Below are 100,909 nucleotides of genomic sequence, written 5' to 3'. Positions count from 1 at the left end.
GAATTAATATCAAAAAATAGAGAAAGGAGAATTTGAGTTCACTCAAATTCTCCTTTCTCACTATTTGAAGCTAGTTATGTCCCAGCCTCTTTTTTAAAAATTGATTCTCTAAGCTAAGCTTTATTTAACAGCAGCCAGAGAAGAAAAAGAACCCGAAGAAAACTAGGAATAAGACTAGAATAACAATAGCTAGCGCTAACCAGAATCCCCCGCCGCCATAGTACGGGACAGGAGGAGGATAAGCAAATGTGTACGGATACCCATATGGCATTTTGATTCTGCCTCCCTTTTTACCTTCTATTTTCAAAGTATGATTTACATGAAATATGCGTGTAGGCAATAGTATATTCAAGGAAAATATAGGTTAAAAATAATACCCCTGAGCTGAAGGCTGCGGGAAAGACTTAGCAAATTTGCATAAACGGGACGAATCCTTTGCTTCTCTAATATAATATCCGTTAATATTGGAAGGGATTTATCTATTCTCTTATTATTTTGCAGTTGGAGTGAAAGACATGACCATTTCGATAAAAATAAAAAAACATTTAACATTTTTGGCACTTGCTATTGCGTTAGTTGTATCTGGCTGTTCAGCTAATGAACAGGACCAGCCATTAAAAAAGGAAGAGCCTGTTAAACCTGGCATCTTCAAGCTAAAAAAAGCAGCTCCACAGCGTTTAAAGCAGATTTATGGGTTAGGGTATCCGGGCAATGATACAGGACTTTATATTGCCTCTCAAGATGGTTTAAAAGTGTTTTCTAATGGCGGATGGCTAGAAGGAACTTCCCAAAAACATGAATATATGGGATTCCAGGCAACAATGGATGGATTTATGGTGAGCGGTCACCCTGAAAAAGGATCTGATCTGAATAACCCCCTTGGTTTAGTGTGCAGCCAAGATAAAGGAGCAACTCTAGAAAAGCTTGCCTTTTACGGTGAGAGTAATTTTTATTTTCTTTCTGTCAGCTATAACGGAAAGGTTATTTATATCATTAATCAGGAAAAAAATTCACAAATAGAGCCTGGGGTATTTAAATCTGAAAATAATGGGAAAACGTGGGAGCAAGTTCAGCTAAATGGACTAGAAGGGGACACCCTTGGAATGATTGCTGCCCATCCAACGAATAACAGCTTAATGGCGATGTCAACGAAAAGCGGAATATTTTTTTCTAATGATCAAGGGAAAAATATGAATAAAGTGACTGATCCTATCATGTCGACTGCCTTAGCCTTTTCAGAAGACAACCTATATTATTCATCTGTTGAAAATAATAAAGTCCTTTTTTATAAAATGAACATCCATACATTGGAATCTGAGCAGATCAGTATCCCGTTTTTAAGCTATGATAACCCGATTACGTTTATTTCGGTTAATCAAAAGGATCAAAACACTCTTTCATTTGCCACTTATTTAAATGATGTTTATGAAACGGCTGATGGCGGTCAGAATTGGAAATTAGTTTTAAAGAACGGCAGAATTGAATAGAACGAATAAAGCACAATCCAAAAGGCTATGGATTGTGCTTTACCATATTTATTGGCTATTTTTTCGCTTTTCCTTTTCCTTCTCTGCGCGATAAAATTCATGAAACATTTTCATTAAAGCTCTTTTTTCAATTCTGGACACATAGCTTCTGGAAATGCCAAGCTCTTTAGCTATTTCTCTTTGGGTTTTTTCTTTTTGCAGATCTAGACCGAAGCGGCCAACTATTACTTCCTTTTCTCTATCATCCAATACCCCTATATATTCCTTTACCTTCTCAAGCTCCATATTTAACTGAATTGTATTTATGACATCCTCGGAATCAGATTTCAGTACATCAATCAATGATATCTCATTTCCTTCTTTATCTTGCCCGATGGGATCATGGAGAGAGACATCCTTTTTTGTCTTTTTTAAAGCACGTAAATGCATTAAGATTTCATTCTCAATACATCGGGCCGCATAGGTGGCCAGCTTCGTGCCTTTCCCCTCTGAATAGCTTTCAATCGCTTTAATTAACCCGATCGTACCAATAGAGATTAAATCCTCGGAATCTTCCCCCGTATTTTCGAATTTTTTGACAATATGAGCTACGAGCCTTAAATTATGCTCGATCAGCATGTTTCGAGCATGTGTGTCGCCAGCAGCCATCAACCGCAAATACTTTTTTTCATCAGCAGCCGATAGCGGTTGAGGAAAAGCGTTATTTTTCACATATGAAACGAGAAACACAATCTCTTTCACTAAATAGCCAAGCGCTGTTAATATTCCAGACATTATTTCCACCCCCGCTTTCAAACACTTTAGCCTTAACTAATTCCTATGTGCAAAAAGAGTTGTTTTTGTCTGTCCACTTCATTTATTTTACTCGGAAATATTTCCCACAGCTTTTTCGAAGTTCTCATTCTATTTAAGACGTAATTCTTATCATTAGCCCGATTTTTTCCTTGCCTATTTACACCTAATACAGCAAAAACAGGCGTTTTCAATAGTACATTGTCCTCCCATGATACATATATATGCAGTGAATAAGCTTATAAATCCTAAGGAGGAGTAGCAATGAGTAAGGACATGATGGGGTCTTTAGTAAATAAAGTCATTAAGATAAACAGAGGGGGACCAGAAACAGGTTCTGGAACTCTACTTGACGTTAAAGATGACTACCTAATTTTATTAAGTGAAAAGGATGGAGTTGTATACTTCAAGAATCAGCACATTAAAAGTTTAACCGAAAGCCCAAAGAAAGGACAAAATGGCAACGGTCAAAACTACACTTACGCTCAAATTAACGCATTAGATTATATAGCTCCAGATACTTTTGAAGAGCTATTAGAAGACTTGAGGTATGAATGGGTAACCATTAATCGTGGAGGTCCAGAAAAAGTAGAGGGCATTCTTCATGATTCAAACGGAGAATTTGTCGCTCTTTTCTGTAATGAAGAACTTCTCCGTATATCTATGTATCATATTCGAAGCCTTAGTTACGGTGTAAATGTTGAAGAAGTAGAAGAGGAAAATGTTGAAAGCTAAATAAATGCACTTGCATTCAATGGCTTGAAAGCATCAATAAAAATAAATTAAAAGGAGCTCAAACAAATGGAATTCGGTCAGCATTTAACTTCATTAGTTGGAAAAGACATTAATATCTTGTTAAGCGATGGTAATTCAATCGAAGGAGTATTAGCGGCAATAAAATGTGATTATTTTGTAGTCGAAACTGATAAAAATATTGTTTACCACAATATTAAAAATATGAAGGGATTTACAAGGAGTACGAAAAAATCAAAGAACTCAAAAAACCAAAAGAACAAGAAATTAAAAACAGAAGTTGTAACAGATTATTCGTCTGAAGGAATGACATTAAGAGATGTTCTCGAAAATCACCATTCGAAATGGGTTTCCATTGATACCGATGGCAATCAAAACAGCAAGCAAGGGTATACTGGCTTCCTTGCTGAAATTGGGGATGACTATATCATTCTAGTCGGAAAAGACGCACAGGTTTATTTAAATATTTCTCATATAAACACAATTGTTAAAGCTAACGAGTCTAATATGCAATCCGATGACAGCAGCCAAAATCAAAATTCTAATGACACCTATGATAGTGGAATGAGTGTTACACAATTCGAATCCATCTTTGGCGGATCACGCAGTTAAGGATGAAAAGGCTAATTCATTATTCCTGCTATGAAAAAGAAAGGAGGGATAATACTTGAAAAATATTTTAAAGAAATTAGTAGGTGAAAAAATCAAATTACAGCTTCCTGGAAAAAAAGTCATTGCAGGAATGGTAATCGAGATTGGGAGCGATGTATTGGTTTTGTTCGATGGGAAGGATTACCTATACCTTCCCATCGTTCATATTCAAAATATTACGAAATTGGAGCCTAAAGAAGATGATATTACGCCTCCTACCGGAACACCGAATATTGAGCATGATGAAGAGTTGTCTTTAAGAAAAGTTCTCACACTTGGAAGAGGCATGTTTACTGAAATTTACATTACAGGAAATCAGCCAATCCCAGGCTTTATTTCAAGCATCATGAATAATTACTTTGTCTTCTTTTCACCAGTATACAAAACAATGCTCATATCTCTAAATCATTTGAAATGGCTAATCCCTTATACTGCTAATCAAAGACCGTACAGTTTAACAAATCAGCAGCTGCCTTTGCAGCCAGTTAACATTTCACTAGCAAGAACATTCGAGGTCCAAATCGAAAAGATGGTGGATGAGCTAATCGTCCTAAATATAGGTGAAAACTCAAACCTTATAGGCAAATTAAATAGTTTACAAAATAACTTTATTGAGCTCAGCACCGCGAGAGAGGAACTCATTTATTTAAATATGCATCATATCAAAACCATTCACTTTACAAATATTTAAAAAACCGCTTCAAATACAGTATTACCCGCTACTAAAAGTTCCCCCAATAAACAGTAAAAAGGATTAACCATCATGCGGTTAATCCCTTTTACTGTTTATTCCAATCCTACTGCTTCCACACTTACTTCAGAAAAAATAATACAGCCAATTACAGAGCAAAGAACTGCGGCCATCACAATCGTGAACATGCGTTTGCACCCCTTTTAAAGAACCCTTATTTAATATAAAAATAACACATTTACAGCCTGTTCTTTTAGGTGAGGTGTGAACATTTTGTTAAATAAGAAAATCGGGAAGGCATGTTATTTGCTTTGGCGTTTCTTTTTTCGAAATGAAAGCGTTAATAGAAGAACATGTAAAGCCAAGCGCAATCTCCTCCTAACTTAAAGCTAGGTGGTATCGTTCTCCACCCATAAAATTGCTTGTCGTCCTTGCATAAGATATATCATTATCATTACCACCTTTCTCTTCATTTTTTTTATTATCCATTAAAATGGGCGATACAAAGTATACTGACGATCGCGATTTTCTTCCTGAATTTTGTGTATCATCTCGTTATGCATAATTTCTTCAACTGATAGTTTACGTTTTTTAATCGTAATGGTTAGAAAAAAGATGTTTAGGGTCATTTATCTCACCTCCTCGACACAAAAAGGCCGCAAAGAGATATTCCCTGCGGCAAAATAGGCATAAAAAAGCCGCAAGGAATCAATTCTCCCTGCGGCTTGGATGTGTGTTGTTAAAATAAATTAAGCAATCCATTCCTCGTAGGTCGAATTCGTAAAGTATAAAATTTGAAGTGCTTTTGCATTTCCGTTAACCATGATCATTTTATTCGACCTCCTTTTTGGAATTTTTTCACTTACAAAGGTAATTATATCCATATATGTGGAGTTTGTAAACCTTTTTATTTCATAAATTTAAATATAATTTTAAAATAGCCAACCAACGATAAATATCTTCTATTTCAAAGCCCTTACAATTTTCATAACAAGATCTGCGGAGTGTAAAGCGGCTTTATCTAAATATTGCTCAAAGGATACATCTGACTCCTTGCCGGCAATATCTGATAAAGATCTTATAATCACAAACGGTGTTTCAAATTGATAGGAAACTTGAGCAATAGCCGCAGCCTCCATTTCAACTGCCTGCAGATTGGAAAACTTTCCACGAATATATTCAACTCTAACGGGATCATTCATAAATGAATCTCCAGTTGCGATTAATCCTCTTACCACCTGGATATCCTTAATTTCCTTTGCACATTCCTCTGCAATTTTCACCAATTTACGATCAGCTTCAAATGCTGCTGGCAGCTGCGGCACTTGTCCATATTCGTAACCAAATGCAGTAACATCTACATCATGATGCCTTACTTCTGAAGAAATAACCACATCCCCAACATTTAAATCAGGGTTCAAGCCCCCAGCAGAACCGGTATTGATGATAAAGTCAGGATTAAACCTTTCTAGAAGTATCGCCGTTGATAATGCTGCATTTACTTTACCAATTCCGGAACGAAGAAGAATGACTTTAACGCCATCCAGCCTTCCAATTGTGTATTCACAGCCGGCAATGACAATCTGGCTTTTGTCCTCTATTTTTTCACGCAATAATGTAACTTCTTCTTCCATTGCTCCAATAATACCAATTTTCATTTCCTTTTAGACCTCTTTCTTCTGTTTGTTTATCATCATGCATGTTCCCAATTTACCACTCTCATTTACTTCAATCAACTGAATTCTCATCCTGACTTCCTCTATCTATTTTTCTAGGTTAAAATACAGTACAGATGAATAATAAAAAGGAGATCAAATAGATGAATTTTAAGCTTGATTTAATTGAAGACAAAATTGAATTTTTCGAAGCTCATGACTTAAAATCGCTCGAAAAGAAAATCAGCATTCAGATTGAGCATAATAAAGCCATTCTGCTTCAAGTACACCATGTATCACACCAGATGAGTGTGGACGAAAACGGAAAAACATTTTATTCAGCAGTCGTTCATTTTAAAGCCAAAAAATGAGGAAGGCTAGTAGGCCCTCCTCATTTTATTAAATTTATTAGTTTTCTATTTTATCAAGTTCTTCTACTTTTTCAGGTTTCCAGCCTTGGCCATCTACCCATTGAATATAAACGCGATACTTTTTTTGCTGGTCCTTTGATGAAATGGTGCCAACCGATTTATTATGTCCATTATTCCCTAAAAACCAAACCGTCATATTATCCTGTTCTACCGCTGTAGCATATGATATAGCTTGCAGCATTTCTGACCAATCAACTGAATCAGCATCATAAACGGATGTGTGTTCACCCGATTGAGATGTTCCAATCGGCTGCCAGCTAGGATTTACAATCGTCTTATTTACATTTTCTTCTTCGCCGCCAGAAGTAACAACCGCATCCTCTTCATTTGCGGGAGCAACTTCCTTTTTCTCAGGCTTAGTAGCAGCCTCTTTATCCATATCAACTGTCTCTTCCTCTATTTTAGATGAATCTCCTTGAGTTGAATTATTTCCTTCTTTATTGGGGGTTTCATCTTCTAATTCAGCAGGGTCATCTTCCGGTGATTGATTTTCCTGATCTGTATCTGTCACTTTATTTCCTGTCTGCTGTTCAGCCGCGTCTTCAGAGCTTCCCCCTAGAAAAATCGTTGCGGATACGACAATTATTAATAAAATAACGAAGCCAATTAACAAATTTAAGATTAAATTTGTTTTTCTTCTTTTTCCCCGGAGATGTGAGCGGGATTCACGGCTTGGTGAGCTATATTTTCCTTTCAAAAAATCTCCTCCCCATTTGCTTTTTCTTCGTTTGAAAGATAATTGAGTGAAAGTAACATTATTATTCAAACATGAAAAAATCAATTTGTCTATTAAGGACTATCTAATATCACCATTATTCCGCTCAATTTCATAAATCCCTTTCACGATGTCAGCGAATAATGCATTGACGCCACCCGTATCTGCAGTCACTCCTAAATTAACTGTTACAAGGGCATATTTAGGCTTATTATAAGGAAAATAGCCTGCAAACCACTTATTATAAAGAGGCTTGCCTCCATCGATTCTGCCGGTCTCACCGGTACCTGATTTCCCCGCCACCTCATATGGAAGATTTTGAAACCATCTTCCAGTACCGTTCTCATTTACGACCACTTCCCTTAAAAGCTTTTGCAGGTTCATCGCAGTATAAGGTGATATTGTCCCTCCATCTAGTTGTTGCTTCTTAAAATCTAATAAAGATGTTTGATTCTTATATTCAACCTTTGAAGCAACCCTCACCATATCTTTTTCTCCGCCTCTTGCAATGGCTGCCATCATATTTGCAACGGCTAAAGGTGTTCCTCTTACCTCATGCTGTCCTATACCTGTAAGGCCAACATAATTTGTATCCTTCTTCTCTTCCTCGGTAAGGAATATTCTTCCCTTGTCTTCCTCCTGAAGCTGTTTGAAGTTTTGGAAATGATAAATGTCTCCAGTCCATCCTACAGAGCCTGTTAAGCTGAGTTTTTTTGCATAGTCTTCAATGATGTTTGGATCAATATCCTTTAATTCCTTTGCTAAGGTTGCAAAAGTATTATTACAGCTTCTTGCAAAGCTATTTGTAAAATCAAGCATGCCATATTGAAATTGCAAGTCTGGTTCTCCGTTAATTTTCTTGCTGCAGTCAAAGGTTCGAGAGGGGTTGATAAGTTCATGATCGATGGCAGCTGCTGCAATAACTGTCTTAAATACAGAACCCATAATCTGCTGTTTGAGTATGACATTTTCTGCTCCGCCAGCTGATTGATTGAAAGGATCCTTTCGATTAAGCGATGGCCTTGAAACCATTGCAGCAACCGAGTTCGACTCTATATCCAACAGGATCATCCCGCCTTTTTTTATCCCGTGCTGATCTGCAAGCTTTTCAGCCATAGCCTGTAAATTTGGATCGATGGTTGTCCTTATATTCACCGGGTAGAAGGGATTGGCCGGTTCAACATATTTTACGTTAATTCCAAATAATGGACCACCAGTCGCATCCACATGAAAAACAAGCTTGGATTTTCCGTCTGGCAATAGAAATTCATCGAAGCTTTTTTCCATACCTGTTAAGCCAATCATCGTAGTAGAAGAAAGCTCTTTGACTGGATAACGCTTTCGCAATAATTCTTCATTCTCACCGGTAATGCCAATTAAATGTTCTGCAGGATTATCTGTTAAATGGTATTTCTTCTCTACTGCAAATACACCAGGAATTTTTAAGCTATTTATTTTTTCTATTTGATCCTCTGTTAAAAGAACCGGATTTGGATCTCCATATGCAAACGGGATCTTTGCCTTTTCCACTGCGTAGCGAAGGCCATATTCGGATACTCCCATAATTTCTGCAACCTTTTCAATCTCCCAATCCATTTTTTTTAAAAAGGGAAACAAAATGAGGACTGGCAGACTTTTATGTGTAATGGAGCTTCCGTCCTTGTAGAGAAAATTTCCCCTTCCCGTGTCAAGCACCATTTCCTGTGACCGCTGACTTACACTTGCTTCAAGCAGATTGATTTGCCTTTTTGTGAAGTTCTCTGTCGACACCAATTGCAGCTGGATTAATCTGCCGAGCAAAACAGAAAATAACAGTAAACAAATACAAAGCCAACCTATCGCTCTTCTTCTCCACATAATAAAACACCTCGTCAAAAGTTTTGACGAGGTTTCTGCATTTCAAACTATTATTTTTTACTTAATTGATACAATTCGTACATCCATTTCTCCACCAGGAGTTTGTACCTTCACTTCATCTCCAACCTTTTTCCCAAGTAAACTTTTGGCAATTGGAGAATCATTTGAGATTTTGCCATCAAATGGGTCTGCCTCAGCACTTCCGACAATCGAATAAGTTTCTTCCTCACCATCAGGAAGCTCAATAAATGTAACTGAGCTGCCCAATGATACAGCATCTGCACTCATTTCACTTTCAGAAATAATCTTCGCATTACGGATCATATTTTCAATTGTTGTAATACGACCTTCAACGAAAGCTTGCTCTTCTTTCGCAGAATCATATTCAGAGTTCTCAGATAAGTCTCCGAAGCTGCGTGCTATTTTAATGCGTTCAACAACCTCTTTACGCTTAACAGATTTCAAATATTCTAATTCCTGTTCAAGCTTTTCTTTTCCAGCTTGTGTCATAGGGAAAACCTTTTCAATTGCCAAAACCTTCACTCCTTCAATTTTTCACAATCCTTGTGGAATTGTGTTCTTTCTGTATTTTATGTACGCACCCATGGCATTCTTAGCTCAAGGTGCATATTTGCAAGATACTGCTGTGCAATATAATTGGATAAATGCTTTCATGCTTATCTTGCCAATTAATATAGGAGCGCGACCTTTTTAGGGCGCGCGCAGGTTTGTCCATTAAATGGACCTTATTTTATTTTCTATGCTATTGTGTCACAAAAAAGACTTTTGTTCAAGAATTGTTTGAATTTTTGTTACCATTAAATCAATGGCAACATGATTTTGTCCGCCCTCAGGAATGATAATATCCGCATACCGTTTTGTCGGCTCAATAAATTGATTATGCATCGGCCTGACAACACTGATATATTGATCAATAACGGAATCCATTGTTCGTCCGCGTTCTTTAATATCTCTGATCATTCGGCGGATTATACGTAAATCTGCATCTGTATCAACAAAAAGTTTGATATCCATTAAATCCCGCAGACGTTCATCCTCTAATACAAGAATGCCCTCAAGAATAATAACATCCTTAGGCTCAACTTCAATCACTTCTTCTGATCTTGTATGTCTTGCATAATCGTATACCGGCTTTTGAACATGCTTATACTGCAATAGTCTTTTAATATGCTCAATTAAGAGATCTGTATCAAAGGCAAAAGGATGATCATAATTCGTTTTTAACCGTTCTTCAAAAGATAAATGCTTTTGATCTTTGTAATAATAATCATGCTCTAGCATTAAAATGGAATGGCCCTTAAAACGGTCATAAATCGCTTTTGCTATACTTGTTTTTCCAGAGCCAGAGCCCCCTGCAACACCGATAACAACTGGTTTGCGAGTCATGGTGATTAAATCTCCTTTCGCATCATGTTGTAAGGGTAAACCGGTTTATCAAGCTTAAACTGCACAATTTGCATCGGATGGCGGGCAGCATCAAGCTCATTTCCTTTTTCATCCCAAACTTTATCGATCACATGTGTGAAGCTTTCAATTTCAGGACCAAAAAACTCGACTTCTTGGCCTGGTTTGAAATGATTTCGCTGCTGTAATGTAACGATTTGCGTCTCTGGATTATAGTCTAAAACTAACCCAACGAAATCAGAATTCGTCTTTTTGCTATGATTTCCAAACATTTGCTCCTTATACCCAGGAACTCCCTCAAAAAATGCTGGAGCGGTTTCACGATTTGCACACTTAGCCAGTTCATCAAGCCATTCCTGCTTAATCTTAAAGTTTTCAGGATCTGCACAATAGGCATCGATTACTTTACGGTATACACTGACGACAGTAGCCACGTAATGAATGGATTTCATCCGTCCTTCAACCTTCAAGCTGTCGATGCCAAGCTCGATCATTTGCGGAATAGATTGAATTAAATTTAAATCCTTTGGGCTCATCGCAAAAGGTGCATCGCCCTCATTAAAGAATGAAACTTCATTTTCGCCTTCTAATTTATACAGATCATAGTCCCAGCGGCATGATTGGCAGCAGCCTCCACGGTTTGAATCACGAGCTGTCATATGATTGCTTAGTGTGCATCGACCTGAATAAGCAATACACATAGCGCCATGGACAAATGTCTCAATCTCGATATCGACCTTTTCCTTCATTTCGCGAATTTCTTCCGCACTCGTTTCGCGGGCAAGAACAACACGCTCTAAACCTTCTTCTTTCCAGAACTGAACAGCCTTCCAGTTCGATAAGGATTGCTGTGTACTTAAGTGAACTTCAATTTCCGGTGCAACTCTTCGGCACGTTTCAATAATGAGAGGATCCGCCACTATAATCCCTGCAACTCCAGCTTCACTTAAGCCTTTCATATAATCTTCCAGTCCATCGATGTTCTCATTATGTGCGAAAATATTCGTTGTTACATAAATTCTCGCTCCATATTTTTTGGCGAATTCAACGCCTTCCTTCATCTCTTCAAATGTAAAATTATCTGCATTTGAACGTAAGCCGTATTCCTGTCCGCCGATAAATACGGCATCAGCGCCATAATGAACGGCAATTTTCAATTTTTCTAAGTTACCGGCTGGAGCGAGCAATTCCGGTTTTTTCACAATTACCCGTTTGCCGTCCACAATCTCGGAAATTTTATCTTTCACCGCTGCCATTATACAGCTCCCCTTTCAAAATAATTAGTAGACTGTTTCCTTAAAGAAAAACCCTGTGTCTAATGGGCGATTAGCAGGCTGAATTTCTTCAATAGCATTTAATAGATCATCTTTTATATCATCATATTGATCAGCATCTTCCACACATAGATCAATCGCTTTTCTATATAGCTTTGTTACTTCAAGAATATATTCAGAACTCTTAAGGATCCCGTCGATTTTAAAAGAATCAATCCCTGCCTCAATCATTTCCTGCAGCTCATCGATTATACACATATCATTTGGACTCATAATATGTGTGCCATTTTCATCTTCGAAAATAGGGTATTTATTTTCCCGTTCCTTATCATGGAGAAACATATTGTGTTCCTGTTTACGATTTTCAATTTCCAAAGATTTCCCTTGGTATTCATAATAATTGCCAAGGAGAGAACGCTTTGAATGGAACATGGCCGTCATCCCATGTACTTGTACCTCGATTTCTACCTCGGCATGCTCTTTAATTTCAATAATGGCGTCCATGTTTATTTCTCTGGCCAAAACAGCGCGTTTCGATCCCTTTCTGCCCCAATAATTACATGTATACCAGTTAGTGCCTGTTGTTTCAGTGCTCCAGTGAAGCTTCATATTTGGCGCAGCTTCACGAGCAGCCATCAGGACTGCAGGATCACCATAAATAATTGCGTCAGCCTTCGCATCTTGTAGAAACTTTATATACTCAGGAAGCTCGTCCACTTTTTCATTATGAAAAAGTGCATTCATTGTCACATAAACCTTTTTTCCCTTTTCATGTGCAAGGGCAATGGCTTTCTTTACATCATCTTTTAAAAACTCACCAGCCAAGCGTAATCCATAGCGCTGCTCTCCAATGACAAAAGCATCTGCTCCCGCATCAGCCAAAGGGATAATATCTTCCACACTTTTCGGTGTGACTAATAATTCCGGCTTTTCCATCATTTCTCACCTCATTTTAGTAATTGCAACCCCATCGCCTACTGGCAGAATGACCGTATAGTAATCAGGATGATTCATTAACCATATGTTAAAGTCACTAATTTTCTTTACGAGATTTCGAATCCGTTTATTCTCAATTTCGTCCTCACAGACAAGTCCTTTAAATAGAACATTGTCTGTTATTATCATCCCATCTTTACTTAAATATGGAGAGTATATTTCAAAAAACTTCCGATATTGACCCTTGGCCGCATCAATGAAAATAGCGTCAAAGGGTCCCTGCTCTTTAATCATTGATTCCACTTCAAGAGCATCGCCTTTAATTATTCGAATCTGGGCTTCTTTTCCAGCCTCTTGTATATATTTCTCCGCTAGGAAATAGCGCTCAGCATCTCTTTCGACTGTAACAATTTCGCAAGTTGGCAATGTATAAGCCATTCGAAGAGCTGAATAGCCTATAGCTGTACCGACTTCCAAAATCGACTTTGGCTTTTGGATGCGAAGAAGCTGCAGCAATGCTTCAATTCCGGCTAGTTCCATAATTGGGACGCCATTTTCTTTCGCATACTGCTCCATGTCTTCTAAAAGCTTTGGCCTTGCAGGAATAATTCCTTCTATATATGCATGCAGCTTATCGTCTTTCAAGCTGCCATCACCTCAATGTAATAGTTTTGCTCTATTAACAGAAAAAAATAGCGTTCACAACCATTAAGGATTTTCAGGCTTATTACCCAAATCCTTCTTAGCTGTGGTTTACGCTACTTTAGAGCCATTAAAACACTTGTACTATTTTAACATAAATGAATAGGGAATGCTAATATTCATGTTTTTCCAAGTAAATGAGAGAAGCGCCCTATTCGGGCGCAAAATTATTTATTCGTAATATGCTGTGCCTTCTTCCTATTATGCTCATCTAATGTTTTCGAAAACAACACTTCCCCAGTCGATGTAGCCAGGAAATATAAGAAATCTGATTCGGCTGGAGCCAACGCTGCTTCAATTGAACTTACGCCAGCATTGGCAATTGGTCCTGGTGTAAGCCCCGGATATTTATACGTATTAAAAGGTGAATCAACCTCTAAATCCTTATATAGCACCCTATCCTTATGTTCACCTTGAGCATATAGGACAGTTGGATCTGTTTGCAAAGGCATCCCTGTTTCCATTCTGTTGTAGAAAACACTTGCAATTTGGTCTCTATCCACTTTTTCAGTAGCCTCTTCCTCAATTAAAGAAGCCATTGTTAATAATTGGTGGACAGAGAGATTTTGAGCTTCCATCTCTGAACCGTATTCCCTTAATACAGAGGCTGTCTTATCAAGCATAACACCAATAATCTCTTCTATCGTTGGATCTTCTTTATAAAAAGGGTAGGTAGCTGGAAATAAATAGCCCTCTAATGGATACATAATATTTGCATTTAATATGTCATCTGTTAATACATCTGGATATTTAGCCATCATGGCCTTAATAAAATCTTGATCATTTAGCTTTTGTATAACTTCATCAGCGTTCCTGTTTGTTTTCTCAGCTATAATACCGGCAATTTGCTTAAGTTGCTTTCCTTCAGGTATTGTCACTTTAAATACTACTTCTTCAACGACTTTTCCTGTTTTAATACTTCCAATAATTTCTGGAATCGTCATGGATGGCTTTAAACTATATTCACCGGCCATAAAACCAGTTTCGTTTTTTAATTTAACATAATACTTAAATACACGGGCATCTTTGATAATTCCATTGCTTTCAAGTATCTTACCAATACTTGTTGTCGATGAGCCGATTGGAATTTCTATCTTCATTTCTTTATTATTATCCGGATTTACCGGTTCCAAGGCTGATTTTATATAAAAATAGCCTCCGCCGGCAACTGCGCCAACCACTATGATTAAAATGATTGAAATAATAAAAACAATTTTCCTTACCAGTCTCGCTTCACTTTGGCGTTCAATCATTTTTTGACGGATGATTTCTTTTTTATCTCTATTCTCTTCTTTCGTCACATACATCCCCTCCTTTACTCGGCTTATTATACTATATTTTCTTTTTATAGTCGCAATAAAATACATAAAGCTGGCCAATGGCCAGCTTTATATTTTTATTTACCTTCTTTTTCTTCTTCTTCTTCAAGGAATGTATTAAGCATTTCCTCAATTAATTCCCATTCTTCGTCTGTTTCAATCGGCATTAATTCGCCGTCTTGATTATCTTCACTAGGCATAAAAGCTGAAGCGTGAATATCAATTTCTTCATCATCATTATCATCTGCGCCAATTGGGTAGTAAAGGACATAAGACTTTCCAAACTCCTCAGAATCGAATGTAAATAATACTTCACACAGCTGCTCGTTTCCTTCTTCATCCACTACAGTAATATTGTTTTCTCCATGGTTCATTCTGTTCACCTCATCGTATTTTGACTATCTATATAGCCTTGTAAAATCATGACAGCTGCCATTTTATCAATGACCTTTTTACGCTTTTTTCGGCTGACATCTGCCTCTAGAAGAACTCTTTCCGCAGCCATTGTAGTTAGGCGCTCGTCCCATAATACGACAGGCAAGCCAAATCGTTTTTCTAGTTCAGAAGCGTAAAATTGGCTTGCTTCTCCACGCGGACCGATCGTCCCATTCATATTCTTCGGCAAGCCGACAACAATTTTACTAACTTCATTCTCATTAATAATCTTACCAATCTGCTCGAAACCAAACACATTTTTCTCTTCATTTATTTTTAAAGTTTCCAAGCCTTGAGCAGTCCAGCCTAGTGCATCACTAAGCGCAATGCCGACCGTTTTTGAGCCGACATCCAATCCCATTGTCCGCATATATTATCCCTTTCGCTGCTGTTTTAAATATGATTTGACTAACTCTTCAATGATTTCATCACGTTCGAGCTTGCGAATAATATTGCGCGCATCCTTATGGCGGGGAATGTAAGCAGGATCCCCCGACAGCAAATAACCAACGATTTGGTTAATAGGGTTATACCCTTTATCTTGAAGAGCTTCATACACTTGCAAAAGCACTTGATTAACATCATGTTCCATGGGCTCTTCAGGAAAATTGAATCTCATCGTATTATCAAATGAGCTCATTTCTTACACCTCGCTTTTTTGATGGAAAGCTCTAATGAAAGAGCTTTTCTTTATGCGAAACTATTTTTGATACTCACAAATCATCGTTTGAGTTCGATTATTAGGTTCAGTTATTCTAATTAAACCCCTAATTATATCCATTTATTGAACATTTTCGACAGGTTACCTTCATTTTACACTAATTTCTGTATATATCAAAAGGTTTTAACCCATTCTTCAACAAAATTCAATGCACTTTCAAGCTTTTCTGGATCTTTACCGCCTGCTTGTGCCATATCAGGACGGCCGCCGCCTCCACCTCCGCAGCGAGTAGCCACTTCTTTAATAATTTTTCCGGCCTGGAATCCTTTTTCAATTAAATCCTTTGTCACACCAGCAATTAAATTAACTTTATCATCATTAACACTGCCTAATACAACAATGGCGGAACCAAGCTTATTCTTTAAGTCGTCTGCCATATTACGCAGGTTATTCATGTCAGATGCTGCAACTTTAGCGGCTAGAACCGTTACTCCATTAATCTCTTTCGCTTTCGAAACAAGGCTTCCAGCTTCAATATTGCCCAATTTCGCTGCCAATGATTCATTTTCTCTTTGCAGCTGCTTCATTTCGGTTAATAGCCCCTCAATTCTTACAGATAAATCTTTCGGATTGGCTTTTAATTTATTTGCAGCTTCCTTTAAAATATTTATTTGATCATTTAATAATTGGTATGCTGCTTCACCCGTCACAGCCTCAATTCTGCGTGTACCGGCGCCAATACCGCTTTCAGATTGGATTTTGAATAGACCAATCACAGATGTGTTTGGAACATGGCATCCCCCGCAAAGCTCAAGACTATAGTCGCCGACTTGAACGACACGGACAACCTTGCCATATTTTTCGCCGAATAGCGCCATAGCTCCCATCGCTTTAGCCTCTTCAATGTCTTTAAAATCAATTTGTAATTCCAAGCTGCGCCAAATTTTTTCATTCACGATGTTTTCAATTTGCTCAAGCTCTTCAGCGGTAATTTGACCGAAGTGTGAGAAGTCAAAGCGCAAACGGTCGGGCTCAACCAATGAACCTGCTTGGTTCACATGATTTCCAAGAACATCTTTTAACGCCTGATGAAGCAAATGGGTTGCTGTATGATTCTTAATGATCTTTGAACGTGATGCTGCATCCACGCTTGCATGCACACGATCATTTAATTTCAGCGTTCCTGCTTCAACGATTGCTTTATGAAGATTTTGGCCATTAGGTGCCTTTTGAACATCTTTAATCACAACTTTTAACCCTTCAGCTTCCAAAATTCCGCTGTCAGCGATTTGACCGCCGCTCTCCGCATAGAAAGGCGTAACATCTAAAATAAGCTGTACTTCTTCGCCTGATTGTGCTTCATTAATCAGCTGTCCATCTTTAACGATAGCTACAATTTGCGAATCTGCCTCAAGGTGATCATAGCCAGTAAATTGACTTTCAACCTTTATTTCTCCTAACACTCCACCTTGAACCTGCATAGAATCAACATCTTGTCTTGCTGCTCTAGCACGTTCACGCTGACGGTTCATTTCTAGCTCAAAACCATCATGATCAACCTTCATGCCTTCTTCTTCAGCATATTCTTCTGTTAACTCTACAGGAAAACCATACGTATCATATAAACGGAAAACATCCTCACCTTGGATTAGGTCGCTTCCTTTTTCTTTTTCCTTTTTAATAACGGCTGATAAAATTGTCAGTCCTTCATGAAGGGTTTCATGGAAACGTTCCTCTTCATTTTTAATTACTTTTTGGATAAATTCTTCTTTTTCTTTCACTTGCGGGTAGAAGTCCTGCATAATCTCGCCAACGACTGGAACTAGCTCAAACATAAATGGACGATTGATATTGATTTGTTTTGCATAACGGACCGCTCTGCGCAGCAAGCGTCGCAATACATATCCACGGCCTTCATTTGATGGGAGCGCCCCATCTCCGACCGCAAATGCAACTGTCCGAATATGATCGGCAATTACTTTAAATGCAACGTCAGTTTCGATGTTTTTTCCATATTTCACACCGGAGATTTCTTCTGTTCCGCGGATGATTGGCATGAAAAGGTCTGTATCAAAGTTTGTACGGACATTTTGAACAACGGATGCCATCCGTTCAAGTCCCATCCCAGTATCAATATTTTTCTTCGGAAGTGGAGTATATGTTCCATCAGGATTATGATTAAATTCTGAGAAAACAAGATTCCATACTTCAAGATATCTCTCATTTTCTCCGCCTGGGTATAATTCAGGATCATTTAAATCATCGCCATACTCAGGTCCACGATCATAAAAGATTTCGGTATTCGGGCCGCTTGGACCTTCGCCAATATCCCAGAAGTTTCCTTCTAAACGAATGATTCTTTCTTCTGGAACACCAATTTGCTTTCTCCAAATATCAAATGCTTCATCATCTTCCGGATGGATTGTGACAGATAACTTTTCCGCTTCAAACCCAATCCACTTTTCATCGGTAAGAAATTCCCAAGCCCATTCAATTGCTTCCTCTTTAAAATAGTCGCCAATCGAGAAATTCCCAAGCATTTCAAAAAAAGTATGATGGCGAGCTGTTTTTCCAACGTTTTCAATATCATTTGTACGAATGGACTTTTGGGCGTTCGTAATTCTTGGATTTTCCGGAATCACACGGCCATCAAAATATTTCTTCAACGTAGCAACTCCACTATTAATCCAAAGCAAAGATGGATCTTCATGCGGTACTAAAGAAGCACTCGGTTCAATAGAGTGGCCTTTTTCCTTGAAAAACTCTAAAAACAGACGGCGAATGTCAGAACCTGATAATTGTTTCATGTTTTTTCCTCCTAAATTTATGTTAAGTGTTATTTTGCTATGACCCAAGTATTTTTCTACGCAAAAAAGCCCTCATCCCAAAACAGGGACGAGAGCTATACTCGTGGTACCACCCTGATTATGAAAACAGAAAAAATGCTTTCATCTCTCAGATCCTTAACGCGGAATAAACGGCAGGTATTAGCTGCACTCGGGATTAGCGTTCTGTTATCCTTCATCTAGGAATTCTTCCAGCCAAGGAATTCCCTTTCTTTAGATGGTCTATAACATACTCGTTCCTTCTTCGTATTTTCTAGGTTTAGCTTTTCTAATATAGTCTGAATTATAACGAGTTAAATTCATGTTTGTCAACATTTCCTTCAAGAACGCGAAAATTTTGAGTTAGGTCCTTTAATAAAGTGGGATCTAGCATGGACGAGACTTACTTTTATAACAGCCAAAACAGGCACGGCAATGATTAAGCCGATGACACCGCCTGCTTCCCCTCCAGCCAAAAGGGCAAACATAATGACTAGCGGGTGCATATCTAAACTTTTCCCAACAATCATTGGGGATAATATGTTGCCTTCGAGAAATTGCAGGACAAATACGATAATAACCGAAATGATCACCATTTTAATTGATATCGCGAAAGCAATAATGACTGCTGGGATGGCACCGACAAATGCACCGAAATAGGGGATCACATTTGTTAAGCCAATTATTAAACCAAGCAGCAATGGATATTTCATCCCAACGAACCAAAAGAGCAGTGCAGATATAACTCCTATAGCCACACAGACAATGATCTGTCCTCGTATATAGCCTCCAAGAGACTTATCAATATCCCGCAAAAATAATATGCCTTCTTGCCTCCATTTTCTAGGTGTTAAATACCACACGGTCCGTTTCATTAATTCATAATCCTTGATCATATAAAAAGATATAAACGGAATAAGGGCAATAATAATAGAATAATTTAATATATTTATTAGGATATTAGCACTTTTCGAAAGCATCTTATCTAAAGAAGATTCCATAGCGAGAATCCCTTCATCAATTCTTGTCTGAATCCCCTCTGGCCATGATGAGGTTTTCTCTTGGATGATATCAATCCAACCTCGATATTGATTCGCAAATTGCGGCGCATTCTCTGAAAGATCTTCTAATTGATGTATGAAGGCTGGGATCCCTTTATAAAGGGCCAAACCAATCCCTCCAAAAAATAAGATATAAATGCCGAAAACAGCAATTCCTTTATGAAGACCGCTATTATGAAGTTTTTCCACAATTGGATGAAGCAAATAAGATATAAAGGCTGCAATAATGAATGGAAGCAGCACGGCAAATGTAACTTTTAAAATGGGCAGCCATAACTCTCTTAGCTTCAAAAAAACAAATAAGACTATAAATAAAAGAAGGAGAAAACCTAAGCGGTAATACCATTTTAACCGAATATCCACGTTCTCCCTCCTTAATATTTTTTATTTTTCGTACAAATTGTGTAAATTATTCACCCAAAAAAGAAAGGCTAACACACGAATAAAGTGTTAGCCTCTCTCAAGTTTAAAATAGTTTGGTCATTCTTCTTTGCAGTTTTTTCATTTGACGCTGCGACATTAGGTTATTTCTTTGAACAAGGTTATAGGCAGCCATTCCAGCACCGAATGCCATGGCTGTAGTTATCATTTTTTTCAATCTAATCACCTCGTTACAATATTTTTTTGTTAATGCAACGATGGGCTAGAAGTCCGAAACTTCTAGGAAAGATATCGGCGTTCTTCTTCTTCAAATAGGTCATCAAGTGAACTCAATGTTCCATCTTCTTCAACCTGATGGGTATTAATGACACCTTTAGAAATGGTTAGCTCAATAAAGCAGCCCCAGCAATAATATTGACTGATACCAATTTTTCCAATATCTTTGCTTTGGCAATTAGGACATTTTAACATGGAGCAGACACCTCACTCTTTTACGTTCACAATGATAGCGTCCTTTCCAATTGCAGGGGGAGCCTCGGTTTTTACCACGCGTTTTCCTTCCAGCATATCTGAAAAAAAGCCATCCGATAGTTCATACCCTACAATTGTCCCCACTTCTTCTTGAAAATATACATCCTCTAATAACCCTAGCCGTTCCCCTTCTCTTGTCATCATCATTTTCCCAATTAGCCTGTTTTGGCTATCAAAGGTGTATTCGTCCGTTTTCTTTATTGGCTCGAGAGCCTGTTCGGTCTCAACCATGACTCCATCCCATCCAAATGATGAAACATTCTTCACTTCAAGTAAAAGTGATTTTTTGAAGAGAGCGCCTTTTCGAACAATTAAGCCTGTAACAACCCCATCGTTTGAAATGCTTATATCAAAAACCTCGCCAATTTTTGTGCCACTTTTTATTTCTATAACTGGTAGTCCTTTTAATAGTGAAAATGTCCGCAAAAGATGTCCCACCCTTCCGGAACATTTATAGTTTGCGTGTTCTTTCATCTAAAAATAAGGTAATTCAGTTACCAATCTCCCCATTAAAATCATTTTTGAAGGATTGTTATTTCTTGTTATATCTTGGCTTATTGAACCTTTCATTTCGTTCTCCGCCATCTGAAAGCTCTTCAGAAAACTCCACTTCTTGCTTGCTTTTTACAAGCTTAGACTTACTTTTTTCTACCGCTGTCATATTATTATTTGGAGCTGCTTCCTCATTCCATTTGCCCAATTCAATAACCCCCCAAATAAAAAAGCTAAGAAAAGAACAGTTTTTTATAACCGCTCTTCCTTAGCTTCTTTCTGTTTCCATAAAATCATACGGCGTGATTTTTTCCATTCCTATTAATGGATCTACTTTCATGAGCACTTCATAAATTGGAAATTCATCACCGTCAGCTTCAGATTTTTCAACTTCATTCGAGTCCAAAATGGTCTCCTGCAGCCTTTCAGTTAGAGTAGTGAGCCTTGATAATTCATCTGTTCTTTCTACTCCTAATCTAAATGCTTCTTCTTCCCCACATAATATGAGAAATTGTTTACTGCGGGTAATCGCTGTATACAATAAATTTCTTCGCAGCATACGATAATAACTTTTCACAACCGGCAGAATCACAATTGGAAACTCACTTCCCTGTGATTTGTGAACAGAGCAGCAATAGGCAAGGGTAATTTGATTTAAGTCTTGACGTGTATAAGTTACTTCTATTCCATCAAAGGACACAATAATCATATCCTGTTTTTCTGTATTTTCCTTTGCATAGAAAATAGAAATGATTTCCCCCATATCCCCGTTAAAAACATGGCTTTCTGGCTGATTAACAAGCTGGAGAACTTTATCGCCTATTCGGTATTTAATATCCCCAAAGATGAGCTCTTTCCGACTTCCGTCAGGATTCGGATTGAGAATCTCCTGAAGAATCTCATTCAATTTATCAATACCTGCCGGACCTCTATACATTGGTGCCAGAACTTGAATATCCTTTGCTGTATATCCCTTTTTCTTTGCATTTGAAACAACTTTTTCAACGACCGTTGCGATTTGCCCTGGACTGCATTGAAAAAAGGATCTGTCGGATTGCTGAGCGGTCACATTTATCGGAAGTTTTCCCTTTTTCATTTCATGAGCAAGCTCGATAATCGAAGATCCTTCAGCTTGACGGTAGATATCAGTTAACCGAACAGTTGGAATTCTCTCGGAACGCAGCAAATCCTTGAGAACCTGACCCGGTCCCACCGATGGAAGCTGATCCTCATCCCCGACTAAAATTACTTGCAAATGTTCCGGAAGGGCTTTGAATAGCTGATGGGCCAGCCAAATATCAACCATGGACGTTTCATCAACGATTAAGATTTTACCTTCCAATAAATTTTCTTCCCCACGATCGAACCCCTCGGTTCCATTCCACCCAAGCAGTCTGTGAATCGTGACTGCAGGCAAGCCTGTGGATTCCGCCATTCTCTTTGCTGCCCTTCCTGTTGGTGCGGCTAAAAGAAATGGGAAGGGCTCCTCTTTCTTGTAGTCTTTAGGATTTAACGAACAGCCATGCAGTTCCGCATATAATTCAACAATTCCTTTAATAACCGTTGTCTTTCCTGTTCCTGGGCCACCAGTTAGTATCAGCATCGGAGACATAAGCGCCGTTTGGATTGCCTCTTTCTGTGTCGGCGCATATTGAACCTTTAGACGTTCTTCTAATTTTCCAAGTGCAAGAAGAAACTCAGATTCCGGGAATTGTTCATCATATTGAGTTTGGTTCAAAATTCGTTTGATATTTGTAACAAGTCCCTTTTCGGAAAAATAAAGCGAAGGCAAATATAACCTTTGCTCCTCGACCATGATTTTCCCCTCTTCTTGAAGCTTTATAACTTCTTTGGAAATATCATTGAATTCAATTTCATCACGCTTATTTTCCTCTAAAAGTCTTTGCGTGCTTTGAAGAAGTTCTCTTGCTTCTACATATACATGCCCAGCCTGCATGCTTTCCATTTCCAATATGTAAAGGCAGGCTGCTCTAATTCTTGCTGGATGATTGCCCGATATTCCGAGCTTATATCCAAGCTCATCTGCCCTGCCAAAACCAATTCCCTCAATATCCTCTACGAGCCTATAAGGATTATTCTGGATTGTTTCTATCGTCTGCTCTTTATAGAATTGGTAAATCCTCATTGAAAGCTGTGGTCCAAATCCGTACTCATTTAAAGCAATCATCGCCTGCTCAATACCTTGATGCTGCATGAGTGTATCGTATAGGGACTTCGCTTTTTCAGGAGGCAGTTTTGGGATTCCGTCAAGAAGGGAAGGTTCATTTAGAATTCTAGTGATTGCATTTTCTCCCAATACATCGACGATATTTTCGGCTGTTTTTTTACCGATGCCTTTAAATAATTCACTGGAAAGATAGTTGACAACGCCCTGTTTAGTCTGAGGGATATCTTTGCGATAATGGCTGGCATGAAGCTGAACTCCAAATTTAGGGTGGTCTTTCAAATCTCCGTAAAAAATATATGTTTCCTGCTCATGCATTTTCGGAAAATATCCTGTAATAACTGCTTCTTTATCTTCATAATGATGATTCGTTTCGTCCACTCTAATCCGTAAAACTGTATATAAATTTTGTTCATTATGAAAAATCGTTACAAGATGCCGACCTTTCATATACTTCTTGTCCTGTTCAGAAAATAAATCTAAAGTCCCCTGTGAGCCTTGGTTATCCATCACTCTGCCTCCTTCCCTTTATACTTCAATTAACTACTCAGCAGTTCCTTTTTCAATTAACTTTTTTCCGTATCCTGCCAATAGATGGTCTGGCTGAATTTCTAATGCTTTTTCGAAATATTGCAGTGCTTGTTTTTCCTCTTCCTTGAATCCATATGCGACTCCGAGATTATAATAAGCATCTGCATGATTAGGATCGATTTGAGTACATTTCTTTAGCTGGATGATCGATTCATCAATGAAGTTCTCTTGTGCCAAGCATAAGCCATATTGGAACAATGCTTCAGCATCATTTTCATTTAATTCTGTACTTCTTTGTAGATAGGGCAAAGCTAGTTTTCCTTGTTCCATCGCTATTAAAGATAATCCAAGCATAAAATAATTATCGCCGGATTCCATTCCCTTTTTCATCGCGGTTTCAAACATTTTCTTTGCCTCTTGGAAATTTTGGAGATCGTAAAGCAAGTTTCCTGCACTATAATAAGCCGCAGCCGCATTTTCATCCAACTTAATTGCTTTTTCATAAAACTTTAATGCTTTTTCCGTTTCTCCCACAACTGATAACACATTCCCAAAATTTATATAAGAGGTCGGATCTTCAGGCTTTTCCTCTATGGCTTCCATAAATACCGTTGCCGCCTCTTCCCATTTTCCTTCTTCCATATATTGAATACCTAATTGGTTTTTGTCCATTTAAAATTCACTCCGTTCCATTTAGAAGTATAGCATATTCTTTAAGGTTTCAAACGAGAAAAAAGGGCTCATCGGCTCTGTTATAACAGAACCGAAGAAGCCCTTACATCATGTTTAAATTAGTTTATCCGACATAATCAAGTCGCTTTCCGTCTTTGAATACTTCATCAATCGTTCCGCCGCCCAGGCATTCATCCCCATTATAAAAAACTACTGCCTGTCCAGGAGTGATCGCTCTTATCGGTTCATCAAAAATGACTCTTACTTTGTCATCCTCAAGCAACTCAACAGTTACATCATTATCAGGCTGACGGTACCTGAATTTGGCTGTACATTTAAAGGTTTTCGGCTTTTCTTTGTCCGATACCCAGCCTATGTTTACGGCTGTAATAGAGTGAGAATAGAGCTTTTCATTGTGGAAGCTTTGACCGACAATCAGAACATTTCTCTCTAAGTCCTTTCCAATCGCAAACCAAGGTTCACCCGCTCCACCGATGCCTAATCCATGCCGCTGGCCAATGGTATAATACATTAGACCATCATGTTTTCCCATTACTTTGCCATCGAAGGTTTCCATATTGCCAGGCTGAGCTGGTAAATAACTTCCAAGGAATTCCTTGAAATTTCGTTCGCCAATAAAGCAAATTCCTGTACTATCCTTCTTAGTCGCTGTAGCAAGATTTGCCTCAATAGCAATTTCTCTGACCTTTGACTTTTCAATATCGCCGATTGGGAACATCACTTTTTCTAGCTGATCCTGTCCAAGCTGGTTAAGGAAATATGTTTGATCTTTATTCTCATCAATGCCTCGAAGCATTTTATATTCTCCATCGCGGAAATCGACTCTCGCATAATGTCCCGTCGCCAAGTAATCTGCACCGAGCTTCATCGCATGCTCAAGAAAAGCTTTAAATTTAATTTCTTTATTGCACATGACATCAGGGTTCGGAGTCCGGCCAGCCTTATACTCATCTAGAAAATAGGTAAATACTTTATCCCAATATTGCTTTTCAAAGTTAACAGCATAATAAGGAATCCCAATTTGATTGCAGACTCGAATGACATCATTATAATCTTCAGTTGCTGTACAAACGCCATTTTCATCTGTGTCATCCCAGTTTTTCATAAAAATCCCAATGACATCATACCCTTGTTGTTTTAACAATAGGGCTGCAACGGATGAGTCTACACCGCCTGACATCCCGATGACTACCCTTGTATCTTTAGGCTGTTTATTCATGTAATTTCACCACGCTTTTTTTTACAAAGTTTCTATGTTGTTAATCGCTTAACGATTCTGCTTGTTTCTTCCGCAGCCTTTTCAATTTGTTCCAAAGTATTGAATAGGCCAAAACTAAAACGAATGGAGTTTTGAATGCGTGGATCATCCTTGCCGAACATGGCCACAAGCACATGTGACGGATCGATCGAGCCTGCTGTACAGGCCGAGCCGCTAGATGCAGCTATGCCGGCTAAATCAAGATTCACAAGCATCGCTTCAACATTCGTTCCGGGAAAGCTTAAGTTTAAAACATGAGGCAAAGAAAAATCAAGCGATCCGTTTTGGAAAAATTCTATATTGTTTTCGGAAAGTTTTTTGATAAAAACCGATTTAAACTTAAGATATTCTTCCCTCTTCGTTTCCATTTCCTGCTGGGAGATGCGAACAGCCTCCAAAAACCCGGCAATGGACGGCACATTTTCAGTGCCTGCTCGTCTTTTTCTTTCCTGCTCCCCTCCAAAAAGCCTCGGTGCAAGTTTAATTTCTGTATTTGCATATAAGAATCCAATCCCTTTTGGTCCATTCATCTTATGTGCCGAAACAGACATTAAATCAATTCCGCATTCTTTCACATTAATTTTTTCAAGACCGTATGCCTGAACCGCATCAGTATGAAATATCGCAGGATGTTCTTTTAAGATTTGGCCAATTTCCTTTATTGGCTGTATTGTTCCAACTTCATTATTGCCATACATAATCGTTACAAGGATCGTATCATCTCTTAAGGCGTTCTCAAGATCCGCTAAAGAAATTCTCCCCTCTTGATCAACTGGCAAGTAGGTAATTTCAAATCCAAGATTCTTCAGCTGTTCACAAGTATGAAGGACAGCGTGATGCTCAATTTGGGTTGTAATTATATGTTTCCCTTTATGCTGATTAGAATGGGCAACACCAAAAATCGCATGGTTATCTGCTTCTGTTCCTCCGCTAGTAAAGATAATTTCATTCGCTTGTGCACCAATACTCCTTGCAATTTCTGCCCGGGCCTCGTCGATTATATGGCGGGCACCTCGGCCAAAAGAATGAATGCTGGAAGGATTGCCAAATTCAGCATTCATAACCTCCATCATTTTATCAATCACTTTCGGGTGCATCGGAGAAGTTGCTGCATGATCAACGTAAATCTGCTCCAAATTTTTCACCTTCTTCATTTTCAACTTTTAAATATAGAACATATAGCCGTCCGTATCCCCATCATCTTTATAATTCGCTAAATCCTCTAGTGTTGTATTATCCAGCACATCTTTCACTGCATCACGTATTCTCATCCAAAGATGCTTCTTCGCTGGCTCCTCGTCTTCAATCCCTTCTACAGGACTTATCGGGCCTTCCAAGACACGTATAATGTCTCCAGATGTAATATTTGCTGGAAGATCTCCTAAAATATATCCGCCATAAGCTCCTCGGATACTCTTTACTAAGCCTGCATTTCGTAAAGGAGCAATGAGCTGTTCCAAATAGTGCTCAGACAGATCATTTGTCTGAGCAATTGATTTTAAAGAAATAGGACCTTCCCCATGCTTCTTTGCCAATTCCATCATAATCGTTAAACCATAGCGGCCTTTTGTTGATATTTTCATGAACTAACACCTCTATCTTTTTCATTTAAAGCTCGTATTTCTGCTTTCGCTTTCATTTTAACTAAAAACCGGTCCGTTAAATTCTGGCATTGCGGCAAAGCAATACCTGCTATCGGACCAATCGAAATTCCGATAATAATTGTTCCCCAAAAAACAGGTCCTCCGAGCTGCCAGCCAATGAATAGCACAACAATTTCCATGCAAAGCCGAATATGGGCTACTTTCCAGCCTGTTTTTGATGTTAAAGCGATCATAAGGCTATCCCTTGGTCCCGCTCCAAATTGTGCGGAAATATAAATGCCCATTCCGTAGCAGCAAATAATAATTCCGCAAACAAACATGATGATTTTTCCTACAAGGGAAGATGGGGTTTGCATAAAGGGAAGCATTAAATAAAAATCCATAAACAAACCAAATAAAATCATATTTAAAAAAGCACCTATTTTCGGGAACTCCTTCAATATAACTGATGACGCGGCCAATATGACAATCCCAATAATTATAGTCCATGTTCCAATGGTGAGCCCTAAATTATAATATAGCCCAACATGTAAAACATCCCATGGTGTTGCACCTAAATCAGCAAGGATTAAAAGCACAGTCCCAAGAGTCATAACGAGCAAACCTGCTATAAAAACAAAAAATCTAGGACCTATTTGACCCCTTTTGATCATATTCACCTGTTCATTTCTCCCCGTAAGTAAAGCTTATTCTTAGTATATAGATAGACTTTTGTTATTATAGCATATTTAAAAGTGATAATCATTTTGTGAATCTTATTATTATGGTATGTTTATTAATATTGTACCTTCGTGAAAAGCACTAGAAGTTTTGGAGTGATGAAATTGAATATTAAGCCACTAGCATTCCGAATGAGACCGCGGACGATTGAGGAAATCATTGGGCAAGAACATCTTGTAGCAGAAGGAAAAATTATTAATCGCATGGTAAAAGCGAAACAGCTGAGCTCAATGATTTTATACGGACCTCCCGGAATCGGCAAAACATCCATTGCCAGCGCAATTGCCGGAAGCACCCGATTCGCCTTTCGGAACTTAAACGCTGTTACGAATAATAAAAAAGATATGGAAATCGTTGCTGCCGAGGCAAAAATGTCCGGCAAAGTGATCCTCCTCCTTGACGAAGTACACAGGCTAGATAAAGGGAAGCAAGATTTCCTCCTCCCCTATTTAGAAAACGGAATGATTACATTAATTGGCGCCACAACAAGCAACCCGTATCATGCCATTAATCCTGCGATCCGCAGCCGTTGTCAAATTTTTGAATTAAAGCCTTTATCAGTTGAAAATATTAAAGAGGCTTTGCTCCGAGCAATCGAGGATAAGGAGCGAGGATTAGGTGAAAAGCATGTGCAAGTAACAGAAGAGGCACTTACGCATTTCTCATCTGCTTCGAACGGTGATGTACGAAGCTCTTTAAATGCCTTAGAACTGGCTGTTTTATCAACTGAACCTAATAGCGAAAACATCATTCAAATTGATTTAGCGGCAGCTGAAGAATGCATGCAGCGAAAAAGCTTAACTCATGATAAAGATGGGGATGCGCATTACGATGTCCTATCCGGATTTCAGAAATCGATCCGGGGGAGCGATGTCAATGCCGCTTTGCATTATTTAGGAAGATTAATTGAAGCAGGGGATTTGCAAAGCATTAGCAGACGATTACTAGTAATTGCCTATGAAGATATCGGACTAGCTTCCCCACAGGCAGGCGCAAGGACGCTCGCAGCGATTGAAGCAGCCGAAAGAGTCGGTTTTCCAGAAGGAAGAATTCCACTTGCCAATGCAGTCATTGAGTTATGCTTATCACCGAAATCAAACTCTGCCATTATGGCAATTGATACAGCCCTTGCAGATATTAGGAAGGGAATCAGCGGTGAAGTTCCAGATCACCTCAAGGACGCCCATTACGCTGGGGCCAAGGACCTTGGCAGGGGCATTGATTATAAATATCCACATGATTATGAAGGCGGCTGGGTTAAGCAGCAATACCTTCCTAATAATATTAAAAATAAGGTTTATTATCAGCCAAAGAAAACGGGTAAATTTGAACAGGCTTTGTCAGTTATCTATTCAAATCTGCAAAAATAATAGCACAGAAGAAATCAGTTTACTATCGATTTCTTCTGTGCTATTTTTTACGCCGCAACGTCCCTTTTCTTAAATACATAGAAAGCCACTGCTTGAAATAATGTGAAATATAAAACTAACATGGTGATGGAGAAGCCTAATGACATTCCATCAACCATTGGAGACCCTTCAAAATATTGCAGTAAATCTGTGTTTGCAAATAATACATATTTCGCCCACTCATATTTCAACGAGATTAATCTAGTTACTTGACCTCCCATGAATAATAGGAATAAGGACAAGCCAATTGCAAGTGAACTATTTCTGAATGCTGCTGAAATCATAAAGGCCATTGTAGCAAGCATCAGCATATTAATTGATTTAAGACCGTAATAAGAAATTAAATGTGCAAGCATGCTTTGTTCGGTCACTTTCCCGTTAAAATAGTTTAAATAAGGAGTAGAGTGTTCAGGCAATCCGAATAGAATCGCTCCAAGACCTGCAGAATAAACGAACAATAGAAGAAGCATGAATAAACCAAATATCAAAACTGTTAAATATTTTGCCAGTAAAACTTTTCCTCTTTTTATTGGTCTGATTAATAACAGCTTAATGGTTCCCCAATTAAATTCACTTGCTACAATTCCTGCTGCAATAATGATTGTAAATAATCCTACAAATTCAATCGTCTGTGAAGCATCATTCACAAATCCCCAGACTGAATAATCAACATTTGGAGAAATATCATGGTCGATTCGATACGTATTTAGTGCTATTTCTCTCTCATAATGATCCTTCATTTCTCTAGGTGCAGAACTGCCCATTTCTTCTAATTGCTTTTTATAACTGTCATTCTGAACTTGTAGTCCCCTTTTCCATTCAGAATTATCTGGAACAGCTCCTCTCGTTTCCTGATATTTAACAAAACCGCCAGCTATCGTTGTAACTAAAAGGAGAATTCCAATCATGACATACGTCCCAGGCCGTTTAGATATTTTCATCCATTCATTTTGAATTAGTCTAAACATGATTAGTTCCCTCCTTGGAAGTTACTTCTAGGAAACGATCTTCTAGTGTTTTTGTCATTTCTTTAATTCCATAAATTTGTATTTCATTATTAACGAGCTCTTTTACTATAACTGGAACAGCCTCTCTTTTTAACGGAACCGCAATGCCATTCTCAATCAGCTGCACCTGCAGATCAGAATATAACTCCCTTATTACAAAACTCGCTTTCTCTTTATCATCAACTTCAATCTCATAAACCTTTTCATTACCTTGGACAAAATCGCTGATAAGCTGGACATCAATGAGCTTTCCTTTTTGAATAATCCCGATACGGTCACACATCATTTCCATTTCAGATAAAAGGTGGCTTGATACGATCACTGCCATATCCCTTTCCCTGGCAAGCATTCTTAAATGATCCCTAATCTCCCTAATTCCGGCAGGATCTAATCCATTGGTTGGCTCGTCAAGAATCAATACTTTAGGATCATGTAAAAGGCATTGAGCAAGTCCTAATCTTTGCCTCATACCGAGGGAATAAGTTTTCACCTTGTCATGGATTCTATCTGTTAGACCGACAAGCTCAACAGTCTCATTTATTTTTTCTTTCGTTACTCCCTTAGACATTCTTGCATAATGGACAAGGTTTTGATAGCCACTCATAAATTTATACATTTCAGGGTTCTCAACTATGGCACCTACATGAGTAATAGCTTTTTCAAAATCCGATTTGATACTGTGGCCAAGGATTTTGATATCACCAGATGTCATCCCAATTAACCCCACGATCATTCGAATGGTGGTTGTCTTTCCGGCACCGTTTGGTCCAAGAAAACCAAACACTTCCCCTTTATTAACATTAAAGCTTAGAGAATCAATAATTGTTCTGCCTTTAATGGTTTTTGTTACGTTTTGAATTTCGACAATGGTTCTCATTTATTTCTCTCTTTCCTCTATAGTTTATTCATCGGATTATATAAACTGAAAAAAGCCCAGTAATAGTAATTAACTGGACTTTATCACCTATTTTTTCTCGTCTTTCACACGATTCACTTGAATATTTTTCAGAAGTTGTCTGACAACATGGCTAGCCATAACTAATCCAGCAACAGATGGGACGAAAGCATTGGAGGAAGGCGGCATTTTTGCTTTTCGGATCGTAGCATCGTTTTTACCAACTTCCATTCTGACATCTTCACGGATGACGATCGGACTTTCATCTGAAAATACAACTGGGATTCCTTTACGAATTCCTTCTTTTCTTAATCGAGTGCGGATTACTTTTGCGATAGGATCTGTATGGGTTTTAGAAATATCAGCAATTTGAAAACGGGTTGGATCCATTTTATTCGCAGCACCCATGCTTGAAATTAACGGGATATTTCTTTTTAAACATTCCTTCATTAAATGAATTTTATAAGAAATGGTATCAGATGCATCGATGACAAAGTCAAGACCATACTCGAAAAACTGCTCGTACGTTTCCTCTGTATAAAACATTTTCAGAGCGATTACTTCACATTCCGGATTAATATCCTTGATCCGCTCCTTCATTAAATCAACCTTTGGCTGTCCTACAGTAGAAAGCAAGGCAATAATCTGACGATTTACATTTGTTATATCGACATCGTCTTTATCTACCAATACTAAACGCCCAACACCTGATCGGGCTAATGCTTCTGCAGCGAATGTTCCAACACCGCCAACACCAAGAACAGCGACCGTGCTGTTTTTCATGATGTCTAGCCCTTCTTTGCCGATAGCAAGTTCATTTCTTGAAAATTGATGCAACATATATTCTCAGCTCCATAACACTTTCAAAATTAATAAAAACATTGGTGTTACTTTTGTTTTTCCCGATATTGAATATACCATACTTTTTATAAAAAATAAGTATCACCATTGGATTAAAGAGATTTATTTTTTTGCTATTTTTTTATCGAAAAAATTAATAGCAACTATTAGTACCTAGTAATATAAATCACATCTTTTATTTAATTATCATGATAATCTAATAATTGCATGAACCTAAACATTCCTAGACAATTGAAATGGGGTTATACTTTGAACTTACCACAATTAAAAATTGGCCATATGGAACCAAAATTTCCCATCCTTCAAGGCGGTATGGGTGTTGGCATATCACTGAGCGGACTTGCTTCTGCTGTAGCAAATGCTGGTGGGATTGGAATCATATCTGGAACAGGGATTACAACAGATGAACTAAAGTTTCATATTAGAACGGCAAAGGAAAAGATCATCGGAAAAGGCTATATTGGCGTGAATGTATTATTTGCAATGAATGATTTTGCCGAAAAAATGAAGGCTGCGATTGAGGAAAAAGTAGACTTTATTATTTCAGGTGCAGGAATTTCACGCGATATGTATTCCTGGGGGAAAGAGAGTGGAACTCCGGTAATTTCCATAGTTTCTACAGCTAAGCTTGCAAGACTCTCTGAAAGATTAGGAGCATCCGCAGTTGTAGTTGAAGGCTGTGAGGCAGGCGGACATTTAGGAACAGACCGCCCCTTATTTGAAATCCTTCCAGAAGTTGTAGAAGCCGTTAACATTCCAGTCATTGCAGCTGGCGGTATCTTAACCGGAGAAGATGTAGCTAAAGCCATTCAAATGGGGGCTTCGGGTGTACAAATGGGTACAAGGTTTGTTGCCAGCGAGGAATGTGACGCCCCATTAGCCTTTAAAGAAAAATATGTAAATGCGAATGAAGAAGACACCATCCTTGTTAAAACAACGGTTGGCCTGCAAGGAAGAGCCATTAAAAATAAATTTACCGATTTAATTTCTGGCACAGGAAAATTAAAAATCGATAAATGCCATGATTGCTTAAAAAACTGCTCTTACCGCTTTTGCACATTGGATTCACTTTTAAAATCTGTAGGCGGGGACGTAGAAAATGGCCTCGTATTCGCTGGCGCAAGAGTGTCTGAAATTAAGCAAATATTGCCCGTTCAGACGATAATAAAAATTATTACTGATGAATATTTGGCCGTAAAATAATTCCATATCCTTCAAGCCTGTCAATCTGCAGGCTTTTTTGCTTTCTTAAAAAACAAATCATAGAGCTTAAATTTTATTAAAAAAGTAACTTATGCCCGCTGGTGGCAATATTCCACTTCCGAGGGCATTAGATGACATGACTGATGACCGATCGAGGCATTTTTCACCTTCTACGGGCACCAGATGACGCGATTGATGACCGGCCGGGGCCTTTTTCACCTTCTACGGGCATCAGTTGGCGCGATTGATGACCGGCCGGGGCCTTTTTCACCTTCTACGGGCACCAGATGGAGCGGTTGATGACCGATCGAGGCATTTTTTCACTCGAACCAAAACAAAAAAATCTATTCCACTCTGAGTGGAATAGATTTTGAAATCATATGTAGGAAAAGAGTCCCAATCGTGCCGTCGCTTAGATGCCTTCGTTTTGAACCCGCACAAAGCAGGTGGGTGTCCTGTTTCTGCATATGTAAGTCCTCAATCCATGAGGCATTTACGCAGCTATAGAAAACTCTGGACTCCCGAAGGATAGATGTTCGGTCAAAATGTCAGGTTACACAACGAACACATCAGGACTCTTTAAAGATTACTTGTATTTTATCATACTCACTATACTCTTTCAAGCAAGCAATTATAGGTCCAAGCTCATTTTTTTACGTTTAACGCTAAGTGCAGATCATTTAATTGGGCTGCACTTACTTCTCCAGGAGCATTTGTTAATAGACAGCTTGCACTTGCTGTTTTCGGGAATGCAATCGTATCACGAAGATTAGATCTTCCTGCCAGCAGCATGACTAATCTGTCTAAGCCTAGAGCAATTCCGCCATGTGGAGGCGTACCATATTCAAAGGCTTCCATTAAGAAACCAAATTGTTCATTTGCTTCCTCTTGTGTAAAGCCTAGGACATTAAACATTTTTTCCTGAACCGCTCTTTCAAAAATACGAAGCGATCCGCCGCCAAGCTCATAACCGTTCAATACAAGGTCATAGGCTTGAGCTCTAACCTCAGATGGATTTGTTTCAAGAAGCTCCAAATCCTCTCTAAATGGCATTGTGAACGGATGGTGTGCCGCAAAATAACGGCCTGCCTCTTCATCATATTCTAATAATGGCCAATCTGTAATCCAAAGGAAGTTAAACTTGCTTTGATCGATTAGACCAAGCTCTTTACCAAGCTTTAAACGAAGTGCGCCAAGTGCATCAGCTACAACGCTTTTCTTATCAGCCACAAATAACAATAAATCTCCCGTTTCAATAGAAAGAGTGGCTGTCATTGCCTTTTGTTGTTCCTCTGTGATAAATTTAGCAATTGGTCCCTTTAATCCGTCCTCTTCTGCCTTTAACCAAGCAAGACCCTTTGCCCCATAAACAGCGGCAAATTCTGTTAAGGCGTCAATATCTTTTCTTGAATATTGGCTGCCGCCATTTTTCACATTGATTGCCTTCACTTGGCCACCGGATAATACGGCTCCTGCAAACACTTTGAAGCTGGAGTCCTTCACTATCTCCGATAAATCAGTTAATTCCATGCCAAATCGTGTATCAGGCTTATCAGATCCGAAGCGGGCCATTGCCTCCTGATAGGTCATTCGATGGAATGGAAGTTGAATATCAAGTCCTTTTACTTCATTCATGACCTTTTTCATCATGTTTTCCATGAGGCAGATTATTTCATCCTGGCTCATAAAGCTCATTTCCATATCGACCTGCGTAAATTCTGGCTGGCGGTCCGCACGCAAATCCTCGTCACGGAAGCAGCGGGCAATTTGATAATATCTTTCAAAGCCGCCTACCATTAATAGCTGTTTAAAAATTTGCGGCGACTGCGGCAATGCATAGAATTCACCAGGATGTACGCGGCTAGGAACTAAATAGTCACGTGCTCCTTCTGGCGTGCTTTTCGTTAAAATTGGTGTTTCGATATCAAGGAAGCCTTCTCCATCTAGAAAATCCCTCATCGCTTTTGTCACTTGATGACGCATTTTTAATGTTTCAAACATAGCCGGTCTTCTCAAGTCGAGGTATCGATATTTTAGACGAATATCCTCGGAAACATCTGTTTTGTCATCTACCATGAATGGGGGAGTTTTCGCTTCGTTTAAAATTGAAATCTTTTTAACTAGTACTTCAATGCGCCCAGTAGCAATATTTTCATTGATCGTGCCTTCTCCGCGGGCGATGACTTCTCCTTCAATATCAAGGACATATTCATTTCTTACTTTTTCCGCTACAGCCAGTGACTCTTGTGATACTTCGGGATTAAAAACAATTTGGACAATGCCAGTCCGGTCACGTAAATCGATGAAGATTAATCCACCTAAATCACGGCGCTTTTGTACCCAGCCTTTTAAAATAACTTTTTCTCCAATGGCAGATTCTGTCACTTCTCCGCAGTAGTACGTTCTCCCAAACATTCTTATTCCTCCTATTGTCTAGCTCCGGCTCCTAACCCTTCGAGGTCATAAGTCAATCTGCCAAGAAGGTAAACTACAACCTTCTTAGCAGCTCGCCTTATGCTTGTCAGGGTTGTACAGTCGCCTCCGCTTTTCCTATTGTCTAGCCAACTCTATGAATTTTTCCACAAATGTATTCAGTTCCATTTCTGTCTGGTCACCGGTTTCCATTGATTTTAGGGTGATTTTATTAGCTTTCAGTTCGTCTTCCCCTAAAATCGCCACATATTTAGCATTGGACCTATCTGCCGCTTTAAACTGTGTTTTTATTTTTCTATTTAAATAATCTCTTTCTGCTGAGAAGCCAGCAAGGCGAAGCTTATGCAGCAATCCAACTGTATAGTCTTTTGCTTCTTCCCCCAGCGAAACGAGATAGCAATCAATCTTTTCATTAATCGGCAGTTTAATTTGTTCAGCCTCTAGAGCAGCGATAAAACGTTCAATACTCATGGCAAAACCGATTCCCGGTGCTTCAGGACCGCCTATTTCTTCAGTGAGACCATTATACCGTCCGCCTCCACAAAGAGTCGTAATAGCCCCAAACCCTTCCGCATTGCTCATAATTTCAAAAGCTGTATGGTTATAATAATCAAGACCGCGAACTAGATTTGGATCCACTTCAAATGCAATATCAAGATCAGTTAAATACTGCTGTACTTTTTCAAAATATTTCTTGGAATCGTCATTTAAGTAATCAATAATCGATGGAGCTGACTTCATTAGCTCATGGTCTCTGTCTTGTTTACAGTCGAGAATTCGCATTGGATTTTTCCCTAGTCTGCTTCTGCAATCTTGACAAAACTCGTCTATTCTAGGCTTAAAATGGTTTACTAACGCTTCTCGATGTGCATTTCGGCTTTCTTTATCACCGAGACTATTAATGACTAGCTTTATCTTTTCCAAGCCCAGTTCTTTATAAAGGCTCATAGCTAAAGCGATAACCTCCGCATCAATGGCTGGATCATTGCTTCCAATAGCCTCAACGCCAAATTGAACAAATTGGCGGTATCGTCCCGCCTGTGGGCGCTCATAGCGGAACATCGGTCCCATATAATAAAGCTTTACAGGCTGAGTTGCGCCACCAAACATTTTATTTTCAACAAAGGAACGAACAACTGCAGCTGTCCCCTCTGGTCTTAACGTTAAGCTGCGATCTCCGCGGTCATCAAATGTGTACATTTCCTTCTGAACAATATCAGTCGTATCCCCAACACTGCGCAAAAACAACTCCGTGTGCTCGAATATCGGGGTTCTAATTTCACTGTATTGAAACCTCTCGCAAAGGTCTCTTGCTTTTTCCTCTATTAACTGCCATTTTTCAATTTCACCTGGGAGAATATCTTGGGTTCCCCTCGGTATTTGAATCGATGTCATTTCCGAATCCTCCTATTTCAATAAAAAAGTAGTATTTTTTATAAAATAAAAAAGCCCCCGCCTCCTTGTATATACAATACAAGGGACGAGAGCTTATAATTTCCCGTGGTGCCACCCTAATTGAAGACGTCCAAAAAAGAACGTGCTTCCTCTTTTACAGTTAACGCCTGTGAACGTTCAGCTCCTACTAAAGGGAATGCCTCTTTCAGAGAGAAACCTACGAAGTGTTCTTTCATTAAATCATCATGCAGAAATGCTTTCAGCCTATGACATTTCTTCTCTTTTCATGTGGAGCTTAACTACTATTCTTCATCAACGGTTAAATATTTCATCCTAATATTTATATTATCATACGTATCAACAATCGGATTGTCAATAGCGTTAGTTAAGATCGTTCTAAATGTTTTTTTAATTTACGAACATCTCTGACAGATAGCCCAAACTCTGAAGCTAATTCCACCATATTTGAGCCCTGCTCTTTTTGAATAAAGTCATGAAAATCTACTCCAAATAACTGGTTTTCTCCCATGTGGGCAGATGCTCCCTTTTCACCAAATCTCATTTTATTCACCCTTCATTATGTTGTCATCTCCTATCCTTCCCACTTTTGGAATAGAAAATGCAATTTTCTGGATGAACAACTAGTAAAAATAAGACTGGAATTTAATAGACACTCATCTAATCATGCAATTGTCTCTATTAGACAAACATACATTTAGACAAATTTGGTCAATAATCTAGTTCCTTCTTTTTAAAGGCGAATATAAATATAAGCAAGCGGACATGCAGGGTCAGTTGACTCTGCTCCGAAAAAAAGAAATGGAGTGAGAAAATGTCATTTGAATTAGGAATTACCATTTTTGTATTTGTCACGACCATGCTGGTCATTTTTTGGAGGCCAAAGGGGCTCAATGAAGCTTATCCAGCTGCTGTTGGTGCAGGGATCATTTTACTGACAGGCATCGTATCCCGAGCAAACATTGAGGATATTATCAGCAAGATTGGCGGAGCATCTATTACGATTATGGCGACAATTGTCATGGCAGTCATATTAGAAAGCTTCGGATTCTTCCACTGGGCAGCTGCCCGGCTAGCTAGTATGGCAAAAGGGTCAGGCTACCGTCTATATTGGTACGTTCAGCTGCTCTGCTTTTTGATGACACTTTTATTTAATAATGATGGAAGCATCTTAATTACAACACCGATTTTAATTCTATTACTGAAAAACCTGCAGCTAAAACCCCATCAGCAAATCCCTTACCTATTAAGCGGCGCTCTTACAGCTACCGCTTCAAGTGCTCCCATTGGCGTAAGCAATATCGTGAATCTCATTGCATTGGAAATTGTCGATATGACGCTCTACATGCATACTGCCATGATGTTCGTACCTGCAACATTAGGTTTACTGTTTATGTCTTGGTTAATGTTTGTCGTAGTGAAGAAAAAACTGCCAAAGAAATTGCCTAATTCCACTTATGAGATCGAGGAGAGTTTTTTCACAAAAAACTTCCATCCTTTAAAAGGAAAACTATCTGTTGAAACGAAGAGAAAACGTACAAAGTTTATGTTAAAAGTATTGCTGTTTGTTTTTATCATGAGATGTTTATTGTTTGTAGCCTCTTTTCTCTCCATTCCTATTTCTCTAGTTGCTGTGCTCGGTTCCGTTGCTTTGCTAGTATGGCGATGGTATCACCTGCGAACAAACCCCGTTGATATTTTGATAAAGACTCCTTGGCACATACTGATTTTCGCCTTTTCTATGTACGTCATTATTTACGGACTTCACAATGTAGGACTGACGGCATTCCTCGTGAAATTATGTGAACCAATTGTCAACCAAGGGCTGCTTTATGCAAGCTTTACGATGGGCGGGCTCGTTTCACTTCTCTCTAATATCTTTAATAATCATCCAGCCTTGATGGTTGGGACGATAACTTTAACAGAAATGGGGCTTGATCCCATTACTTTAAAGACAATTTATCTTGCAAATATCATCGGCAGCGATATGGGCTCCTTATTGCTTCCAATCGGTACACTTGCGTCCTTGATCTGGCTGTATATTCTTAAGAAGCATAAAGTGAAAGTGAAATGGAAGGATTATCTAAGCGTGTCATTAGTCGTCATCCCAATATCTACAATCTTCACCTTGTTCTTATTGTACTACTGGGTACAAATGGTATTTGCCTAAAATAAATTTTTGAAACCTTTTAAGGAGGAAAAAACTTTGACTGATTTAATCACTTTACAAGGTAAACAAGTTAATTTACAGCTAGGAAAAGAAACAATTACTGGGATTTTGCTTGACGCAGGAAAAGATATTGTTGTCATCTTTAATGGGGAGCGGTATTTATATATCCCTTTGTTGCACATTCATCATTTCCAGATTAACAGCAACAAAGATGATTATGTTGATTCGCCTAGTGAATCTTCTGAATTTGCAAAAATGGATGTCCTTACTATTCAAGAAGTATTAAACAAATCAAAGGCAGTGTTTACAGAAATTTATGTAGGAAAAAGTTTATCTTACTATGGGTATATAACAAACGTCTACAATGACTATGTAGCTTTTTATTCACCCGTTTATAAGTTGATTTATATTGCGATCGATCATATAAAATGGCTTGCCCCTTTTAATGAAAATTCTTCGCCATATACTTTAAACAGCTTAAACCAAACTGCAAACAAAAGTCCCGTACACTTGCGAGTAAATCCATCGAATATTCCTTTACTTCCTGATTTGGAGGATCAGTTAAAAAAAGAAGCAGGAAAACTTATCATTTTTGATGGAGGAAAAGATCCTAAAAAAGTGGGGCTGTTAAAAAAGATTGAAAATCACCTCGCAGAAATAATACTCGCAAAAGGGGAGATTGTATGTTTGAGGCTTTCCCATATAAAATCAATTCAAATGCTATAACAGCAGGATGCATGAAACCTATAGACAGCTTTTATGAAAAAAACAAAAAAAAGAGGCCAATGCAGCGCCTCAAAAAATCCTTTGTGAGCTATATAAATAAAACCACAAAGATAAGTTACAGTCACTTTTAAGATATGTGTCAGAATCCGGAAATGAACTAGGTAATCTACACGAAAAAAATTAAATATACAGAAAAAGGCTATTTCATTTGGAATAGCTTTTTTCTTTAATTGAAAAAACGCAAATAATTAATGATATTTCGACAATAGGCAGTAATCAGACACATATTTTCGAAACTTTTTACCTCATTGGGAAGGAATTAAACCGATCTAAAGAGAAGTAATATCATTTAGTAAAAGGAAAAGCTTGACTAAAAATACTAAATTTGTTTTTCTTTAAGATGTGAATCTTTCAAAAAAGGAGGGAGCGAATGCTCAAGAAACAAATTCTCTTATTTTTTTGCACAGTTCTCTTCATAGGATTAGCCACTTCCCCTTCAGCAGCAAAAGCAGTAAACCAAATTGTCACAGTGGGAACAGATAGCTTGAATATTCGCAAAGGTCCCGGTTTAAGCTATCCGATCGTTGCAAAGGCAAAAAAGGGAGAAAAATATCCTTCCCTTTCCGAGAAAAATGATTGGATCGAAGTTCAGCTCGGAAACGGTGTTCGCGGCTGGGTAGCTAATTGGCTCGTGACGAAGGAAAACACGATTGGCTCAAACAATTCCTCAGAAAAATTAGAGAAGAACAAAACAGCAATCATTTCAACAGATGGCCTTCGAATTAGAAAAGGTCCAGGAACAAGCTTTCCCGTGATTGGAACAGTTAGTAAAGGAGAAGCATATACGGTTCACAGTACGAATGGGAATTGGGTGAATCTCCAAACCCCTTTCGGCAATGGCTGGGTCTCCAATGACTTTATCCAAATCCAAACGAGCAGTAAAGCTATTAGTGCAGAAGGAAAATTGAATGGCAGCATAACAGTGAATTCCTTAAATGTCAGAAGCTCGCCTTCTCTAAATAGTTCTATAATTGGAAAGTTAAGTTTAGGTGAAAATGTAAAGGTATTATCTCAAACGAGCGAATGGACTGAAATTTCCTTTTCTGGGACGAAGGCATGGATTAGCAGCCAATATATTCAAATGGATATGGCCGCTTCCAATAGCCCTGATCCCGAAAAACAACAAAGCAACTCAACAAGCTCGGGTAAAACAGTGAAGGTTACAGCAACATCATTAACTGTAAGGGATACAGCCTCTCTTAGTGGAAAAGCAATTGGTTCGGTACAACAAAACGAAACCTATCAAATGATCGAAGAAGCCAATAACTGGACAAAAATCGAGTATGAAAAGGGATTGTTTGGCTGGGTGGCCAGCTGGTATTTGGACAAGTCTGAAACCGCTCAACCAGTGGTAAATGAGCAAAAAGTGAAGGATAGCTCTCTTACAATTATTCATGATGGATCTAACATTAGAAAAAGTGCAAATACTCAATCTGAAGTAGTACATAGAGCCAATCAGGGAGAAATATTTGATATTATTAGCATCCAAAATGATTGGTATGAAATTCGTCTCGCTAATGGGACTAGCGGCTATATTGCCGGTTGGATTGTTTCAGTAAACGGCTCAGCACCAATGATTGAAAAACCAGGTTCTGAATTAAATTTAAAGAATAAAAAAATTGTTATTGACCCCGGTCATGGCGGAAGAGACAACGGAACAACAGGGGCTAGAGGGACGCTTGAAAAAACATTAACGCTGCAGACAGCTCAAGGCTTATATGAAAAATTGAAATCTACAGGGGCTAACGTCATATTAACTCGTAATAATGATACATATATCCCTCTATCATCACGCGTGTACACATCACATTATCATAACGCCGATGCCTTTATTAGTATTCATTATGATAGTATGTTAGACCGGAGTGTTCATGGAATGACCACCTATTATTATCATTCCTATCAAAAGAATTTAGCTGCAAGTGTTCACTCCTCCATTACGTCTAAGACAAATCTGAAGGACCGCGGCTATCGTTTCGGCGACTATTATGTATTAAGAGAAAATAAGCGCAATGCCATTCTGGTAGAACTAGGCTACCTCAGCAATCCGACGGAAGAAATACTCGTATCTTCCGGTCAATTTCAAGATTCGGTGACGACAGGTATTTACCAGGGGCTAGCTAGGTATTTTAAGGGGAACTAGGATTTTAACGTCAAAAAGGTCAGACACATTCATACACACGTATGAAATGTCTGACCTTTTCTATTGTCTAGCTTCAGCGCCTACCCCCGACGTACAGGACGTACTAGTGTCGACAATGCGACAGGACGTCGCGTTTTTGTCGACCTCGAGGTCACAAGCCAATCCTCCCAGAAAGGAAAATACACCTTTCCGTGAGGCTTGTCTTGTGCTTGTCGGGGGTGACCAAGGCGCTTACACTTTTCTTATTTACTGTCAACTATAAGTGTTACTGGTCCATCATTGATTAATTGTACATCCATCATGGCGCCAAATTCACCTGTTGAAACCTTTAATCCTTTTTCACGAAGATAGGCATTAAAGGCTTCATATATTTTCAATGCGTGTTCGGGTCTAGCAGCTTCCATAAAGTTTGGCCTGCGCCCTTTCCGGCAATCTCCATATAAGGTGAATTGGGAAACCGATAAAATTTCCCCGCCTTTATCCAGTATCGATAAATTCATTTTTCCGCCTTCATCTTCAAAGACTCGTAGATTGGCAATTTTATCAGCTAAAAATTCAGCATCCTTATGATCGTCTTCATGGGTCACACCTACTAAGAGGACAAAGCCCTTTGGAATACTCCCGACTATCTCACCGTTTACTGTGACGCTTGCTTCTTTGCTTCGTTGTACAACTACTCGCATAACAATACTCCTTAATTCATGATCCTGCGAACCGCATATACATCAGGAATTTGTTTAATCCGTTCGACAACCTTCTGTAAATGGTTTACATTGTGAATGGCAATGGTCATATTAATCGTTGCCGCTTTATTTCGGTCTGAACGGCCAGATACAGCGGAAATATTCGTTTTTGATTCATTCACTGCCTGCAATACCTCATTAAGCAATCCTCGCCTGTCAAAGCCAGTAATTTCGATTTCAACACTGTATTCTTTCCGGTCATTTAAATCCGTTTCCCATTCAACAGGAATAAGTCTTTCTTTTGCCTCATCATTACCAATATTCGTGCAATCAGCTCTGTGAACAGAGACTCCGCGTCCTTTCGTAATAAAGCCGACAATTTCGTCCCCTGGAACCGGATTACAGCAGCGGGAAAGTCGGATAAGCAAATTATCTATACCGGACACCCGGACCCCTGATTCACGCTTTTTAGTAGATGGGAATGATCTTAACTCGGAAACAGCATTTGTTATATCAGCCTCTTGTTCCAAATCACGTTTTCTCCGAAGCTTTTCCGTTAAGCGGTTCGCTACTTGAAGCGCCGTAACACCGTTATAGCCTACGGCTGCATACATATCTTCTTCATTCATGAAATTAAACTTTTCGGCAACTCGTTTAATATTTTCAGCAGTAAGAATTTCTTTCAAATCGAAATCCATATTGCGGATTTCTCTTTCAATTTGCTCTTTGCCCTTTTCAACATTCTCATCTCTTCTTTGTTTCTTAAAGAATTGACGAATTTTGTTTTTGGCTTGTGACGTTTGTGCTAGCTTTAGCCAATCCTTGCTTGGGCCATATGAGTGCTTGGATGTCAAAATTTCAATAATATCGCCAGTTTTCAGCTTATAATCGAGTGTGACCATTTTCCCGTTTATTTTCGCGCCGATTGTTTTATTTCCAATCTCAGAGTGAATCCGGTACGCAAAGTCAATGGGAACTGAACCTGATGGCAGCTCAATGACATCGCCTTTTGGTGTAAACACAAACACCATATCAGAGAATAAATCAATTTTTAAAGATTCCATAAATTCTTCCGCATCATTGGAGCTGTCTTGAAACTCTAGTATTTCGCGGAACCATGTTAGCTTATCTTCAATGGACAATCTATCATTGACCTTTTTTCCTTCTTTATACGCCCAGTGAGCGGCAATCCCGAATTCAGAGATTCGGTGCATTTCGAATGTACGAATTTGCACTTCTAACGGATCACCTTTAGGCCCTATGACTGTCGTATGAAGAGATTGGTACATATTTTGCTTCGGCATCGCAATATAATCTTTAAAGCGGCCAGGCATTGGCTTCCAGCATGTGTGGATAATACCGAGGACAGCATAGCAATCCTTAATGCTATTCACAACAATTCTGACAGCAAGCAAATCATAGATTTCGTTAAATTGCTTGTTTTGCAAAGCCATTTTACGATAAATGCTATATATATGCTTAGGTCTGCCGGATATATCTGATCGAATCGAAACTTCATTCATTCGGGTGCGCATCTCATCGATTACATCTTCAAGATATTGCTCCCGCTCAGCCCGCTTCTTCTTCATAAGATTCACAATTCGATAATATTGCTGCGGATTTAAATATCTTAAAGCGGTGTCCTCAAGCTCCCATTTAATTTTTGAAATTCCAAGACGATGAGCAAGAGGGGCAAAAATTTCTAATGTTTCATTGGAAATACGCCGCTGTTTTTCGGCAGGCAAATGCTTGAGGGTACGCATATTATGAAGCCTGTCTGCCAGCTTGATTAAGATGACACGAATATCCTGTGCCATGGCCACAAACATTTTCCGGTGATTTTCTGCCTGCTGCTCTTCTTTCGATTTATATTTAATTTTTCCAAGCTTTGTTACACCGTCAACAAGCATGGCCACTTCTTCGTTAAAGGCAGCCTTTATATCAGCTAGCGTGACGTCAGTATCCTCTACAACATCGTGAAGAAAACCGGCTGCAACCGTAGATGGATCCATCTCTAAATCGGCCAAAATGCCTGCTACTTGAATGGGATGGATGATGTAAGGCTCACCCGATTTTCTATATTGTTCACGATGGGCATGTCTGGCATATTCATATGCCTTCTCAACAAGCGCCACATGCTCATCATTTAAATATACTTTCGTTCTGTCGATGACTTGTTCAGCGGTCAGAACATGATCGTTCGCCATGGGATCACCTTTTATAGTTAATTTTCATAAGAAAAGCGGAAGCGCCTTGCTCACCCCCGACAAGCACAAGGCAAGCCTCCCGGAAAGGTGTATTTTCCTTTCTGGGAGGATTGACTTGTGACCTCGAGGGGGTAGGCGCTGGAGCTAGACATTTCTCAAAGTCTAGAACGCTTATGCTTTCTTAACTTTGTCATTTTCCGTTTAAAACTGTCATAACAAAATTTGAATGATTGCTACTATTATCGAAAAAAAAAGCGAATATGTAAAGGGATAGCGGTTATTTTCCTGAAAAATAAAAAGTTTGTCGAAATTTGTAAGTTTTGAACAGCATTTTAATCTTTGCTTTTTATTAATTGTAGGCGGTCGTTCCATAATAAAAAGAGCGCATTAAGCGCTCCCGTCTAAATTAATATTCCATTAAAGTCAGAATATCATATTTTCCAAGCTTATCCCGCCCATTTAAATATGACAATTCAATTAAGAAGGCAATTCCAGCTACAATTCCGCCTAGCTGTTCAACTAATTTAATAGTTGCTTCAATCGTTCCGCCAGTTGCAAGCAAATCATCCGTTATTAATACTCTTTGTCCTCGCTTGATCGCATCTTTATGGATGGTCAGAACGTCTTTCCCATATTCTAACCCATATTCAACTTTAATCGTTTCACGAGGAAGCTTCCCTTCCTTCCTAACAGGGGCAAAGCCGACTCCTAGTGAATAAGCAACAGGGCAGCCAATAATAAATCCGCGCGCCTCCGGACCTACGACTAAATCAATTTGCTTTTTTTGTGCGTATTCCACGATTTTGTCTGTGGCATATCTATATGCCTCACCATTATCCATTAATGTCGTAATATCCTTAAATTGAATCCCTGGCTTTGGCCAGTCCTGGACGATTGTAATATACTGTTTTAAGTCCATTCTTTTACTTCCTCCTCAAAATTCACAGAACCTTGGATGACTGAATCGAAAAAGCTTTTCAACTGTTGATAAGTTGAATAGAGCAATTCGCTTTCGATTGAGTACTGTTTGCGTCTTTGTTCATAAATAAGCGAATCAGTTAAATCTCGTTTTTGCGAAGTCTTATTAACGGAAATGATTCCATTGTTTATTTTAACAAAATCTAATTCAAAAAACACTTGTGACATGAAATCAATTGTTTCTTTGCTCCATCCCTTATGCTTGGCAATATTATCCCGGTATTGCTGAAGGCTAAATGGCCCCTTTTTCATGATGAAGGCATAGAACCACTTGAAATGATCTCTCGTTGGAAGTGTGCTGAAAAAGGCACTCTCCTCTTTATAGAAATGTGCATATACCCTTGAAGGATTTTTCCCGGTAAATAATTGGGCGAGAACTTCTTTAGATGGCGGAAGATCCGTTAATATCACATTTTCTTGATCGATCGTTAACGCCGCTGCTTCCTCATATGAACTTACTGTTACCATATTCTCATTTATATATGTTGGAAACTTCACAGCATTTTCTTTATTAAATACAATCCATTTTGATTTCCTTTTAGGGATCAAATCGATTAATTGTTCAAACCGTTTAATTCCCCTAATATCAAATAGCTGCCAGTCTTGAATGGCCGCATCCTGGAGAAAAATTTGCGGCTTTCGAACATTATTCCACTCATTAATCGAAAGCTCCCCAATTACAGATATTTTAGAAGAAGGGGAAATATGCTCATATAATTCTCCTAGTCCGAACCCTACGCCATCAAGGGTATTTCCTTCACTCTCAATTGTCATTTTCAAATGATTTTGATCCGAACCGATTTTTCTCATATTGGCAATGCTTGCGTCCTTAATTAAAATCTTAGGCTTCGGATTATCCATTCCAAATGGAGCGAGCATTTGCATTTCCTCTATTGAATTCAGGTGAATTTCTGACATATTTACTGTTCCATCCAACGTAGTAACTGGAATAAAGTCTTCATCTGATAATTGTTCCTTTGCCGCTGAATTGAGTCTGTTCCTAAGCTCATCAACATGATCCAGATTCAATGTCATGCCGGCAGCCATCGGATGCCCGCCGAAATGAGGCAATATATCTCGACATTCAGAAAGGTTTCTAAACAAATCAAATCCTAATATACTGCGTGCAGAGCCTTTTGCTAAGCCCTTCTCTCTATCAAAGCTTAAACAAATGACTGGACGATAAAATCTTTCAACTAGCTTTGAAGCAACAATCCCGATAACACCTGCATTCCAGCCCTCTTGACCGATAACAAGGACAGCATTTTCATCGATTGGATAATTCTCTTCCACGTGACGAATTGCTTCTTCAGCAATTTGGCTAACGATTGCTTGCCTCTCCTTGTTCATTTGTTCTATTTCCTCAGCTATCGCTTCAGCCTCATACATATCTTCAGTAAGGAGTAATTCAACAGCTGGATCCGCACTATCCAATCTCCCGGCAGCATTTAATCGCGGCGCAATCATAAACCCTACCGTTTCTTCCGTTATTGAGCCAGGGTCTACCTTGTTTTGTTTTAACAAGGCTGTTAAGCCAACATGATTAGTGGACTTAAGTTTCCTTAAGCCTCGTTTAACGATTAAACGATTTTCTCCTTTTAAGGAAACTAAATCTGCAATCGTTCCGATAGCCGCTATTTCTAGAAGATGCTCTGGCAATTTACCATAAAGAGCATGAGCTAATTTAAAAGCAACCCCAACACCAGCCAACTCACGAAATGGATACTGGCTTCCTTCGAGCTTTGGGTGGATAATAGCTAATGCATTTGGCAATTCTGGCCCTGGTTCATGGTGGTCTGTAATAATTAAATCCAGTCCAAGCTCAAGCGCTGCAGCAGCTTCCTTTACGGCAGCTATACCCGTATCAACCGTTATAATCAGTTTGATACCAATTTCCGCGGCATATTGAAAGGCTGGGATATTTGGACCGTAGCCTTCCGTAAATCGGTTCGGTATGTAGAATTCGACATTAGCGCCTAATTCCCGAAGAACCTTCATCATAACGGTCGTGCTTGTCACACCATCGGCATCATAATCTCCGAATATTAATATCGGTTCTTCTTTATCTATCGCCTTTTTTATCCGAGATACGGCAATTTCCATATCAGCTAATAAAAAAGGATCATGAAATTCTGAGTTTTGATCAACTAGAAAACTTTGTGCTAATTCTGGTGATTCAATTCCTCTATTTACAAGCAATGACGCAAGAAGAGGAGTTATATTTAATTGTTGAACGAGAAGATTTTGCTTTTCTTCATCTGATTTCCGAACAATCCAACGAGTTTTTGATTGTAACATTTGTTCACCCCTCAACCTTTTAAGTATACAAGAGGGCCCTATTTGTTTCAATGCGAAGTCTTGAAAAAAGAAAAACAGCGAAGTTCGCTGTTTAATTTTCAACATCTTCATTATAGGGATTGATATGAACAAACACATTTTTAACATTGTTCATTTGTAATAGCTTCCCCTTTACCTCTTTGCCAACTCGATGTCCCTCTTCAACCGTCATATTCGGATCAACTGAAATCTTCAAGTCAATGATGACATAATGTCCATGCTCTCTAGCATGAAGCTGATTAATTTTCTTAACCTCCGGAACACTTTCCACCGCCTCTCTTAATTCAAGTGTATCCTCTTCATGCAGCACATGATCAAGGGTGTTATGGATCGACTCTTTCCCAAGCGACCACGCCATATGGATGACCATGATGGAAACAATCACACCAGCAACAGGATCGGCATATTCCAGCCATCCGATGCCAAGCTTACCGCCGATGATCGCAGCCCCAATACCTGCCAGCGCAGCAAAGGATGAATACACATCCGAACGATGCTCATAGGCATTGACAATCAATGCATCACTATTCAACTCTTTCCCAAGCTTGTATTTATAGCGAAATAATGCCTCCTTTACAATGATTGAAAAGACAACCGCCGCAATGGCTATTGATTTTGGTGCTTCTATTGGCTGAAAAAAAGCAGTTACAGACGACTTGCCAATTTCAAATCCAACAAATAATAACAAAACAGCAACGATTATAGCTGAGATAGATTCTGCCTTCCCATGTCCATATGGATGATCTTCATCTGGCGGCTGCTTTGCTGCCTTCAAGCCTAAATAGACTGCTAAAGATCCAGCAATATCCGAAGCAGAATGTACAGCATCAGCAATTAATGCGCGGCTCCCGGCATAGACGCCAATTCCCCATTTAACAATCGCAAGGACAATGTTAATCACGATGCCAAGCATGGCTGCAAATTCTGCCTTTTTAAAACGATCATCTTTATGATTCAACATGAAACTTCCTTCCTAACAATGAACTTATTGCTAGTTTATCCTAATTTCAATGTTTATGAGCATATTTTTAAAAAAAGAAAACCCCAGGAATCCTGGGGCTTGAATTATACTTGAGGTTCATCGCTAATTTTTCGTTTTTCTTTCACTGTTTTAATAACGCCTTTTTTCTTCAATTCTTTCCCTTTCCATACGAGCCACAATTGGGCACATAAGAAAATCGAAGAATAAGCACCGGCAACCAATCCGATTAGTAAAGCGTAGGAGAAGTTACGGATGGATTCACTTCCGAATATTAAGATTCCTAATACAGCAATAAGAAGGGTTACGACCGTATTAATAGATCGTCCCATCACTTGACGTAAGCTTGAATTAACAACATCAGCAAGTTCCTCAAACGTTTTAATACGCTTTTTCTTTTGCATGTTTTCACGCATCCGGTCAAATGTAACGATTGAATCATGAAGGGAATAACCAATAACCGTTAAGACAGCCGCGATAAAGGTTAAATCAACTTCTAATCTTGTAATGCTAAAGAAAATGATGATAAAAAACGCATCATATAAAAGGCCAAGAATAGCTGCAACAGCCATATACATTTCAAAACGAATGGTCACATAAATCACGATGCCGATAGAGGCAATCAACAAAGAAATAAACCCATTTTTCGCCAGCTCTTTTCCAACTGTCGGTGAAACTGTGCTTACATTTGGTTCTGCTCCTAATTTCTCATGGAAATGGGTTTTTAACTCAGCAATTTCATCCTTGCTAAGTACTTCTTTAAATCTTGCTACACCAATTTCTTGATTGGCTCCAGATATGACAATATCATCTGTCTCAATATTTAAATCAGCTAATTGCTCTTTTACTTCAATTTTTGTTATCGGTTTATTTGATAGAAGCTCCACACGAGTACCCTGAGTGAAATCAATCCCTAAATTGAGGCCAAAAACAACCACGCAAATCAGCCCAATTCCGAGAATGGCCCCGGAAAATGCAAAGTATTTTTTCCGATGTTTAACAAAATCAAAGCGGTCAAACCTTGTCGGCAAATCAACTGTATCATAATTTTCTGCAATATCTTTAATATCACTTTTCTTAACACCAAACCAGCTTGGCTTTTTATTAAATAGATTGCTGTTTACCCAAAGTCCAAGGAGGATCCTTGAGCCATAGACAGCTGTAAGGAAGCTGACCAGGATACTAATAATCAACATCGTGGCAAACCCTTTAATGGAACTTGTCCCATAAACAAATAAAACACCAGAAACTAAGATTGTTGTAATATTAGCATCGAAAATCGTAGCTAAAGAGTTTTTGCCGCCTGCTTGAAAAGCGGACTTAACCGTTCTCCCTACGCGAATTTCTTCTTTAATTCTTTCGTACGTAATAATGTTGGCATCGACTGCCATTCCAACCCCAAGAATAAGGGCGGCAATACCAGGAAGCGTCAATACCGCATTCATCCAGTCAAATATAAGGAGAATTAAATAAATATAAATCGACAGTGCCACAGTAGCGATAAATCCTGGGAATCGGTAGTAAAGAATCATAAATAAGTAAATAAGCGCAATACCGATAATCCCGCCTAAAACGGTTTTGTTTAAGGCTTGCTCCCCAAATTGGGCACCAACAGATGTTGAATACACTTCAGTTAATTTAACAGGGAGAGATCCTGCATTTAATAAATCTGCTAATGTCTTTGCTTCCTCGACGGTGAAGCTTCCAACTATAGAGACCGTATCCTGGTTAAATACTTGACTTACAGCTGGTGCAGAGATATATCCTGGCTCTGCTTTCATTGCTTCTTCTCGGAAAGTAGTACCTTCCTCAAAATCGAGCCAAATGATAAGCAGATTATTAGGTACCCCCATACTGACAATTCGTTCGGTTACCTCTTTAAATTTACTTGCACTTTTCAGTTTAATGGAAACACTTGGCTTTCCATTTTCATCAAAAGTTTGCTTAGCTCCGCCCTCTGCCAAATCAGATCCATCCATCAATGGTTCATCATTTACATCTCGGAATGTCAGATTGGCTTCAGTGGAGAGAATTTCACGCGCTTGTTTCTGATCAGTCACTCCAGCAAGCTGGACACGAACTCTATTCTCCCCCTCAATTTGAATATTAGGCTCACTTACTCCTAATACGTTTACGCGCTTATTCAAGGCTTTTGCCGTACTGGCTAAAACAGTATTATCAATTTTTTGATTTTTATCAATCGGTGATACTTCATAAAGAACCTCGAATCCACCTTGAAGATCCAGTCCAAGCTTAATATCTTTTAGAATATTATTTGTTGTTGTACCCATCAAACTTCCAATCAATAATACAATCAGAAAGAAGGCAACAATGCGTCCTCGCTTAACCATTATGAAAACGTCCTCCTTAAATACAAGCCCCAAAAAGGCTCACAGCATAAAACCATAACTATCTATCTCATCATTTCATACTGATGATTCGACTAGAATTCCATTTATCATTATGAAACAGTTTGCAAAAGCTGTCAATTACCCGAAAAGCGGAAGCGCCTTTTGTCATTTCAAAAGCTTACGACGCTCCTCCTCATCATCAAATGCAAAGTCTGCCTCTTTAAAAGCTTCGACTGTGGCATAATTGAAATACTCGCCAACCTTTACGGAAAGAATGTCCTGAACAATTTCAGCTATTCTCTTATTTTCATCGGCTTTCCTCCACTTTTTTCTCTTTAGAAAATTCCAAAGCTCCCGTTCAGACACTTGGCCATACCCTAATAAAGCAAACTCCTCTTGCTTACTTTGCAGCGCAGGTTTCAATTCGTTCCGAAGATGATCATATGTATGGCTGATTTCCATAACAGCCGCCTCCTTAATCAAATTAAAGGAAATATTAAACTTTTGCTTGTCATGCTTTGTCCACTTCCTAGCATATAGTTAATTGTATATGATAACACCTATTTTGAGAAGGCAGGGAGCCCAATGTCGAAGTTTTTAAAAGGAACGATGATTTTACTGGCAGCTGGACTTGTTACAAGGGTGCTTGGGTTTATTAATCGGATTGTTATCGCAAGATTTATTGGGGAAGAAGGCGTAGGTTTATACATGATGGCTTTCCCGACTTTAATTCTTGCCGTTACTATAACACAGCTCGGTTTACCTGTAGCTATATCAAAAAATGTCGCTGAAGCAGAGGCAAGAGGGGATAAAGCAAAGGTTAAGAAAATATTAGTCGTATCATTAGCGACGACTATTTCTCTTTCTGCCATTTTTACACCGGCATTGATTTTCTTAGCCCCTTATTTATCTAAAACATTATTTACCGATTCACGCACATATCTTCCTTTGATGGCCATTGCACCAATCGTTCCAATCATTGCCATTTCTTCAGTAATAAGGGGTTATTTTCAAGGCCGGCAAAATATGAAGCCTGCTGCTATTTCCCAAATGCTTGAGCAGGTCGTAAGGATTACATTAATTGCAGCGATGACGAAAGCGTTTCTTCCATACGGGATTGAATATGCTGCGGCAGGCGCCATGCTTGCGTCAGTAATTGGGGAATTAGCATCACTTATCTATTTAATAACGACCTTCAAAATCAAAAAGAAATTCAAGGTCCGGAAGCACTTCTTTAAGTCCGTCAAAACAGGAAAAAGCACTTTTAAAGATTTAATGAGCATTGCCCTTCCAACTACAGGAAGTCGAATGATTGGTTCCTTGGCGTGGTTTTTTGAGCCCATCGTTGTTTCCCATAGTCTTGCCATTGCAGGGGTGGCGGCTATCGCTGCAACGAAGCAGTATGGGGCGCTAACCGGCTTTGCTTTACCCTTGTTAATGCTTCCATCATTTATTACTCACTCGCTGTCAACTGCTTTAGTTCCAGCCATTAGTGAAGCAAATTCTAAAAATCAGCATCATATTATAGAATACCGGCTGCAGCAGGCACTTCGACTTACTTTTTTAACTGGCGGCTTAGCTGTCGTTATATTATTCGTCCTGTCAGATGAATTGATGAAGGTCATGTATGGATCAAATAGCGGGGCACAATTTATAAAGCTGATGGCGCCATTTTTCATCTTTTATTACTATCAAGGTCCGCTTCAGGCTACCCTCCAGGCATTAAATTTAGCAAGAGCTGCTATGATTAATAGCTTAATTGGAGCCGTTATCAAAACCGCAGTCATTTTTATTTTGGCAAGTCAGCCTGCATTCGGTATTAACGGCGTAGCAATGGGGATTCTCGTTGGATTCGTTCTTGTCACACTGCTGCACTTCGCAACTGTGTTAAAAGCCATTTCTTTTACATTTTATGTACGCGACTACTTGAAAACCTTTTTGGTCATGGGGCTATCAGGATGGGGAGGATTTTGGCTGCTTCAAAATTTAAACACACAGTTTACTCTCGCCATTCAGGTACTGATCATTACATTCATCATCACGAAAATTTATTTAATACTTACTCTCTTGCTTGGACTTGTGAAAAAGGATGAAGTCAGCCGTATACCTTGGATCGGCAAACCATTTTCAAGATTTGTCTTTAAATAAAAAGTAAGAGACCTTATGGTGTCCCTTACTTTTTTTCATCCTTTAAATCAATATAAAACTGGCCATTTTCATAGCTGCAAAATGAAATACTCTGAATGTTCGTATATCCTCTTTGCCGAAGCTGCTGGCGAAGCCAAATATTCGTTTTGTTTATTTCTTCAAGGCTCGTTTCTTGTACGATGCCATCTAAAATAAGCGGGATTGTTGGATTTCCTTTTTTCTTTTTCTCTTTCTTAAAGACAGATAATTCCCCTGTTGTTTCCAAAATGGCAAACTCAACATCAGTAATATTTCTAATATCCTTTCCTCTTAGTTGGAGGAGCAGATCATCGAAGTTATACCTATGTTTTCTCATCACCTCTTCATCAATCTTTCCTCTATTGATAATAACTGATGGCTTTCCATCCACTAGATCGCGGAACTTCTTGCTCTTCATTGCAGTATAGGAAAGTGCGATTTGAATGAGCATCAGAACGACCATTGGCATAATATTAAGGAAAAGAGGCTTCTTTAAATTTTCAATTGCCAAAACTGCCATCTCGGCAATCATAATAGAAATAACAAAGTCAATCACACTTAACTGCCCAATTTCCTTTTTACCCATCATTCTAAAAATAAGCAAGATTAAAATATAAACAAAAACTGTTCGTAATAAAAGTGTCGTGTAATCCCCCATAACTATTTCCCTCCAAGTGACATTCTCTATTATTATTGACAAGAAGAAGCGAAACATGTAATAAATTTTTTCCAAATTGAAGTTTCCATTAAAGTTTCCGATTCTATTTCCCAAAAGCCTGAATATGCTTGTACTAGCAGGATTCTTGTACCAATCTGCGGGTAAATAAAAAGAGGGGAGAGGGAAAATATAGAAGAATCAAGAAATATCGGTGGTGCTATTCTTTATGGGATTATTGCAGTTTTTGTACTAGCCTTGGTCAGCAGCTTAATATTTTCACTATTATTAAGATTTACTTCTTTACAGGAGTCATCCTTACAATTTGTCATTACTGCAATATCCTTCATTTCGTTATTTATGGGCGGCTTCATTTCGGGCGGCAAGGGAAAACAAAAGGGATGGCTTCTCGGGGGATTAACAGGGCTAATTTATTCGATCATCATTTTTCTTTATCAATATTTAGGATTGGACAGTGTATTTAATACAGAGCAAATTATTTATCATACATGCTATATGCTGACCGCGATGATGGGCGGCATATTAGGTGTTAATATGTCGAATAAGTCAACTAGAAATGCATAGAAAAGCGCAAGCGCCTTCGGAACAATCAAAGACCGGATTGTTCCTGCGATGAATATTCTTTGGAGCCTTCCTTAGTGTTCACCCCCGACAAGCACAAGACGAGCCTCCCGGAAAGGTGAGCTCTGCCTTTCAGGATTGGCTTGTGATCTCGAGGGGGTAGGCGCTGGAGCTAGACATGTAATAAAAAAAGAAGCGGAATTTTACAATCCCCGCTTCTTTTTTATTAGGATTTTGCAAGCATATCTCCGCCAGCTGACTCTGTTACTTCGCGAATCGCTGCACGATCGTATGTAAGACGGCTTCCATCACCACATTTAATGACAACTTTCCCTTCATCAATTGCATCGACAAAGCCATGCAGGCCCCCGATTGTAACAATCTTATCTCCCTTTTTCAGGCCGCCCTGCATTGTTTGCACCGCCTTTTGGCGCTTTTGCTGCGGACGAATAAGCAAGAAATAAAATAGAACAAACATTAACAATAGAGGTCCAATTGTTCCTAACATTTCCATTTACTTTCCCTCCTTCCATATAAAAAGATTTTCCTCAAAAAGTCAGGGTTTGTCCATCTTTTTGAATATGCAAATTAGAAATTTTTCGCATTAGGCTTATTAAAACCGTATTTTTCGAAAAACTCTTCTCTAAAGTCACCAAGTCGATCTTCTCTGATCGCTTGTCTGACCCCTTCCATCAATTTTAGCAGAAAATATAGATTATGGTAAGTCGTAAGTCGAATTCCGAAAGTTTCATCACAGCGAATTAAATGCCGGATATAAGCACGGCTGTAATTTCGACAAGTATAGCAATCACAATGCTCATCAATTGGGCCAAAATCTTTGGCATATTTTGCATTCTTTACAACTAAACGGCCTTCACTTGTCATTAATGTACCATTTCTTGCGATTCTAGTTGGCAGCACGCAATCAAACATATCTACGCCGCGAATGGCTCCATCAATTAATGAATCAGGTGATCCAACCCCCATTAAGTATCTTGGTTTATCAGATGGGAGTAATGGTGTTGTAAATTCAAGCACACGATTCATAATATCCTTTGGCTCACCAACTGATAATCCACCGATAGCATAGCCAGGGAAATCAAGTGAAACTAAGTCCTTTGCACTTTGCTTTCGTAACTCTTCATATTCTCCGCCTTGAACAATGCCGAAAAGACCTTGGTCACTTGGCCTTTTATGCGCCTGCAAACAGCGCTCAGCCCATCTGGAAGTTCGTTCTACTGACTTCTTCATATATTCGAAAGTGGCCGGGAATGGCGGACATTCATCAAATGCCATCATAATATCGGAGCCCAACGAGTTTTGAATCTCCATTGCTTTTTCCGGTGATAAAAAGAGCTTATCTCCATTTAAATGATTGCGAAAATGGACCCCTTCCTCTTCAATCTTGCGGAATTCGCTTAAGCTAAATACTTGGAAGCCTCCCGAGTCGGTTAAGATAGCACGGTCCCAGTTCATAAATTTATGCAAACCGCCAGCTTCCTCAACGATCTCCTGCCCCGGACGAAGCCAAAGGTGGTATGTATTACTTAGGATAATCCCCGCTCCCATTTCCTTTAAATCCTCAGGGGACATCGTCTTGACGGTTGCAAGCGTACCGACAGGCATGAACACTGGGGTTTCAAAGGAGCCATGCGGCGTATGAACTCGTCCAAGACGAGCACCCGTTTGTTTACATGTTTTAATTAATTCATAGCGAATTGCTGTCAATTCAGTTTTCTCCTTCCATGATTAAACCATTTCGGTACAACCACTTTTTCATAAAATTAGCATAGCATCCCCAAAGCTGAAGAATCGATATTTTTCTTCCACAGCTTTATTGTATGCCTGCAGTACATTTTCTCTGCCAGCTAGAGCACTAACTAGCATGATAAGCGTAGATTTAGGTAAATGAAAGTTTGTAATCATCCCGTCAATTCCCTTGAATTCATAGCCGGGATAAATAAATATATCTGTCCAGCCGCTTGCCTCTTCAAACCGGCCATCATGTTTTGATGCAATTGTTTCCAATGTTCTTGTAGAAGTCGTCCCGACTGTAATAATTCTGCCGCCGTTTTCACGAACCTTATTTAAAAGATTCGCCGTCCCTTCTGTCATTTGATAAAACTCCGCATGCATATCATGCTCATCAATTTCCTCTACACTTACTGGCCTGAAGGTGCCAAGACCGACATGGAGTGTAATAAATGCAATATGGACACCGAGTTTTTTTATTTCTTCTAATAATTCCTCTGTAAAATGGAGTCCTGCCGTAGGTGCAGCAGCAGAGCCTCTTTCACGAGCAAAAACAGTCTGATACCGTTCCCGGTCCTCTAATTGCTCCTTTATGTATGGCGGAAGCGGCATCTCGCCTAATTGATCGAGCACCTCATAGAAAATGCCCTCATAATGAAATTCAAGGGTTCTTCCTCCATGATCTGAACTTCCAACACAAACAGCTGAAAGAAGTCCATTTCCAAATTCAATCCTAGCTCCCTCTTTGATCCGTTTCGCAGGCTTTACTAGCGTTTCCCATACATCCCCATCCTGCTGTTTCAATAGAAGCACTTCGATTTTTGCACCGGTGCCTTCTTTCTCCCCTAAAAGTCTTGCTGGAAGGACCTTTGTATCATTTAAGACAAGGCAATCCCCAGCTTTTAGGTGGTCTTTCAAATGTTTAAATGTATCATGTGTGATTGCACCAGTCGTTTTATCAAGGACCATTAATCTGCTGCTAGTCCTATCGGTAAGAGGAGTCTGTGCAATAAGTTCCTCCGGTAAATGAAAATCAAATAAGTCTACTTTCATGCTGACACCAACTTTAATATTATTCTTCTTATCTCGATTTATACAAAACGGATGGATTAATCTTCAGGCACTTCTATTTGTAAATGCCGGTATACCAAATCTGTCACAATCCGTCCTCGCGGTGTCCGCTGAAGAAACCCAATTTGCAATAAGTAAGGTTCATATACATCTTCGATTGTAAGTGATTCCTCACCGATTGTTGCGGCAATCGTTTCTAATCCGACAGGGCCTCCACGGAACTTTTCAATGATTCCTCTTAATAATTTATGGTCAATATGATCAAGACCTAAACGGTCAACCTGAAGAAGCTCCAAAGCTTCATTTGCTTGGATCTCATCAATTGTGCCGTTCCCTTTAACTTGGGCAAAATCTCTCACCCTTCTTAGCAGTCTATTAGCAATACGCGGAGTCCCTCTAGACCTTCTTGCAATTTCGGCTGCGGCCAAACGATCAATCTCCGTATCTAATACTTCCGCTGTCCTAGTCACAATCTCCTGAAGCTGTTTTTCATTATAGTATTCCAATCTGCTAAGTACTCCGAATCGATCTCGTAAAGGAGCCGATAAAGAACCCGCCCTAGTTGTAGCTCCCACTAGTGTAAATGGGGGGAGATCTAGCCTAACGGATCTTGCACTCGGGCCTTTTCCGATAACAATATCTAGACAGAAGTCTTCCATTGCTGGATACAATACCTCTTCAATGGTCCTTGGCAGACGGTGAATTTCGTCGATAAATAGCACATCTCCAGGCTCTAGTGCTGTAAGAATAGCTGCAAGATCTCCAGGTCTCTCAATAGCAGGTCCAGCTGTCGTGCGGATATTCACACCCATTTCATTCGCAATAATGGCTGCCAGGGTCGTTTTCCCAAGGCCTGGCGGACCGTAAAGTAAACAATGGTCAAGCGTTTCCTGACGGAGCTTAGCCGCTTTAATAAAGATTTCCAAGTTTTCCTTAACCTTATCCTGACCGATATATTGTTTTAAATTCTGGGGACGTAAGCTTTGTTCAAATGAAAGATCCTGCAGATCTGCCTCACTAGAAATTATCCGTTCTTCCATATCATCACCACAATTTCACTTAGTTTATAACTAAGCTATTATTTTAACAGCCTTTGCAGCGCTTTTTTTATGTATTGGTCTGTTGTTAGTTTCTCTTTTTTTAATGCTGGAGATATTTTGTTAATCTCCTTTTCCGAATATCCTAGCGCCTTTAATGCAAGGATTGCCTCCTCAAATTCAGGGCAATGGTCATTCATTTGAAGATGTAATTTATCCTGTGAAAATAAATCCGGAAAAAAGTCCGGGACAATATTTTGCAATTTCCCTTTTAGATCTAGTATCATTTGTCTTGCTGTTTTTTTACCGACTCCCGGGAATTTCACAAGGAATGCTTCATCTTCATTTTCAATCGCCTGAACAACTTGTTCCGGTTCCCCTGATGCTAGAATGGCCAATGCTCCCTTTGGACCAATTCCAGTAACATCTAATAGTTTAATAAACAGCGTTTTCTCTTCTCTCGATTGAAAACCGTATAAAGCTATGACATCCTGCCTCACATGATAGTAAGTGAATACTTTAGCCTCCTGCCCTAAATCCTTTGAAAAACTAAATGGATTTGGCGTAGAGATTTGGTAGCCTATCCCGTTATTCTCGATGACAACAAATTCGGGCCCTATATAGTCAACCCGCCCTTTAATAAATTCATACAATGCCTTTTCGCTCCTCTAATTTGCTGTACATCATTGTATCATACTTTACTTATATTCGTAGAAAAAATAGCTGCAAAAACGAAGGCTAAATAGGTAAATAATCATCCAAAAAAACAGTGACAGCTACAATAAATGCAGCTGTCACTGTTTATTAATTTGCTTGTTTTTCAACTTTTGAGTAAGACTTAAATGTTTCCAGCACTTCTACATATTGTTCCTTTGTTTTTATTGGGATTCCTTTTTTTAATTCCTCACACTTTTTGCTCTCGAGCCGGCCTAAGTCAATCTGAAAAAAGGACTGGATTATATTTGATTTATGCGGCTTTCCATTAAAGATCGTTAGTACCCCTTTATCAGTAATGCCAAAATAACCGTTCGCTTTCAGTAATGGAGATATGTCATCCATGTATTTCCGAAAGATCATTTTATCTTCTTCCATATCTATAAGCTGCCATTCGTCATATTTCGCCCAAAATTCTTCTTTGGACCAGATTGTTTCCGTAAGCAGTTCCTGGCTTATCTCTCCATCCATATACATACGCTCCAAAACGACTGTTATATGCAGCGGTTCTTCCAAAGTTGCTGGGCTGTTATTCTCCATAATTCCCTCCGCTGAACCATGAATAGGAGCATACTGAATCAGAATCATAGCTGCAAAGCAAAGGGCTATAGACCATTTGGTTCTCATTTTCGATCACCTCGTTATTGAATACGGTGCCTTTAAATTATGTTTCATATCATTAATTATTTTGACCATATTTTTCTTCCTTATCCGGTTATATTTTACAAATTTATAACTGTAAAAAGTATTCGATTAAATAACGAAATATTTAAACTATGATTAGCATGAAAGAAGTTCTATAATAAGGAAAAGTTATATTTACTTAGGGGGATTATGTATTTTGTTAAGCCGAGATATTCCTTTGAGGGAAAAAAGCATTGTTTTTATTGGATTTATGGGAGTTGGAAAAACAACAATCGGAAATCTGGTTGCTGAAAAACTAGGCCGGAAATTTATTGATACAGATGTTGAGTTAGAAAAAGAATTTCAAATGCCTATCTCCCAGGTTTTTACTCAGCTAGGGGAGAAGGAGTTTAGGGAGAAGGAAAAAGCACTCATTATGAAATTGAGCCAAGAAAGATCCCTTATTCTATCTCTTGGCGGAGGAGCCTTTCTTCAGAAAGAAATAAGAGAAGCCTGTTTAGCGAATTGTATTGTTGTTAATATTCACCTGCCTTGGGAGAGCTGGAAGGAAAGAATTCCTTTACTAATGGAAAGCCGCCCTGTGCTGCAAGGGAAATCATTAGAAGAAATCCATGAGCTCTTTCAAAAAAGACAGGAGATTTATGCTCATTACCATCATAAGTTTGAAACAGAAAATCTAGAAGCGGAAGAAGTTTCTGACGAGATTGTAAAAACATTATTATTGAACAAGCAAATAAAAGTTAAGAATATTGTCATTGGCGATGGCCCTCCGAAAATATGTGTCCCCATTATCGGAAAGACGATTAATCAAATAAAGAAAGAGGCTGCTTATTTAAAAACAATAGAAGCAGATTTAGTAGAATGGCGAGCCGACTTTTTCGAGCATGTGGAGGAAATTAACCAAGTGAAATCGGCTTTAGAAGTGATTCACAAAGAATTAGCATCCATCCCTATTATTTTCACTTTTAGAAGTGCAAGGGAAGGCGGAGAAAAAGACATCAGCCCTGACTATTATATGGAATTAAATAAAGCTGTAATCCATACAGGCTTAGTGGATATAGTTGATGTGGAATTGTTTAGTGATGAGGATATTATTAAAGAGGTTGTAAATACCGCGCACGCTAATCATGTTTTTGTCATTATTTCTAATCACGACTTTGAAAAAACGCCTCCGAAGGATGAAATAATTAGACGCCTCCGTAAGGCGCAAGAGCTTGGGGGAGATCTTCCAAAAATTGCTGTTATGCCTGTTTCTGCAAATGATGTCTTAACATTATTAGAAGCCACACTTACAATGAATGAACATTATGCCGATCGCCCGATTATTACGATGTCGATGGCAGACAAAGGGAAAATAAGCCGTTTATCAGGAGGACTTTTTGGTTCAAGCATAACATTCGGGGCCGCAAAAAAAGCATCTGCACCTGGACAAATAGCTGCTGCAGAGCTTCGGGGGATTTTAAATATTCTTTACAGAGGGTAGGAGCTAAGCTTGGCTTTGCTCCTAGGTTTTGGACAGGTTCCAATGATTTATCAAATACCTGTCCAAATAAACTGGGTTTCTGGACAGGTTTCAACGTTTTCCGAAAAACCTGTCCAAATAATCTGGGTTTCTGGACAGGTTCCAACGTTTTCCGAAAAACCTGTCCAAATAATCTGGGTTTCTGGACAGGTTCCAACGGTTGTCCAAATCCCTTATGTTTACCTTTTTTTCAGCGCATTAAAGATGTTTTGCGTATCTAAATTAATTTGATCCCTTGGACCGCCTTCCCGCAGGTCATTATCAATCACCTTAATACGATTAAAGGTAGTTGAATCTGTGACAATATGGGCGGTTTTTCCATTTAGATAAGGACTAACTGCTTGTTGAACTTTTGTAATCGTTTCTTGTTTTCGATTGTTGTCAGCAAGATTGACAGCGATTAGGACATCGTTCCCTCTTACAAGTGATTCAACATCCCTAACATTATTTACATGTGCAGCCTGATTAATTTGATTGATGAAATTTCCATCATAGCCTTCATAGTAAGATGAACGCGGCTGACGTTCATTCAAGCCTAAATGCCCATGGTAATTGGCATCATTCCTGCTGAAACCGTCATTTTGCAATCGCTGGTAATTTCGGTCCCGATTATTGATTGTTTGATCCATCATTTCAGTAACGGGTCCCTCATGATCCGTTCCATCCAGAACTCGGGCATTTCCCCCGCCATTTCTCACATTATCACTTGAATAATAACCTATTGGCTGAACGTTTTTATTGTTACGGTCTTGGACAGCTGTTTCATTATCATTCATGCCGCATCCAACTACAATCGTCATCATTGCTGCAACAGGCAGTGCGAAAAGCTTTTTATTCAAGCGAAATACCCCCTTGCTAATGTAAAAGCATGAGCTATAGCTCATTAATAGGGTGGCAGGTTTGACTCGCTTTCATTCTGTCAAGTTAAGACCAATTAACACTCATTCAACCTTATTTTGCAATTCCTTGAAAAAATCTTGCCTCTCCTTAAATTGTCCAACAGTTATATGCAGCAATTGCTGCATTTTGTCTTGTTGTAAATGCGATCTTTCTCTTATAGAACGATTCCATTCCCTAAAAATATCCGTCGGGTACCCAAGCCCGTATAGGAACCCCTTTTCAAGCATAAACGGTTGTATAACCTTATAATCTGCCAGCTCCTTAAATGACCAGTGTAGGTATGGCAATATCCTATTCGCATATTGGAGATAGTCAGAATGTGGAAGTCCGATACTTAATAAATCAAAGTCAATCAGTTGTAATTCGCTATTGCTTGCTCGCAAAAAATTGTGATGGGCAACATCGCCATGAAGAATAACCTTTTTCCCGCTTTGAAAAAAGTTTGCTTCTGACTGAATTCCTTTTAAGGACCAATCTGCCCAAACGAGCAACTCATTTATAATTTCTTTTTGCACATAATATTTTATGATTGGCAAATTATTAATAAATAGTGTTAATCTTTCTTTCCATTTGGCAAATTGATTAAAATGTGGGAGTTCCCGTTCAAATTGGTTTACCATATTTTCCGTTACGGAGTGGAAATCATTTAATAAGTTTAACCCTTCAAGCTGATCTTGCTTGTGATGAAATGTATATAAATGATCTGAAGGATCGATATATTTCAAACATCCATAGTAGCTGCCTTCAAACTGTAATGGCGGATACTTTGCCAATTGATAAAAAGAATATGTTTTTAAAAATCCTTTTTCTTTCAGGGACGTTACAAAGTCCTCCTGCTGCTTTAGCCGTGAAAAAGTCAAAAATCCCTTTAAAATAAAATCCCTGTCAGTCCCCTTAACAAAAAAAACTTTTTTTCTAATTGGTTTTATATTAATAATTGGAATCGTAAGCTGATTTTGTAAATAGGAGAAGAGACGATTAAGAAATAAATCGTCTCCTCCGTGATTAATCTTCATAATCGTCGCTTTCTTCAAAGCTTCGCGGCATTCCGAAAGCCTGACCTCCCATTGGTCCTGGGCCAAATGGACTCATATAAGGATTCATGTAGCCGCCCGCAGGGTAACCCATTTGCGGATAACCAAATTGCTGTCCATATGGAGCACCGTACATTGGAGCTACTCCCATTTCATACGGCTGTCCATATGGAGCTCCGTACATTGGAGCGACTCCCGTTTCATACATTCCAGGTGCTCCAAAGCCTGGATTATACGCTCCCTGAAACATTTGCGGGGCTCCGCCGCCACAGCCGCAATCTCCTCCTGCTCCTTTAACAGCCATCGGCATTTGAGCTTGTGTTGGCATTAATGGCATTTGACTTTGGGAAGGCGATATCGGCATTTGGCTTTGAGTTGGCATTATTGGCATCTGACTTTGAGTTGGCATTAACGGCATTTGAGCCATTCCAGGTGTTTCCTCCATCACCCCTTGTACTTGCGGCATTACACCCATTTGTGGATATCCATACGGCATTTGTTCAAATGGCATTGGTCCGCAAAAGCCGGATCCCGGCATGACTGGTGATATTGGGATCATTTGTGTTGGATATGGAGGACATAGCTCCTGCGGATAGGCTTGCTGCATCGCTGGTGCTGTATAAGTTGGCTGAAGCGGCAATTGATACTGTCCCATCTCTTCTACACCCATTACAGGTGCTGGCATTTGAGCTCCTTGAGTAAAGGCTGGATTCGTGTGCGGCAATTGATGCATTGGCATGAATGAGGATGATTCCTCAAAACCATGGCTTTCAACCCCTGCCAATCCATAATGTTGCGGCATTTGCTGCATTGGCATTCCTTGTGTCGGTAACATAGGCATAGTCGCTGCTCCCTGAACTTGAGGGAAGCCCATCGTTTGTGGGTATCCACCTTGAAACCCAGTGCCAGGCATGACTGGAGAAACAGGATAAAAACCTTGTGGTTGATATGGATTCATTGACTGATTAAACCCTCCTTGTTGTAAATAAACATTTGATTCAGCTTCAATTGATTTAGGGCTTGCATGGGCTATTGGTTTAGTTTGTGGAAGGATGTTTACTGGTTTTGGCGGGAGCTGTGGCATCGACTTGGGAGCCGCTAAATTGCCCATATTCATCATGTAATAGTTTTGGTCTACTTCAGGCATAATGGGCTTTGGCATTTTTGGAGCGTATGGTTTAATGGGCATCTCTTCTTGTGGCGACACCATTTTTGGCAGTTGCTTCGGTGTTTCCATCTGTGGTGATACCATTTTCGGCAGTTGCTTTGGCATTTCCATCTGTGGTGATACCATTTTTGGCAATTGCTTTGGTATTTCCATCTGTGGGGATACCATTTTTGGCAATTGCTTTGGTATTTCCATCTGTGGTGATACCATCTTCGGCAATTGCTTCGGTGTTTCCACTTGTGGGGATACCATCTTCGGCAATTGCTTCGGTGTTTCCACTTGTGGGGATACCATTTTCGGCAATTGCTTTGGCGTTTCCACTTGTGGGGATACCATTTTTGGCAATTGCTTTGGCACTTCTGCTTTTGGCGCTTCTTTAATCGGTACTTCTTTTGGTGCTTCAGCTACAGGCAATGTAATTGGCTTTTCTTTAGCAAAAGGGTGTTCTGCAATAGGCATTTCCTTTTTAGCACCCATACTGATTTTTGTTTCCGGTATGCCTCCAATTGGAGCTTCTTTTTTTATGGATCCACCTGATCCAGGAACTTTTATTTTCATACCGGGCATAATCATATCAGGATTGCTGAGCTGTGTATTTAATTTTTTCAGCTCTTCAAAGTTCACGCCGTACTTTTTGGCGATCTTCCAAAGAGTATCCCCTTTTTGTACGATATGGATCTTCACTCTGATTTCCCTCCTAGTCAAATGTCCATATAGTGTATGTCAAAGTGGGCAAATTGCTAACAATCTACACAAAAACTTATGCAATTATTATCAATAATATGATTAGAGACCCATTTTACAACGAATTTATTTAATTTTTCCCCTGGGATTTTGTTCGATTTCCCTGTTGAATGGGCTTGAATTAAAAAAGAAAACCCCCGAAATGGGGGTTTATGATTGGATTAGCATTCTATCTAATGCAAGCTTTGCATTTGAAGCAATTGCTTTATCTACTTTTATTAGGTTATGCTCTTCACCTTGATCAATTGTCTCTAGACACCAGACAAGATGAGGCAAATCAATACGATTCATAGTCAAGCAAGGACACATATGCGGATTTAGCGAGATAATTTGTTTATCCGGATGCTGCTTTATTATTCGATTGACAAGATTCATCTCTGTTCCAATTGCCCAGGATGAGCCTTTTTCAGCTTTATTAATCGTGTCAATAATATAATTAGTCGACCCTGCCATATCTGATAGGGCCACTACTTCTCTTGTACATTCAGGATGGACGATAATTTTCATATCTGGATAGGTCCTACGAGCATCCTCAATATTTGCAACTGTGAAATTCTCATGGACGGAGCAATGCCCCTTCCAAAGAATAACCTTGATATTCTCGATCGGGCCTTCATACTCAAGCGTATCATTGATTGGATTCCATACAGCCATTTCCTCAAGGCTAATTCCTAAATTATAGGCCGTATTTCTGCCTAAATGCTGATCAGGCAAAAATAAGATTCTGGATTTTTGTTCAAATGCCCATTGAACCATTTTCTCTGCATTCGAGGAGGTGACCGTTGCACCGCCATGCTCACCTACAAACGACTTAATAGCAGCTGTTGAATTTACATACGTTAATGGTAAGATCGTTTCTCCAAAAAGCTCGATTAACTTCTCCCATGCTCTTTCTGTTTGGTAAATATCCGCCATATCTGCCATCGAGCACCCTGCACGCATATCTGGCAGGTACACCTTTTGACTTTCTGTAGTCAAAATATCAGCGGTTTCTGCCATAAAATGAACTCCACAAAAAACAATATGCTCGGCTTCCTTATTATCCTCAGATAATTGAGCCAGCTTCAAGGAATCTCCGGTTGCATCGGCAAATTGAATGACCTCGTCTTTTTGATAATGGTGGCCTGGAATAAATAGTTTTTTTCCAAGTTTATTTTTAATGGATTTTACTTGATTCTCTAGTTCTTCTGTTGACATATTTCGATATTTATCTGGAAGAACATTTGACCCCTTTTCAAGCGTTTGAAATATATTCATCCCTTATTCCCCTTTGCGGTATTTATCTAATAGTAGTTGATTTATTTATTCTTTATTGATTTACTCTCCAACCTTTACCTTGACACTAATATCTAATGACCTAGCAGAGTGGGTTAAAAAGCCAAGAGAGATATAATCGACACCTGAATCGCTGTAGCTTGCAATGTTATCAAGTGTAATCCCACCAGAAGCTTCTGTAACGATCCCTTCAGGTACGTATGGAATCCATTCCTTAATTTCTTCAGGCTGTCTATTATCAAACATGATAACATCCGCTCCTGCTGCAGCCGCCTCCTTTACTTGTGCTTTTGTTTCGGTTTCTACCTCAATCTTAACCATATGGCCAATTTGAGAACGAATAGCTGTAACTGCCTTTTCAATCGATCCAGCAAAGGAGATATGATTATCTTTAATCATCACAGCATCATAAAGCCCATAACGGTGATTAAACCCTCCTCCGCAGCGTACAGCGTATTTTTCCAGCATTCTTAGACCAGGAGTTGTTTTTCTCGTATCACAAATTTTCGTATGTGAACTATTTAATACAGATACTGCTTTTTTGGTAATAGTGGCAATGCCGCTCATTCGCTGAATAAGATTAAGGATGACTCTTTCACCTTTTAATAAATTGGCTACAGTTCCTTCTGCTGTTGCTAAAACTTGCCCATTCTCAATTGGGGTCCCATCTTTTACATTCATTTCAACTTTAATCTCGCTATCCAGAATGGAAAATCCTGTCCGAATAACATCTTCTCCGCAGAAAACTCCATTATCCTTAGCAATAAAAACGATTTCCCCTTTTTCTTCTCTTCCGAAAATAAGTTCACTTGTAATATCCCGGTCACCAATATCCTCTAAAAAATATTGCTCAAGTTGCAATCGCAGTTTCAATTTGTTCATGCTTATCATCCTTTTCTGTTTTTCGGCATTGTATAATTTGCTTTCGCAGCCAATCCCGATCATTTTCGCACGGGTAATCCTGTCTGAAATGTCCGCCGCGGCTTTCAGTCCTTTTTAAAGCTGAATCTGTTACAAGCCATGCAGTTATAAGCATGAATACCATCTCAATTTCTTCAATAGATAATTCGGCAAAATCGGCTTCCAAATATTTATTGATGTGAAAACTTTCAAGCCATTCCTTCTGTCTAGAGAGGCCATTCTTCGTGCGCATGATTCCGGCATTCTCCATCATTGATTTTTGGATGATAGAGGGAAGAGGGAGAAGTTTGGCTATACTCATTCGAATTTCTGACTGTTTAATTGATTTCAAGCTTACTGAATTTCTTATTGGAGTTGAATTGATCCATTCGGCGAGTTTTTTTCCAATGAATAATCCTTCCAATAATGAATTACTTGCAAGTCTGTTTGCCCCGTGGATGCCTGTACAAGCTACCTCCCCAATTGCATAAAGCCCTTCTAAACTGCTTCGCCCTAATAAATCCGTTTTGATGCCGCCCATTAAGAAGTGACTGCCTGGTACAACAGGTAGAAGCCCTTTTTTTATGTTAATCCCATGCTGCTCACATAAGGCGGTTATCGTCGGAAACCGTTCTTCAAACCTCTGCACAGATGAGATATCCAGAAATACGCGCTCCTCATTTTCAAGATAATGGTAAATGGTTTGGGATACGATATGTCTTGGTGCTAAATCACCTAAAGGATGAATGCTGTTCATAATCGATTTGCCTTCCTTTGTTACAAGGCGTCCTCCCTCACCACGAACGGCTTCGGAAATTAATCCAACTGCATCTCCGTCAATATGCAGCAAGGTTGGATGGAATTGGATAAATTCCATATCAGTAATCTCGGCACCCGCCTTATAAGCAAGAGCAATTCCATCCCCGGTAACTGTAGCAGCATTCGATGTATAGTTATAAAGCTGTCCACAGCCGCCTGTTGCAATAACAATATGATCACCCAAAAAGATTACTGTTCGTCCATCTGGATATTTCCCTTTGACACCGATGCACCTTCCGTCATGCTCATCCATTAATAAGTCAAATACGAAAATATTTTCCATAATGGTTATATTTTGATTTACATTTGCAGTCATAAATTGAATGAGGTTTCTCCCGGTTGCATCCCCTCCACTGTGGACAATGCGATGATCACTATGTGCTCCTTCCATTCCAAGAGAAAGTTCCCCATCCAATCCTTTATCAAATGAACAGCCTTCAGCTATTAAGCTATTTATTAATGCTGGACCTTCCTGCGTTAATTTCTCCACAGCTACAGGATCATTATGAAATCTTCCCGCTTCCAACGTATCTAGATAATGCTTATTTGGATGATCCTCTTTTCCAATAGCGGCGGCTACACCTCCTTGAGCAAAAAAGGAGTTGCTATTATACACATTAGACTTTGTGAGAATAATCACATTCAAATCACAGCGAAGACTCTTTGCTAATTGCAAAGCAGATATCCCGCTGCCAATAATAATGACATTGGCCTTATTCATATTTACCTCCTGGTTCAACAGGTGTCTTGACACTTATATTTACATAGATTTAAACTTATGACAAGAGTTTTTATAGATTTGTTATAAGAATTGCAGCTCTATCATTTATAATTTCAGAAATTTTGAGAATTAGAGAATATGACTATGAGGTGATACTGGGATGAAATACTTTGATTATGCTGCAACCTGCCCTCTTGATGAGGAGGCAGCCGAGACATTTATTAAGGCGGCAACCCAATATTTTGGAAATTCACAAAGCCTGCATGATAAAGGGAGTGAAGCCAGCAGCTTATTAGAACATTGCCGAAGTGAATGGGCCAGCTTACTTCATGTTCAGAAGGAAGGAATCTATTTTACAAGTGGGGGCACTGAGGGTAATTTCCTTGCTATTCATGCGCTATTAACAGCCTCGAAAAAAAAGGGCAAGCATATTATTACAAGCATGGCAGAGCATTCGTCCGTTCATGGTACGTTAGACAAATTAATTAACGAGCATCATTTTGAGGTAACGGCACTTCCACTAAATTCTAAGGGATTAATCGATTTAGATGAGCTAAGGTCAGCCATCAGGGAGGATACCGTGCTAATAACCATTCAGCATGGAAATTCTGAAATTGGCACCTTGCAGCCTCTTGAAGAAATTAGTATGTTCTGCAAAAAGAATCAAATTCTGTTTCATAGTGATTGTGTACACACATATAGTAAAACGGATTTTAGAAAAATTGCTTTATTGGCCGATAGTCTCTCAATTTCTGGACATAAATTTTTCGGGCCTAAGGGAACAGGTGTTGTTTATATTGACCCCCATTTACATTGGATGCCTTATTATCCAAGAGCATCTCATGAAAAAGGCTTTAGGCCAGGCAGCGTCAATGTACCTGGTATTGCTGCTATGACTGTTGCTGCCCAAAAGGCTTGCAATAATCTGGACAATCATTCAAGTCATTATCAGCATCTGCGGGAGATTTTTTTACATGCACTTGAACCTATACATGGCCAGTATATTATTTACGGCTCTGATTGTAATCAACAGCTTCCATCGACGATTGGGATGCGAATAAAAGGCATAGAAGGCCAATTTGTGATGCTTGAGTGTAATCGCATGGGCTTTGCTGTTTCAACAGGCAGTGCTTGCCAAGTAGGCTTGCAAACAATATCAAAAACGATGAATGCTATGGGAATAACAGGGAAGGATGCGAAAGAGTTTATTAGAATTTCCTTTGGCTGGGATACAACAGAAGCAGATACAGTAGCATTAGGGAAGGCCCTTGTAAGAATAACTCAAGAATGGTTACAGGGTTAAGCAAATTTAAATTTACTGAACAAATATGTTAAAATATATCATTATCGTCATTTAAAGGGAGTTATTGAAAAATGAAGGATCAGAAAAAGATACTCGGTGAGGAAAGAAGAGATCTGCTGCTAGAGTTATTGAAGAAAAATGGTGAACCGATAACAGGCAATGAGCTTGCAGCGCGAACGAACGTAAGCAGGCAAGTCATTGTTGGTGATATTACCTTGCTTAAAGCTAGAGGAGAGCCTATCCTTGCTACGAGTCAAGGATATATGTACTTAAGCCAGGCTGCCATTTCCACTACTTTTGAACGCACCGTTGCAAGCTCCCACACTCCCGAAAGAGCGGAAGAGGAGCTGAATTTACTTGTGGACCATGGCGTTACCGTCAAGGATGTGCGAATCGAACATCCCGTATATGGGGATTTAACTGCTTCGGTAATGGTTTCAAATCGAAAAGAAGTCAAGCAATTTATTGAAAAAATAAAAGCAACAAAGGCAGCCTACTTATCAGAGCTAACAGAAGGCATTCACCTCCACACCCTCCAAGCAGCCTCTGAACAAAAACTCGATGAAGCAGTCGATGCATTGAAGCAAGCTAATTTTATTGTGGAATAGGAGTGAAAGAGGCATTGCATGGTGAATAGCTATATCCCATACGGAATTGGCCCTGCTGATTTTTTCTCCGTAGCTTTGCGGACACCAGTTCCGTTATATCCGAAAAATCAGGGTTTTTCCTTAGTTTGTGGACATAGGATCTGTTATATAGTAAAAAAGCAGTAATTTGCACATGGTTTTTTGTAAATAACGTACCTGGAGTCCGCTTAGCTCTGAAATATGGTCATTAAATAAAAATAGCGGACTCAATGTCCGCTTAAGATTTAACGCTCAAGTGAGCATTAATTTTTCATATGATTCTCATATATGCTGAACTCGGCTTTTTTCCATTCCGAGCTGAAAGTATGGGTAGCTTCCTAAAATTTTCACCTTGCAATCTAATGCTTCCAGTTCGGCGACAACGCCTGGGATGAGAACATCATCCTGCTTCATATCCACATCAATAATAAAGAAGTAGTTTCCAAGACCTGTTTTCATTGGTCTTGATTCAATTTTGGAAAGATTTAATTTTCTCCAGGCAAAAGCAGACAGCACTTGGTGAAGAGCTCCGGAACGATCAGATGGCAAAGTAATCATGACAGTCGTTTTGTAGCCTTTAAATGATGGCTTCCCTTCCGGTAAAGAGACCTTGTTCTTCGATAGAACAATAAAACGTGTATGATTATAGCTAACATCGTGGATATCCTCACGTACGATTTCTAGGCCATATTCCTTTGCCGCAAGTTCGTTGGCAATGGCACCCGCTTTAATATCTGGATGCTCCTTTACAAATTGAGCTGCAGCAGCCGTCGATGTTGTTTTTTCAGATGGCGTTCCCTTAAGCTCCTTATGCAAAAACTTATGACATTGGGCTAAAGCATGAGAATGACTGTAAACAACGCCTACTTCCTTCCAATGATCTTTATTTTCGGGATGAACCATAAAATGCTGCCTAATCGGACAAGTTATTTCCCCAACGATTGGCAGATCGACCTCATGAACTAAATAATCAAGCGTAATATTAACCGATCCCTCAAGTGCATTCTCGAGCGGCACGACAGCCGCTTCAATATCATCCCCTATGATAGCGTCAAAACAATCAGGAATGGTTATATAGGGAACAGCCTTTTCTTCGGGAAACATTTCCCGTACAGCGATATCAGTAAATGTTGCTTTTGGTCCTAAATAACCTACTTTCACGAAAAACCTCTCCCCTAAAACATGCATTCTTTCATATTAACACTTTACCACTTTACATGAAGAATGTAAGTAATCAATTTCGATTGCTTTAAAAACTGTCCGTAAAAAGAAAAAATCAGGGCCGGATAGGTACAAAAATTATGCACCTGAACCGAGCACCTCAACTTTTTCAACAAACTCCAGTTTTCTCAAATTTGCAAGCAGCTCTTCGATTTCAATAGCCATCGCCGTAATATTTAAGGAAAGGGTCACGTTCGCCCTCCCCATTAAAGGGATCGTTTGGTGAATCGTCATGACATTACACCCAGAAGAGGCAACTACTGCAAGTAGATGAGATAAAGTACCAGAACGATCTTCCAGATAGAAAAATAAAGTAATTAATCTTTCTTTCACTACAGTATGGAAAGGAAAGACAGTATCCCTGTATTTATAAAAGGCGCTCCTGCTCAAATCTACCTTTTGCACGGCATCCCAAACGGATTCTGCCTTCCCTCTCTCGATCATTTCTTTCGCATCTAATGTTTTTTTCATCGCCTCTGGAAGAACATCCTCCCGAACGAGGTAAAATTTCTTATCGAATTTCTCCTGTCTCATACCTACACTCCATTAAGCCATCCCTTAGATTATTCTATAAACTCAAACTCATAATCAAGAAGCTTGACCGTATCCCCGTCCTTTGCCCCTTTTTCACGGAGAGCTTCATCGACACCCATTCCGCGAAGCTGTCTTGCAAAACGGCGGACAGATTCATCCCTAGAAAAGTCAGTCATCTTGAAGAGCTTCTCAATCGCGTCTCCTGAAACAATAAATGTACCAGCGGAATCCCTTGTAATAACGAATTCTGTTTCTTCAGCTTCATGTTTATAGACTACGCGGTGAACACCTGTTTCGACCTCATCATGAAGCGGGAATTCAGGTGTTTTTTCAATTATATCTGCAATGGCAAATACTAAATCTCTTAATCCTTGTCTCGTAATCGCCGATATTGGGAAAATTGGATAATCCTCTTCCATTTGCTCCTTGAACTTCTGAAGATTTTCCTCCGCTCCAGGCATTTCCATTTTATTTGCAACAATAATTTGTGGCCTTTCCGTTAAGCGTAAATTGTATTCTCGTAATTCTTTATTAATGGTTAAGTAGTCTTCATATGGATCTCTGCCCTCGGTTGCCGCCATGTCAATGACGTGAACGATTACCCGGGTGCGTTCAATATGTCTTAGGAATTGATGGCCAAGACCAACTCCAGAATGTGCTCCCTCAATTAATCCCGGCAGGTCTGCTAGGACAAAGCTGCGCCCGTCTTCGGTTTCAACCATACCTAAATTTGGAGCAATCGTTGTAAAATGGTATTCAGCAATTTTCGGTCTTGCCGATGAAACAACTGATAATAGCGTTGATTTACCTACACTTGGAAAGCCAACAAGCCCTGCATCTGCCAAAAGCTTTAATTCAAGAATGACTTCTCGATCAATTCCCGGCTCTCCATGCTCTGATAATTCTGGTGCTGGATTAGATGGAGTAGCAAACCTCGAGTTACCTCTTCCGCCTCGGCCGCCTCTTGCAATTACAGCTCTTTGGCCATGCTCAGTAAGGTCAGCAATGATCTCATTTGTTTCGACATCTGTGACTACTGTTCCAGGGGGGACCTTTACAATCATATCCTTAGCATTTTTGCCATGCTGGTTTTTGGACATGCCATGCTCCCCGCGGGTAGCCTTAAAATGGCGCTGATAACGGAAATCCATTAGTGTGCGCAGACCCTCGTTCACTTCAAAAACGACATCTGCACCTTTACCGCCATCTCCGCCCGCAGGTCCTCCCATAGGAACATATTTTTCACGGCGGAAGGCTACCATGCCATTGCCTCCGTCTCCGCCTTTAACATAAATTTTTACCTGATCGACAAACATATTATTCCTCCCGTCTTAGCCGTTCCTTTTTTCTAGAAACAGCAAGAACTGTTTGTTTTTTCCTTATGTACATTGATGTTGGATTATTTTCTAGGGGAAACTAAAAAATCAAAAGATAATTCTTGTTCATTCCAGCTTTGAATAACAACTTCCGGATATGTTGATCCTTTTGTCTCCAAAAATTGCTCTAGCTGCATCTTATTTATTATTATCCCTCTAAAATCAAAAAAGAAACGGGTACCGTCCATTTGCGGCTCAATTGTAACGGATAAATGATTCTCATGAAACGGCTTAATTGATGAATCCAAATGATTGAAAAAAGCTCTTGACCAATTTGTTAGCCATTCATCATCCAAATAACCGCTCACTGAACTTTCCATTACATCATATTCAATTTGAAATGAATGATTTTCCCAATTATATGTAAGAAGCAAGGAGGCGAATTGAGGAATATTCAAGTTAGACAGCTTAGCTTCAGCTTGGGCTTCAACAACAATTTCATTAATAATTTCTTTAGCCCGGTCAATTTTATTTAATGCCAAATTCCCTTTTATTAGTTGGATTTTGTTTAACCAGTCGTGGCGTGCGAAACGCAGCACCTCGATTACATCCCAATCAGTTTTCATACATGCACTCCTACACAGCATTTTAAGTGTGACTTGCTGTTAGTATATCAAAAAACGAAGAGAACGTAAGCAAAATATACACGATTTAAACCAAAAAGAAAACTCTAACCATTTAGGCTAGAGTTTTCTAAGCATTCCTTATGCTTCTTGAGCTACAGGATATACGCTTACTTGCTTACGATCACGGCCAAGGCGCTCGAATTTAACAACACCATCCACTTTCGCGAAAAGTGTATCATCTCCACCTTTACCAACGTTTACACCTGGGTAAATTCTAGTACCGCGTTGACGGTAAAGAATTGAACCGCCAGTTACGAACTGACCATCAGCACGCTTCGCACCTAGGCGCTTCGCGATCGAATCACGGCCGTTCTTCGTTGAACCTACTCCCTTTTTAGAAGCAAATAACTGAAGATCTAATTTTAGTAACATTTATTCCACCTCCTGCTTTTTGAAGGTCATTTTTATATGCTGCCCGTATTCTTCTTCAATCGTCTGCAATGAGACAACCATTCCTTCGAAAAGAAGTTGTATTTTCTCATTTGTTTCTTCCGGTAAATTATCCGGAATCGCACAGCGGAGAAAACCATCCTCCTTTTGCTCAATATCGGGTGTAATGCCGATTAAAGCATGCACCGCGTTAATGGCGCCAATCGATACGGCTGATACGCCTGCACAGACAATATCATTCCCTCTTTCAGCAAAAAAGGCATGGCCGCTTATTTCAAATGACTGAATCATACCGGACCCTTTACGATTCACCGTAACTTGAATCATATTAATCGCCTTAAGCGTTGATCTTTTCAATCACAACTTTAGTGTATGGCTGACGATGACCTTGCTTTTTGCGATAGTTTTTCTTCGCTTTGTACTTGAAAACAATAATTTTCTTCGCACGGCCTTGCTTTTCAACTTTAGCTGTAACAGTAGCTCCTTCAACAACAGGGCTTCCTACTTTTACATTGTCTCCGCCAACGAAAAGAACTTTATCAAAAGTTACTGTTTCGCCTGCTTCTGCGTTTAGCTTTTCGATGTAGATAGCTTGACCTTCTTCTACACGTACTTGCTTACCACCAGTTTCAATAATCGCGTACATGAACTGCACCTCCTCTTAGACTAAGACTCGCCATCATCAGGCGTCTTACATTACTTGAAAGTAACGCAAAAGCTTATAACCTGTTCTGAGCGGTTGTAGCACGGGTGCGCTACAAACATAACATGAAAACTTTATCATAAATCGCCCTGATTTGTCAATTGGATTCTAGCTTTTTTCTTAATTCAGCTGAAGTGCCAAATTGCCGAATCTCATAGCATGGTTTTAAAGAATCACTGCTGCTAAAAATAATTTCTAGACCGAGCAATTCCTCCATCCTTTCCTTGTGGATGTTTTTCTCTCCAGAGAAAGTCCTTTGAACATCTTGTGTAGCTTCTATGAAGACGGCCTCATAGTCCCCGCCTTTATGCTCCCATAGCTCTCTTTCCAGACGAAAAGCGATTGTCTCCGGACTTAATACACGACCTGTCCCTTCGCAGCTAGGGCACTTCACTGTTAGAGCTTCTAAAAGGGCAGGCTTTGTCTTCTTACGAGTTAATTGCAGGATTCCGAGCGGGGTAAAGCCTATTACCTTCGTCCGTCTCTCATCTTTTCTCAGTTCTTTTTCCAGTGAGTTGAGAATCCGCTGCCGGTCTTTTTCCCTTTTCATATCGATGAAATCGATTAAGATCATCCCGCCAATATCGCGAAGACGAATTTGTCTAGCGGCCTCCACTGCTGCCCATTCATTTGTTTTCAAGATCGTATCTGAAAGATCTTGTTTACCTGAGTATTTCCCTGTATTCACGTCTATGACCGTTAATGCCTCTGCCTCGTCAAAAATTAGATAGGCACCATTTTCTAGCCAGACAATTCTCTTTAACGCTTTCTCAATTTCATGTTCAAGTCTATAAGCGGAAAAAATGTTTTCTTTTCCACTATACAGCTGTATGGAGCATGGAAATCTTTTCTGAAGCTCGACCTTTAAAGCGGAATCATCCACAATAATTTCATTTATTGCTAGTCTTTCTAACTCCTCAGAAATTTCATCCAGCAATGAATTTCTCTCCAGAACATTTCCTGGCTTTTTTAAAGCACCAGCAGTATGAAGAATCTCCTTGTATTTAAGCCGATGCTGTCCAAGCTCGGCTAATAACTGTTCTTTCGGTGTGTCTTTTGATGATGTTCGAAAAATAAGCCCCTCTTCTGGCTCTTTCAATTCGTGGCCAAGCTCGCGCAGCTTTTCTCTTTCTTGGTAATCTTCAATTTTTTTTGATACGGCGATATAACGTCCACGAGGCATGTAAATGAAATGATTTCCTTGCAGCTCAATGATGCCTGATAAACGCGGCCCCTTTGTTCCTGCTGCATCTTTTTCCACTTGAACAAGCAGCCTTTCGCCTTGATGAGCATAAGAGGAGACATTTTTAGCCCCATCTTCCTCTGCCTGTACAAAAGACGCCATTTTATCTCGATGCAAGTACCCGCTTTTTTCCTGGCCAATATCAACAAAGGCTGCATTCATGCCGGGCAGGACTTTTTCTACTATTCCTAAATAAATATTGCTTACAGCGGATTGATGCTTCGGCTGTTGAATAACTAGCTTTTCCACGACATTATTTTTAACTAAAGCATACCGTTTTTCCCTTGTTAAATGATTAATAATCAATGTATACAAAATAGTTCCTCACTTTAATTTCTAATAAACATAGAGCAGATCTCCAATACGGGATGTGACCATTTTTTCCGTAAAATAGGCATGTAAAAGCTCGTTTTCGTCCATTGAACCCTTTTCTTTCCCGTTTTTTTCAATAATAATCGGATGCTTAAAGCCGCGCTGAAATTTCTCTAGCACATGCATAACCATTTCATCCTCTTTCACTACAATAGGCTTTAGCTGACGAAAGTCACTATTCTTTCCGTAATACCTTTCAAGCAGAAAACGCATGAAAACATAACGGCTTTGTTTCCATTCATGGTACAGTGAAAATAGCAAAAAAGCGATTACTACCCAAATATTTAAATTGATTGGAGAAAATATTAAGATTAATACTGAAAAAAGCAATGTGCAAGCTGCAGAAATTAGCAAAGCTCTCCGGTGTGCATTTGGAAATGATTGAAAGATGGATAAGAATAGAAAAACGAGCTTTCCTCCATCAAGCGGCCAAATGGGCAGCAGATTAAATAACAAAACCATTAAATTATACTGGATGAACAATTCGTACATGCCTTCTGAGAGAAACGAAAACTGATAAAGCACGTATGCAGCCCCAATCAGCCAAATATGCTGGAGAGGCCCTGATAGAATAACAATCAGTTCTTCCTTTAAAGGGCGATTTCCATGCTCTTCGATTTCCGCAACGCCGCCGAATGGCAGCAAGGCAATCCGTTTAATCCTCCACGAAAAAAAAGACGCTGCTGCCGCATGCCCCATTTCATGAACAAAAATTATAAGCAAAAACAGAGACAATTCTATAAAATGTGCGGTCATCACAGCTAATCCAATAACAACCCAAAGAAGCGGGTGAATATAAATATATTTTATCAATCCTGCGAATTTATTCAAATGGGATCACCTGTATCGGGTCAATGAAATCATCACCCTTTTTAATAGCAAAATAAAAGGAACCCTTTATTCCATCCTCCATTGCCGTTGACTTACCTAATTCCGTACCTTTTTCAGCATACTCCATGAGATTCACGTTAATTTCCTCTAAATTTCCATACCATGATTCACTATTATCAGCGTGGCTAATAATGACGGTTTTTCCAAAGCCGTCCTTTTTCCCGGCAAATTTAACTAACCCTTCACTCATGGCGATGACAGCAGCATCCTTGCTCGTTTCAATTGTAATTCTTTGCCCATTTTCTTGAAAATCCTCAAGAATTCTAGCTGAAGCTGGCAAAGCATACTCTGTTTTTGGAGTTAACTCCTTTTTCCCTTCTTCCTCTTCCTTGAATGGTAAAAGGGCTAAGGGTTTGCCGAATTTTTCTTCATACCAATTCGCAACAGCAACAAATTGAAAATCATTTTCCATCGTTTTCGTGACAAAGTTCCTCGCAGGTTCAAAGGTTCCAGCATTGTTTTTGAACATGATAGCGATAATTAAAAATAGGCATGCAGAGGCAAGTATTTTAAATAAGAAATGTTCTTTCCGGAATAAAGGATGAAAGCTTTCTTCCCCTTTGCCGTCATACGAAGAAATCCTATCAAAGCCATATCTTTCTTCATCTTCCGTCCAAAGATTTTGTTTTCTTACCGGTTTTGTCATTCGCTCTCTTTCTCTTTTTCTCCGTTCCATCCGCTTTCGTATTTCATCTGCTCGTGATCTCATACGCCCCCACCATTCCCTTATGATTCTTTTGTACAAGTCTATGAGTTGTCCAATGGGAGTATGACTTTTAATAATGTGAATCTTATAGAAGCAGCAGCAAAAGGCCTCTTATCGAATTTGCACCCCCAATCTAGTATGTAAATGTCGTTGGCTTTATTTCTCTGCGCTGGTGATTACTTCGTACATCAAGGCTTGTTCAATAAATCCAACGACAATTAATTACCACATAGAAAAAAGCCAAGGAAATTCCCTGACTTTTACTTCACACCGAAAAACTTTTTAATTTTTGAGAAAACGCCTACATGATTTTCCTCCAGAGGCTGAAGGGGAATCGATTCTCCTAATATTCGGCGGGCAATGTTTCTATAAGCAATAGAAGCTTTGCTATTAGGGTTTAAGGCAATTGGTTCTCCGTGATTCGAAGCTTTAATGACTTCATCATCATCTGCCACAATGCCTATTAGTTCGATAGATAGATGGGCGGCAATTTCATCCACATCGAGCATATCTCCATTTTTCATCATTTGACTGCGGATCCGGTTAATCACTAGCCTTGGTGCTTCAACATTTTCTTCTTTTTCAAGCAGGCCTATAATACGGTCTGCGTCTCGAACAGCTGAAACTTCTGGTGTTGTTACAACAATTGCTTTATCGGCACCTGCAACTGCATTTCTATATCCATGCTCAATACCGGCAGGACAATCAATAATGATATAATCATAGTCTTGTTTTAATTCATTAACGAGTACCTTCATTTGCTCAGGAGTGACTGCGGTTTTATCACTCGTTTGTGCGGCTGGCAATAAATATAGCAGATCTTCAAACCGTTTATCTTTTACAAGAGCCTGATGAATCTTGCACCGTCCCTCTAATACATCGACTAGATCATAGATGATACGGTTTTCAAGTCCCATCACCACATCTAAATTACGGAGGCCAATGTCTGTATCGACGAGGCAAACTCTTTTTCCTTGCAGAGCTAAGGCTGTTCCAATATTTGCTGAAGTTGTCGTTTTTCCAACTCCACCTTTACCTGATGTAATGACAATTGCTACTCCCATCCTATTGTCCCCCTTCCAACCTCGTAATATTTGGTCTTAGATGCATCAACACTTGCAATCTATCTACTGTAATTTGATCTTGCTCATTTATGTAGGCACATTCCATTTCTCTCTTTTCCTGTTCCTGATTTTGGTCAGGAGCTCTTGTAATACAAGAGGCAATTCGCAATTGTGAAGGCTTCATGCTGGATGCTGCAACGATTGCTTCTTTATTTCCATAAAAGCCTGCATGTGCAATCCCCTTTAATGTCCCCATAATATAAATATTTCCGCCTGCAATAACGGTCCCTCCAGGATTAACATCCCCTACGAGAAGGAGATCGCCTGGTACATGCAACACTTGACCAGATCGAATAATTCTAGCAATCGGTATAATTTCAGTATCTTCATTTAATTTTGATGCTTCTTCTTTCGTAATGACATTGGAAATGATTGAATCTACAACAAGGTTTTTCTTTTGCCGAATGAGCTCTTTCAACTCTTCTTCCTGCTCGTTCGATAAATATCTGTTGCCAACCTGAACTTTTACTGTGATTAGTCGATCTTCACGTGATCTCGAGCTTTCAGAAAGCTTAATATCTAACTCTTTTTTTAAATCTTCATAAGAACAGGAATCATCGAGATGGAGGATTAATCCATCCTTTGTCCCTTTAATCGTAATATTTTGGAATTTCTTCATGTCAAGATGTTCACCTCATAAGAAAAGCGCAAGCGCTTTATACGCTCCATAAATAAAAAGAATTCGACAGAAAGGCTAAAAAATCCTTTTTAGGATTAGAATTCATTGATAGAAAGTGCGGGAATTTAATTTTTACAATGAAAAGTATTAAATATCCAAGCTAGCTACTAGTTTATCATAATGCTTTTTAAGCGGATAAGCTGCAATAATAATGAAAATTAAATTAAAAATCGCTGTTGGCAAAAAACGAAGTGACATAAAAGTAGAAAATAACATGGTGGTCCGATGAATTAAGAAATACATTTCATAAACTCCTAACTCCAGGAGCATCACCCCAATCAAGGCTACAATGGAAACAATGACAATATTGGTTTGTAATATTTTCATTAGCTTCAGAATGATATAGGAAACTAATGGAAACATAAATAAATAAATCCCGATAATTTCGGTATAAACAATATCAAATAATAGGCCAACAAAGAAGCTATAAATGATCCCATATTTTCTTGGGCCATAAACGGTTAGAAAAATTAAGGCAATCATTAAAAACCTAGGTACAATAATGTAAGCTTCTCCAAAAGCTTTCTCTGGCATCAACTCGATAAAAATGCTTTCTGCAATGAATATCAAAATGAATAAAAGAGGAAGAAGAAATTTTCTCACAGCTCCTCCTCCTTATCATCGATCATATCTTCCAAGGCAGGCTGTAAAGCTTTCCTATTTACAACCATTACATGCTCAATATCATATAAATTTGCCCCAGGCTTTACATAGGCTGTTAAAGTTAGGCCGTATTCAGCCGGTGCAACTTCAACTACCTTTCCAATTGGAAGATTCTTAGGAAACACCCCGCCCTTCCCAGAGCTGATGACATTTTGCCCCTTCTCTACTTTTGCATCAAATGGAATTCTTTTCAGTAATAATAGTCCTTTATCTTTGTCATATCCTTCAATCAGACCATAATAGCTATTTCCATTTGCCTGTATTTCAGCTGAAATACGATTAGTCGGATCCATCGCACTTAGCAGCTGAACTGTAGAAGTTAGAGGCTGACTATTTTTAACTTTCCCAATCAAACCATTTGCCGTAATGACAGCCATATTTTGTTTAATGCCATCTTTAGACCCTTTATTGATAATGAGAAGGTCGGTCCATCGATCAGGATTTCTGCCAATAACTGTCGCTTGTATCGGATCAAATTCACTTAATGATTCCTTTTTATCAAGAATTTCACGAAGCTCGGTATTGTCCTTTTTCAGCATTTGTACATCCGCTTCAAGACGTGCGAGTTCATCAAGCCGCTTTTTTAACTCTTTATTTTCGGTATATGTATTTTGCAAGTCTTGCAAATTTTCAAAGAAACCAGCAACATAATGAGTTGGACGAGAAATAGCTGTTTGAATCCATCCAGTAGTATCCTTAATAAACTGCTCTGGCCAGCTTAATTGTTCACGTTCCTTTAATGAAAACCCAATCAATGCCACGAGAATAATGATGCTAACAAGCAAAATAATCAGGCGTTTATTCAAAAAGAATTGTGGCATTTTTAACACCTCAATTTACTATTTATATAAGAATTAGACGAAGAGCATTGTTTAGTTAAGAAAGATTATTCGTTAGTCAGGGGAATTCCTTTTAATAAACACGATTGGAGCCCAGTCACTGTTTCAGGTGAATGGGCTTCAATCATGATATTACCTGGAATCTCTTGATTTATTTTTAAATAAGTCAATGTGGTCCAGTGCTTTTCCTGTACCAATCGCTACACAATCAAGCGGATTTTCAGCAATTAATACTGGCATTTTCGTTTCTTCACTAATCACCTTGTCCAAGTTTCGAAGCAAGGCGCCTCCGCCAGTCAACACAATCCCGCGATCCATAATATCTGCTGCAAGCTCTGGCGGCGTTTTCTCAAGTGTTACCTTTACAGCATCAACAATCGCATACACTGTGTCATGCAATGCTTTAGAAATTTCCTCTGCCGTAATTTCAATCGTCTTAGGAAGTCCAGTTAAAAGATCTCGGCCACGAATCTCGATATTTTCAATTCCATCCGGGTCACCAGCAGAACCGATTTCGACTTTGATCGTTTCAGACGTACGATCACCGATTAGAAGATTATAATGTTTACGAATATAATTAATAATTGCTTCATCCATATTATTGCCAGCAACACGAACGGACTGGCTAGTTACAATGCCGCCTAAAGAAATAATTGCTACCTCAGTTGTTCCCCCGCCAATATCAACGACCATGCTGCCAGTTGGCTCCCAAACAGGAAGATTCGCCCCGATTGCCGCTGCAAATGGCTCCTCTATTGGATAAGCATCTCTTGCTCCCGCCTGACGTGTAGCATCAATAACAGCACGCTGCTCAACTGCCGTAATTCCTGACGGTACACAAACCATCACATATGGCTTTCCTGAGAAAAGTCCTTTGCTCTTATTTGCTTGCTTAATATAGTATTTCATCATAACGGCTGTTGTCTCATAATCAGCAATAACCCCATCCTTCATTGGGCGAAGGGCCACGATATTCCCAGGTGTTCTGCCGATCATATTTTTTGCATCATTCCCGACAGCCACAATATTTTTCGTGTCTGTTTGCAATGCGACAACTGAAGGTTCTCTAACAACAATCCCCTTTCCTTTCACATAAACAAGTGTATTAGCCGTTCCTAAATCAATTCCAAGATCCTTAGTTCCAAACATCGTTTGTATCTCCCTTTCTGATACGAAATGCGAAAATGAACAGAGCCAGCAACTAGCTGACTAGTATATTTATTTTCATAAAAAAGTTACTTTTCAAGTAGGTGATTATAATCTTTCACGTAAAAAAGCATAAACAATATTATAGCTTATCGTCAAATAAAAACATAGTGCTATAAATACCCTTTTTCCTTCAGACTCACAAATTTATTTTCCCCAATAATGAGATGGTCGAGCACCTCAATGCCAATTATTTTTCCGCACTCAGACAGCCTTTTCGTCACCTCAATGTCCTCCCTGCTTGGCGCGGGATCACCGCTAGGATGATTGTGTGCACAAATAATTGAAGCAGCTGAACGCCGAAAAGCTTCTTTGAAAACTTCGCGCGGATGCACGATTGAGGCATTTAGGCTGCCGATAAAAACCGTTTGCTTGTGAAGAACTTGATTTTTTGTATTGAGATAGAGGCAAACGAAATGCTCCTGAGAAAGGAAGCGCATGTCGTTCATGACATATTTGGCCCCGTCCTCTGGAGAGCGGATCGTGTAGCGGTCGTCATAAGATAAATTGGATATTCTTCTGCCGATTTCAACGGCTGCTAAAAGCTGAATGGCTTTAGCTGTGCCAATTCCTTTTATAGAAGTAATTTCATCCAAAGATGCATCCTTTAATAGCCGTAAGCCTTCGAAGTGAGTAAGCAGCCTGTTGGATAATTGCAGAACCGATTCATCCTTTGTCCCGCTGCGAAGAAGGATGGCAACAAGTTCATGGGTAGATAAACTTTGAGGCCCATTTTGGATAAAGCGTTCCCTTGGACGCTCCTCCTGCGGAAAATCCCTGATCATTAAGCTTTGTGTTTCCATTAATTCATTTCCTCCCTTACACATCGGCGTTAGGGAGTTTTAGATGAATTTAATTTTAAGAAAATGGTTGGAAATATCCTGCATTTCTTAATTCACGAACTGTCCTTGATACTGGCAGACCAACAACGGAAAAATAATCACCTTTGATTTCCTTGACGAGTACACTGCCGAAGCCTTGAATTCCGTATGCCCCTGCCTTATCGAAGGGTTCACTGGTGTCAATGTAAGCATTTATTTCTTCATCTGAAAGCTCCCAAAACACCACATCTGTTTTCACATAGAAATTCTTTTCTTTATCCGGTGCGATGATGGATACCCCTGTATAAACAGAATGGGTTTTGCCCGATAGACCCTTTAGCATCGAATAAGCTTCTGTTCGGTCCTTCGGCTTTCCTAATACGGTACCTTCAAGAACGACTACCGTATCTGCACCAATGACAAATGACTCTTGGTGTTGTAAACTTACTGCCTTTGCCTTTCTACTGCTAAGCTCCATGACAACTTCACCCGGTGTTAATGCCGGGTCAAAGCTTTCATCGACATCGCTGCTGGATACTTCAAAGGTTATATGAAGATTTTCAAGAAGTTCTTTTCGTCGTGGAGAAGAAGAGGCTAGAATGAGGTTTTTCATATAATCACCTTACCTTAAATTTGTATCATATCGGGAGATACATCTATATCGTACCAAAAATCAGCAGGACAAACAATTTTATAACAGTAAATAAATAAATCTTTCATGTAATCGAATACTTTAGTCCTTTACCTTATCAAAATTAAAAAGGAGTCTGTCGAAAAAGTAAGAACAGACTCCAATAATTTGCGTTATTTCCCAGAAAATATTCGATTAAGGGCGGTAAATGTAAATAATTAGTAATTTATTAAACTACTAGAGCATTTAGTTTCTATAATTGTTCTTAAACATCCACTCAAATAAATTTTCACCTGCTTTTTCTGCAAGCAAAAATATGTACTTTTACAACGCTTGATAAACCGATACAAATTCGAGTAAATGCTGTTGAACCTTTGTTAAAGCTGTGGAATCCTTTGTTCCTTTATATGCCATTAATTGTTGTTGTGCATGATTAAGTTCATTATTCAATGAAATGATCCCTTTGTTTTTTAGCTGATCTTCTTTAATGGTCTTTATGCTTTCAATTTGTGCTGCTATTTTATCAGCATTAGCATCTGATAATGTTTGTTTCGTTGCTGCTTCTGTTGCTCCCTCTGCAATAGCTTGATAAATAGTGGGAGCAGCATTGATTATTTTTTTCTCCGCTGGCAGAAGCCCCTCCAGTGATTTCTCCTCTAAAGTAATTGGCTTTGCAAAAGCTTCATACCCTTTGTCCTTGAATTGATTCCCTATTACCTTGGCGTCTTCAATACTTGAGGCAGTACTTAAATAAAGAACGGCCTGTCCATTGGTTTCAATCACCTTTGAAGAGATGCCTTTTTGTATGTGTTCCCCTTCGATTTGCTTAGCTGCTTCAATATTAGAGAATACTCCACCTTGGATAACAAAGGTGGATAGAGGTTGTAAAACAGCTGTTTCAGAACCTTCAGGTTGTTTGACCTCTTCCTCTGCGACTGGCTCAGCAATAACAGGCTGCTCCATTTCTGCTGAATTTTCAGTGATGACTAGCTTTAACATAATAAATCCAAAGCCTGTCCCTAGTAAAATAGCAAAAAAAACAGTTATGAATACGGATGTGAGAAATCCCTTATGCCTATTCTTTTTAAAGCTTTGGCCGAATGTCCCATTTCCTTTTTTACTAGTTTTCTTCGTCTGTGTTGCTATCTTATACTCTTTTAAATCTGTTTCTATCGTGTCCTCTGGCAGAATCCAATCAAAGCTATCATCATCAGCCGTTTCCTTCGCGGCTGCCGATTCTTCCAAAGACATATTATCCCATTTTTCTGTTTTGACTTCCTCTTGTAAACGCTCAATTTTTATATCCTCTTTTTGACCTTCTTCCACAAGGTTTTCTTTATAGGACCGATGCTTGCCATTTATTTTGATCGTAATGGTTCTACCTTTTTCCGGGCCTTCCACCATTCGTCCTCCTTCCATGTCGATTGATGATTATGTTTCATCCTAACATATCGAAAAAAAAAAATAACAAGACTTTTGTCGTCTTGTTACGTTGGATTTTCGTCAAATTTTTTAATAGTCTTGAGTTTGGTCTCCTGGTACTTTCTCTGATGGTTCGGAAATATTGCCGGACATACTAAATGGATTTTTCTTTTCGACAGTTTTCGGGACGGCCATCTTCGGAAGCTGGTCAATCAAGTCTGTCAGTGCTGGCATATAAAAGGCCGAGATTGTTATTTCAGACACAATAAGCTGCTTCTCTTGATCAGTTGAAACGACCTCTTCTTGGCCTTCAATTTGCAGATTTTCGACTAGGATGATCCGATTTTCCGATTCTATAGAATCAATGAACTTTTCCATTTCAAAATAGTTAGAGGAATTCACTGTTAACACAACTGTCGTTTTTTTCATTCCTACAGGCATAGGAATGTTCGATGTATTTTCTGCCTGTTCATCTGCCGGTGACTCTTCTAAATCTATCTCTAGCTGTTCCTCCGTTGTATCTTCTTCTATCTCACCCATCGAAAATTCCATATTAGTCACTAGACTTCCAGACACGACTTCCGCCTGCTCAATATCAAGCATCAGCTGCTCGACTAACGGTTTAACCGGCAGTTTCTTTTGTAGTTCTTCTGTTCCTTCTAACGAATCAGATCCAGTATCATGAATCTGACTTTCAATAACCGCGAGGAGCTGTTCTTCCGTTTGCAGTTCCCGTTGCTTATTAGCCAAAGTCGACTTTAATGGTTGGATATATAGAAAGTAAAGCCCTATAAATAACAAAATAATATTCATGATTCCAATAATCGAATACAGCTTTCCTTTTTTAGAAGATAGAAGGGTCATGATTCTTCCCCTCCTTTGCTGTCAGCCTCTTGTTTTATAAATGAACGGTTTAATATAACCTCATATTCCGCCAAATAACGAGGGAGGATTTTCTGCTGTTCAGACTCTATACTTGCAGCTTCGACCTTTTTTTCCTCTGCCAGCACATTCGTTGTTAACGAATTGATCATTGCGTCTTCTATCCATTCAGAATCTAGCATCGATTTTAAATAATAAGAGGCTTCTCGACTCGTATCAAATTGTACCGTGATAACAATATTGCCTGTTTCCTCATAGCTAAGGGTTTGCACAAAACCACGTTCAGGAAGTAACGCAGTAAACTGTCTCAAAATCGGTACTGTTTTTATCAGATAGTCTTCAGCCCAGGCTACAGCTTTTTTCAGCTCTTCTATTGAGTTTAACGATTCTGCATTGGCAATTTCCTCCTGCTCTGTGGCAATTAATTCCTGAGTAGCAGTCTGCTGCTTTGTAACAGATTCAATTTTCTCCTTATAGCCTTGCCCAATCCAGACTGTTATACCAACACCGATTAGCAAAATAAGAGTGAATGCACCGATAAGCATGTAAAGAGATGTTTTCCGTGATTCTTTTTTGGGGAGTAGGTTAATCTCAACGAGCATGCTTACACCTCTTTCAATGCAAGCCCCAGAGTAAGATAATGTGATCTTGGTAGATTATCTTCTGTTGCTAAATGAATAGTTTGATGTGGGATATCAAATCTTGCTTCTATTTCCTTTTCAATTAGATCAAGATAAGGGTGATCTCCATTTAACAGGATCTTGGATATTTGCTGTTTTCCTTGGTGAATCGAATATCGATAGAAATCAAGAAACTTCCCAATCTCCTTAAAAATATCCTCCAATTGAAAGAGCAAATCCGTTTGACTTCCACTGAATTGAAACTCTTGATTCTCTTTGCTGCTAGATTTAACAGACCAAAGATCATCATCAAAATCAATTAATAAATGATGCATAAATAGCGGGAATTGGTTTTCAAAAATACAAAGATTGACCATATTCAGATCAAATTGAATCATTAGTAGCCGTTCATCCTGATCTTGCATGTCCAACTGATGATATAGCCGATAGAGAGACAACGAAGAAATATCCGCAGCCGAAGGAACAAGCTTCACACTTGATAATAAATTCGCGCATTCCATAACATTTTCTTCTTGAGCCGCAAATATTAAAATTTCTTTTTTATCCTTCTCTTGATTTATTGTATACGTATCAAAGACAGGCTCCTCAAATGGAAGATGAATACTGCTGCCGAGCTCCAAATATAAATAGCCATTGATTTCATCATCTTTCACATCTGCAGGAATACTGGCTTTCCGGATTATAACGAACGAATCAGGTACGATGAATCGGACAGAACGTTTCGGAATCTTCCAATCAGTAATACATTCTTCCAGAATCGTTTCCAATGTGCCATGATCAATGATTTTTCCATCCCGAACGATCCCAAACGGAATAAACCGCTGACCCCATCTATAGATGCTAAGCGGATTCGTGTTCTTCAATTCAACAAACCGAATTGAATAGTCATTAATCACCAAATTGATGATGCGGTTTTTTCGAGAAAATACGGAAAATGCCATTGATTAAACCCCTTACTAAATTCAAGATGCCAAAAACGTAAAGTAGCTTCGGATGATAATATCTCCATAAAAATAAGCAGTCAGTGTTCCTGCAGCAATAAATGGACCAAATGGAATTGGATTTTTCCTTTTCAGCTTTCCGGTTAATAACCCAATTATACCAAAGACCGCTCCGTACAAAGTTGCGAGAAAGAAAGATAACAGAACGATTTTCGTACCAACCACTAGTCCTAACAAAGCAAAGAGCTTAATATCCCCTCCGCCCATTCCTCCTTTACTAATAATTGCAATCAAAAGCAGAAGGAAAAAACCTACAGCTGCCCCTAGGAGGGAATCCCACCCTGGATCAAGAGGTATAAGAGCCCGTTCCAATAAAAAAATCCCCATAAACACGAGCAACACTTTATCAGGGATGATCATATACGTGATATCAGAAACAGTAATTATCATAAATAATGAGATTAACGTCCAAGCGACAAACAGCTCGCTTGTCCAGCCTAATACTAATGGGGCTGCCGCAAACAGCAATCCTGTGAGCAGCTCCATGAATGGATAAATAGGAGAAATGCGCACCTTGCATTGGCGGCATTTTCCCCCTTGAAATAAATAGGATAGGACGGGAATCAGCTCAAATGGAGTGAGCTGATGTTTGCATTTTGGACAGGCTGACCGCGGTGCCACAATGGATTGGTTTTGTGGGACGCGGAGGCCGACTACGTTGAAGAAGGAGCCTAAACATATACCATATATAAAAATAAATGTGATTATCAATGTGTTACTCCTTAATTATTTTTACCTTAAGGGGTTGTTGTAGCTGTTCCTTTAGTACCACTTCCAGAAATTACATCGGCCTCTGTAGAGAATATAAATTTAATTCCTTTTTTATCAACATTCACATTAGAATAGGTGATTTTCCCATCAGTTCCAGGAGCTATTGTAATAGAATAGGTTCCGGGATTATCCAAATACTGATTTAGATTAGGAGTGCTAGTATTAGTTAATGTTGTTGAAGCTGTAACTTGAGTAGAAGCACTAAATAATTTTGCAGCATTCAATACCTGCACAGCCTCAGCCTTTACTGCATCCTCTTTTGACTTCTGAATAATTCCGCCTATGCTTGGCACCGCAATTGCGGCAATAATACCCAAAATAACGACAACAGCCAATAACTCAACCAACGTCAACCCACGCTGATTTTTCAGTTTTTTTCCAATCATTTTTAACATACAAACCTTCCTCTCAAATAAGAATAAATTAAGACTTAATACCTATCTATAATTATACTAGAAACTAAATAAAATAATAGATAAAAATGTTAATAAATTGCAAACATTATCCAACCTGGTTAAAGATTTCAAACATTGGTACCATAATAGAAGTCACAATTGTTCCGACAATGCCAGCAAGGAAGACAATCATTAACGGTTCAATAAGAGATTTAATTCTATCCGTACTGTTTTCTACCTCTTTTTCATAGAAATCAGCTACTTTTCCAAGCATAGCATCTAGTGATCCTGTTTCTTCCCCGATCACAATCATTTGTGTTACTAGAGGAGGAAAGGCCCAGTGTTTTTTCATCGGTTCAGTTAGTGATCGCCCCCTTTCAAGAGAGTTTCTAGACTCACGAATAACCTTGGCAATTACCTCATTCTCTACAACTCTTTCGACAATCGTCATAGCTTGCAATATGGGCACTGAACTAGTAAATAATGAACTAAGCGTCCTTGTCATTCTAGCAAGGACTGCCTTTTGCAGCATTTTACCGAATATAGGAATTCGCAGGATAAAGTAATCCAAATAGTATTTTGTCTGCGGATTTTTTCTAAGCATAACAATACTAATGGCTAGTGCAAAGAAAAACAGAACGATTAACCACCAATACCTCTGCATAAACTCACTTGAACTTAAAACAAACTTCGTTATTGCAGGCAGTTCCCCGCCAAAATCTTCGAACATGGCGACAAACGTAGGAACAACGGATACTAATAGGAAAATAACTACTCCAATTGCTACAATACCAACAACTATTGGATAAGCAAGTGCGGATTTAATTTTCTGCCGTGTGCCATGCTGCTTTTCATAATGCTCAGCTAGCCGGTCCAATGTTTCATCCATATTCCCGCCAGCTTCACCGGCTCGAACCATATTAATAAACATTGGTGTAAAGATTTCCTTATGTTTTGCAGCTGCATCTGACAAAGGATTTCCTTCACGTAAATCCTGTTCAATATCAAGTAAAGCTTTTTTCAATGCTTTACTCTCTGTTTGAGCTGATAGTATTTTCGTAGAGTCTACTACTGAAACTCCTGCCTTTAAAAGGGTAGAAAACTGTCGAAGATAAATGACAAAATGCTGAAGCTTCACGGGATTTCCAATAGAGATATCCTTTGTAAAAATGGATTCAGGCACCTCTGTTATTTCAAGAATTCTGATGCCATCCTCTCGAAGCTTAAACATTGCTTCCCGTTTGGATGTGGAATTTATGACTCCTTCTACTTTCCCTTTTCGGTCTCTGCCGGAATATTTAAACCGTGCCATATTAAACTAGCAGCTCCTGTAAAAATGGTTCGGCCGCATCCTTTGAGATTATGCCGGATTGAATAAGATCTTTAATACTCGCCTCAAGCGTATGCATCCCTTGCGCCCGTGAAGTTTGCATGATACTAATGATTTGATGAATTTTTTCATTTCGTATTAGGTTGGCAACAGCTGAATTGTTTATGAGAATTTCAGTCGCTGCTTTCCGGCCTTTTCTATCTTCCCTCTGAAAAAGACGCTGCGAAACAATTCCCACTAAAACAGAAGCTAGCTGAATTCGAATTTGCGGCTGCTGTGCTGGAGGAAATACGTCAATAATCCGATTAATCGTTGCAGGAGCGCTTGATGTATGTAAAGTACCCAAAACTAAATGTCCAGTTTCCGCAGCGGTAATCGCGGTTTGAATTGTTTCCAAATCACGCATCTCACCGACTAAAATAATGTCTGGGTCCTGACGCAAGGCAGCCCTCAAACCGTTGGCAAAATTTCTCGTATCAAAGCCAACCTCCCGCTGATCAATAATCGAGTTCCCATGCTTGTGCAAATACTCAATCGGATCCTCAAGTGTAATAATATGCTTACGCATCGTTTCATTCATATATTGGATCATTGAAGCAAGAGTCGTTGACTTTCCGCTCCCTGTTGGTCCTGTGACAAGAACAAGGCCCTGTGGCTTTTCGGAAATTTTCCGTAAAATATTCGGCAGCTCCAGTTCATCAATTGTCGGGATTCTTGTTGGCACGACACGAATCGCCAATGCAATACACGACCTCTGTTGATATGTATTTACACGGAATCTGGAAACACCGGGAATGCCGTAGGAAAAATCCAATTCGCCTTTTTCCTTGAATTGCTCCCACATATGTTCTGGGACAATCGCACGTGCCATCCCCTCAGTTTCCTCAGGCTTTAATGTGTCCTTCCCATATTTTTTTAAATCCCCATTGATTCTAAGGACTGGCTGTATGCCTACAGTTAAATGTAAATCTGATGCTTTTAATTCAAATGCGGCGCGTAATAAATAATCTATTTTTTCCTTCATCTTTCGCACCCCTATTCAAGTATTGCGACTCTTAGAACTTCTTCTGTTGTTGTTACCCCTTGTTTCACCTTTAATAAACCATCATCAATAAGGAAAATGGTTTTATTTTGGATCGCTAACTCTCTTAATCTTGAAATAGATTCGCCATTCATAATCATTCTTCTTATGTCATCATTTACGACAAGAACTTCATGAATCGCAAGCCTCCCTTTATAACCCGTCATATTACAAGATGAACATCCGCGTCCACGAGTTACTTTTTCAATGTTCATGCCTCTTTTTGCAAAGATTTCAACCTCACGCTTAGATGGAACATGTTCTTCTGAGCAGTCTCTGCATATCCGCCTTACGAGACGCTGGGCGACAATTCCGCTTAAAGAGGAGGCAACTAGGAAAGGCTCAACCCCCATATCCATCAGTCTTGTAATGGTCCCGATGGAGTCATTTGTATGTAAAGTACTTAATACTAAATGTCCTGTCAAAGACGCCCTGATAGCGACTTCAACTGTTTCCTTATCCCGAATCTCACCGACCATAATGATATTAGGGTCTTGACGAAGAATAGAGCGCAAGCCTGCCGCAAATGTCATCCCGATATTGGAATTTACTTGAATTTGATTAATGCCTTCAAGTTGGTACTCAACCGGATCTTCAATCGTAATAATATTCACTTCTTCACTGTTTAACTGGTTTAATGCCGCATATAAAGTCGATGATTTCCCAGAACCTGTAGGGCCTGTTAACAGAACAATTCCCGTTGGCCTTTCGATCATGTCTTTAAATCGCTTTAAATTTAATTTATTGAAACCTAGCTTGTTTATATCATTTAAAGAGCTGCCTAAATCGAGAATCCGCATAACCACTTTTTCGCCAAATACAGTAGGCAAAGTGGAAACACGTAAATCAACAGGATGAAAGTCAAGGTTTACTTTAATTCTTCCGTCCTGCGGAATTCGGTGCTCTGTAATATCTAGGTTTGCGAGTATTTTGATTCTGGCAATAAGAACACCCTGCATGTGCTTTGGTAGAACCCGTTCTACTCTAAGGACCCCATCAATTCTATAACGAACAACAACTTTCGTTTCCTGTGGGTCAATGTGAATATCACTAGCTTTCATCGTAACAGCATTTGATAAAATTTGGTTCACTAATTTTACAATGGGTGAATCCTGATCAGTTATTTCTTCTTGAACTGTCTCCGTTTGCGTATCCTCACCCAGTAATTCTTCAAAGCCCTCATCGATGTCATAATACTTGTTTATCGCTCTTAAAATATCATCTTTCGTTGCAATAGCCGTCTCTATTTGGAATCCTGTTGATAGACGTAAATCATCAATCGCAAAAAAGTCCATTGGATCTGCCATAGCGACGAATAGCTTGTCCCCGTCTCTTTTCATAGGAATTAAGAGCTGACGCTTTGCTATCTCTTTTGGAATAATATTGAATAGCTTTGTATCAAATGGATATCGATACAGGCTTATATGTGGAATGCCAAGCTGGAATTCAAGTACTTCAATAAGCTGCTGTTCTGTAATATATCCCCTTTGAAGAAGAGCATCACCAAGCTTTTGCCCATCGCTCTTTTCCTTTAATGTTACTACAAGCTGCTCTTCTGTAATAAGGCCAGCATTTACAAGTAAATCACCAAGCCGCTGCCGATTTTGTTTCATGTACTATCCCTGCTTTATATGATTATTTCATTTGCTCAATGGGCTTGCCCCAGAGATCACTATTCGATTCAAGCACTCCTCCAATTGCCTCTTCATCCGTCTCAGAACTTGTCGAATTGCTATTATTACTCTGTTGATTATTATCTAGCGACTCAGCATTTTCCGAACCTGTCTCTTCTTGAATGTCAGCTTCAACTTCGGCGTTATTAATGAGACCATTCACTTCAATTTGATGAATAGGAGGATAGAAATCTTCTGAAATAGCTTCACTCCTTAAAAATGCGCCTTTTTCATCATAAATCGCTCGAAAAACTTTAATAAACAAGCCTTCCTTTCCTTGCCTTTCAACCACTTTTTCACCAGGTTCCAACAAAGAATTATACTGTTTTATAATCTTCGGTTTAAAGCTTTGTTCATCCTTTGAAACAACCTCATACGTATGTAAAAAAGATTTCCCTTTAAGTGAAAAGATTAATGTATTGTCAAAAAACTCCATATTAATTTCGTATGGTATTTTATTTGGATTAGCAAAAATCAGATCCATATTTTTTTGTAAATCTATTTTTGCTTCAAAACCTAATGGAATGAAATCAGGCTTTTCATTCCCAATATTTCTTTCAATAATTGCAAAGTTAGTCGGCAAAATTAATTGGTATATGCCAGAAGCTATGGCATTTAGAGCCTCTTCAGACACATCGTTAAGCCCTTTTTCTTCAATTAACTTGAGCAAAGAGAACCTACTATTGGCTGGAATCTCAATAGGTTTATCAATTATACTGCTTAACTGAACGTCATCTGTTTTAACTTGAACTTCATGAAGCACAACATCTTCATTGAAAGTTGAACTAGTCAGATAGTCTTCTAGTTTTAATTCAAGTTGTTCAGATTGTAATTGTGCAGCACTATTTAACAAATCCGTTTGTAATTTCTCAAAATTAATAGTCTGGGAATCTATTGTCGGGTATGAATTCAAGATGGATTCTTCTAGTGTGTTCTCTTCAAAATGGACAATCACCATATTCCTCTGTCCATGTTGTGCAGTTTTAACGGATTCCGTCACATTAAACCGAATCAAAGCATTGTCTAACTGAATCTGTTTTTCTTTAAAATGAATATTTATTACCATTTCATCTAACCAAAGGGTTAACTGCTCATCTACTGCTCTTATCGCCTCTAATTCATTTTTACCCGAAATGTTAACATTTCCAACCATCGTATTCTCACCAAAAATGTCTCCATTTTTGATTATCGAATTGAAGGCCGAAGCACCATAATGCGAGAAGGCGAAGATAAAAAAAGTACAAAGAAAAAGCACAATAAAAATTTTAACTCCCTGCTTGTTTTTCACCTAGCCGACTCCCTTTCAATGATGCTTACTTATTTATGAAAAATTAGTTCTTCAATTTCGATTTCTTCATTCAAATCTTTTGATTTCTTATTATCTTCTTTTATTTGAAGTTCTTTTGTAAACACAATTTCCTCTAGCTCTTCCATTACAGGTTGAGAAATAGGCGTAATTGTATTAGGCATCTTTTCTGTTCCATCCCCTATGTCATTTCCATCGAGTAATCTCTCAATTTCGGACATATAAGCTTTTTCGGAATGATTCTCCTGAAGATCCGTACTACCCACTTCTCCTTTAATGGTGATTGCTGCCACCCGATTTTCTAGAAATGATACATCCTCGTCGAAGTCCAAAGGATTTTCCGTTTTTTCAGTTTCAAACTTTTTATGTACACCTATTTTAATTTCCTCTGCGGCTTCGTCTTGCTTGTCGATAGAATATGCCAATTTTATTAAATCATCATCTTCTTGAGAGATCTCGCTACTTACAGCTACTTCACTTATCACAGTTGTTAAATTTTCTTTTTCAATGATTATGTTTAGTTTCTCATTTTCACTATGTACAGTTTCTTTTTCAATAGAAATGATTTTCTTATGTATCGATTCAGATTCTACTTTGGATTGAGGAATTGCCACTACTCTTTTCTCTAACAAAAGGGCAATTAATCCACAAAGTAGAACAATAATCAATATTGCTTGATAAAATGGAATTTGCATGTTAGCCATAAGTCCTATATTTGCTAGTAAGAAAGCAACTCCAACCAAACAGATTTTCCACTTATTTGAAATTCCAATCGGCATGAAAAGCAGAACGGGCGTAAGAATAACCAGTGAAACTATCGAAAATATAATAGTTATCATTCCTCAACCCCCCCATAGAAAATTATAATTCGAATTTATCACAAAAACCTTAGGAAAAATGTTACAGATTATCAAAAACTACTATAATAGACCTAAATAAAAACTTATCTTGAATGATTCATATTGTATAATAAAGTTAATTGTATGGAAAGAGCTCAATACTGGAATATGGTTGATTTTGTAGTTTTTTAATCAAAATTTACTACACTATGAATTTTGGTTTTAATGGGGGATAAAAGCATGAGGTTTTTGAAAAATGAAAAAGGATTAACTCTTATTGAAATTTTGGTAGCTATAACACTTTTATCAATAGTACTAATAACATTTTTTACAATTTTTATTCAGTCCGCCAAGTTTACCCATTATAACAAAGAAAAGTTAACTGCTATTGATGTTGGCGAAAAAGTAGTAGGAGACATTCGAAATTTATCGTCTTACAAACAACTGTTACAAAAGGGTTATAGGCTAGAGAATGGTGTTTTTTATGTAAACGATACAACATATGCTGAATATAAAGTTAAAATTGAGATAAAAGAAATTATTTCTTCTAAATTAAGAAGGATAAAGATCGATGTAACGTCAATTCCACAAAGTAATATCGCTGATTCCTTTTTTACAACTGAAATGTACATAAAAGAGGAGGAAACAACATGAATAATCAGCGTGGTTTTACTTTAGTTGAACTATTAGCTACCATCACTATCCTAGCTTTGATCATTACATTACTTAGCAGTATTTTAATAGATGGAAAAAAAGCATATAACCGAAATACTACAAATCAACTGCTGCAACAAGAAGCTAACTATATTACCGAAATAGTCCGAAGAGAATACTTGAGAAAGTACGATGAAGGAAAAATGAGTAACCCTATCAAACTTTCTGTTCAAGACAATATATTAAAAATGGATGGAAAGGTCATATCAGAAGGATTTAACTATATAGTCCTTAATGTTTCAAGAAAAAGCAATCCAGTTCACTTCTATTTAGAGCTAGAAAAAGATGGATTAACATATACTGTCGAAACAACATTCAGTAAGTTAAATTGAGAGGTGGAATAAAGATGTTTCATAATGAAAAGGGAGGGGCACTTCCTACTGTCTTATTGTTAATGATCCTTTTTACAACAATAGGGTTAACTATGCTGTCGATGAATCTTTCATCCACCAAACAATTTAATAAAAAGGAAGAAAATGTTCAAGCAAGGCACTTGGCTGAAATGGGGGTTTTGCATTATAAAACCTTGATTGATCAAAGAGTAATGGTATTTAATGCAGATCCAAATAACTATTTAAAGTATAAAGACAAAGATAAAAAAATAATAGATCAAGAAGCTTCTAGAATAGCATATTGTAACAATTTGTATAGCAAAGTGAGCAAATTCAGTGTTAGTGTTCTGTCACCTCCACTTGAAACTGGCAGTTATTCAACAAAGGATATTAATGGAGGGTGTAATTTAGATAAAAATGAAATTGTGCTTTTTGTCACTAGCAATGGATCCATAAAGGAGAAAGATAATAGTGATGCTGTAATTGATGCAACCATAACAATTGCACCATTAAACAATGGTAATGGTAATGATAATATTAAACTTGATCCATTCGAACAAGTTCCAAAGAAACCTACATTCTCTGGCAGTAAAACCCAAATCTTAACCCTTGATGATATTAAGAATCTAAAGAATGTCAGCGTTGTGTATTCACAGACAAACAAAAACCCATTCAGCACTGATGCCTTTGTCGAGTTATTAGGTTCAGTTGATATACAGAAAAAGTCAAACTGGGCTTTTAACAATAATTTGATAATTAATGGAAGTCTTGGAATGAAAACTGCGGGGAGTAATACCTCAATTTTGGATGTAGAAAATGATTTATTTATTGGCGGAGCCTTACACACTGATAATCACAATATCATAAATGTTGATGGGAATTTTATGGCTATGGGCAGAGTTAATTTTGGGACAAAATCTGTTTTAAATGTTGGAGGCAATGCCCTATTTGATAGTCAAATTGAGGTTATTGATACCCACGCAGAAATCACCATTCAACAAAATGCATATTTTAAAAAGCAAATAACTAATGTAAAAAATAAAGCTTCGGTTTGTGTAAAGGGTGACATTTATTTGTGGAAAAACAATCAATGGTCACCTTATTTACCAGAGGATACCGGGTATGATGCATTTAATAAGAACTGTTTACGTACTTCTGAGCCTATTGGAGGCGGTCTTTACAATTGGTTAGTACACCCTAATATTGAAGCAGAATATTACTAATACAATATAGTAAAGCCGATATCACCTATGCGTATATCGGTAAGAAGTTTATTTTTTGATTTTGAATACTATCATTTCCTAATTACCTTATAAAAGAGATAAGCCCCCCCAAAATTTTGTTGGGGGTTTTCCTATTTCTCATACTCATCTACCTGATTCCTCCTCAAAACGCGCTCCATGAACACTTTATAGTCATCGTTTTGATTGAAGTTTCCCAAAAACGCGCTCCATGAACACTTCATAGTCATCATTTTGAATGAAGATTCCTCATAACACGCTCCATGAACACTTCATAGTCATCATTTTGAATGAAGATTCCTCATAACACGCACTATGAACGCTTCATAGTCATCGTTTTGATTGAAGTTTCCCCAAAACACGCTCCATGAACACTTCATAGTCTTCGTTTTGAACGAAGACCCCTCGAAACACGCACCATGAACGCTTCATAGTCATCGTTTTGTATGAAGATCACTCAAAACACGCTCCATGAACACTTCATAGTCCTCGTTTCGAATGAAGATTCCTCAAAACGCGCACCATGAACGCTTCATAGTCATCCTTTCACCAAAAGACACCACAAAACACGCACCATGAACCGATAAAAGTGCATTCCTTATATTTAATAGCGTAAATAGAAAGACCCCCAAAAACCTTGGGGGTCTTAACTATTTCACATACTCCGCCACTCGATTCCTCCCCGCTCGTTTTGCACCGACATATAGGGCCCGGTCGGCGTGGCGAATGAGTGCGAGGGGTTCGTCTGCGTCATGAGGGGCAGCGGCGACTCCGATGGATGCTGTGATATGGACTTGCTGGATTTGTTCGTTTTTCCCGATATGGTGTTCGAGTGTGAAAATGTAGTCTGCGATTTTTTGTCTAACCTGTTCAGCTATTTTGACAGCATTGCTTTTTTCTATATTTGGAAGAAGGATCACGAACTCTTCTCCCCCGTATCGTGCAATTGTGCCTTTTTGCCCTATTAAGTCTGTTAGAAGATTAGCAAGCTGATATAGAATTTCATTCCCGCTTTGATGACCATACATATCGTTAACCGACTTGAAATGATCAATATCTAGAATAATTAGAGAGATTACTTCTCTTTCCTGATTTTTTAATTTTTCGCACTCAAAGCTTAGACGATTTTCAAAGTAACGGTAATTGTATAGCTTTGTTAAGGCACAGCGTTCGCTTTGTGCTTTTGTTTTTTCATAGTTTCTAGCATTTTCGATTGCAATAGCAAAGTGGGAGCATAGGATATCGACGATCATGAGCTGGGATTTTTCATAGGCCCTTTTCTGAGAAGATGCTAGAAAAAGTACCCCGATGGCCTCACTATTGCGGACAATCGGCATACTTAAAACGCTTTCGACCTTATCAGGCATATAGCCTTTCACGATATTCTTCCATTCTTTTTGAGAGTTGAAAAGTGCTGCTTTCTTCTGTTGCCAAACAAGACCGCTAATCCCTTCGCTTTTCCGTAGCGGTTCTATTTTTGAAGATTTTATTTCTCCCTTTTCAACCTGGCGAATAATTTGTAGTTCCTCATTATCAATAATATCGAGAATATAAGCATAATCAACAGGCAGCATTTCGGTCAGCTTCTGTATAAATAAATCGAGGACCTCATCTACATTTAAACTCTCAGCGAGCTGGTGGCCGATTTCTGTCGCGTTTTGCAATAATTCATTGATTTTTCTGCTAGAATAATACAAATTCA

100 protein-coding genes, 1 other RNA gene, 1 pseudogene and 3 other annotated features (1 of these 105 cut by a window edge) are annotated in these 100,909 nt (G+C 38.9%); of the genes and pseudogenes, 19 read left to right on the top strand and 83 right to left on the bottom strand.

Annotated elements, in window-relative coordinates; genetic code table 11:
* Positions 1–124: 124 nt before the first annotated feature.
* The gene (locus tag AR328_RS22800; protein ID WP_197414430.1) at positions 125–271 is read right to left on the bottom strand and encodes a hypothetical protein; all 147 of its coding nucleotides are present in this window, start codon (positions 269–271) and stop codon (positions 125–127) included.
* Positions 272–515: 244 nt separating this feature from the next.
* Here AR328_RS22800 and AR328_RS08175 point away from each other — a divergent pair, with 244 nt between their 5' ends.
* The gene (locus AR328_RS08175; RefSeq protein ID WP_156422664.1) at positions 516–1,487 is read left to right on the top strand and encodes a F510_1955 family glycosylhydrolase; all 972 of its coding nucleotides are present in this window, start codon (positions 516–518) and stop codon (positions 1,485–1,487) included.
* Between the two features lie 48 nt (positions 1,488–1,535).
* On the opposite strand, the gene sigK is transcribed toward AR328_RS08175, so the two are convergent.
* Positions 1,536–2,261: an RNA polymerase sporulation sigma factor SigK gene (gene sigK, locus AR328_RS08170; RefSeq protein WP_066293162.1), complete on the bottom strand. Its 726-nt coding sequence runs from the start codon at positions 2,259–2,261 to the stop codon at positions 1,536–1,538.
* Between the two features lie 282 nt (positions 2,262–2,543).
* On the opposite strand from sigK, the gene AR328_RS08160 reads away from it, so the two are divergent.
* The 3 genes from AR328_RS08160 (at position 2,544) to AR328_RS08150 (ending at position 4,374) form a co-directional block, all read left to right on the top strand.
* Entirely contained in the window at positions 2,544–3,014 is a 471-nt protein-coding gene (locus AR328_RS08160) for a hypothetical protein (protein ID WP_066293155.1), read from the top strand.
* Between the two features lie 66 nt (positions 3,015–3,080).
* Complete coding sequence (locus AR328_RS08155; RefSeq protein WP_066293151.1) at positions 3,081–3,644, top strand: hypothetical protein; 564 nt, start codon at positions 3,081–3,083, stop codon at positions 3,642–3,644.
* Between the two features lie 55 nt (positions 3,645–3,699).
* Positions 3,700–4,374 carry a DUF2642 domain-containing protein gene (locus AR328_RS08150; RefSeq protein WP_231734780.1) on the top strand — a complete coding sequence of 225 codons (675 nt, stop codon included), beginning with the start codon at positions 3,700–3,702 and terminating at the stop codon, positions 4,372–4,374.
* A gap of 488 nt (positions 4,375–4,862) precedes the next feature.
* Here the strand turns inward: AR328_RS08150 and AR328_RS22160 are convergent, their stop codons facing one another.
* Positions 4,863–5,003, bottom strand: coding sequence for a YrzI family small protein (locus AR328_RS22160; protein WP_082677164.1), 141 nt, complete (start codon positions 5,001–5,003; stop codon positions 4,863–4,865).
* A 333-nt stretch (positions 5,004–5,336) separates the two neighbouring features.
* A complete protein-coding gene (mtnN, locus tag AR328_RS08145; RefSeq protein WP_066293149.1) occupies positions 5,337–6,032 on the bottom strand; it encodes a 5'-methylthioadenosine/S-adenosylhomocysteine nucleosidase in 696 nt (231 codons plus the stop codon).
* A 161-nt stretch (positions 6,033–6,193) separates the two neighbouring features.
* Here mtnN and AR328_RS08140 point away from each other — a divergent pair, with 161 nt between their 5' ends.
* On the top strand, positions 6,194–6,400 hold the full coding sequence (locus AR328_RS08140) for a YrzA family protein (protein WP_066293142.1): 207 nt from the start codon (positions 6,194–6,196) through the stop codon (positions 6,398–6,400).
* Positions 6,401–6,437: 37 nt separating this feature from the next.
* Here the strand turns inward: AR328_RS08140 and AR328_RS08135 are convergent, their stop codons facing one another.
* The 23 genes from AR328_RS08135 to AR328_RS08035 all read right to left on the bottom strand — a co-directional run bounded on the left by AR328_RS08135 (position 6,438) and on the right by AR328_RS08035 (position 27,998).
* A complete protein-coding gene (locus AR328_RS08135; protein WP_066293138.1) occupies positions 6,438–7,157 on the bottom strand; it encodes a DUF1510 family protein in 720 nt (239 codons plus the stop codon).
* Between the two features lie 99 nt (positions 7,158–7,256).
* Positions 7,257–9,032 (bottom strand): peptidoglycan D,D-transpeptidase FtsI family protein, encoded by a 1,776-nt coding sequence (locus AR328_RS08130; protein ID WP_066293133.1) that lies wholly within the window; start codon positions 9,030–9,032, stop codon positions 7,257–7,259.
* A gap of 57 nt (positions 9,033–9,089) precedes the next feature.
* On the bottom strand, positions 9,090–9,566 hold the full coding sequence (gene greA, locus AR328_RS08125; RefSeq protein WP_066293128.1) for a transcription elongation factor GreA: 477 nt from the start codon (positions 9,564–9,566) through the stop codon (positions 9,090–9,092).
* A 237-nt stretch (positions 9,567–9,803) separates the two neighbouring features.
* Entirely contained in the window at positions 9,804–10,439 is a 636-nt protein-coding gene (gene udk, locus AR328_RS08120) for a uridine kinase (protein WP_066293125.1), read from the bottom strand.
* Positions 10,440–10,444: 5 nt separating this feature from the next.
* A complete protein-coding gene (locus AR328_RS08115) occupies positions 10,445–11,713 on the bottom strand; it encodes a peptidase U32 family protein (protein ID WP_066293122.1) in 1,269 nt (422 codons plus the stop codon).
* 24 nt (positions 11,714–11,737) lie between these two features.
* Positions 11,738–12,667 (bottom strand): peptidase U32 family protein, encoded by a 930-nt coding sequence (locus AR328_RS08110; RefSeq protein ID WP_066293120.1) that lies wholly within the window; start codon positions 12,665–12,667, stop codon positions 11,738–11,740.
* A 6-nt stretch (positions 12,668–12,673) separates the two neighbouring features.
* Positions 12,674–13,312 carry an O-methyltransferase gene (locus AR328_RS08105; protein ID WP_066293117.1) on the bottom strand — a complete coding sequence of 213 codons (639 nt, stop codon included), beginning with the start codon at positions 13,310–13,312 and terminating at the stop codon, positions 12,674–12,676.
* Positions 13,313–13,536: 224 nt separating this feature from the next.
* Positions 13,537–14,676, bottom strand: coding sequence for an endolytic transglycosylase MltG (mltG, locus tag AR328_RS08100; protein WP_442854437.1), 1,140 nt, complete (start codon positions 14,674–14,676; stop codon positions 13,537–13,539).
* An 89-nt stretch (positions 14,677–14,765) separates the two neighbouring features.
* Positions 14,766–15,062 carry a DUF1292 domain-containing protein gene (locus AR328_RS08095; RefSeq protein WP_066293106.1) on the bottom strand — a complete coding sequence of 99 codons (297 nt, stop codon included), beginning with the start codon at positions 15,060–15,062 and terminating at the stop codon, positions 14,766–14,768.
* Between the two features lie 5 nt (positions 15,063–15,067).
* Positions 15,068–15,493, bottom strand: a complete 426-nt coding sequence (gene ruvX, locus AR328_RS08090) for a Holliday junction resolvase RuvX (protein WP_066293098.1) — start codon at positions 15,491–15,493, stop codon at positions 15,068–15,070.
* A gap of 3 nt (positions 15,494–15,496) precedes the next feature.
* Positions 15,497–15,763 carry an IreB family regulatory phosphoprotein gene (locus AR328_RS08085; RefSeq protein WP_066293092.1) on the bottom strand — a complete coding sequence of 89 codons (267 nt, stop codon included), beginning with the start codon at positions 15,761–15,763 and terminating at the stop codon, positions 15,497–15,499.
* A 194-nt stretch (positions 15,764–15,957) separates the two neighbouring features.
* On the bottom strand, positions 15,958–18,591 hold the full coding sequence (alaS, locus tag AR328_RS08080; RefSeq protein WP_066293083.1) for an alanine--tRNA ligase: 2,634 nt from the start codon (positions 18,589–18,591) through the stop codon (positions 15,958–15,960).
* A gap of 81 nt (positions 18,592–18,672) precedes the next feature.
* Positions 18,673–18,884, bottom strand: a binding site (T-box leader).
* A 66-nt stretch (positions 18,885–18,950) separates the two neighbouring features.
* Positions 18,951–20,033: an AI-2E family transporter gene (locus tag AR328_RS08075; protein ID WP_066293080.1), complete on the bottom strand. Its 1,083-nt coding sequence runs from the start codon at positions 20,031–20,033 to the stop codon at positions 18,951–18,953.
* A gap of 103 nt (positions 20,034–20,136) precedes the next feature.
* Positions 20,137–20,259, bottom strand: a complete 123-nt coding sequence (locus tag AR328_RS22155) for a DUF3918 family protein (protein ID WP_231734789.1) — start codon at positions 20,257–20,259, stop codon at positions 20,137–20,139.
* A 71-nt stretch (positions 20,260–20,330) separates the two neighbouring features.
* Positions 20,331–20,522 (bottom strand): hypothetical protein, encoded by a 192-nt coding sequence (locus AR328_RS08070; RefSeq protein WP_066293077.1) that lies wholly within the window; start codon positions 20,520–20,522, stop codon positions 20,331–20,333.
* A gap of 12 nt (positions 20,523–20,534) precedes the next feature.
* On the bottom strand, positions 20,535–21,008 hold the full coding sequence (locus AR328_RS08065; RefSeq protein WP_066293073.1) for a PRC-barrel domain-containing protein: 474 nt from the start codon (positions 21,006–21,008) through the stop codon (positions 20,535–20,537).
* Positions 21,009–21,114: 106 nt separating this feature from the next.
* On the bottom strand, positions 21,115–21,282 hold the full coding sequence (locus AR328_RS22795) for a hypothetical protein (protein WP_197414429.1): 168 nt from the start codon (positions 21,280–21,282) through the stop codon (positions 21,115–21,117).
* 60 nt (positions 21,283–21,342) lie between these two features.
* On the bottom strand, positions 21,343–23,769 hold the full coding sequence (gene recD2 / locus AR328_RS08060) for an SF1B family DNA helicase RecD2 (RefSeq protein WP_066293071.1): 2,427 nt from the start codon (positions 23,767–23,769) through the stop codon (positions 21,343–21,345).
* A 33-nt stretch (positions 23,770–23,802) separates the two neighbouring features.
* Positions 23,803–24,462: a tetratricopeptide repeat protein gene (locus AR328_RS08055; RefSeq protein WP_066293068.1), complete on the bottom strand. Its 660-nt coding sequence runs from the start codon at positions 24,460–24,462 to the stop codon at positions 23,803–23,805.
* Between the two features lie 124 nt (positions 24,463–24,586).
* Positions 24,587–25,702 (bottom strand): tRNA 2-thiouridine(34) synthase MnmA, encoded by a 1,116-nt coding sequence (gene mnmA, locus AR328_RS08050; protein ID WP_066293066.1) that lies wholly within the window; start codon positions 25,700–25,702, stop codon positions 24,587–24,589.
* 32 nt (positions 25,703–25,734) lie between these two features.
* The gene (locus AR328_RS08045; protein ID WP_066293060.1) at positions 25,735–26,877 is read right to left on the bottom strand and encodes a cysteine desulfurase family protein; all 1,143 of its coding nucleotides are present in this window, start codon (positions 26,875–26,877) and stop codon (positions 25,735–25,737) included.
* A 27-nt stretch (positions 26,878–26,904) separates the two neighbouring features.
* Positions 26,905–27,324 carry a cysteine metabolism transcriptional regulator CymR gene (gene cymR / locus AR328_RS08040; RefSeq protein WP_066293052.1) on the bottom strand — a complete coding sequence of 140 codons (420 nt, stop codon included), beginning with the start codon at positions 27,322–27,324 and terminating at the stop codon, positions 26,905–26,907.
* Positions 27,321–27,998: a YczE/YyaS/YitT family protein gene (locus AR328_RS08035; RefSeq protein ID WP_197414444.1), complete on the bottom strand. Its 678-nt coding sequence runs from the start codon at positions 27,996–27,998 to the stop codon at positions 27,321–27,323. Before AR328_RS08035 ends, cymR begins: the two co-directional genes overlap by 4 nt.
* Before the next feature lie 177 nt (positions 27,999–28,175).
* Between AR328_RS08035 and AR328_RS08030 the strand changes: the two genes are divergently transcribed.
* Positions 28,176–29,435, top strand: a complete 1,260-nt coding sequence (locus tag AR328_RS08030) for a replication-associated recombination protein A (RefSeq protein ID WP_197414443.1) — start codon at positions 28,176–28,178, stop codon at positions 29,433–29,435.
* 47 nt (positions 29,436–29,482) lie between these two features.
* Here AR328_RS08030 and AR328_RS08025 read toward each other — a convergent pair whose 3' ends face one another.
* The 3 genes from AR328_RS08025 to AR328_RS08015 all read right to left on the bottom strand — a co-directional run bounded on the left by AR328_RS08025 (position 29,483) and on the right by AR328_RS08015 (position 32,216).
* Positions 29,483–30,442: an ABC transporter permease gene (locus AR328_RS08025; RefSeq protein WP_066293044.1), complete on the bottom strand. Its 960-nt coding sequence runs from the start codon at positions 30,440–30,442 to the stop codon at positions 29,483–29,485.
* Entirely contained in the window at positions 30,435–31,358 is a 924-nt protein-coding gene (locus tag AR328_RS08020; protein ID WP_066293041.1) for an ABC transporter ATP-binding protein, read from the bottom strand. The genes AR328_RS08025 and AR328_RS08020 overlap by 8 nt, the downstream gene beginning before the upstream one ends.
* 87 nt (positions 31,359–31,445) lie before the next feature.
* Positions 31,446–32,216, bottom strand: a complete 771-nt coding sequence (locus AR328_RS08015; RefSeq protein WP_066293039.1) for a tRNA threonylcarbamoyladenosine dehydratase — start codon at positions 32,214–32,216, stop codon at positions 31,446–31,448.
* A gap of 252 nt (positions 32,217–32,468) precedes the next feature.
* Between AR328_RS08015 and AR328_RS08010 the strand changes: the two genes are divergently transcribed.
* Complete coding sequence (locus tag AR328_RS08010) at positions 32,469–33,440, top strand: NAD(P)H-dependent flavin oxidoreductase (RefSeq protein WP_197414442.1); 972 nt, start codon at positions 32,469–32,471, stop codon at positions 33,438–33,440.
* 389 nt (positions 33,441–33,829) lie between these two features.
* Here the strand turns inward: AR328_RS08010 and ssrS are convergent.
* The 4 genes from ssrS to AR328_RS22790 all read right to left on the bottom strand — a co-directional run bounded on the left by ssrS (position 33,830) and on the right by AR328_RS22790 (position 37,830).
* Positions 33,830–34,019: non-coding RNA, 6S RNA (gene ssrS / locus AR328_RS08005), on the bottom strand.
* A gap of 66 nt (positions 34,020–34,085) precedes the next feature.
* Positions 34,086–35,855, bottom strand: coding sequence for an aspartate--tRNA ligase (gene aspS / locus AR328_RS08000; protein WP_066293031.1), 1,770 nt, complete (start codon positions 35,853–35,855; stop codon positions 34,086–34,088).
* A 135-nt stretch (positions 35,856–35,990) separates the two neighbouring features.
* On the bottom strand, positions 35,991–37,268 hold the full coding sequence (gene hisS, locus AR328_RS07995) for a histidine--tRNA ligase (protein WP_066293024.1): 1,278 nt from the start codon (positions 37,266–37,268) through the stop codon (positions 35,991–35,993).
* Between the two features lie 78 nt (positions 37,269–37,346).
* Positions 37,347–37,593: a binding site (T-box leader), on the bottom strand.
* 60 nt (positions 37,594–37,653) lie between these two features.
* Positions 37,654–37,830: an RNA polymerase subunit sigma-70 gene (locus AR328_RS22790; protein ID WP_066293021.1), complete on the bottom strand. Its 177-nt coding sequence runs from the start codon at positions 37,828–37,830 to the stop codon at positions 37,654–37,656.
* A 270-nt stretch (positions 37,831–38,100) separates the two neighbouring features.
* Here AR328_RS22790 and AR328_RS07985 point away from each other — a divergent pair, with 270 nt between their 5' ends.
* The 3 genes from AR328_RS07985 to AR328_RS07975 all read left to right on the top strand — a co-directional run bounded on the left by AR328_RS07985 (position 38,101) and on the right by AR328_RS07975 (position 42,385).
* A complete protein-coding gene (locus AR328_RS07985; protein WP_066293013.1) occupies positions 38,101–39,456 on the top strand; it encodes an arsenic transporter in 1,356 nt (451 codons plus the stop codon).
* Positions 39,457–39,492: 36 nt separating this feature from the next.
* Positions 39,493–40,182: a hypothetical protein gene (locus AR328_RS07980; RefSeq protein WP_066293010.1), complete on the top strand. Its 690-nt coding sequence runs from the start codon at positions 39,493–39,495 to the stop codon at positions 40,180–40,182.
* Between the two features lie 430 nt (positions 40,183–40,612).
* On the top strand, positions 40,613–42,385 hold the full coding sequence (locus AR328_RS07975) for an SH3 domain-containing protein (RefSeq protein ID WP_066293007.1): 1,773 nt from the start codon (positions 40,613–40,615) through the stop codon (positions 42,383–42,385).
* A 242-nt stretch (positions 42,386–42,627) separates the two neighbouring features.
* Here AR328_RS07975 and dtd read toward each other — a convergent pair whose 3' ends face one another.
* The 7 genes from dtd to AR328_RS07940 form a co-directional block, all read right to left on the bottom strand.
* A complete protein-coding gene (gene dtd / locus AR328_RS07970; protein ID WP_066292999.1) occupies positions 42,628–43,068 on the bottom strand; it encodes a D-aminoacyl-tRNA deacylase in 441 nt (146 codons plus the stop codon).
* Between the two features lie 11 nt (positions 43,069–43,079).
* The gene (locus AR328_RS07965; RefSeq protein ID WP_066292994.1) at positions 43,080–45,275 is read right to left on the bottom strand and encodes a RelA/SpoT family protein; all 2,196 of its coding nucleotides are present in this window, start codon (positions 45,273–45,275) and stop codon (positions 43,080–43,082) included.
* A gap of 406 nt (positions 45,276–45,681) precedes the next feature.
* Complete coding sequence (locus AR328_RS07960; protein WP_066292986.1) at positions 45,682–46,194, bottom strand: adenine phosphoribosyltransferase; 513 nt, start codon at positions 46,192–46,194, stop codon at positions 45,682–45,684.
* Positions 46,185–48,551: a single-stranded-DNA-specific exonuclease RecJ gene (recJ, locus tag AR328_RS07955; RefSeq protein WP_066292983.1), complete on the bottom strand. Its 2,367-nt coding sequence runs from the start codon at positions 48,549–48,551 to the stop codon at positions 46,185–46,187. The genes AR328_RS07960 and recJ overlap by 10 nt, the downstream gene beginning before the upstream one ends.
* Positions 48,552–48,642: 91 nt before the next feature.
* The gene (locus AR328_RS07950; RefSeq protein WP_066292980.1) at positions 48,643–49,551 is read right to left on the bottom strand and encodes a cation diffusion facilitator family transporter; all 909 of its coding nucleotides are present in this window, start codon (positions 49,549–49,551) and stop codon (positions 48,643–48,645) included.
* Between the two features lie 104 nt (positions 49,552–49,655).
* A complete protein-coding gene (secDF, locus tag AR328_RS07945; protein WP_066292978.1) occupies positions 49,656–51,920 on the bottom strand; it encodes a protein translocase subunit SecDF in 2,265 nt (754 codons plus the stop codon).
* 165 nt (positions 51,921–52,085) lie between these two features.
* Positions 52,086–52,382 carry a post-transcriptional regulator gene (locus AR328_RS07940; protein ID WP_066292976.1) on the bottom strand — a complete coding sequence of 99 codons (297 nt, stop codon included), beginning with the start codon at positions 52,380–52,382 and terminating at the stop codon, positions 52,086–52,088.
* Positions 52,383–52,505: 123 nt separating this feature from the next.
* Between AR328_RS07940 and spoVB the strand changes: the two genes are divergently transcribed.
* A complete protein-coding gene (spoVB, locus tag AR328_RS07935) occupies positions 52,506–54,068 on the top strand; it encodes a stage V sporulation protein B (RefSeq protein ID WP_066292970.1) in 1,563 nt (520 codons plus the stop codon).
* 25 nt (positions 54,069–54,093) lie between these two features.
* Here the strand turns inward: spoVB and AR328_RS07930 are convergent, their stop codons facing one another.
* Entirely contained in the window at positions 54,094–54,744 is a 651-nt protein-coding gene (locus AR328_RS07930) for a DUF421 domain-containing protein (protein WP_066292967.1), read from the bottom strand.
* Positions 54,745–54,909: 165 nt separating this feature from the next.
* Here AR328_RS07930 and AR328_RS07925 point away from each other — a divergent pair, with 165 nt between their 5' ends.
* Positions 54,910–55,326, top strand: a complete 417-nt coding sequence (locus tag AR328_RS07925) for a TIGR04086 family membrane protein (RefSeq protein ID WP_331457187.1) — start codon at positions 54,910–54,912, stop codon at positions 55,324–55,326.
* A 223-nt stretch (positions 55,327–55,549) separates the two neighbouring features.
* Here AR328_RS07925 and yajC read toward each other — a convergent pair whose 3' ends face one another.
* The 6 genes from yajC to AR328_RS07895 all read right to left on the bottom strand — a co-directional run bounded on the left by yajC (position 55,550) and on the right by AR328_RS07895 (position 60,524).
* Entirely contained in the window at positions 55,550–55,837 is a 288-nt protein-coding gene (gene yajC, locus AR328_RS07920; RefSeq protein ID WP_066292956.1) for a preprotein translocase subunit YajC, read from the bottom strand.
* 74 nt (positions 55,838–55,911) lie between these two features.
* Positions 55,912–57,051, bottom strand: coding sequence for a tRNA guanosine(34) transglycosylase Tgt (gene tgt / locus AR328_RS07915; protein ID WP_066292953.1), 1,140 nt, complete (start codon positions 57,049–57,051; stop codon positions 55,912–55,914).
* 48 nt (positions 57,052–57,099) lie between these two features.
* Positions 57,100–58,128 carry a tRNA preQ1(34) S-adenosylmethionine ribosyltransferase-isomerase QueA gene (gene queA / locus AR328_RS07910; protein WP_066292950.1) on the bottom strand — a complete coding sequence of 343 codons (1,029 nt, stop codon included), beginning with the start codon at positions 58,126–58,128 and terminating at the stop codon, positions 57,100–57,102.
* A 56-nt stretch (positions 58,129–58,184) separates the two neighbouring features.
* A complete protein-coding gene (gene ruvB / locus AR328_RS07905; RefSeq protein ID WP_066292948.1) occupies positions 58,185–59,186 on the bottom strand; it encodes a Holliday junction branch migration DNA helicase RuvB in 1,002 nt (333 codons plus the stop codon).
* 38 nt (positions 59,187–59,224) lie between these two features.
* The gene (ruvA, locus tag AR328_RS07900; RefSeq protein WP_066292942.1) at positions 59,225–59,836 is read right to left on the bottom strand and encodes a Holliday junction branch migration protein RuvA; all 612 of its coding nucleotides are present in this window, start codon (positions 59,834–59,836) and stop codon (positions 59,225–59,227) included.
* Positions 59,837–59,987: 151 nt separating this feature from the next.
* Positions 59,988–60,524 carry an intercompartmental signaling factor BofC gene (locus tag AR328_RS07895; protein ID WP_066292938.1) on the bottom strand — a complete coding sequence of 179 codons (537 nt, stop codon included), beginning with the start codon at positions 60,522–60,524 and terminating at the stop codon, positions 59,988–59,990.
* Between the two features lie 268 nt (positions 60,525–60,792).
* Here AR328_RS07895 and AR328_RS22785 point away from each other — a divergent pair.
* Both AR328_RS22785 and aroD read left to right on the top strand, forming a co-directional pair.
* Positions 60,793–61,248 (top strand): annotated as a pseudogene (locus AR328_RS22785) (shikimate kinase); the annotation flags it as partial.
* Positions 61,249–61,263: 15 nt separating this feature from the next.
* On the top strand, positions 61,264–62,025 hold the full coding sequence (aroD, locus tag AR328_RS22780; RefSeq protein ID WP_066294623.1) for a type I 3-dehydroquinate dehydratase: 762 nt from the start codon (positions 61,264–61,266) through the stop codon (positions 62,023–62,025).
* Positions 62,026–62,243: 218 nt separating this feature from the next.
* Here aroD and AR328_RS07880 read toward each other — a convergent pair whose 3' ends face one another.
* From AR328_RS07880 to nadB, 6 genes are all read right to left on the bottom strand, one after another.
* Positions 62,244–62,903 carry a YhcN/YlaJ family sporulation lipoprotein gene (locus AR328_RS07880; RefSeq protein WP_066292929.1) on the bottom strand — a complete coding sequence of 220 codons (660 nt, stop codon included), beginning with the start codon at positions 62,901–62,903 and terminating at the stop codon, positions 62,244–62,246.
* A gap of 102 nt (positions 62,904–63,005) precedes the next feature.
* Positions 63,006–63,980, bottom strand: a complete 975-nt coding sequence (locus tag AR328_RS07875) for a phosphotransferase (protein ID WP_066294620.1) — start codon at positions 63,978–63,980, stop codon at positions 63,006–63,008.
* Positions 63,970–65,850, bottom strand: a complete 1,881-nt coding sequence (safA, locus tag AR328_RS07870) for a SafA/ExsA family spore coat assembly protein (RefSeq protein ID WP_066292927.1) — start codon at positions 65,848–65,850, stop codon at positions 63,970–63,972. The genes AR328_RS07875 and safA overlap by 11 nt, the downstream gene beginning before the upstream one ends.
* A 210-nt stretch (positions 65,851–66,060) precedes the next feature.
* Positions 66,061–67,167, bottom strand: coding sequence for a quinolinate synthase NadA (gene nadA, locus AR328_RS07865; protein ID WP_066292924.1), 1,107 nt, complete (start codon positions 67,165–67,167; stop codon positions 66,061–66,063).
* 60 nt (positions 67,168–67,227) lie between these two features.
* Entirely contained in the window at positions 67,228–68,067 is an 840-nt protein-coding gene (nadC, locus tag AR328_RS07860; protein ID WP_066292918.1) for a carboxylating nicotinate-nucleotide diphosphorylase, read from the bottom strand.
* The gene (gene nadB / locus AR328_RS07855; RefSeq protein WP_066292914.1) at positions 68,036–69,625 is read right to left on the bottom strand and encodes an L-aspartate oxidase; all 1,590 of its coding nucleotides are present in this window, start codon (positions 69,623–69,625) and stop codon (positions 68,036–68,038) included. Before nadB ends, nadC begins: the two co-directional genes overlap by 32 nt.
* Before the next feature lie 160 nt (positions 69,626–69,785).
* Between nadB and AR328_RS07850 the strand changes: the two genes are divergently transcribed.
* Both AR328_RS07850 and AR328_RS07845 read left to right on the top strand, forming a co-directional pair.
* Positions 69,786–70,928: an IscS subfamily cysteine desulfurase gene (locus AR328_RS07850; protein ID WP_066292912.1), complete on the top strand. Its 1,143-nt coding sequence runs from the start codon at positions 69,786–69,788 to the stop codon at positions 70,926–70,928.
* A 71-nt stretch (positions 70,929–70,999) separates the two neighbouring features.
* Positions 71,000–71,536 (top strand): transcription repressor NadR, encoded by a 537-nt coding sequence (locus AR328_RS07845; protein ID WP_066292911.1) that lies wholly within the window; start codon positions 71,000–71,002, stop codon positions 71,534–71,536.
* Positions 71,537–71,836: 300 nt separating this feature from the next.
* Here the strand turns inward: AR328_RS07845 and pheA are convergent, their stop codons facing one another.
* From pheA to AR328_RS07705, 28 genes are all read right to left on the bottom strand, one after another.
* On the bottom strand, positions 71,837–72,715 hold the full coding sequence (pheA, locus tag AR328_RS07840) for a prephenate dehydratase (protein ID WP_066292907.1): 879 nt from the start codon (positions 72,713–72,715) through the stop codon (positions 71,837–71,839).
* 138 nt (positions 72,716–72,853) lie between these two features.
* A complete protein-coding gene (locus AR328_RS07835; protein WP_066292905.1) occupies positions 72,854–73,309 on the bottom strand; it encodes an ACT domain-containing protein in 456 nt (151 codons plus the stop codon).
* A 29-nt stretch (positions 73,310–73,338) separates the two neighbouring features.
* Positions 73,339–74,625, bottom strand: a complete 1,287-nt coding sequence (obgE, locus tag AR328_RS07830; RefSeq protein ID WP_066292902.1) for a GTPase ObgE — start codon at positions 74,623–74,625, stop codon at positions 73,339–73,341.
* Between the two features lie 83 nt (positions 74,626–74,708).
* Complete coding sequence (locus tag AR328_RS07825; RefSeq protein WP_066292900.1) at positions 74,709–75,251, bottom strand: sporulation initiation phosphotransferase B; 543 nt, start codon at positions 75,249–75,251, stop codon at positions 74,709–74,711.
* Between the two features lie 138 nt (positions 75,252–75,389).
* A complete protein-coding gene (gene rpmA / locus AR328_RS07820; protein WP_066292897.1) occupies positions 75,390–75,683 on the bottom strand; it encodes a 50S ribosomal protein L27 in 294 nt (97 codons plus the stop codon).
* Positions 75,684–76,028: a ribosomal-processing cysteine protease Prp gene (locus AR328_RS07815; protein WP_066292894.1), complete on the bottom strand. Its 345-nt coding sequence runs from the start codon at positions 76,026–76,028 to the stop codon at positions 75,684–75,686.
* Positions 76,029–76,038: 10 nt separating this feature from the next.
* Positions 76,039–76,347, bottom strand: a complete 309-nt coding sequence (gene rplU, locus AR328_RS07810) for a 50S ribosomal protein L21 (RefSeq protein ID WP_066292891.1) — start codon at positions 76,345–76,347, stop codon at positions 76,039–76,041.
* A 13-nt stretch (positions 76,348–76,360) separates the two neighbouring features.
* Positions 76,361–76,452, bottom strand: a sequence feature (ribosomal protein L21 leader region).
* Between the two features lie 49 nt (positions 76,453–76,501).
* Positions 76,502–77,962: an Rne/Rng family ribonuclease gene (locus tag AR328_RS07805; protein ID WP_066292888.1), complete on the bottom strand. Its 1,461-nt coding sequence runs from the start codon at positions 77,960–77,962 to the stop codon at positions 76,502–76,504.
* Positions 77,963–77,983: 21 nt separating this feature from the next.
* Positions 77,984–78,850 carry a M50 family metallopeptidase gene (locus tag AR328_RS07800; RefSeq protein WP_066292886.1) on the bottom strand — a complete coding sequence of 289 codons (867 nt, stop codon included), beginning with the start codon at positions 78,848–78,850 and terminating at the stop codon, positions 77,984–77,986.
* On the bottom strand, positions 78,843–79,619 hold the full coding sequence (locus AR328_RS07795; RefSeq protein WP_066292884.1) for a M23 family metallopeptidase: 777 nt from the start codon (positions 79,617–79,619) through the stop codon (positions 78,843–78,845). Before AR328_RS07795 ends, AR328_RS07800 begins: the two co-directional genes overlap by 8 nt.
* Positions 79,620–79,876: 257 nt before the next feature.
* Positions 79,877–80,680: a septum site-determining protein MinD gene (gene minD / locus AR328_RS07790; protein WP_066292881.1), complete on the bottom strand. Its 804-nt coding sequence runs from the start codon at positions 80,678–80,680 to the stop codon at positions 79,877–79,879.
* 1 nt (position 80,681) lies between these two features.
* On the bottom strand, positions 80,682–81,359 hold the full coding sequence (gene minC / locus AR328_RS07785) for a septum site-determining protein MinC (protein ID WP_066292878.1): 678 nt from the start codon (positions 81,357–81,359) through the stop codon (positions 80,682–80,684).
* 147 nt (positions 81,360–81,506) lie between these two features.
* Positions 81,507–82,022 (bottom strand): rod shape-determining protein MreD, encoded by a 516-nt coding sequence (mreD, locus tag AR328_RS07780; protein ID WP_066292875.1) that lies wholly within the window; start codon positions 82,020–82,022, stop codon positions 81,507–81,509.
* Positions 82,019–82,903: a rod shape-determining protein MreC gene (mreC, locus tag AR328_RS07775; protein WP_066292872.1), complete on the bottom strand. Its 885-nt coding sequence runs from the start codon at positions 82,901–82,903 to the stop codon at positions 82,019–82,021. The genes mreD and mreC overlap by 4 nt, the downstream gene beginning before the upstream one ends.
* A 150-nt stretch (positions 82,904–83,053) precedes the next feature.
* Positions 83,054–84,070 (bottom strand): rod shape-determining protein, encoded by a 1,017-nt coding sequence (locus tag AR328_RS07770; RefSeq protein WP_066292869.1) that lies wholly within the window; start codon positions 84,068–84,070, stop codon positions 83,054–83,056.
* A gap of 170 nt (positions 84,071–84,240) precedes the next feature.
* Positions 84,241–84,930 carry a RadC family protein gene (radC, locus tag AR328_RS07765; RefSeq protein WP_066292866.1) on the bottom strand — a complete coding sequence of 230 codons (690 nt, stop codon included), beginning with the start codon at positions 84,928–84,930 and terminating at the stop codon, positions 84,241–84,243.
* 55 nt (positions 84,931–84,985) lie between these two features.
* Positions 84,986–85,561, bottom strand: a complete 576-nt coding sequence (locus AR328_RS07760; protein ID WP_066292862.1) for a Maf family protein — start codon at positions 85,559–85,561, stop codon at positions 84,986–84,988.
* Positions 85,562–85,903: 342 nt separating this feature from the next.
* Positions 85,904–86,983 (bottom strand): SPOR domain-containing protein, encoded by a 1,080-nt coding sequence (locus tag AR328_RS07755; protein WP_156422660.1) that lies wholly within the window; start codon positions 86,981–86,983, stop codon positions 85,904–85,906.
* A gap of 108 nt (positions 86,984–87,091) precedes the next feature.
* The gene (locus tag AR328_RS07750) at positions 87,092–87,865 is read right to left on the bottom strand and encodes a hypothetical protein (protein ID WP_066292853.1); all 774 of its coding nucleotides are present in this window, start codon (positions 87,863–87,865) and stop codon (positions 87,092–87,094) included.
* Positions 87,862–88,485, bottom strand: a complete 624-nt coding sequence (locus AR328_RS07745; protein WP_066292850.1) for a hypothetical protein — start codon at positions 88,483–88,485, stop codon at positions 87,862–87,864. The genes AR328_RS07750 and AR328_RS07745 overlap by 4 nt, the downstream gene beginning before the upstream one ends.
* 2 nt (positions 88,486–88,487) lie before the next feature.
* Positions 88,488–89,465 carry a type IV pilus biogenesis protein PilM gene (gene pilM, locus AR328_RS07740; protein ID WP_066292847.1) on the bottom strand — a complete coding sequence of 326 codons (978 nt, stop codon included), beginning with the start codon at positions 89,463–89,465 and terminating at the stop codon, positions 88,488–88,490.
* Positions 89,466–89,486: 21 nt separating this feature from the next.
* The gene (locus AR328_RS07735; protein WP_066294617.1) at positions 89,487–90,233 is read right to left on the bottom strand and encodes a prepilin peptidase; all 747 of its coding nucleotides are present in this window, start codon (positions 90,231–90,233) and stop codon (positions 89,487–89,489) included.
* A 29-nt stretch (positions 90,234–90,262) separates the two neighbouring features.
* Positions 90,263–90,691: a type IV pilin protein gene (locus tag AR328_RS07730; RefSeq protein ID WP_066292844.1), complete on the bottom strand. Its 429-nt coding sequence runs from the start codon at positions 90,689–90,691 to the stop codon at positions 90,263–90,265.
* Between the two features lie 106 nt (positions 90,692–90,797).
* Positions 90,798–92,003, bottom strand: a complete 1,206-nt coding sequence (locus tag AR328_RS07725; protein WP_066292840.1) for a type II secretion system F family protein — start codon at positions 92,001–92,003, stop codon at positions 90,798–90,800.
* Position 92,004: 1 nt separating this feature from the next.
* Positions 92,005–93,045: a type IV pilus twitching motility protein PilT gene (locus tag AR328_RS07720; protein ID WP_066292834.1), complete on the bottom strand. Its 1,041-nt coding sequence runs from the start codon at positions 93,043–93,045 to the stop codon at positions 92,005–92,007.
* An 11-nt stretch (positions 93,046–93,056) separates the two neighbouring features.
* On the bottom strand, positions 93,057–94,715 hold the full coding sequence (locus AR328_RS07715) for a GspE/PulE family protein (protein ID WP_066292829.1): 1,659 nt from the start codon (positions 94,713–94,715) through the stop codon (positions 93,057–93,059).
* Between the two features lie 22 nt (positions 94,716–94,737).
* Positions 94,738–96,063: a VanW family protein gene (locus tag AR328_RS07710; protein ID WP_066292826.1), complete on the bottom strand. Its 1,326-nt coding sequence runs from the start codon at positions 96,061–96,063 to the stop codon at positions 94,738–94,740.
* A 29-nt stretch (positions 96,064–96,092) separates the two neighbouring features.
* A complete protein-coding gene (locus AR328_RS07705) occupies positions 96,093–96,920 on the bottom strand; it encodes a hypothetical protein (protein WP_066292823.1) in 828 nt (275 codons plus the stop codon).
* A 240-nt stretch (positions 96,921–97,160) separates the two neighbouring features.
* On the opposite strand from AR328_RS07705, the gene AR328_RS07700 reads away from it, so the two are divergent.
* From AR328_RS07700 to AR328_RS07690, 3 genes are read left to right on the top strand one after another with little or no spacing between them, the layout of a single operon-like run.
* On the top strand, positions 97,161–97,574 hold the full coding sequence (locus tag AR328_RS07700; protein ID WP_066292820.1) for a type IV pilus modification PilV family protein: 414 nt from the start codon (positions 97,161–97,163) through the stop codon (positions 97,572–97,574).
* A complete protein-coding gene (locus AR328_RS07695; RefSeq protein WP_066292818.1) occupies positions 97,571–97,966 on the top strand; it encodes a PilW family protein in 396 nt (131 codons plus the stop codon). Before AR328_RS07700 ends, AR328_RS07695 begins: the two co-directional genes overlap by 4 nt.
* Before the next feature lie 14 nt (positions 97,967–97,980).
* The gene (locus tag AR328_RS07690; protein ID WP_066292816.1) at positions 97,981–99,189 is read left to right on the top strand and encodes a hypothetical protein; all 1,209 of its coding nucleotides are present in this window, start codon (positions 97,981–97,983) and stop codon (positions 99,187–99,189) included.
* 668 nt (positions 99,190–99,857) lie between these two features.
* Here AR328_RS07690 and AR328_RS07685 read toward each other — a convergent pair.
* Positions 99,858–100,909, bottom strand: partial view of a sensor domain-containing diguanylate cyclase gene (locus tag AR328_RS07685; protein WP_082677160.1) — the 3' portion only. 664 nt of this gene lie beyond the right edge of the window; 1,052 of the gene's 1,716 nt are visible here — the last part of the coding sequence; its start codon lies off the right edge, out of view; the stop codon is at positions 99,858–99,860.

This window comes from Bacillus sp. FJAT-29937 (assembly GCF_001509555.1).
GTDB lineage: Bacteria > Bacillota > Bacilli > Bacillales > Cytobacillaceae > Cytobacillus.
The sequence above is the reverse complement of the archived record's forward strand: the minus strand, read 5'-3'. Positions and strand labels throughout refer to the sequence as shown.

Excerpts from the sequence above, each read along its gene's own strand:
- AR328_RS07960 (WP_066292986.1), bottom strand. The coding sequence starts at position 46,194 with ATGGACTTAAAACAGTATATTACAATCGTCCAGGACTGGCCAAAGCCA.
- minD (WP_066292881.1), bottom strand. The coding sequence starts at position 80,680 with ATGGGAGTAGCAATTGTCATTACATCAGGTAAAGGTGGAGTTGGAAAA.
- AR328_RS08085 (WP_066293092.1), bottom strand. The coding sequence starts at position 15,763 with ATGAGCTCATTTGATAATACGATGAGATTCAATTTTCCTGAAGAGCCC.
- AR328_RS07940 (WP_066292976.1), bottom strand. The coding sequence starts at position 52,382 with ATGGAAATCAGCCATACATATGATCATCTTCGGAACGAATTGAAACCT.
- AR328_RS07695 (WP_066292818.1), top strand. The coding sequence starts at position 97,571 with ATGAATAATCAGCGTGGTTTTACTTTAGTTGAACTATTAGCTACCATC.
- AR328_RS07730 (WP_066292844.1), bottom strand. The coding sequence starts at position 90,691 with ATGTTAAAAATGATTGGAAAAAAACTGAAAAATCAGCGTGGGTTGACG.
- ruvB (WP_066292948.1), bottom strand. The coding sequence starts at position 59,186 with ATGGAAGAACGGATAATTTCTAGTGAGGCAGATCTGCAGGATCTTTCA.
- AR328_RS07720 (WP_066292834.1), bottom strand. The coding sequence starts at position 93,045 with ATGAAGGAAAAAATAGATTATTTATTACGCGCCGCATTTGAATTAAAA.
- AR328_RS07845 (WP_066292911.1), top strand. The coding sequence starts at position 71,000 with ATGAAGGATCAGAAAAAGATACTCGGTGAGGAAAGAAGAGATCTGCTG.
- mnmA (WP_066293066.1), bottom strand. The coding sequence starts at position 25,702 with ATGAATAAACAGCCTAAAGATACAAGGGTAGTCATCGGGATGTCAGGC.
- alaS (WP_066293083.1), bottom strand. The coding sequence starts at position 18,591 with ATGAAACAATTATCAGGTTCTGACATTCGCCGTCTGTTTTTAGAGTTT.
- AR328_RS07965 (WP_066292994.1), bottom strand. The coding sequence starts at position 45,275 with ATGGCGAACGATCATGTTCTGACCGCTGAACAAGTCATCGACAGAACG.
- AR328_RS08025 (WP_066293044.1), bottom strand. The coding sequence starts at position 30,442 with ATGTTTAGACTAATTCAAAATGAATGGATGAAAATATCTAAACGGCCT.
- AR328_RS08140 (WP_066293142.1), top strand. The coding sequence starts at position 6,194 with ATGAATTTTAAGCTTGATTTAATTGAAGACAAAATTGAATTTTTCGAA.
- AR328_RS07835 (WP_066292905.1), bottom strand. The coding sequence starts at position 73,309 with ATGAGACAGGAGAAATTCGATAAGAAATTTTACCTCGTTCGGGAGGAT.
- AR328_RS07985 (WP_066293013.1), top strand. The coding sequence starts at position 38,101 with ATGTCATTTGAATTAGGAATTACCATTTTTGTATTTGTCACGACCATG.
- AR328_RS07825 (WP_066292900.1), bottom strand. The coding sequence starts at position 75,251 with ATGAAAACTGATTGGGATGTAATCGAGGTGCTGCGTTTCGCACGCCAC.
- aspS (WP_066293031.1), bottom strand. The coding sequence starts at position 35,855 with ATGTTTGGGAGAACGTACTACTGCGGAGAAGTGACAGAATCTGCCATT.
- AR328_RS08015 (WP_066293039.1), bottom strand. The coding sequence starts at position 32,216 with ATGTTGCATCAATTTTCAAGAAATGAACTTGCTATCGGCAAAGAAGGG.
- yajC (WP_066292956.1), bottom strand. The coding sequence starts at position 55,837 with ATGGAAATGTTAGGAACAATTGGACCTCTATTGTTAATGTTTGTTCTA.
- AR328_RS07755 (WP_156422660.1), bottom strand. The coding sequence starts at position 86,983 with ATGGTGGAAGGCCCGGAAAAAGGTAGAACCATTACGATCAAAATAAAT.
- AR328_RS08115 (WP_066293122.1), bottom strand. The coding sequence starts at position 11,713 with ATGGCAGCGGTGAAAGATAAAATTTCCGAGATTGTGGACGGCAAACGG.
- AR328_RS07930 (WP_066292967.1), bottom strand. The coding sequence starts at position 54,744 with ATGGGGGATTACACGACACTTTTATTACGAACAGTTTTTGTTTATATT.
- AR328_RS07815 (WP_066292894.1), bottom strand. The coding sequence starts at position 76,028 with ATGATTCAAGTTACGGTGAATCGTAAAGGGTCCGGTATGATTCAGTCA.
- AR328_RS22800 (WP_197414430.1), bottom strand. The coding sequence starts at position 271 with ATGCCATATGGGTATCCGTACACATTTGCTTATCCTCCTCCTGTCCCG.
- minC (WP_066292878.1), bottom strand. The coding sequence starts at position 81,359 with ATGAAGAAATTCCAAAATATTACGATTAAAGGGACAAAGGATGGATTA.
- recD2 (WP_066293071.1), bottom strand. The coding sequence starts at position 23,769 with ATGGATAACCAAGGCTCACAGGGGACTTTAGATTTATTTTCTGAACAG.
- AR328_RS07760 (WP_066292862.1), bottom strand. The coding sequence starts at position 85,561 with ATGAAAAACCTCATTCTAGCCTCTTCTTCTCCACGACGAAAAGAACTT.
- queA (WP_066292950.1), bottom strand. The coding sequence starts at position 58,128 with ATGAAAGTAGACTTATTTGATTTTCATTTACCGGAGGAACTTATTGCA.
- radC (WP_066292866.1), bottom strand. The coding sequence starts at position 84,930 with ATGGAAACACAAAGCTTAATGATCAGGGATTTTCCGCAGGAGGAGCGT.
- AR328_RS07975 (WP_066293007.1), top strand. The coding sequence starts at position 40,613 with ATGCTCAAGAAACAAATTCTCTTATTTTTTTGCACAGTTCTCTTCATA.
- AR328_RS07745 (WP_066292850.1), bottom strand. The coding sequence starts at position 88,485 with ATGCTCGTTGAGATTAACCTACTCCCCAAAAAAGAATCACGGAAAACA.
- AR328_RS22160 (WP_082677164.1), bottom strand. The coding sequence starts at position 5,003 with ATGACCCTAAACATCTTTTTTCTAACCATTACGATTAAAAAACGTAAA.
- rplU (WP_066292891.1), bottom strand. The coding sequence starts at position 76,347 with ATGTACGCGATTATTGAAACTGGTGGTAAGCAAGTACGTGTAGAAGAA.
- AR328_RS07950 (WP_066292980.1), bottom strand. The coding sequence starts at position 49,551 with ATGTTGAATCATAAAGATGATCGTTTTAAAAAGGCAGAATTTGCAGCC.
- pilM (WP_066292847.1), bottom strand. The coding sequence starts at position 89,465 with ATGGCATTTTCCGTATTTTCTCGAAAAAACCGCATCATCAATTTGGTG.
- AR328_RS08055 (WP_066293068.1), bottom strand. The coding sequence starts at position 24,462 with ATGGACAAAAACCAATTAGGTATTCAATATATGGAAGAAGGAAAATGG.
- AR328_RS07750 (WP_066292853.1), bottom strand. The coding sequence starts at position 87,865 with ATGACCCTTCTATCTTCTAAAAAAGGAAAGCTGTATTCGATTATTGGA.
- AR328_RS07690 (WP_066292816.1), top strand. The coding sequence starts at position 97,981 with ATGTTTCATAATGAAAAGGGAGGGGCACTTCCTACTGTCTTATTGTTA.
- AR328_RS07715 (WP_066292829.1), bottom strand. The coding sequence starts at position 94,715 with ATGAAACAAAATCGGCAGCGGCTTGGTGATTTACTTGTAAATGCTGGC.
- AR328_RS07895 (WP_066292938.1), bottom strand. The coding sequence starts at position 60,524 with ATGAGAACCAAATGGTCTATAGCCCTTTGCTTTGCAGCTATGATTCTG.
- rpmA (WP_066292897.1), bottom strand. The coding sequence starts at position 75,683 with ATGTTACTAAAATTAGATCTTCAGTTATTTGCTTCTAAAAAGGGAGTA.
- AR328_RS22790 (WP_066293021.1), bottom strand. The coding sequence starts at position 37,830 with ATGAGATTTGGTGAAAAGGGAGCATCTGCCCACATGGGAGAAAACCAG.
- AR328_RS08175 (WP_156422664.1), top strand. The coding sequence starts at position 516 with ATGACCATTTCGATAAAAATAAAAAAACATTTAACATTTTTGGCACTT.
- AR328_RS07725 (WP_066292840.1), bottom strand. The coding sequence starts at position 92,003 with ATGGCACGGTTTAAATATTCCGGCAGAGACCGAAAAGGGAAAGTAGAA.
- dtd (WP_066292999.1), bottom strand. The coding sequence starts at position 43,068 with ATGCGAGTAGTTGTACAACGAAGCAAAGAAGCAAGCGTCACAGTAAAC.
- mtnN (WP_066293149.1), bottom strand. The coding sequence starts at position 6,032 with ATGAAAATTGGTATTATTGGAGCAATGGAAGAAGAAGTTACATTATTG.
- AR328_RS08035 (WP_197414444.1), bottom strand. The coding sequence starts at position 27,998 with ATGATCAAAAGGGGTCAAATAGGTCCTAGATTTTTTGTTTTTATAGCA.
- AR328_RS07700 (WP_066292820.1), top strand. The coding sequence starts at position 97,161 with ATGAGGTTTTTGAAAAATGAAAAAGGATTAACTCTTATTGAAATTTTG.
- mltG (WP_442854437.1), bottom strand. The coding sequence starts at position 14,676 with ATGTATGTGACGAAAGAAGAGAATAGAGATAAAAAAGAAATCATCCGT.
- AR328_RS08095 (WP_066293106.1), bottom strand. The coding sequence starts at position 15,062 with ATGAACCATGGAGAAAACAATATTACTGTAGTGGATGAAGAAGGAAAC.
- spoVB (WP_066292970.1), top strand. The coding sequence starts at position 52,506 with ATGTCGAAGTTTTTAAAAGGAACGATGATTTTACTGGCAGCTGGACTT.
- recJ (WP_066292983.1), bottom strand. The coding sequence starts at position 48,551 with ATGTTACAATCAAAAACTCGTTGGATTGTTCGGAAATCAGATGAAGAA.
- AR328_RS08110 (WP_066293120.1), bottom strand. The coding sequence starts at position 12,667 with ATGGAAAAGCCGGAATTATTAGTCACACCGAAAAGTGTGGAAGATATT.
- AR328_RS08070 (WP_066293077.1), bottom strand. The coding sequence starts at position 20,522 with ATGTTAAAATGTCCTAATTGCCAAAGCAAAGATATTGGAAAAATTGGT.
- cymR (WP_066293052.1), bottom strand. The coding sequence starts at position 27,324 with ATGAAAATATCAACAAAAGGCCGCTATGGTTTAACGATTATGATGGAA.
- AR328_RS08130 (WP_066293133.1), bottom strand. The coding sequence starts at position 9,032 with ATGTGGAGAAGAAGAGCGATAGGTTGGCTTTGTATTTGTTTACTGTTA.
- hisS (WP_066293024.1), bottom strand. The coding sequence starts at position 37,268 with ATGACATCGATTCAAATACCGAGGGGAACCCAAGATATTCTCCCAGGT.
- AR328_RS07795 (WP_066292884.1), bottom strand. The coding sequence starts at position 79,619 with ATGAGATCACGAGCAGATGAAATACGAAAGCGGATGGAACGGAGAAAA.
- AR328_RS08020 (WP_066293041.1), bottom strand. The coding sequence starts at position 31,358 with ATGAGAACCATTGTCGAAATTCAAAACGTAACAAAAACCATTAAAGGC.
- AR328_RS22155 (WP_231734789.1), bottom strand. The coding sequence starts at position 20,259 with ATGATAACTACAGCCATGGCATTCGGTGCTGGAATGGCTGCCTATAAC.
- AR328_RS08155 (WP_066293151.1), top strand. The coding sequence starts at position 3,081 with ATGGAATTCGGTCAGCATTTAACTTCATTAGTTGGAAAAGACATTAAT.
- AR328_RS07875 (WP_066294620.1), bottom strand. The coding sequence starts at position 63,980 with ATGAAGATTAATCACGGAGGAGACGATTTATTTCTTAATCGTCTCTTC.
- nadB (WP_066292914.1), bottom strand. The coding sequence starts at position 69,625 with ATGAATAAGGCCAATGTCATTATTATTGGCAGCGGGATATCTGCTTTG.
- sigK (WP_066293162.1), bottom strand. The coding sequence starts at position 2,261 with ATGTCTGGAATATTAACAGCGCTTGGCTATTTAGTGAAAGAGATTGTG.
- nadC (WP_066292918.1), bottom strand. The coding sequence starts at position 68,067 with ATGAACAAATTGAAACTGCGATTGCAACTTGAGCAATATTTTTTAGAG.
- AR328_RS07705 (WP_066292823.1), bottom strand. The coding sequence starts at position 96,920 with ATGATAACTATTATATTTTCGATAGTTTCACTGGTTATTCTTACGCCC.
- nadA (WP_066292924.1), bottom strand. The coding sequence starts at position 67,167 with ATGAATATATTTCAAACGCTTGAAAAGGGGTCAAATGTTCTTCCAGAT.
- AR328_RS07770 (WP_066292869.1), bottom strand. The coding sequence starts at position 84,070 with ATGTTTGGAACTAAGGATCTTGGAATTGATTTAGGAACGGCTAATACA.
- secDF (WP_066292978.1), bottom strand. The coding sequence starts at position 51,920 with ATGGTTAAGCGAGGACGCATTGTTGCCTTCTTTCTGATTGTATTATTG.
- udk (WP_066293125.1), bottom strand. The coding sequence starts at position 10,439 with ATGACTCGCAAACCAGTTGTTATCGGTGTTGCAGGGGGCTCTGGCTCT.
- AR328_RS08160 (WP_066293155.1), top strand. The coding sequence starts at position 2,544 with ATGAGTAAGGACATGATGGGGTCTTTAGTAAATAAAGTCATTAAGATA.
- obgE (WP_066292902.1), bottom strand. The coding sequence starts at position 74,625 with ATGTTTGTCGATCAGGTAAAAATTTATGTTAAAGGCGGAGACGGAGGC.
- ruvX (WP_066293098.1), bottom strand. The coding sequence starts at position 15,493 with ATGCGGACAATGGGATTGGATGTCGGCTCAAAAACGGTCGGCATTGCG.
- AR328_RS07850 (WP_066292912.1), top strand. The coding sequence starts at position 69,786 with ATGAAATACTTTGATTATGCTGCAACCTGCCCTCTTGATGAGGAGGCA.
- mreC (WP_066292872.1), bottom strand. The coding sequence starts at position 82,903 with ATGCCACAATTCTTTTTGAATAAACGCCTGATTATTTTGCTTGTTAGC.